The organism is Paenibacillus sp. LRG-1 (assembly GCF_057220305.1).
The window spans coordinates 5,265,001-5,380,343 of sequence record NZ_CM170126.1; the positions used below are offsets into that span (position 1 = coordinate 5,265,001).

Below are 115,343 nucleotides of genomic sequence, written 5' to 3' on the forward strand. Positions count from 1 at the left end.
ATCAAACGATTCTTAATCGTAATGGCTGCAGCCGTCTTTACTGTTGGAGTCATTTATGTAGAAACCGATAATGTTACGGTTTTTTCCGAGGAAGCACCAACCGCTATTTATAGTGTACCCACGGACAAAAAGCTGATCGCTCTCACCTTTGATATTAGTTGGGGTGATAAGCGTACTGCCCCCATCTTAAAAGTCCTTGAGGATAAAAAAGTGACTAAGTCCACCTTTTTTCTTTCTGCCCCTTGGAGTAAAACACATCCAGAGCTTGTGAATCAGATTAAAGAAAGTGGATTTGAGATCGGCAGTCATGGCCATAAACACGAAAATTACAGTAGCTTAAGCGATGAAGATATTCGTAAGCAGATTTCCATTGCTCATACCACATTAACCGAACTGACGGGACAGTCCCCGAAGTTGATCCGTATGCCTAATGGCGACTTTGATAAAAGGGTCCTTCAGGTTGCCGGCACTTTAGGCTACAAAACCATTCAGTGGGATACAGATTCCCTGGACTGGAAAAACCCTGGTACTCAGGTCATAATCGACCGTGTTGTAAATAAAGCGCATCCTGGCGATATCGTCCTTCTGCATGCCAGTGATTCCTGTAAACAAACACATGAAGCCTTGCCCGTCATTATCGACAAGTTGCGCGCACAAGGCTATGAATTCGTGACTGTATCTGAACTGCTTCAACAGGGTACAGTAAAAGGCAAAGAGGTACGCGATCAGGCACTGGGTCTTTAAGGAGTTATTTTACATCGTTCTCAGCTAAAAACCAAAAGCAAATCGACATATTTCTCCGCATTCATCCGCATACTATCCACATTCATGATGAAGGAGGAATACGGCCATGAATTGGACTCGTTTGCGATTTGTTAGCACGGTATGCGTACTGGGCGTTGCACTGAGTGGCTGCGGCTCGGATCAGGGTTCTGCGCCCCCCCAGAACAGTTATAAAGAGATGAAAACGATGGTTGTCGATATCTTGAAAAGCGATGACGGAAAAAAAGCTGTAGAAGAGGCTTTAACCGGGGAAAGCACTTCAAAAGAAGGACAATCCGGTCAAAGCAGTGAAGAGGGTGGGGCTGGTGGTGGATCTGGTGGCAGCATGGGAATGAAAATGCTTATGCCCATGCAATCGGCTGAACAGATGAAGATCGCAGTCAAAGATACTTTGGTATCACCTGAATATAAAAAAGAAATCGAAAAAATTATGACTGATCCGCGTTTTGCCGGAGAATTTGCCAAAGCCATCAACAGCCAAAGCAAACAGCTTCATATGCAACTTATAAAAGACCCTTCTTATCAAAAATCAATTGAAGCGATGCTTAAGTCGCCAGAACTGACCAAGATGTATATGGACTTAACTAAAACTCCTGAATATCGCAAACAATCTATGACAGTCATGCATGATGCCATGCAGAATCCGATTTTTCGGCTTGAAGTCATGAATTTACTTAAAACTGTCGTACAAGAGGAACTCCAACCTAAGGTTGAGAAAAAAAGCGGTGAGCAAGGTGGCTCTGCTGATCAGAAGCAAGATGGTGGTGGTGGAGGCGAAGGAGAACAAGGTGGAGGCCAATAATAAAAAGGCTGGTTCAACAACCAGCCTTTTTTTCTTATTCAAATTCCGCGTGCAACGTCGTAATTTGAGCAGCAATATCATTGTAAATTGCCCCTGTCGCCGACTCGGATTTATATACGGATGGAGAAAAGTCGGCTTCTGAAGGGTGATTGTCTGGGATACCCAGCGGAATTTGCGCCAGCAGCTTCGTATGAAGGGTATCTGCCAGCATAGCCCCGCCACCGCGTCCAAAAACATAGTCCTTTTCTCCGGTGGAGGATACATAATAGGACATGTTCTCCACAACACCAATGACCTTATGATCTGTTTGGAGCGCCATAGCCCCTGCACGTGCAGCTACAAAAGCTGCAGTTGCATGTGGGGTAGTGACAATGATTTCTTCACTCTGCGGAATCATTTGATGTACGTCAAGCGCTACATCGCCAGTCCCTGGTGGTAAATCGAGTATCATATAATCCAGTTGTCCCCATTCAACATCACTAAAAAACTGTCTGAGCATTCTCCCCAGCATGGGACCTCTCCAAATCACCGGATTGTTCTCTCTGACAAAGAAGCCCATAGACATGATTTTGATACCGAATCGCTCCACCGGCTGAATGATACCATCTTCGACAGAAGGAACCTCCTCCACCCCGATCATATCCGGCACGCTAAATCCATAGATATCCGCATCAATTAAACCCACACGCTTCCCCTGTCTAGCTAAAGCAGCAGCCAAATTTACAGCTACTGTCGATTTTCCGACACCACCTTTTCCGCTTGCAATGGCAATAAACCGGACGCCAGATGCTGGACTAAGCAGCTCATGTTCTTCCATACCGACAGCATGTCCTTTGGTCAAAACCGGGTCAGCGGCTCCCTCGGTATTCTCCACAGCTTGAATTGCGGACTTTTCATGCTCAGATGCCTCACGAATACGAATATGGACGTGGCTTAATCCCGCCTCTTCTAACGTCTGCCGGATTTCCCGCTCCAGTTCTGCACACGTCTCTTCCTGGCTATTCAAACTAATAGCGGTCAGGGATACCCGATCCTCTTTAACAACCACATCCCGAATAAAATGGAGATCGACTAGACGGCGTCCTGTTTGAGGCTCCCGCACTTGTTGAAGTAGCTCTATAACTTGCTCTCTTGATTGCATGAATTATCAGCACCTCTGCTTTAATGAATTACGGAGTGGTAAACACTTACAGTATACCACTATCTGGCCTCAGGTGCTGGTGAGATCCCCTTTTCCCCGGCACTGTAACGCAAAATCCCCTTATATATGGACGCCGCCACCTGCCTTTGATAGTTCACGTCACTTAGTCGTCTAGCTTCCTCTGGATGGGACAAAAATCCGACTTCTACAAGGGCTGATGGCATTTTGAGAGCTTTCAATAAATAAACTGCGTTCACGGTCTTAGCCACTCTGTCCGTATTTTCCAAGTTGCGTTTGATTTCTTCCTGAATTAAAGACGCCAAATTCTCGTTATCTGCATGGTTAGGAACGTAAAAGGTCTGGGCTCCACTCCAACGGCTCGACGGAATACTGTTCATATGAATACTTAGAAAGAGGTCTGCTTTCTGCTCCTCAATTATACGCACACGCTGCTTCAAATCCTCCGTTTTCCTTCTGGCGTAACCTTTCGTTTCTTGCTGCGCCAGGTCGCGGTCATCCTCACGTGTCATGACAACAACAGCACCTGCTTGCTGCAAATAATCCCGCAAATAAAAAGCGATTGCCAGATTAATATCCTTTTCAATAATTCCTTCTTTGCTAACCGCCCCTCCATCAGGCCCTCCGTGTCCAGCATCTATAGCAATTACTTTACCAGTAAGGGGTAAACTCCAATGGGTCCAAGCTCTCGAAGCAGGTATCTCATACAATACCAGTGTAATAAACAGAACGGCGAGACAACAGCCCAACAGCATTTTTTGCAACGTCCGATAGCGAATCCACAGTGTAACCTCGTGTTTACGATTATTTTTTTGCATAACAAAACGCCTCCGTCCTATACAGATACTAATAATCTATATGGGACGAGGCGTGTAGATAGTACAACTCAGGCATGAACAAATTCTTTCATACCTTCAATCAGCACTTGAGCAACTTCCGATCGTGTAAATTCAGGTGGCGGGCAAACCCCAGAGCGCAACAATTCCCGTACCTTGGTGCCCGAGAGCGTCAAATGATGCTCCTTGGGATGTGGGCATGTTTTACTTGAGGCCATATTTCCACATCGAGTGCAATAAAAGCTGTGTTCAAAGAACAATGGAGTAATCCCCAGCTCTTCAGGTGTAAAGTGCCTGAAAATTTCCTGTGCTTCGTAGGTACCATAATAGTCTCCTACCCCGGCATGATCCCTTCCAACAATAAAATGGGTGCAGCCATAGTTTTTTCGCACAATAGCATGGAAAATGGCCTCTCTAGGACCCGCGTATCGCATGGCAGCAGGAAATACCCCCAGAAAAGTCCGATCAGCCGGATAATAATTGTCCAGCAGCACCAGATAGCTCTTCATACGCACATCTGCCGGAACGTCATCTGACTTGGTTTCACCAACGAGTGGGTTTAGAAACAAAGCATCCACAATCTCCATCGCGCTTTTCTGGATGTACTCATGCGCCCGGTGTACCGGATTTCGTGTTTGAAAACCGACCACTGTTTTCCAGCCTTTTTCTACAAAATAGTCGCGTGTCTGTGATGGTGTATAGTAAAACTCACTAAATTGTGTGGGCTCCGGCCGATTCAGCACTTGCACAGATCCACCAACATACGTAGCAGGTCGATCTAACAGTTTGTTTACGCCAGGATGAGCAGGGTCATCGGTCTTGAATACTCGTCTGGCTTCCTCAGCCTGATCTACCTGATAAATACTTTCAATATCAAGTACAGCATAAATAGTACCGTCTGTTTCACCCACCAAAGCCACCTGCTGACCTAATTTCAATTCACTGGCTACACTTTCTGCAACTGCAAGAGTAATGGGAATACTCCAGACTGTACCATCGGCAAGACGCATATCTGTTACCACTGACCGATAATCAGATTCATTCATAAACCCCGTCAAAGGAGAAAATGCCCCCACTCCAATTAAATCCAGATCAGAAATGGTCCATGAGTTTACACGGATTGGGAACAATTCCTCTGCGGCCTGCAAAAGTGCTTTTTGCTTCGGTCCTGTAATGATTTTATCAACAAGTGTTCCGCCATGCGGAAGAATTGCAGTCATAATGCACTTCCCTTCTCTTCATAAATATGACTCATAGCTACCTAAATACCATTTTATTGATGGAGCCCACACTCCGTTTTCTCATTGCCTGACCAGCGACCTGCACGAGGATCTTCACCTGGTAGGACCTCACGGGTACATTGCTCACAACCGATACTGGGATAATTGCGATCATGCAATGGATTATACAGCACTTCATGAGTACGGATATAGTTCCATACATCCTCGGATGTCCAGCTTGCCAAGGGGTTAAATTTAACGAGTCCAAACTTTTCGTCATACTCTACCTTTTTTGAATTCGCACGGGTAGGGGCCTGATCCCGGCGAATACCGGTAATCCACGCATCGTATTGTGACAAAATACGTGTCAGCGGCTCAACTTTGCGTATACCACAACATGTGTTTGGATCTGTTTTCCACAGTTCCTCTCCATGTTCAGCCGCTTGCTCTTCAGGAGTAATTAAGGGAGAGACCCTAACAAAATCCAAGTTATATCTGGCTTTCATCTGATCTCGCGTATCATAAGTTTCTTGAAAATGAAAGTCGGTGTCCAAGTAAAAAATGTCGGTGGAAGGGCTAATTTTTTGAAGCATATCTACTAGTACTACATCTTCTGCTCCGAAGCTACAAGCAAAGGTAAGATTGGGAAATGTAAGAACAGCATACTGGATAATTTCCTCTGGCGTAGCCTCTTCCAGTTCAATTGCCTTGACTCTAATCAACGCTTCTTTCTCCAATAAATTCATTATCAATGCGCCTCCATATGAAGATTCATAAATAAGTGTCACTCCAATACCGACTAAACTAATAAGATTAAATACAGTATAAAACTTTCACAATCATTGTCAATCCACGGCAAAATGTCCTGATGCAAGCATTTATCCACCCACATTTGCAGGAATGTTGCTCTGTCAGCATTCTTTAATGCTTTCTTGCGTATCCAACCAAGTTCATTGGCTTTATATAAAATATTCTTATACCAAACACTTGAAAATGGTCCATAGGCTCTTTGGTTACTAAAAATAACTAGTGTAGCTGAAGGTATGCTTGAATGGAGGCTTTTTACGTCAACAAAGACGGCTTGTTCTCTACTCTGCCGAAGACAAAGGCGTACCACCAGTACGCTTTTAAACAAAGGGCTTTCTTATATAACATTATATGGGAATAGTTTGGTCCTTGAAGGAATACATCCTATAGTTTTGACTTTGGAAGAGCAAGCCGAACGTGCGGATAAGCATTTTTTTGACAACCTACCTTGCTACGCAAAATTACTTAGTTGAATGATTTCTATAGCCAAAATGTATTATTGTACTATACATATGCTTGTGGATCTTCTGAGTGAAATGCTTTAGAGGCATCTAGGAGCAGCGTATCCTAATCTTGGCCTAGTGCGCGGCAGCCATCGATAATGCTGAACAGCTTTGGGTTGCTTGATCAAGCAAGAATCATCTGTAGAAGAAAGCAACATCGTTTCTGAATCTAAGATTATCGAAGGGTGCTAACCGAGGGAATTGAAAATAACTTTAGGTTTCAAAGCTCTTATTTTGCATTCCAAAGATGAAGTCCGTATGTGGACGAGTTCAGATGAAGGCAAACTAGCCTTTACTCGAATTTTTAGCCAGATGAAATCGACTACACTATTCTGGAGCTCTGGCGTCAGCGATGCTTTCATTGTGGAAATTATAAAAGAAATGACTGCGCGCTGAACTCTTATTATGCCTCTATCCAATCCTAAAGCGCTTGTAGAGGCAATTCCCGAGGAATTGATCCACTGGACACAAGCAAGACTCTTATCGCTACTGGAAGCCTATTTAAAGCCTGTCATCAAGGAGGGTCAATTTTATGAGGGTAGACACAGTCGGACAATACAGGGTGCTCCCGGTTATAGTTTGGAGCGATTGCTGTGTAGACTATTTCCATTACCAGTAACATGTAAATCGCCGTTGCCATTGCAGTAGCATAGAAAGCGGACAGTGCTAGGCTAACGAGCGTCCTTCTCTCAGTGCACACAAATAAAAAGAGGTATTCCTTGCCGTATCCCTAGCTACGCCCAAAACAACTGCACAAGAGGCATAGACAGTACCAGCCAGAACATATCAAGGGACTTTACATAAACAACTGAAAGCAAAGTGTCTCGTGAAACAGCACTTAGCAGAGAATATTAAGATGAGGCTAATTTGATAGTCGAACATTATATTTTAGTCACAGGTTATAAACATTACAGAATAAACTCCGTGGAAATAGCCAACTGTATTTGTGTATAACAATATCGTCTTCAATTACATCGTGGATAACTTTTCGTGTTCCATGCATTTGCATGCGGTTATTTATGTATTCGCAGAAACATGCTGAAGCCTATGAATTTTAGAGTAGGTCTACTTATCCACATGTGGATAATAATCAGGAAATGACTAAATAAAAAAGAACCCTTTCCATAAGGAAAAGGTTCTTCTGTATTCGAAATATTAACGTTTCGAGAACTGTGGTGCACGACGAGCGGCTTTGAGACCGTATTTTTTACGTTCTTTCATACGTGGGTCACGAGTCAAGAAGCCTGCTTTTTTCAAAGCTGGACGGAATTCCGGATCTGCTTTCAACAGAGCACGGGAAATACCGTGGCGAATTGCGCCGGCTTGACCAGAGATACCACCACCATGAGCGATAACGAGTACGTCATAGCTGCCAACTGTTTCTGTCAGGTTCAGTGGTTGTTTTACGATCAGTTTGAGAGTTTCCAAACCGAAATATTCATTAATATCACGCTTATTGATGACAATGCGTCCTTCACCCGGTACGAGACGAACACGAGCTACCGAATGTTTACGACGACCTGTCCCATAGTATTGTACTTGTGCCATGAAACTGTCCTCCCTTTTAATTATCCGCGAAGTTCGTAAACTTCAGGTTTTTGTGCTGCATGTGGATGCTCAGTGCCTCTGTAAGCTTTAAGTCTCAGCTTCATTTTCTCGCCTTGACGAGTTTTAGGAAGCATACCGTGAACAGCCAATTCCAACATACGCTCAGGCTTGTTCTTAACCATTTCTTGTGCAACCGTTACTTTCAGACCACCCGGATGCAGGGAGTGACGGTAGTATTTCTTGTTCTCCATTTTTTTACCGGTCAATACGATTTTTTCCGCATTGATTACAACAACAAAATCACCTGTGTCCACATGTGGTGTAAATTGTGGCTTGTGTTTGCCGCGAATCAACGCAGCCGCTTCGCTTGCCAGACGGCCGAGCGTTTTGCCTTCGGCATCAATGATGTGCCAGTTGCGCTCAACTTCATTTGGCTTCGCCATATACGTAGTACGCATGAAAAGTATCCTCCTTAAGTTCGTTAACAGAAATCATCATTTATCTTCGTTCGTTAAGTTGCTGCATTATTGATGGATTAGATGTTAATTTAAAGTGATTATCTTAATTGGGGCTGTGGGAAAGCCATTAAGAAAACACAACTTTTATATTACAGGATAACCATCAATTCCGCAAGGGTAAAATCAATGTTTTTTGATGTTTTCGTCGTACTCTACATTCCAGAGCGTTAAAGCGTGTCCAACGGCCGTAGGTCCGGCCTTTGAACGATTTTTCGCCTCTAAAATGGAAGGAATATCATCCGACGATTTTTTGCCTTCTCCCACTTCCAGCAAAGTACCCATAATAATCCGAACCATGTGCTGCAAAAATCCGCTACCTGTAATATAAGTATGGATAATTCCCTGATCATCCGAGTCCGGACGTGAAAAGGAATGGTCTACTGTCATATAGGCTTCGTAAATAGTGCGAACATGATTCGTCTTTTGGGAACGTCGAGATGCGAACGAAGTATAGTCAAAGGTGCCAACTAAATGAGCTAACCCTTCCTCCATCGCTCTTACATCCAGACTCGTTGGATGATGGGCCTGTGTACGACGGTGAAAGATGTCCGGAAACCGGTTCGCATTAATACTGTACCGATATGTCTTCCGCTTCGCCATGCGGCGTGCATGAAAGGACAGTGGCACCTCTCTCGCATCCGTAACGATGATATCACGAGGCAACCAGGCATTAAGTGCCAGACACCAGCGCTGCAACGGAATCGGCGATTCAGTGTGAAAATTGAATACCTGCCCGTATGCATGTACACCTGCATCTGTACGGCCTGAGCCTGTAATTTTAAGACGCTCGCCCGTCAATGAGTAAATAGCATGTTCAAGGCAGTCCTGAATGGTGTTACCGTTAGGCTGCGTCTGAAAGCCATCATAGTGGGTTCCGTCATAGTTCACCTTCATGCACAAGTTCCGCATGCTTCTCACACCTTTGTAGGGGTAGTCTCTGGCCTTGCAAGGAATAACCGAACATAACAAAGGAGAAGCCCCTCAAGGACTCCTCCAAGAGAAAAAAAGGGTTGTTCAGAATCAAGCCGATTCTGTCCACCCTTCCCTCATCTTCGCCTGTTTACGCGCGGTCAACCAATTCCAGATATACCATTGGAGCGGCGTCGCCACGACGAGGTCCCAATTTCAGGATACGAGTGTATCCACCTGGACGCTCAGTGTAACGTGTAGCCAATTCGCTAAACAGCTTTTGGATTGCATCCTGCTCACCATCCAAAGTTTCACGGCGAACGAACGCAGCCACTTGACGACGTGCGTGCAGATCTCCTTTTTTTGCTTTGGTGATCAGTTTTTCAGCAATAGAACGAACTTCTTTCGCTTTAGCCTCAGTAGTTTGGATACGCTCATACAAGAACAGATCGGTTACCAAATCACGAAACAAAGCTTTACGGGCACTGGAGTTACGGCCCAATTTTTGGTATGCCATGTAATTTCCCCTCCTTCACAAAAACGTTGCTGTACTATTCTTCCGTACGAAGTCCTAAACCAAGTTCCTCGAGCTTCTCTTGTACTTCTTCCAAAGATTTGCGACCCAAGTTACGGACCTTCATCATATCTTCTTCAGATTTAGTCGTGAGTTCTTGTACCGTATTGATACCAGCGCGCTTAAGGCAGTTATAGGAACGGACGGAGAGATCCAGCTCTTCGATCGTCATTTCAAGAACTTTTTCTTTCTTGTCTTCTTCTTTTTCAACCATAATTTCAGCATCTTTTGCCTCGTCCGTGAGACCCACGAACAACATCACATGCTCGGTCAAAATTTTGGCTCCAAGGCTCACTGCTTCCTCGGGACGAATACTTCCGTCAGTCCAAACCTCAAGTGTCAGCTTGTCATAATTCGTAACCTGGCCGACACGCGTATTTTCTACGCCGTAGTTCACGCGTGCAATCGGAGTGTAGATGGAGTCGACGGGAATGACGCCGATCGGCTGGTCATCACGTTTGTTCCGATCCTGCTTAACGTAACCGCGACCGCGATTGGCAAAAATACGCATGTGAAGTCTCGAACCCGGTCCGAGCGTAGCAATGTGAAGATCCGGATTAAGAATTTCCACATCACTATCCGCACGGATATCTCCTGCCGTTACAACTCCTTCGCCTTCCGCATCGATTTCGAGTACTTTCTCTTCATCCGAGTGGATTTTAAGCGATAAAGCTTTCAAGTTCAGAATGATCTCCGTTACGTCTTCCTTCACACCGGGAACCGTTGCAAACTCGTGCAGAACCCCATCGATCTGAACCGATGTGACTGCTGCCCCCGGTAACGAGGATAACAGAATACGGCGAAGCGAGTTTCCCAGCGTCGTACCGTATCCGCGTTCCAGCGGTTCTACTACGAATTTTCCATAGGTGCCATCATCATTGACGTCAACCGTCTCAATTTTCGGCTTTTCGATTTCTATCACTGCAATATCCCTCCTTCAAAACGTCGCTCCTATATGAAACATTCACCTTATCCATAGTCTATCATGCAGTATACCTAAACATCCATTCTTGGCAGTTTGTGCCGGATCTATACTACACGCAGAGGAGAAATCTCATTAGACGCGACGACGTTTTGGAGGACGGCATCCGTTATGAGGTACCGGAGTTACGTCTTTGATCAGGTTAACTTCCAAACCAGCAGCTTGCAAAGAGCGGATTGCTGCTTCGCGACCTGCACCAGGTCCTTTAACCATGACTTCGACAGTTTTCATGCCGTGTTCCATAGCAGCTTTAGCAGCAGTTTCTGCGGCCATTTGCGCTGCGAATGGAGTAGATTTACGGGAACCACGGAATCCCATGCCACCTGAGCTGGCCCAAGAGATTGCGTTACCGTGTGGATCTGTGATCGTAACGATCGTGTTGTTGAACGTGGAACGGATGTGTGCCACGCCAGTCTCGATATTTTTACGGTCACGGCGTTTTGTACGTACAACTTTTTTCGGTTTAGCCATTGAATGTTATCCTCCCTTCTTATTTCTTTTTGTTCGCTACAGTCCGACGAGGACCTTTACGGGTACGAGCATTAGTTTTAGTACGTTGTCCGCGAACAGGCAACCCACGACGGTGACGAACACCACGGTAGCAGCCAATCTCAGTCAGACGTTTAATATTCAAGGAAATTTCACGACGCAGATCGCCTTCTACTTTAACTTCTTTGTCGATCGTTTCACGTAATTTGCTCACTTCATCTTCAGTCAAATCACGAACACGCGTGTTTGCACTGATGCCTGTTTCCTTCAAGATTTTCTGAGAAGTCGTTTTACCGATTCCGAAAATGTAAGTCAAGGCGATCTCAACGCGTTTGTCACGTGGCAAATCCACACCAGCTATACGAGCCATTTTACGCTACACCCCCTTCTATTAACCTTGTTTTTGTTTGTGTTTCGGATTTTCGCAAATAACCATTACGTTCCCTTTGCGGCGAATGACTTTGCATTTTTCGCAAATAGGTTTTACAGAAGGTCTTACCTTCATGTTGATTACCTCCTCCAAGCTTTACCCTGGTAAAACTCGCTTCGTGAACATTCACATCGTTTTGCCGAGCAAAACAAGTTTTTTAAATGACATACGTTTAATAAAAACCTGCATGAATTACTTGCGGTACGTTATACGGCCTTTGGTTAAATCGTAAGGCGATAACTGTACAACCACCTTGTCGCCTGTCAAAATACGGATAAAGTGCATCCGCAGCTTTCCGGAAACATGAGCAAGAATTTGATGACCGTTCTCCAGCTCTACCTTGAACGTAGCGTTCGGCAGTGGCTCGATTACCGTACCTTCAACCTCAATGACATCTTCTTTGGCCAAAGTCAGTCTCCTTTCTCTTCAGCTTGGTATTCGGACGAGTCCAGGAAAGTTTTCACTGCATGGCGCAGCTTTCCATTCGTCACCCGACCGCTTTCGTTTAAACTGTTTACAATCTCGCTACTAATCTTTGGCTGAGGCACCAAATGAAGAACATTTTTCTTCTTCGCTTGATCAAACTTTCGTTTATCCCCATCCGCAATATATACAAACCTGCTATCTGCTACTGAAACGACAACCGCAATCTGTCCGGCACCTCTGCCTTTCAGAATCTTCACCAGCTGACCGATTTGCAGGTTTCCTTGCTGAATCATTACAATCACCTACGCACTCAGTTTCGTGAAAATGTCCATGCCGCCCGTTTCGCACGTCACCGCTTGCTCGTTATGAGCACATGAGGTTACGTTCATCGTAACGACCGTCCAGTTGTCTTCCAGCGTCCCTACATGGTGAGAACCTATCTAAATCATTGATTCAATAGCCAGCCCAATGCCGGTTTTCAGCCTCGGCCCCTGCTCAGGAATACCACGGTTTGGATTCTCAATATATTGCCGAATGGCATGCGACATTGTAAACTGGCGAGTTTTCGCGATGATATCGCCTTTGTTTAACTTGCGTTTGCCGGGAAATCCGTGCACCAGTTGTTCGTTGACTGAAGCGCAAATGCTAGCAGGAAAACCGTTATAACCTTTAAAAGACGGCACAGCTCCCTGACTGCGAATATACCGATCAGCTAAATGATCAAGTTCACCGGTCGTAATACCGGGCTCGATGTGTCCTGCCAAGAGATGATCCGTTTCCGTATCTATTCTCTTAGCTTTCCTCATAAAGCTTGATTCCGTCCCCGACTTGCAAATGATCATTACAGCTAACCCCGCAACAAGGACACGATATTTTGGGAAACCACATCAATATCCTGTTCTCCGTCAATATGACGCAGAAGATTCTGGTTCTCATAAAACGTGAGGAGTGGTGCTGTTTTATTACTATATTCGTCAAGTCGTGTTCTTACGCTATCTTCATTATCGTCAGGACGCTGATAGAGTTCCCCACCGTCTTTATCGCAAATGCCTTCAACCTTAGGAGGATTAAAGACAATATGATAGCTAGTTCCGCAGCTTTTACAAACCCGCCGTCCTGTGATTCGTGCCAACAAGTTGTCACTATCCACTTTCAGGTTGATGACGTCATCTAGCTTCGTATTCAAACGACCCAAAATTTGATCCAAGGCTTCAGCTTGAGCCAAAGTTCTTGGAAAACCGTCCAGCAAGAACCCTTTCTTGCAATCTGGCTGTTGTAGCCGTTCTTCAACGATACCGATTGTTACGTCATCCGGAACAAGTTCACCCTTGTCGATATATTCTTTAGCTTTAATGCCAATAGGTGTTCCCTGTTTCATCGCTAGGCGAAAAGCATCACCTGTCGAGATATGAGGAATGCCGAATTCCTTCACAATGACATCTGCTTGTGTACCTTTACCAGCCCCCGGAGGGCCCATGATCAAAATATTCACAATCTGTCACTCCTCAAGACGACCCCTACACAAGAAACAGCACAAAAGGTGCCGGTAAGCATGCGAACATCCTAAGCCGGTACCTATTGCCTATTTGTTGATGAAGCCTTTGTAATGGCGTTTGATCAGTTGGCTTTCGATTTGCTTCATTGTATCCAATGCTACACCAATGATGATGAGCAATGAAGTACCGCCAATTTGCACGGAACGAGGCAAGCCCGAAAGCGAACCGAAGAATACCGGCAAAACGGATATGACTGCCAGAAACAAGGCTCCTGTCATTGTCAAACGTGACATTACTCGTGTCAAGTATTTCTCCGTGGCTTTACCCGGGCGAATTCCCGGAATATAACCGCCGTTTTTCTTCATATTGTCGGCCATTTGCTGCGGATTCATCTGTACAAAGGTATAGAAGAATGTGAAACCGATAATCATTACGACATACAAAACCATGCCCAGCGGCTTGTCATAATACAAGTAAGTGGTAACCCACTTAGCCCAAACATGATCTGCCCAGAAACTCGCAATAATTGTCGGGAATTGCAGCAATGATACCGCAAAGATTACCGGAATAACGCCTGCCGCATTAATTTTCATCGGAATATGCGTATTCTGGCCACCGTACATTTTGTTGCCAACTACACGTTTCGCGTATTGTACCGGGATTTTCCGAATACCTTGCTGGATGTAGATAACACCAACAATAATCAGAACAATCACCAGGGCAATTATAATTGCCTTCAGAATATTCATAAACAGCTGATCTGCCTGAATAAACTGAGATTCTACAACCGTCCGAATATGTCTTGGAATACCCGCTGCAATCCCTGCGAAGATAACAATAGAGATACCATTGCCGATTCCCTTTTCGGTAATTTGCTCACCGAGCCACATAAGGAACGTAGTTCCTGCTGTAAGCACAATGGCAATGACCAGATAATCTGCAAAAGTGGCTCCTGGAATCATCGCTGCACCGTACAGTCGATTAAAGCCAATCGACGTTCCGAATGCTTGAATCAGGCCAAGTATTACCGTACCATAACGCGTAATTTGAGCCAACTTCTTTTTACCATGCTCTCCTTGTTTAGCCCATTCCGCAAGTTTCGGAATCACGTCCATTGACAGCAACTGTACAATGATGGACGCTGTAATATATGGCATAATCCCGAGGGCGAAGATCGAAAACTGATACAATGCGCCCCCTGAGAAGGTGTTAAGGAGTCCAAACAACTCGCTTCCTGCCTGATCCTGAGAAGTAAAGACTTGCTTGTTCACGCCGGGAACCGGCACAAAGGAGCCAATACGATATACAAAGAGTATAAACAGGGTGAACAGGATTCGGGTTCTAAGATCCTCAACCCGCCATATATTTTTCAGGGTCTTGAACATTAGATCACCTCGGTTTTACCGCCGGCAGCTTCAATTTTCTCTACCGCAGATTGAGAGAACTTGTTCGCTTTAACTGTCAATTTCACAGTGATTTCACCGTTACCCAGAATTTTGATTCCGGATTTAGCGTTTTTCACAATGCCATTATTCAGTAAAAACTCAGGGCTTACTTCTGTACCCGCTGCAAAACTGTTCAAATCTTCGATATTCAAAACCGCATACTCTTTACGAGTAGGATTTACGAAACCGCGTTTAGGCAAGCGACGATACAGTGGATTTTGACCACCCTCGAAGCCCGGACGTACACCACCGCCGGAACGAGCGTTTTGACCTTTATGACCACGACCAGAAGTTTTACCCGTACCGCTACTAGGACCACGACCCAAACGTTTACGTTCTTTGCGGGAGCCTGGAGCTGGGGAAAGCTCATGTAACTTCATCGTTCGTTGCACCTCCTTGATTATTGTTAAAATACTTTATTTCTTAAGCCTCAATTTCTTTAACAGAAACCAAATGGCTAACTTGATTAATCATCCCGCGAATAGCTGCATTGTCGGGTTGAACTACTTTATGGTTGATTTTACGCAAGCCGAGCGTTTTAACAGTCGTTCTCTGATTACCAGGACGGCCGATCAACGAACGAACGAGGGTAATTTCTAATTTCGCCATGATATTCCCTCCTTAGCCCAGCAGCTCTTCGATGGATTTGCCGCGCAATTTTGCAACTTCTTCAGCGCGTTTCAAGCGGGACAAACCTTCCAAAGTCGCATTGACCATATTCATGGAATTCGAAGAACCCAAAGATTTTGTCAAGATATCACCTACACCAGCAAGTTCCAGTACAGCACGAACCGGACCACCAGCGATAACTCCAGTACCTTCCGATGCCGGTTTCAACAGAACCCGGCCAGCACCGAACTTACCTGTAACAAGGTGAGGAATTGTTGTTCCTACGAGTGGAACGTGAACCAGGTTTTTCTTAGCATCTTCAATACCTTTGCGAATTGCATCAGGTACTTCGCCAGCTTTACCGATTCCAGCGCCTACCCAGCCGTTGCCGTCGCCCACTACTACCAGAGCACTGAAGCTGAAACGGCGTCCGCCTTTGACAACTTTAGCTACACGATTAATATTTACTACTCTTTCAGTCAGTTCCAAAGTATTCGGATCTACACGCAAGTCGTTAACCTCCTTTTGAGAAATGTCTTAGAATTCAAGGCCTGCTTCGCGAGCTGCATCAGCCAAAGCTTGAATCCGTCCATGATACAAGTATCCACCACGGTCAAATACGATGTTAGCATGGCCTTTTTCTTTCGCACGTTTAGCAACGAGTTCGCCAACTTTACGAGCTGCTTCTACACTACCGCCGTTTTTGATTTCGCTGCTCAGTTCTTTATCCATAGTGGATGCAGATACCAATGTTACACCAGCTACATCATCAATCAGTTGTGCGTAGATATGCTTGGAAGAGCGGAATACGTTCAAACGAGGACGTACAGCCGTACCTTCGATTTTCTTACGTACACGCAGATGTCTTCTGACACGTGCTTTATTTTTATCTTGTTTTGTAATCATCTCAAGTTTTCACTCCCTTCAGTTTGCCTTTTAAAACTTTATACTAAGACGCACTGGGTAAAAAAGAAGTACGAAGTCTTTCCTGCAGAAAGACCGCACAAAGTCGGTAAGAAACTTATTTCTTCTTACCGGCTTTACCTTCTTTACGAATGATGCGCTCGCCTTCGTATTTAATCCCTTTACCTTTGTACGGTTCAGGTTCACGAACGGAACGAATTTTAGCAGCGTAGGCACCTACACGCTCTTTATCAATTCCGCGAACGATGATTTTAGTGTTCGAAGGAACTTCGAATTCGATGCCCGCTTCCGGTGTGATTTCAACCGGGTGAGAGTATCCAACGTTCAGAACAATTTTATCTCCGGATTTGCTTGCACGATATCCGACCCCAACCAGCTCCAGAGATTTTGAAAACCCTTCAGTTACACCACTTACCATGTTGTTGACAACGCTGCGGGTTGTTCCATGCAAAGAGCGGTGAAGTTTGTTGTCCGAAGGACGAACTACATTAATTTCATTGTTTTCCACAGTAACGGACATGTCTTTATGAAGCTCACGAGTCAATGTTCCTTTAGGACCTTTAACTGTGATCGCTGTGTTGTTCAAAGTCACGTCAACACCACTTGGTACTGTGATTGGTTTACGACCAATACGGGACATATCTGTTGCACCTCCTATCTTTTAAACGTTATCTTACCAAACGTAGCAAACAACTTCTCCGCCGGCTTTGGACTGACGTGCTTCTTTGTCGGTCATGATACCTTTGGATGTTGAAATGATTGCGATCCCGAGTCCACCCAATACGCGTGGAATCTCATTGCTCTTCGTGTAAACGCGAAGACCTGGTTTACTGATTCTTTTCAAACCTGTAATAACACGCTCGTTGTTCGCACCGTATTTCAAGAAAATACGGATAATCCCTTGTTTGCTATCTTCAACAAATTCCGCATCACGAATGAATCCTTCACGTTTCAGGATGTCGGCGATTTGTTTTTTCATTGTAGATGCAGGCATTTCTACTGTTTCGTGACGAACTGTGTTCGCGTTACGAATACGAGTAAGCATATCTGCAATTGGATCAGACATAGTCATTGTGTATAAACCTCCTTCCCAAACAGGACTTTTTACCAGCTTGCTTTTTTCACGCCAGGAATCTGGCCTTTATAAGCTAATTCACGGAAGCAAATTCTGCAGATCTTAAACTTTTGCAGTACCGAATGTGGACGACCACAACGCTCGCAACGAGTGTAAGCACGAACTTTAAACTTTGGTGTGCGTTGTTGTTTGACTTTCATTGAAGTTTTTGCCACTTAGCCTGACACCTCCTAAATAGTTTCGGAGAACAGGGTGTCTTTAAAATCAGACGCCCGAAACGTTATGCCAACATTATTTTGCGAAAGGCATGCCCAGCTGAGTCAGAAGCTCACGGGACTCTTCGTCAGTTTTGGCAGTCGTTACGATAACGATGTCCATACCACGAACTTTATCAACTTGATCATACTCGATTTCCGGGAAGATCAACTGTTCTTTCAGACCAAGCGTGTAGTTACCACGTCCGTCGAAAGCTTTTGTCGATACACCATGGAAGTCACGTACGCGAGGAAGAGTAATGTTGAACAATTTGTCCAAGAAATAATACATACGCTCGCCACGAAGTGTTACCTTTACACCGATCGGCATGTTTTCACGCAATTTAAAACCTGCAATAGATTTTTTTGCGCGAGTGATTACTGGTTTTTGACCAGCAATCAGCTGCATGTCGTTGAGAGCTGAATCAAGTACTTTGGAGTTTTGGACTGCGTCGCCAACACCCATGTTGATTACAACTTTCTCGATTTTAGGCACTTGCATCACTGTTGTATAGTTGAACTTCTGCATCAAAGCAGGAGTGATTTCTTTCAAGAAACGTTCTTTCATTCTTGTTGTAGCCATGAATCATATACCTCCTTTCTTCAAAAAATAATTAGTCGATCACTTCGCCAGAACGTTTTGCAATGCGCACTTTTTTTCCGTTGTCCAAAACTTTGTAACCAACACGGGTTACTTTTCCGCTCTTCGGATCAATGTGCATAACGTTGGAAACGTGAATCGGAGCTTCTTTCTCGATGATGCCGCCTTGTGGATTCAGCTGATTAGGCTTTTGGTGTTTTTTAATCATGTTAACACCTTCCACAAGCACACGGTTTTGACGAGGGTAAGCAGCGATAACGCGACCTTTTTTACCTTTATCTTTACCTGTAATCACCAGAACAGTGTCGTCTTTTTTGACGTGAAGCTTGTTGTTATGGGATTCCAGAACTTTTTTCACTTTTGGCATTTCGTACACCTCCTACGGGCACATTTTAAGGTGAGTTTAGATCACTTCCGGAGCCAAGGAAACGATTTTCATGAAGTCCTTGTCACGAAGTTCGCGAGCAACTGGTCCGAAAATACGAGTACCACGTGGGCTCTTGTCTTCTTTAACGACCACTGCTGCGTTCTCGTCAAATCCGATGTAGGAACCGTCTTTACGGCGGATAGAACGTTTAGTACGAACAACAACCGCTCTTACTACATCACCCTTTTTGACAACGCCGCCTGGTGTTGCTTGTTTTACGGAACAAACGATCAGGTCACCAATTTGAGCTGTACGACGTCCCGTACCACCGAGCACACGGATACACATCAGTTCCTTCGCGCCGGAATTGTCAGCTACAGTCAAACGTGTAAATGGTTGAATCATTTATTTATCCTCCTTTCGGAAAAACTACACTACATTAGATTATAACAGCTTTTTCAACGATTTCGACCAGTCTCCAGTTTTTGTCTTTGGACAAAGGGCGAGTTTCCATGATTTTAACAGTATCACCAATTTGTGCAGTGTTGTTTTCATCATGAGCTTTGAATTTCTTAGTTACTTTAATACGTTTATGGTAGAGATCATGTTTTTTGTAAGTTTCTACAGCAATCACAATCGTTTTATCCATTTTGTCGCTGACTACTTTACCGACTAATACTTTACGGGCATTACGTTCGCTCATTGTTGGCCTCCTTCCTAATTACAGGCGGATTTTCCACCCGGTCTGATATCTTAGCTAATCCCAAGTTCTCTTTCACGGATCACAGTTTTAGCACGAGCAATTTCCTTACGCACAGCGCCGATCCGAGTCGGGTTATCAAGCTGACCGGTAGCGAGTTGAAAACGAAGGTTGAAAAGTTCTTCTTTAAAACCGGAGATCTTTTGTTCGATTTCAGCAGTGGTTAGGTTGCGGAATTCACTAGCCTTCATTTGCTTCACCACCCAATTCTTCACGTTTCACAAACTTAGTTTTGATTGGCAGTTTGTGAGCGGCAAGACGCATTGCTTCACGAGCAATCTCTTCCGGAACACCAGCAAGTTCGAACATAATCTTGCCTGGTTTCACTACTGCAACCCATTTTTCTACGTTACCTTTACCACTACCCATACGAACCTCAAGAGGCTTCTGAGTAATTGGTTTGTCAGGGAAAATTTTAATCCAAACCTTACCACCACGTTTGATGTAACGAGTCATCGCAATACGAGCAGCTTCGATTTGACGGTTAGTAATCCATGCAGGTTCAGTAGCTTGCAAACCGTACTCACCAAAGTTCAGTGTAGTACCGCCTTTTGCACGACCCTTCATATGACCACGTTGTTGTTTACGATGTTTTACGCGTTTTGGTACCAACATGATTAGTTGCCTCCTTCCTGAGGAGCTTGTTTCTTAGCTGGAGGAAGAACCTCTCCACGATAGATCCATACTTTTACGCCAAGACGACCGTAAGTAGTATGAGCTTCCGCTGTACCATAGTCAATGTCGGCACGAAGCGTATGCAGTGGAACAGTTCCTTCGCTGTACCCTTCGGAACGAGCGATTTCGGCACCGCCAAGACGTCCGCCTACTTGAGTTTTAATTCCTTTTGCTCCGGAGCGCATAGTTCTTTGAATCGCTTGTTTCAAAGCACGACGGAAAGAAACACGACGTTCCAATTGTTGTGCAATGCTTTCAGCAACCAGAATTGCGTCCAGTTCAGGATTTTTAATTTCAGAAATATTGATGTGTACCTTTTTACCGCCTGCGATTTTAGTAATTTCATTACGCAGATTTTCAACTTCGGAACCACCCTTACCGATAACCATACCTGGTTTCGCAGTGTGAATCGTTACGTTGACACGGTTAGCTGCTCTCTCGATTTCAACACGGGATACAGCGGAGTCTTTCAATCTTTTTTTCAGATGTTCACGAATTCTAACGTCTTCCAGCAAAAGATCACCGAAATCTTTGCCTGCATACCATTTGGATTCCCAATCACGGATAATACCGATTCGGAGTCCGACGGGATTTACCTTTTGGCCCACACGTTTTCCCTCCTTATTTTTCAGATACCACCAGAGTAATATGACTGGTGCGTTTGTTGATGCGACTTGCACGACCCATTGCACGCGGGCGGAATCGTTTCATTGTAGGACCTTGGTTTACAAAAACCTGAGATACTACCAATTTATTTACGTCCAAAGAGTAGTTGTGATCTGCATTTGCAATCGCAGAATTCAACAATTTCTCAACGACTGGAGAAGCGGACTTTGGAGTGTGACGAAGAATTGCGATCGCCTCACCAACCTGCTTACCGCGAATCAAATCGATAACAAGTTTCACTTTGCGAGCAGAAATCCGTACGGACTTAGCATGTGCTTTTGCTTCCATTGAGTTTACCTCCTCTCAAACACTACGCTGTGTTGATTATCTTCTTGTTTTCTTATCGTCATCCGTATGGCCTTTGTACGTACGTGTTGGAGCAAATTCGCCCAATTTGTGTCCGACCATATCTTCCGTTACGTATACTGGCACGTGTTTACGACCATCGTATACACCAAACGTATGTCCGATAAATTGCGGGAAAATCGTAGAGCGACGGGACCAAGTTTTGATTACCACTTTTTTGTCCGACTCGTTCAAAACCTCTACTTTTTTCAACAGGTAACCATCAATGAATGGTCCTTTTTTGAGACTGCGACCCATTTATGAATCCTCCCTTCGTTAAAACGTAGTCGTTCCTTAATATGTTAACGTGCGACTTAAGCGCACGTTTTATTACTTAGTACGACGACGAACGATGTACTTATCAGATGCTTTACCTTTTTTACGTGTCTTGTAACCAAGGGTTGGTTTACCCCATGGAGACATTGGAGATTTACGTCCGATTGGAGCGCGACCTTCACCACCACCGTGTGGGTGATCGTTAGGGTTCATTACAACACCGCGAACTTCAGGACGTTGTCCCAACCAGCGACTACGACCGGCTTTACCGATTTTCACCAGTTCGTGGTCTTCGTTACCTACAGAACCGATTGTAGCGCGGCAAACTTTCAGAATGCGGCGAACTTCACCAGAAGACAAACGAATTGTAACATACTTTTCTTCTTTACCAAGAAGTTGGGCTTCCGTACCAGCAGCGCGAACGAGTTGGCCACCTTTACCCGGTTTCAATTCGATGTTGTGGATAACCGTACCTACTGGAATGTTTTCCAATGGCAAGGAGTTACCGATTTTGATATCCGAACCTGCACCGGATACCACTTCGTCTCCTACTTTCAGACCTTTAGGAGCGATGATGTAACGTTTTTCACCATCCACATAGTGGATAAGTGCGATGTTGGACGTACGGTTTGGATCATATTCGATCGTAGCAACGCGGCCCGGTATTCCATCTTTGTTACGTTTGAAGTCAATAATACGGTATTTACGTTTGTGTCCGCCGCCTTGATGACGAACTGTAATTTTACCTTGGTTATTGCGTCCAGCTTGCTTGCTCAGAGGTGCCAGCAACGATTTCTCGGGCTGATTAGTTGTAATCTCCTCGAAAGTAGATACAGACATAGCACGTCTGGCCGGGGACGTTGGTTTATACTTTTTAATTGGCACTGAGTTTCCCTCCTTACTTTACAGTTTCAATTATACCGTTTCAAAAAACTCAAGCGGCTTACTGTCTTTGCTCAGCGTTACGAACGCTTTCTTCCACTCGCTCGTATAGCCGGAATGACGTCCGTAGCGTTTTGGTTTTGCAGGAACACGAAGCGTATTTACGTTACTTACTTTCACGTTAAAAATGGCTTCGATTGCTTTTTTAACTTCGACTTTGTTAGAACGAATGTCAACCTCGAAAACGTATTTCAAGTCATTCATCATACCAGCCGTACGTTCGGTGATAACCGGACGTTTGATAATATCACGAGGATCCTTCATTACGCGAGCACCTCCTCTACCTTCTGAACTGCTTCCTTCGTAATGATCAGTTTGTCGTGTCCGAGCACATCAAGAACATTAATGCCGTCTGCGGCTACAAACTTCACACCAGGAATATTACGAGCGGAAAGTGCTACATTATCATCATAGCTAGGAGCTACGATCAATGCTTTACGATCAGCTTTAAGGTTATTCAAAATGGCTGCGAATTCTTTCGTTTTAGGTCCGTTCAGTGTAAGAGCGTCCAATACGATAATTTCATTCTCAATCACTTTGGATGACAACGCCGATTTGATCGCCAGACGACGAACTTTTTTAGGCAATTTGTAAGCATAGCTGCGTGGAGTCGGGCCAAATACAGTACCGCCACCAACCCATTGCGGTGCACGGATCGAACCTTGACGAGCGCGGCCAGTACCTTTTTGTTTCCAAGGTTTACGTCCGCCACCACGTACTTCAGAACGTCCTTTTACTTTGTGAGTACCTTGACGCAGGGAAGCCAATTGCATAACAACAGCGTCATGAAGAACGTGCTTATTCGGCTCGATACCGAACACTGCGTCGTTCAATTCAATTTCACCAACTTGGCTGCCGCTAATATTAAATAGTGCTACTTTTGGCATTTCGTGTTCCTCCTTTCTTCAGTTGTTTATTTTTTCACCGTTTCTAATACTTTAACGAAGCTATTTTTAGGTCCTGGAATGGAACCTTTCACGAGCAATACATTACGTTCTGTATCGATCTTAACAACTTCAAGACGTTGGATCGTAACCGTTTCATGCCCCATGTGTCCTGGAAGGTGTTTACCTTTAGGAACGCGGTTAGCTTGAATGGAACCCATAGAACCTGGACCTCTGTGGTAACGCGAGCCGTGTGCCATTGGTCCGCGACTTTGTCCCCAACGTTTGATAACGCCGGCAAAACCTTTACCTTTAGAAATACCTGTTACGTCAACGAACTCGCCTTCTGTGAAGACATCAGCCTTCAGTTCTTGGCCAACCTCGTACGCAGCAAGGTCGATGCCACGAAGTTCACGAACGTAGCGCTTAGGTGCAGTATTTGCTTTTTTCGCATGTCCTGCTTCAGGTTTGTTGGATCTTTTTTCTTTCTTATCAGAGAAACCGAGTTGGATAGCTTCGTATCCATCGTTTTCCAGATCTTTCTTTTGCAGAACAACACAAGGACCTGCTTCGATAACCGTAACAGCAAGTACGTTACCTTCAGGGGTAAACACTTGAGTCATTCCGAGTTTTTTTCCTAAGATACCTTTCATGTTGACACCTCATTTCTTTTCCTAATTACATATTACAATTTAATTTCGATATCTACACCGGACGGCAGGTCCAAGCGCATCAAGGCATCCACAGTTTGTGGAGTCGGGTTAACAATGTCGATCAAACGCTTGTGTGTGCGCATTTCGAACTGCTCCCGGGAATCCTTGTACTTGTGTACCGCACGGAGAATAGTAATGATTTGTTTTTCAGTTGGCAGCGGAATTGGCCCGGATACACCTGCGCCCGAACGTTTAGCTGTTTCAACAATTTTCTCAGCGGATTGATCAAGAATTCTATGATCGTAAGCTTTCAAACGAATACGAATTTTTTGCTTTGCCATTTTAGTCCCTCCTTCTATCGCCCAATTTGGTATCGGACATACTCCGTGAAAATTTTCCGACAGCCCTCCCATGGCAAAGGGGCCGGGTGTGTCAGTAACCTCTCACATCATCGCACAGTCACAAACAACATTAGTTATTATATCGAATAGTTCTGCCTATTGCAAGCAAAAACGAAAAAACAATGCATCTTATTTTCAAAAGATACAATTGTGTTCGCAGCTTGCGATTTTCCCAAGAGAAAAGCCCCCGCACCAGGGCAGGGGCTCGTTTAGCTTCGTTCCAATACAATGTTACTCGTTCCAGTACACTGTTGCTCTATTTAAAGGCTAAAGCCTTCTTATTTGGAGATTGTTGCTACGGCACCAGCGCCAACTGTACGTCCACCTTCACGAATAGAGAACTTAGTTCCTTCTTCGATAGCGATCGGGTTGATCAGTTGAACAGTAACCGTGATGTTATCACCAGGCATTACCATTTCGGAACCTTCTGGCAAAGTAATGATACCAGTTACGTCAGTTGTACGGAAGTAGAACTGTGGACGGTAACCAGTGAAGAAAGGTTTGTGACGTCCGCCTTCTTCTTTAGTCAAAACGTAGATTTGAGCAGAAAATTCTGTATGTGGGTTAACAGAACCTGGTTTAGCCAATACTTGGCCACGCTCGATTTGTGCACGATCTACACCGCGAAGCAGTGCGCCGATGTTGTCACCAGCTTGAGCGGAATCAAGCAATTTACGGAACATTTCTACGCCTGTTACTACGGATTTACGGGATTCTTCTTGAATACCGATGATTTCGATTTCGTCGCCCACTTTAACTGTACCACGCTCTACACGGCCTGTAGCAACTGTACCACGACCAGTGATGGAGAATACGTCCTCGACAGGCATAAGGAAAGGCTTGTCAGTGTCGCGTTCTGGAGTTGGGATATAAGTGTCGATTGTTTCGAACATTTCAACGATTTTCTTAGCCCAGTCGCCATCTGGATTTTGCAGTGCTTCACGAGCGGAACCGCGAGTGATTGGAGTGTCGTCGCCTGGGAAGTCATACTCGCTCAGCAAGTCGCGAACTTCCATTTCAACCAATTCCAGCAACTCTTCGTCTTCAACCATGTCGCATTTGTTCAGGAATACAACGATGTAAGGAACACCAACTTGGCGGGACAACAGGATGTGCTCGCGAGTTTGCGGCATTGGGCCGTCAGCTGCGGATACAACCAGAATCGCTCCGTCCATTTGTGCAGCGCCAGTGATCATGTTTTTAACATAGTCGGCGTGACCTGGGCAGTCAACGTGTGCATAGTGACGGTTAGGTGTTTCATATTCCACGTGTGCAGTGGAGATTGTGATACCGCGTTCGCGCTCTTCTGGAGCTTTATCGATTTGATCGAATGCTACAGCAGCACCACCGTAAGTTTTGGACAATACAGTTGTGATTGCAGCAGTCAAAGTAGTTTTACCATGATCGACGTGACCAATAGTACCGATATTAACGTGCGGTTTGTTACGTTCAAACTTAGCCTTTGCCATTTGAACAATTCCTCCTCAATAACTTGTTTTATTTTAGGCTGCCGGATGCCCTTTTGGTAAAACCTTAAGTATACCGGTCAGCTGATACATTGTATTACTCGCCGCCTTTGGTTTTGGCAACGATCTCTTCAGCAATGCTCTTCGGCACTTCTTCATAATGAGAAAGTTCCATAGAGAACACGCCGCGTCCTTGTGTACCGGAGCGAAGTGTAGTCGAGTATCCGAACATTTCGGACAAAGGCACCTTCGCACGAATGATTTGAGCTCCACTACGGGAATCCATACCTTCAATCCGACCACGACGGGAGTTCAACATACCCATTACGTCACCCATGTATTCCTCAGGAACCGTTACTTCAACTTTCATAATCGGCTCAAGCAATACTGGTTTACATTTGTCTTTCGCTGCTTTCAGCGCCATTGATCCGGCAATTTTAAATGCCATTTCATTGGAATCGACATCATGGTATGATCCGTCCACGATTGTAGCTTTAACGTCCACAAGCGGGAAGCCTGCGATAACGCCGTTTTTCATTTGTTCCTCAATACCAGCAAGAGCAGGTGCGATGTACTCTCTAGGAACAGAGCCGCCGACTACCTTACTTTCGAATTGACTACCAGTACCTGGTTCGAGTGGTTCGAACTCAACCCATACGTGACCATATTGACCACGACCACCGGACTGACGAACGAATTTACCTTCGACACGTGCTGGAGCACGGAACGTTTCACGGTAAGCAACCTGTGGTTTACCCACATTCGTTTCTACCTTGAACTCACGACGCATACGGTCAATGATGATGTCCAAGTGAAGCTCACCCATACCTGCCAAGATGGTTTGACCTGTTTCTTCGTTAGTATGAGCGCGAAGAGTTGGATCCTCTTCAGTCAACTTACCGAGAGCTACAGACATTTTATCTTGGTCAGCTTTGGTTTTAGGCTCAACCGCGATTTCGATAACCGGATCAGGGAAATTCATGGACTCGAGAATAACAGGACTCTTCTCATCACACAGTGTATCACCTGTACCTGTATCTTTCAAACCTACGGCAGCCGCAATATCACCAGAGTAAACTACAGTGATTTCTTGACGACTGTTCGCATGCATTTGAAGAATACGTCCGATACGTTCGCGTTTACCTTTTGTTGCATTCAATACGTAAGAACCGGATTGAAGAACACCGGAGTATACGCGGAAGAATGTCAACTTACCAACGTAAGGATCCGTCATGATTTTGAAGGCCAATGCGGAGAATGGCTCTTCATCGGAAGAGTGACGTTCAACTTCCGTACCGTCTTCCAAATGCCCTTGAATACTTGGCACGTCAGTAGGAGCCGGCAAATAGTCGAGAACAGCATCCAACATCAGTTGAACACCTTTATTGCGGTAAGAAGATCCACAGATAACTGGGAAGATTTTAACTTCTACAACACCTTTACGGAGAGCGGCTTTAATTTCGGCAACCGAAATTTCTTCGCCTTCCAGGTATTTCATTGTCAATTCTTCGTCCAGTTCAGCAACCTTCTCGATCAATTCATTACGGAGTTCCTCAACCTGATCTTTGAATTCCGCAGGAATTTCTACTTCTTCGATATCTTGACCAAGATCATCTTTGTACATATGAGCTTTTTGTTCAACGATATCGATAATACCAGTAAAATCATTTTCTGCGCCGATTGGCAATTGAATCGCAACTGCGTTCGCTTGAAGGCGATCACGCATGTCGGAGACAACATTCAAGAAGTCGGCACCAATGATATCCATTTTGTTTACATATGCGATCCGTGGAACGCCGTAGCGATCAGCCTGTCTCCATACGGTTTCGGACTGAGGCTCAACGCCTTCTTTCGCACTGAAAACACCAACTGCTCCGTCCAATACACGAAGGGAACGTTCAACTTCAACAGTGAAGTCAACGTGCCCCGGGGTGTCGATGATATTGACGCGGTGACCTTTCCAGGCAGCGGTCGTCGCAGCGGAAGTAATCGTGATTCCGCGCTCTTGTTCTTGTTCCATCCAGTCCATTGTCGCAGCGCCTTCGTGAACTTCACCGATTTTGTGCGTACGGCCTGTGTAGAACAAGATCCGCTCTGTTGTTGTGGTTTTACCCGCGTCAATATGAGCCATGATCCCGATATTACGTGTATTTTTCAAGGAGAACTCTCTTGCCATGAAATGGGTCTCCCTTCAAAATTGAAGTTATTTTTTTGAGCTGAATCCTACCAACGATAGTGAGCAAACGCTTTGTTTGCTTCAGCCATTTTGTGCGTGTCTTCACGTTTTTTCACGGAAGCGCCTGTGTTGTTGGAAGCATCGATAATTTCAGCCGCCAAACGCTCTTCCATGGTTTTCTCACCGCGGTTGCGGGAGTAGTTTACGAGCCAACGTAATCCCAGGGACGTACGTCTTTCTGGTTTTACCTCGATTGGTACTTGGTAGTTGGCACCGCCGACACGGCGTGCTTTAACTTCCAGGACTGGCATGATATTCTTGATAGCTGCTTCAAAAACTTCCATCGGGTCATTCCCCGTACGTTCTTGGATAAGCTTGAACGCATTGTACAGAATGCTTTGAGCAACGCCTCGTTTTCCGTCGAGCATGATGCGGTTGATCAAGCGGGTAACCAACTTGCTGTTGTATACCGGATCTGGCAACACGTCTCTTTTGGTAACTGGACCTTTGCGTGGCATGGATATCCCCCTTTCTTACATGTTAAACCGACATATGCGGTTTATATCTCATTAGGATTTTTTAGCTTTAGGGCGTTTTGCGCCGTATTTGGAACGAGCTTGCATGCGGTTGTTTACGCCTGCAGTATCCAAAGCACCGCGAACGATATGGTAACGCACACCCGGAAGGTCTTTTACACGACCGCCGCGAATCAGCACTACGCTGTGTTCTTGAAGGTTATGTCCAATACCTGGAATGTAAGCAGTCACCTCTACACGGTTCGTCAAGCGAACACGAGCATATTTACGAAGTGCGGAGTTTGGTTTTTTCGGAGTCATAGTACCTACACGAGTGCACACTCCGCGTTTTTGCGGGGCACTGATGTCGGTAGCTTCACGTTTCAAGGCATTAAAACCTTTTTGCAAAGCCGGTGATTTCGATTTCTCGATTTTGGCTTGACGTCCTTTACGAACCAGTTGGTTAATAGTTGGCATGTTGGTTGCCACCCCCTTCCTCAATTTTTGCTGTTACTTTACAAACCTTATCTAAGCCCACAGACCCAGGCGGTTCATAAAAGAACAAATGAAAAGTCTTTGCCGCCAAGAATAACAATTCCTTAGACAAAAACGTTCCTTACCCTATTGTTTTACGATAGCAGCCATTGCGGCTCCCACTTCAATCCCACATGCAGCTCCGAGATTTTTCATTGTGTCTACGAGAGTCACTTTGACTCCTTGCTTGTTGCACAAAGCAATGATGTTGGAAGTGAGACGCTGATCTGCGTCTTCTGCCACATATACTTCTGAGGCAAAGCCCAATTCTACCATACGAATGGTTTGTTTGGTACCGATTTTGACATGAGCATCTTGCAGTCCCTGTTCTTTAGACATATCTCATTCCTCCGAAAAGACCCAATAGCATATAGGCTGCTCACGCACCTTTGCTATATTAGCATTGACTATAAGTAATGTCAAGACAATTATAAACTATAATTCATTTAAACAGAATAGTACGATTCATTTTTGAAAAACACCGGAGCACCGTCTGCTATAGCTTTTATGCAAAGCTTATGTCTACGGTGTTCCGGCAATCATACTATTTTTATATTACTCGGCCGAAATTGGTTCGAGCTCCTCAGATGGAGACTGCCCCTCTTCCGGTTGGGCAAATTTCACGCTACGGTAACGGTTCATACCTGTTCCCGCAGGAATCAACTTACCAATAATTACGTTCTCTTTCAGCCCAAGCAACTGATCGACCTTGCCTTTAATAGCTGCATCAGTCAAGACACGAGTAGTTTCCTGGAAGGATGCTGCTGACAAGAAGGAGTCAGTTTCCAGAGAGGCCTTGGTAATACCGAGCAGTACCGGCTTAGCTACCGCTGGTTCTTGACCGCTGAGAATCGCTATCTTGTTTGCATTTTCATACTCATGGACATCAACAAAGGAGCCTGGAAGTAAGATCGTGTCGCCCGCATCAATGATACGGATTTTACGCAACATTTGACGAATCATAACTTCTACGTGCTTGTCGTTGATTTCCACGCCCTGGTTCCGGTATACGCGTTGAACTTCCTGAAGGATATAGTTCTGCACCCCGCGAATACCTTTAATACGCAGCATTTCTTTAGGATCAATCGAACCATCCGTCAGTTCGTCCCCAGCTTCAACAGTCATACCTTCGCTTACGCGCAGGCGGGAACCATACGTTACTGAATATGTTTTCGTTTCGGCTTCACCCTGAATGTCAATCTCACGGCGGTCTTTACCTTCACGAACTTCTTTAACTGTACCGTCAATTTCACTAATAGTTGCCTGACCTTTAGGATTACGTGCTTCAAAAAGCTCCTGGATACGAGGCAAACCTTGTGTAATATCGTCACCCGCTACGCCGCCTGTGTGGAACGTACGCATAGTAAGCTGTGTTCCTGGCTCACCAATGGATTGTGCAGCGATAATACCAACTGCTTCACCAATCTCAACGTGTTTACCAGTAGCCAGATTGCGACCGTAGCATTTCTTGCAGACGCCATGTTTAGCACGGCAACTTAGTACAGAACGAATCTGAACTTTGTGTACACCGGCTTTAACAATCGCTTCAGCTTTGTCGGAGTCAATCAGTTCGTTACGTCTAGCCAAAATCTCGCCAGTCTCAGGATGACGTACCGTTTCAAAGCAATAGCGACCTTCCAGACGGTCATAGAGATCCTCAATCACTTCTTTACCGTCCTGAATACGACTTACTGTGAAGCCTTTATCCGTTCCGCAGTCTTCTTCGCGCACGATAACATCCTGTGCCACATCTACGAGACGACGAGTCAGGTAACCGGAGTCAGCCGTACGGAGGGCTGTATCCGCCAAACCTTTACGCGCTCCGTGAGTGGAGATGAAGTACTCGAGTACTGTCAGACCTTCACGGAAATTTGATTTGATTGGGAGTTCGATAATACGTCCGGATGGATTGGCCATCAGACCACGCATACCACCGAGCTGAGTAATCTGTGACTTGTTACCCCGCGCTTTGGAGTCCACCATCATCATGATAGAGTTGTAGCGATCCATGGACTTCATCAATACTTCGGTAATATCATCTTTCGCTTTGGACCAAATGTCGATAATCCGGTCATAGCGTTCTTCATTCGTAATCAGACCACGACGATACTGATTCGTCACAACTTGCGCTTTGTCCTCAGATCCCTTAAGAATCTCTTGTTTTTCCACCGGCACGATTACGTCCGATACAGCAACGGTTACCCCTGCACGAGTGGAATACGTAAAGCCAAGCTGCTTGATTTTATCCAGAATTACAGCTGTTTCTGTTGTATGGTAAGTCTCAAAACAACGGGCAATGATATTACCAAGGTAATCCTTGCCTACTCCGTTAGCTTGCGGAGCGTTTTGAATGGCTTCTGTAAGATTTACACCCTTCTCGTAAACAAAGAACTCCTCCGCAGTACCATAAAGCAGGTTCGCACGGGTCGCATCATTGATGTACGGGAAGCTTGCCGGGAAAATTTCATTAAAGATAATTTTACCAACCGTTGTGATCAACATCGCTTCCTGTTGTTTTTCCGTAAAGCTCGTTTTATTCAAAGCTTTAACCGGAATAGCTACACGAGCATGAAGACCAGCTGTACCGCGTTGATAAGCCGATATAGCTTCATTCATGTTGCGAAGGATCATATTGCTTCCTTCTTCTTCTTTGTTATCCATAGTCAGATAGAAAGAACCAAGAACCATATCCTGGGAAGGTGTAACAACTGGCTTGCCGTCTTTCGGATTCAAAATGTTGCCGGATGCTAGCATAAGCAAACGAGCTTCAGCTTGAGCTTCCGCAGACAACGGAACGTGAACAGCCATTTGGTCACCGTCAAAGTCGGCATTATATGCAGTACATACGAGCGGATGCAGACGAATCGCACGACCCTCAACCAAAATCGGTTCGAACGCCTGGATACCGAGTCTATGCAACGTAGGGGCACGGTTCAGAAGAACTGGATGCTCCTTGATTACTTCTTCCAGCACATCCCATACTTCTGCACTCACACGTTCTACTTTACGCTTCGCGCTCTTGATATTGTGCGCCAAACCTTTGTTCACTAGTTCTTTCATAACAAAAGGTTTGAACAGTTCCAATGCCATTTCTTTCGGCAAACCGCATTGATACATTTTCAAGTACGGACCTACAACGATAACGGAACGACCAGAGTAGTCAACACGTTTTCCGAGCAAGTTCTGACGGAAACGTCCTTGTTTACCTTTCAGCATGTGGCTGAGGGATTTCAAAGGACGGTTACCTGGACCTGTAACAGGACGACCACGACGACCATTATCAATCAAGGCGTCAACAGCTTCCTGCAACATCCGTTTTTCATTTTGTACGATAATATCTGGCGCACCTAGATCTAACAGACGTTTCAGACGGTTATTACGGTTAATAACACGACGATACAAGTCGTTAAGGTCAGAAGTAGCGAAACGACCACCATCCAACTGTACCATTGGACGAAGCTCAGGAGGAATAACAGGAAGTACGTCCATGATCATCCAATCCGGTTGGTTGCCGGAGTTACGGAATGCCTCAATAACTTCAAGGCGTTTGATTGCACGGTTACGACGTTGTCCTTGAGCTGTACGCAGCTCTTCTTTCAAGAATTCCAACTCTTTGTCTATATCCAAATCTTGAAGAAGCTTTTTAACCGCTTCAGCACCCATACCTGCCTGGAATCCATAGCCATATTTCTCACGATAGCTACGGTATTCTTTCTCGGACAGGAGTTGCTTTTTCTCCAAAGGCGTATCTCCTGGATCGGTTACAACATAAGATGCGAAGTAAATGATCTCTTCCAGAGATCTTGGAGACATATCAAGAGCAAGACCCATACGACTTGGAATGCCTTTAAAGTACCAAATGTGCGATACAGGAGCAGCCAACTCAATATGGCCCATACGCTCACGGCGAACCTTAGCGCGAGTAACTTCTACTCCACAACGGTCACAGACAACACCTTTATAGCGTACACGTTTGTACTTACCGCAATGACATTCCCAGTCTTTCGTAGGTCCGAAAATTTTCTCGCAAAATAGTCCTTCTTTTTCCGGTTTAAGCGTACGATAGTTAATCGTCTCCGGTTTTTTGACTTCTCCGCGGGACCAAGAACGAATCTTTTCGGGGGAAGCAAGCCCGATTTTCATATATTCGAAATTGTTAACGTCCAACAAGGAGCAACCCTCCTTAACCAAATCCTGAGTTTTTAGGTTTGATACCGCCCAGCAGCACCGGGCGGTATCAAGAAACCTGATCCATTCTAGAATGGATCAAGGTATATAACAAAGCTGATATGAGTCAGTCAGCAGTCAAACTACTCTACGCCAACCTCAGAGCCTTCCAGATTCAAACTCAGCTTATCGCTGGTTGTGTCATCCTCATCATCAAGCTCTCTCATTTCGATCTCTTGTTCGTCTTCAGACAGAATCTTCACGTCCATACCCAAGCTTTGCAGCTCTTTGATCAAGACCTTAAATGATTCTGGAACACCCGGTTCAGGTACATTTTCACCTTTGACAATGGATTCGTAAGTTTTAACACGTCCAACCACATCATCGGATTTCACAGTCAAAATTTCCTGAAGCGTGTACGCTGCGCCGTAGGCTTCCAATGCCCATACTTCCATCTCCCCGAAGCGCTGTCCACCGAATTGAGCTTTACCACCCAATGGTTGTTGCGTAACGAGAGAGTAAGGACCTGTAGAACGAGCATGGATTTTATCATCGACCATGTGCGCCAGTTTGATCATGTGCATGACACCGACAGTAACTTCACGTTCAAAACGATCACCCGTACGTCCGTCATACAACACAGTCTTACCATTACGTTGCATGCCTGCCTCTTCCATTGTATCGAATACGTCATACTCCTTGGCACCATCGAATACTGGAGTTGCCACATGAATACCAAGACGCATTGCAGCCATACCCAGATGGACTTCAAGCACCTGTCCGATGTTCATCCGTGAAGGTACGCCCAGCGGGTTCAGAACGACCTGTACTGGTGTGCCATCCGGCAGGAACGGCATATCTTCTTCAGGCAAAATACGGGCAACGACACCCTTGTTACCGTGACGTCCAGCCATTTTATCGCCTTCGGAGATTTTACGTTTTTGAGCAATATATACACGAACCAACTGATTTACACCTGGTGGCAATTCATCACCATTTTCACGTGTAAACACCTTTACATCTACAACAATCCCGTCTGTTCCGTGAGGAACTCTCAAAGAAGTATCGCGAACCTCGCGTGCCTTCTCACCAAAGATTGCGTGTAAGAGACGTTCTTCAGCTGTCAATTCAGTCACACCTTTAGGTGTAACTTTACCAACGAGAATGTCACCTGCGCCGATTTCGGCACCAATACGAATGATTCCACGCTCATCCAAGTTGCGAAGCGCTTCTTCACCGACATTTGGAATGTCGCGAGTGATTTCTTCAGGTCCAAGCTTCGTGTCACGAGCCTCGGATTCGTATTCCTCAATATGGATCGAGGTGTATACATCTTCCTTAACCAGTTTCTCACTCAGCAGGATCGCATCCTCGTAGTTGTAACCTTCCCAAGTCATGAAGGCAACGACAACGTTACGTCCCAACGCCAACTCACCCATCTCTGTAGATGGACCATCCGCAAGAATATCGCCAACTTTGACAATATCTCCTCTGTTCACAATCGGACGTTGGTTGATGCAAGTTCCTTGGTTAGATCGCATAAATTTGTGTAATTTATACTTAACAATGTCGCCCTTCACTTCAGCGCCATCTACAGTTTCGATACGACGCAACCAAATTTCGTTGGCCGAAGAACGTTCGATAACTCCGTTGTATTTGGATACAACGCAAACACCAGAATCTTTCGCAGACTTGTGCTCCATTCCTGTTCCGACCAATGGAGACTTCGGAATCAGAAGTGGGACAGCCTGACGCTGCATGTTGGAACCCATCAATGCGCGGTTAGAGTCATCATTCTCCAGAAACGGAATCAATGCAGTCGCGACCGATACGACCTGTTTAGGCGATACGTCCATGTAATCGACACGGCTACTAGCCATCGGAATAATGTTATCAGACTGTTTGTTATAACGGACAATGACGACCTCATCCTTAAAGGTGTTTTCCTCCGTCAATTCCGCATTCGCCTGAGCTACGATGTAGTTATCTTCTTCATCAGCAGTCAGGTAATCAATCTGCTCTGTAACTTTTCCGGTTTTTGGATCTACCCAACGATAAGGAGCTTCGATAAATCCGTACTCGTTGATGCGTGCAAAAGTGGACAAAGAGTTGATCAAACCAATGTTTGGTCCCTCTGGTGTCTCGATAGGACACATGCGGCCATAGTGACTCGGATGGACGTCACGCACTTCCATGCCCGCGCGTTCGCGCGTCAAACCGCCGGGTCCGAGTGCGGACAGACGACGTTTGTGCGTTAATTCAGCAAGCGGGTTCGTCTGATCCATAAACTGAGACAGCTGCGAGCTACCAAAGAACTCTTTAATCGAAGCAATTACCGGACGTATGTTAATCAGCGCTTGTGGCGTAATTACATTAGCATCCTGAATCGACATTCTTTCACGCACCACGCGTTCCATACGGGACAAACCGATACGGAACTGGTTTTGGAGCAACTCACCTACAGAACGCAAACGACGGTTACCCAAATGGTCAATATCGTCCGTACTTCCGATTCCGTGAAGCAAGTTAATAAAATAACTGATGGAGGAAATAATATCGGCAGGCGTAATATTCTTAACCGATTTATCAATATTTCCGTTAGCAATCAGTTTTACTACTTTACCATCCTCAATTGGTGAGAATACATCGATCGTTTGAAGTGGAATATCATTGCTTTCTAGCACACCACTCGCAACATGATACGTACGATGTCCTACTGATTCCTCCAGTTGGGCCAAAATCTCGTCCAACAGGCGGCGATCTACCATTTGTCCGGCTTCAGCGATGATTTCACCAGTTGTTGTATCAATCAAAGTCTCAGCAAGTCGTTGATTGAACAGACGATTTTTGATGTGAAGCTTTTTATTGATTTTGTAACGGCCTACGTTGGCCAGATCATAACGTTTTGGATCAAAGAAGCGCGCAACCAGCAAGCTCTTTGCGTTATCCAGTGTAGGCGGCTCACCCGGACGGAGACGCTCATAAATTTCAATCAGCGCTTTCTCGGTGGAATCCGTGTTGTCTTTATCAAGTGTGTTGCGGATATATTCGTCATTGCCGAGCAAATCCAGAATCTCAGCATCAGTGCCAAAGCCCAGCGCACGCAGCAACACCGTAACCGGAATTTTACGGGTACGGTCAATCCGGACATAGATAATATCCTTCGCATCCATCTCCAGTTCGAGCCAAGCCCCCCGGTTAGGAATTACCGTTGCGGTGTATGTTGTTTTCGCATTCTTGTCGACTTTTGTGCTGAAATAGACGCTGGGAGAGCGAACCAACTGGCTGACAATAACCCGTTCCGCACCGTTAATAATAAACGTACCCGTTTCAGTCATCAGCGGGAAGTCTCCCATGAATACTTCCTGCTCTTTCACTTCCCCGGTTTCTTTATTAATAAGCCGGACTTTTACCCGAAGCGGTGCTGCATACGTAACGTCGCGTTCCTTTGCGTCGTCAACGGTATATTTGGGTTCTCCGAGAGAATAGTCGATAAACTCCAGAATCAGGTTTCCAGTGAAATCCTGAATTGGCGAAATATCCCGAAACATTTCCCGTAATCCTTCCTCCAAAAACCAATCATAGGATTTTTGTTGGATCTCAATCAGGTTCGGAACCTCGAGTACCTCATTAATACGTGCATAACTGCGCCGAGTGCGTCGACCATATTGAACAAGATGTCCTGCCAACTTAAACTCACCCCTCATGTCTACTCACTTTAAAAATACATTGCGAACCTCTGTTTGTGACCTTATAATAAGACACATACAGAAGATTCAATCTTACAAATACAGAAAAGCCCTTACTCGAATGCATTCGAAAAAAGAGCAACGTATCTGCAGAATCCTCTTACCGGAAGATCTTCATCACTTGTAGATTTGCCCAAAATGGTTGTATTATACGTAATAGAGATAAATACTATACCTACTACGCATAAATCTATTGACATTTCAACAAACTAAAGCCATGGAGGGCATCCTAATACTGACATTTTATAATAATATCACAGACCAGGATTCAAGTCAATGGTCCTATTGCATTTTCTCAAAAACTTTTTTCAGCCTTCAAAATTCGATAACCTTTATCCTTTGTAACTTCCTCTACATAACCGAAAAGGGTCTCTATCTTAGCACTCGCCGAAGGGGCCCCCTGCTTTTTCTGAATGACTACCCACAAAGCTCCACCCTCTTTTAAATGTTCATAAGCAAGCTCAAAAATGGTATGCACTGTTTCTTTTCCTGCACGTATAGGAGGATTCGTCAAGATCACGTCAAAACGTTCATTCTTCACTTCCGCAAACAAATCGCTTTGCTTAATGGTGACATTCTTAACCCCATTACGTTCCGCATTCTCTATCGCTAGTTGAACGGCTCGCTCATTAATATCAACCATTGTGACGTGTCCCTCGGGGACAAGCGCGGCTGCCGCCAAACCGATCGGCCCATAACCGCATCCTACATCCAATACCGAAGCTTGTGCAGGAAGCTGCATCGCTTCAATCAGCACACGACTCCCGTAATCAATTCCCTGCTTCGAAAAAACGCCTGAATCGCTGGCAAAACGGTATGGCCGCCCCCGAAGCACTGTTTCCAGGCTCCGTCGTTCATGCGCCGTCTCTGGCCGCTTGGAGTAATAATGATCAGCCATTCATGCCCACCTCTTTCGGTTGTACTACCATCATAGCCTTTACAATAACCTTTCAGACATGCTGGTACTACCGTTTTACAGCAACAAACCCCTTGAAGATCACCTCAAGGGGTTTGTTTTAGTTCATTGTCTGCTAGAAAGCAGTCAATTATTTTACTTCTACAGAAGCGCCTGCTTCTTCCAATTTTGCTTTAATGGATTCAGCTTCTTCTTTAGCGATTTTTTCTTTCAGTGGTTTTGGAGCGTTGTCAACCAGTTCTTTTGCTTCTTTCAGGCCAAGACCTGTGATTTCGCGAACTGCTTTGATAACGTTGATTTTGGAAGCGCCAGCGCTTGTCAAGATTACGTCGAACTCGGATTGCTCAGCTTCTGCTGCGCCACCTGCTACGCCACCTGCTACAGCTACTGGAGCTGCTGCAGTTACGCCGAATTCTTCTTCGATTGCTTTCACGAGATCGTTCAGTTCCAATACGGACATACCTTTAATTGCTTCCAAGATTTGCTCTTTACTCATGGTTGAACCTCCATTTAAATTCGTATTTTTTTGTTTTCAACTGCTATACAGCAGGTTTAATCCCTAACTTATGCGCTTTGCTCTTCTTTTTCTGCAACAGCTTTAACTGCAAGCGCGAAGTTGCGCACAGGAGCTTGAAGCACGCTGAGGAGCATGGAAAGGAGACCTTCGCGGGATGGCAGTTCTGCCAGTGCTTTGATTTCCTCAACACCGATAACGCGACCTTCTACAACTGCACCTTTCAGTTCCAGTGCATTGTTCTTCTTAGCGAAATCGTTCAAGATTTTAGCTGCAGACACTGCATCATCTTTGCCGAACGCGATTGCAGTAGGACCTGTCAATACTGCGTCCAGTTCAGTCAATTCTGCTGCCGCAGTTGCACGGCGGAGCAGTGTGTTTTTCAGCACTTGAAATTCGATTCCGGCTTCGCGAAGCTGCTTACGCAGCTCAGTTACTTGGGCAACATTCAGACCGCGATAGTCTGCAACCACAGTTGTTACGCTCTCGCGCAATTTTGCAGCTACAACTTCAACAGCTTCTTGTTTTGCTTGAATCACCTTTGCATTTGCCAAACTGTACACCTCCTGATCAATTTATCCGCTTTGTTCGAAGCACCCGATCTGGTGATCTTACAAAGCTTGCTTTCATAAGCATGAAAAAAGCCTCCGTAGAGTACGAAGGCTTGATAAATCTACATGGACGGGACAAGCCCGTCACATGAAACGTTCTATCATAACACCTCGGTAGGAAATTAAGCCCGAAGGCACCTACTGTCTACGGTAAGCATATTCAACTTTAATGGTCAGTCACAAGGACTCACAACTTTTATAGAATAACAAATTTGATTGAGTGTGTCAATCAAAATATTATCTGTAAACAGATGCGTTCACACGTGCACTTGGTCCCATAGTCGAAGAAATAGCGATGTTTTTCAGGTATACACCTTTAGCAGCCGCTGGCTTCGCACGGTTCAAGGCTTCAACCAAGGCTTTAAGGTTCTCGTTCAGCTGTTCAGCACTGAAGGAAGCTTTGCCGATTGGCGCATGAATTTGACCGGCTTTGTCGAGACGGTATTCGATTTTACCCGCTTTAATTTCTTGAACAGCCTTGGCAACGTCGAAAGTAACTGTGCCTGCTTTAGGGTTAGGCATCAAACCTTTACCACCGAGCAAACGACCCAGTTTACCAACCTCACTCATCATATCAGGTGTCGCAACGCAGACGTCGAATTCGAACCAGCCTTGTTGGATTTTGTTGATCATATCTTGATCACCAACAAAATCAGCGCCAGCCGCTTCCGCTTCTTTCACTTTGTCACCTTTTGCAAATACCAGAACACGTTGTGTTTTACCCGTACCATGCGGCAGGACAACAACACCACGAACAGCCTGGTCTTGTTTACGGGAATCTACGCCCAGACGAACTGCTGCTTCAACGGTTTCGTCGAATTTAGCAGTCGCAGCCTTTTTCACCAGTTCAACGGCTTCTAAAGGCTCGTAAGTTGCTTCGCTGTCAATCAGCTTAGCAGCTTCCAGGTACTTCTTACCATGTTTAGCCATAATGTTTTCCTCCTTATGTGGTATTAGCGGATATTCCTCCCACACTTGCCGGACAGTCAAACTGCCGGCACACGTAGATTAATAAAATTAATCTACGATGGTGATACCCATGCTGCGAGCAGTACCTTCAACCATACGCATTGCCGATTCTACGGAAGCTGCGTTAAGGTCAGGCATTTTTTGCTCTGCAATTTGACGAACAGCAGCGCGATTTACAGTTGCAACTTTCGTTTTATTCGGTTCACCGGAACCTTTTTCGATTTTAGCAGCAACTTTCAACAGAACAGCAGCCGGTGGAGTTTTCGTGATGAACGTAAAAGAACGATCCTCAAATACCGAAATTTCAACCGGAATAATCAGGCCTGCTTGATCAGCAGTACGAGCATTGAACTCTTTACAGAATGCCATGATGTTGACACCTGCTTGACCCAAAGCTGGACCTACTGGAGGCGCTGGATTAGCTTTCCCTGCAGGAATCTGCAGTTTTACCATTTTAATTACCTTTTTTGCCATGGATGACACCTCCTTGACTCAATAGTGGTAGACGGACCTATCGATCCTCCCACAAGAAACCTGTAAGAAAAATCTATATTTTCTCCACTTGAGTATAATCCAACTCAAGCGGGGTTTCCCGTCCAAACATGTTGACGTGAACCTTAAGCTTGCTCTTCTCAACCAAAATTTCTTCCACGGAGCCCACAAAATTCGCAAAAGGACCAACTTTAATTCGCACGGATTCCTTAACATCGAATTCAATCTTCGGTTTCGGCTCTACCATGCCCATATGCTTCAGAATCTGTTCAACTTCTTCTGGAAGCAATGGCGTCGGTTTGGAACCCGAGCCTGTCGACCCTACAAATCCCGTAACACCTGGTGTGTTGCGTACAACATACCATGAGTCGTCGGTTTGGACCATTTCGACTAAGACATAACCAGGGTAGACTTTACGCATAACGGTTTTTTTCTTACCGTCCTTGGTTACCAGTTCTTCTTCCATAGGAACAAGAACACGGAATATCTTGTCTTCCATGCCCATGGACTCAACGCGTTTTTCCAAATTGGCTTTGACTTTGTTCTCATACCCTGAATAGGTATGAACGACGTACCATCTTTTTTCCATATCAAGCCACCTGGAACCCTTCCTAGATAATCGCTTCGATCACAGCGGAAATGCCGATATCGAGAACCCAAAAATAAATCGTGACGAACGCAATTGTCCCTATGACAATCAGCGTATAGTTGGTCAGTTCTTTACGATTGGGCCAGCGAACCTTCTTGAGTTCAGCCCAGCTTTCAGAGAAAAAGGAAAACAGAGACTTGAAACTGCGTTTCACGCCGACTACACCTCCAAAAACTATCTGGTTTCCCGATGAGAAGTCTGTTCGTTACAGGACTTACAGAATTTCTTCATCTCCATGCGGTCGGGGTGATTACGCTTGTTTTTCGTCGTTGTGTAATTTCTTTGTTTGCATGTTGTACAAGCCAAAGTAATAATTACCCGCATGATGTGCACCTCCCGAAGACATCCAACACCGGAAGTCTCATAATTGATCCTAAAAAAAACCGCGAATTTAGGCCTACCTAAAACACTTTATCACACGGGGTTTTCCATGTCAACGAATGTTTGCATACAATTCGCAGTCCCGGCTGTGGTGCATTTTAACATCTGTGCATCCTTTAAAACTGTTCTCTGAAAAGCTGCTTCAAAAATCAAGGCGATATCTATTATTCATCTTTTTTAGTATAAATCATTTGTAACACTTATAAACCTGCATAATCTACCTATAACGAATAAAAAAAGACTCGGACTCGAGCCTTTTCCCTGTCAGCCTCTACTTTCAACTATCTCTTACTTCCAGATACTTTTCAAGTTTACGCTTGACCCGTTGCAGCGCGTTATCAATGGATTTCACATGGCGGTCAAGATCCTCTGCAATCTCCTGATACGAACGTCCGTCTAGATACAACATAAGTACCTTGCGTTCCAGCTCGCTCAGAATCTCGGACATCTTGTCCTCAAGGCCCACAAACTCTTCCTGATTGATTATCAGCTCTTCAGGGTCACTTACTTGTGTTCCGCAAATCACATCGAGCAACGTCCGGTCTGACTCTTCATCATAGATGGGCTTGTCCAGAGATACGTAAGAGTTCAGAGGAATGTGCTTTTGTCGTGTAGCCGTCTTAATTGCCGTAATAATCTGTCGTGTAATGCACAACTCGGCGAAAGCCTTGAACGAAGCAAGCTTGTCTCCCTTAAAATCACGAATGGATTTGTAGAGACCAATCATGCCCTCCTGAATAATATCCTCGCGATCAGCACCAATCAGGAAGTAGGATCTGGCCTTGGCCCGCACAAAGTTTCGGTATTTGTTAATCAGAAACTCCAGCGCTTCCCCATCACCTTCATGGACTGCTCCGACAATGTCTTCATCATTTTTGTAATCAAACTTTGACAACATGATATCCTTGAGGTCCACACTCACTAACAATCCCTCCGGCTGCAACGCAAGGTACCCGTTACTCTCTCAAATATACGACAAGTATACGCGATGTAACCTGATACCGTCAACCACAACAACCTAAAAAAGAAGAGCGCTAACAAAATTGTCAATGGTTTCAAAATGGAGAAGGGTCCAATTATTGGTTTATTCTCTTCTCCATCGTTCAAACAACTTTCGAAGCTCCGGACTCAGTTTGGCATCTAGCGAGTTACGGGACAATTTGGCACTATCCTGCTGGATTCGCTTCTGCACTTCCCTTTCGGATTCCTCAATCTCGATCAGTAATTCCCGCGCCGACACCCTGAGTGCACCTTGTCCAAATGCGACATGTTGCTCTACCTGATCGCTTGTGGCTACGTAAATACTTCTTCTTTTACTGCTCAGCTCTCGAACCAATCGCTCGATGCACTCATCAGCAGTTTCTTTTTCTCTGGTAAAATAAATCTGGACTTTGCTCTGGGCAAAAGTTTTACCTAATCCTGGCACCCTGTAAGCATCAAATACGACGATGACTCTTCTGCCGGAATACGCCTGATGATCCGCCAGCCGTTCAAGAAGTCTGTCCCTCGCTTCCTGCATACCAGATTGTACCAGTGCGGAAAGTTCGGGCCAGGCTCCAATCATATTGTAACCGTCCACAAGCAGAACATCCCGCATGTCAGCCATATCGTTAGCCCCGTGCCTGTCGTCCGCGCAATACTTCGTACATGACAACACCTGCAGCTACAGAAGCATTAAGGGAATTAATTTGCCCCGCCATTGGCAGCTTGACGAGTACATCGCATTTCTCACGGATCAAACGGCCCATCCCTTTATTTTCGTTACCAATGACAATGGCTACCGGTCCCGTGAATACTCCATTCCCAAAGACAGGGTCTTTCGCTGTAACATCCGTACCAACTACCCATACACCCTCTTCTTTAAGACGGTCAATGGTTTGTCCCAGATTGTTTACACGCGCCACCGGGACGTACTCCACAGCACCTGCCGATGTTTTGGACACCGTTACAGTTACAGCTGCAGAACGCCTTTTCGGCACAATAACACCATGCGCTCCAGTACAGTCCGCTGTACGAAGGATGGAGCCCAAATTATGAGGGTCTTCAATCTCATCCAGCAAAATTAAAAACGGCTCTTCTCCCTTATCACGAGCAGTGGCGAGCAATTCTTCCACTTCAACATAGGCAAAAGGCGCAGCTTGCGCGACCACTCCCTGATGCTGAATGCCCGGAACCATTTGATCCAGCTTACGCTTGTCCACCTGCAAAACAATGATTCCTGCTTTTTTCGCCTCAGCTGTAATCGGCAGCGTCAAATGTTTTTGTGCATTATCCGCAATCCATATTTTATTTATCGTTCTGCCTGAACGCAATGCCTCCGTTACCGAATGCTTACCGGCAATCCATTCTTCTTCCATCTCTAGCTTCCTCCCGGGAAACGGACGATGCTTGTTCCATCCAGTCCGTTCCCATTTATGATTTTTCTGTATTTTCCATTTGTGCAATTCCGAACGTAATCAACTCTCTTAATCTGTCCAAATGTCCATCACAATAAAGAGATCCAACCAACCCTTCCAGTGCAGTGGCATGCCGATACTCAAGCACATCAGCATTTTTGGGCAAACTTCCTGATTTAGCATTTCTTCCTTGTCGGACAATATCGCGTTCTTCTTCCGTTAGTACCTTTTCCAATAGCCCCAACATGCGACTCTGCGCCTTGGCGGAGACTAGCCCTGTGGCTCGCCGATGCAGATAGTTTGGACGCAGGTTAGGCTGAGCCAACAAATATTGCCGGACAGCTACCTCGTACACTGCATCACCAATGTAAGCTAGTGCAATGGGGGGCATCAAACGGGCTGGCTTGGATGCAGGGTACGGGAACCAGTTCCCCGTACCTTCCGATGCTTCTGAGTTCATTGGCTTATCACTCATTTTCGCCGCCACCGCATACCCTGCGCCGTATCTTCAAGCACAATGCCTTTTGCAGCCAACAGATCGCGAATTTCGTCAGCTCTACCCCAGTTTTTGGTCTTACGAGCTTCGACACGTTCTGCAATTAACTGCTCGATTTCGTCATCCAGCAACTCTTCACTCGGTTCCGAATAAATGCGAAGTACGCTATTCATCGAATGAAAGGTATGCAATACAGCTTGTAGTTCCGCCTGATGTACGACATCTCGCTGCAACAAATGGTTTGCTTCGCTAACCCAATCAAATACAGCAGTAATCGCATCAGGTGTATTGAAATCATCATTCATTTTTTCGCCAAACTGCTGCAAAATTCCATCGAGCTTCGTTTGCAGTTCCGTCGATACTCCCCCATTACCTTCCAGCGCATTAGCTAAACGATGCTTCACATTGGCAACTGCATTGGCGATCCGCTCGACACTGTTCTCCGCCTGACTCATAGTCTCTTGGTTATAGTTCAACGGATTCCGGTAATGTGTCGACAACATAAAATAACGTAAAGCCTCCGGCTTGTGGTGAGCGCGCAAATCTTTAACCAAAATACCATTACCGAGTGATTTCGACATTTTTTCATTATCAATGCGAATATATCCGTTATGCATCCAGTAGCGAGATAAAGGCTTACCCGTAATCACTTCAGATTGTGCGCATTCACATTCATGATGCGGAAATTGCAGATCCTGTCCGCCCCCATGAATATCCAGTGTATCCCCTAAATAGTGGCGAGCCATAGCAGAGCATTCGATATGCCAGCCTGGTCGTCCATCTCCCCAAGGGCTCGACCAATGAATTTCACCCGGCTTCGCTGCCTTCCAGAGTACAAAATCCTCGGCATTTTCCTTGCGTTCATCCACATTGATGCGAATTCCGAACTGAAGCTCTTCCAGATTTTGACCTGATAGTTGTCCGTAATCTTTGAACTTTTTGGTCCGATAGAATACATCGCCATCATTTTCATAAGCATAGCCTTTGTCTACCAATTCCTTAATAAAATCAATAATCAGGTCCATACTCTCTGTTACACGAGGGTTCATGCTGGCAGCAGGAACATTCAATCCTGCCAGATCCTCATGGTAGGCAGCAATAAATTTCTCAGCAACTGCCGAAACATCCATATCAAGTTCCCGAGCTTTGCGGATTAGTTTATCATCGACATCCGTAAAATTCACCACATAGTTTACATCATAGCCCAAGTACTCCAGGTAGCTCCGCACCACGTCAAATACAATTACAGGTCGTGCATTGCCAATATGAATGTAATCATACACGGTAGGTCCGCATACATACATTTTAACCTTTCCAGGCTCCAGTGGCACAAAAGGCTCCCGACTCCTCGTCATTGTATTATAAATTTGAAGCGGCATTGTTATGTTCCTCCCTCATGAAAATCATTTTTCTAATTTATTCTCTTGGGTCACCTGATGTTTCTGAGCGGATGGCCCATCCTTCAAATCAGATATTTCTGCACGCAAACGTTCAATTTCCCGTTGAAGTTCTCTCATAGAGTCCACAACCGGATCAGGCAATTGATGACTAAGTCGGTCTGGCCGCCTACCATCCTGTCTGACAACTCGCCCCGGGATGCCCACCACCGTACTGTTTGGTGGGACTTCTTTGAGCACAACCGAGTTGGAGCCAATGTTGGACTGTGCCCCAATCGTAAAAGAGCCCAATATCTTCGCACCAGAGCCGATAACAACATTATTCCCAATGGTCGGATGGCGCTTCCCTTTCTCTTTCCCAGTCCCGCCGAGTGTGACCCCCTGATACAATACGACATCGTCGCCAATCTCACAGGTTTCACCGATGACAACTCCCATGCCATGGTCAATGAACAGCCGATCTCCGATACGAGCGCCAGGATGAATTTCAATGCCTGTCATAAACCTCGATACCTGGGATATAACACGGGCTAGAGTACACCAGTTTCGCAAATAAAACCAATGTGCGATTCGGTGTGCCCAAAGGGCATGAACGCCGGAATACGTAAAAATGACCTCAAGCTTACTCCGGGCGGCCGGATCATTATCCAAAACAGTCTGAATGTCGGATTTGAAATGTCTGAACATGTCGCCCTCCTATTCCCTTCATATCCTTGCCGCATCATCACAACACTTCACGTTCCGCCAATTTTCGCATCCACCAGCACTCTTCGACATTTTTCTATCTATAATGAGTCTGAGTCTGATAAAAAAGAAAAAGCGCCTCCGCAGCCTAAGCTGCAGAGACGCATGAACGTGGTCCCACTCTGCTTCGAACATACCTGCTGCATAAAAAAGCAGAGCAGTTCGTCTTTAGCGTCCTGTAACGGGAACGATTCGGCACGCCCTTGTCACATCAGCATTTGACGCTAATGAGAGTTCGGGCGCACGGCTCCCAGGCGCATTTCCTCCGCAGGTCATCTGGACGGCTCTCAGCCTGGGGTTTCCCCTCGACCGTCCTCTCTGGCAGATGCCCTTATGCAGTGTACTTCTCCTGTTCGCAGCCTTTACACGTAAATATCAATCCGTATCAATGGAGTCATTATAGCGAAAAGACAACAAATTGACAAGAAACATCAGCCTTTAATTTGTGCCTTAAGACGATCCAGTACCTTGTCACGTCCGAGCAAAAAGATAGTTTCATTCAGATCCCGTCCATGAGTTTGGCCTGTAAGAGCCACACGAATCGGCATGAATAGTTGTTTTCCCTTAAAACCGGTTTCCTTTTGAACTTCCTTGATCAGCTTAGCCATTTGTGGAGCTGTAAATTCCTCGCTCGTTTCAACTTTACCTGCAAAAGCTCTAAGTACCTCCGGAACCTGCTCTTCGGCCAATACAGCTGCTGCTTCAGCATCCAGTTCCAGATGTGAACGGAAAAACAACTCAGACAACGCTACAATATCCGATGCAGAAGTCATCTGTTCCTGGTATAAGCGAACCAGGGCCTTAGCCCAATCCAGTTGTTCCGCAGACAGTTCAGTCGGCAACAGCCCCGCTGCCTGGAGATGTGGAATCGCCATGCTGGCAATTCGCTCAGGATCAGCCTTTTTAATATAGTGATTGTTCAGGTAAGCAAGCTTATTTGTATCAAACACAGCCGGACTTTTGGACAAACGATTAGGATCGAAAATCGAAATCAGTTGTTCCCGATCATAGATCTCTTCTTCGCCTTCCGGGGACCAGCCCAGCAGTGCAATAAAGTTGAATATAGCTTCTGGCAGATAGCCCAACTTGTCATACTGCTCCATGAACTGAATAATGGATTCGTTACGCTTACTGAGCTTTTTGTGATCCTCGCCTACAATCAGCGTCATATGACCGAAGCGTGGCGGCTCCCAGCCAAGAGCTTCAAAGATCATCAACTGCCGCGGTGTATTGGAAACATGGTCTTCGCCCCGTAGTACATGCGATATTTTCATCAAATAATCGTCAACTGCTACTGCGAAGTTATATGTCGGAATACCATCCTTTTTGACGATAACAAAATCGCCGCTTTCCTTGGAATTGAATGTAATTTGACCTTTTACGATATCGTCAAACGTATATTCACGATCTTCCGGTACGCGAAAACGAATACTTGGTACACGGCCCTCTGCTTCAAATGCCTGGCACTGTTCTTCTGTTAGATCACGATGTTTTCCAGAATATCGTGGTGTCTCCCCACGTGCCGTCTGCTCTTCACGCTCGCGCTCCAGCTCTTCTTCAGTGCAGTAACAACGGTAAGCCAAACCACGGTCCAGCAAATCCTGCCAGTACGTTTTATATATGTCCAAGCGTTCAGTCTGACGATAAGGTCCAAACTCGCCTCCCACGTCTACGCTCTCATCCCAGTCCATACCCAACCATTTCAAATATTTAAGTTGGCTTTCTTCTCCGCCCTCAATATTGCGCTTCACATCTGTGTCTTCGATACGAATAATAAATTTCCCACCTTGATTGCGGGCAAACAAATAATTAAATAATGCCGTTCTGGCATTTCCAATGTGCAGATGCCCTGTAGGGCTTGGTGCATAACGTACACGAACTTCCGTGCTCATATAATCTCCTCCAAATTGAATTACTCAAGATGATAGCATTTACTTGATAAGACAGACAACCGATTGAGCCGCGATTCCTTCACCCCGTCCGGGAAACCCGAGTTGCTCTGTCGTGGTCGCCTTGACGTTCACCTGGGATAGCTCCTCTGCTTCCAGCGCCCGAGCGATGACTTCATTCATCTGCGGAATATACGATGCCATTTTGGGCTTTTGTGCGATAATCGTAGAATCAATATTCCCCAAGCGATATCCTCGCTCTTTAGCTAGTCCCCACACATGCTCCAGTAGCTTAAGACTGTCAGCATCCTTAAATTCTGGGTCGTTATCCGGAAAATGCTTCCCGATGTCTCCCAAGCCAAGCGCGCCCAAGATGGCATCGCTAATGGCATGTAGCAGCACGTCTGCATCGGAATGGCCCAACAAACCTTTTTCATACGGAATGTTTATACCTCCGATGATGCATGGCCTTCCTTCCACCAGCTGGTGGACGTCAAATCCTTGTCCCACTCTGATCACTTGATATCCTCTCCCTCTGTTTTTACCCATAACGCCGCCATATCCAAATCCTCAGGCGTAGTAATTTTGATGTTCTTGTAGCTGCCTTGAACGACAGTAACCGGAATTCCAAGCCGCTCTATCAGCATAGAATCATCTGTTCCCAAGAATCCCGACTGCTCCGCTTCCTCATAGGCTCGCAGCAGATCGGAAAGACGAAAAGTCTGTGGCGTTTGAATACTCCACAGACTTCGGCGATCCGGCGTTGCTGTAATGATACCATCCCCGTTCACTTGCTTGACTGTATCCTTTACAGGTACTGCTGCTACAGAAGCACCAGTACGCTGGGCTGCCTCAAGGCATGAACGTACAAGCTCAGGTTGAATTAGTGGACGCACACCATCATGCACCATCACCCAATCTGCTTGTAAGTGGCGCAGACCGCGATAAACCGAATGCTGGCGTTCACTGCCACCAGCCACCACCCGTACATTTTTACCGATTTTGTATTGATGAATCCAATCTCGGCAGCGTTCCACATCTCCTGTCCCAGTCACCATCACCATTTCATCCACTTCGGGCATAGCTGCGAATATTTCAAGTGTATGTATGAAGATGGGCTTGTCCCGCAAAAGCAGAAATTGCTTGCTCTCCTGCGTCCCCATACGGGAGCCGCGCCCTGCTGCCACAATGACAACTCCTACCCGATTGTTCATTCAAATAACTCCTGCCCTGATCGCACTTGGACGATCCGTATGATAACACATCTACTTCATCATACCGCGTTTATTGAGCTTTTTCCAATAATTTCGGTTTGGCAAAGATCATACGGCCGGCTGAGGTCTGAAGTACACTCGTGACCAGCACCTCCATCAGAGAGCCAATATAGTCACGTCCGCCTTCTACAACAATCATCGTGCCATCATCCAGATAGGCTACACCCTGCCCATGCTCCTTGCCGTCTTTAATAATCTGCACCATAATTTCCTCACCGGGCAGTACGACAGGCTTCACTGCATTCGCCAAATCGTTAATATTCAGCACTGATACACCTTGAAGTTCGCATACTTTATTCAGGTTAAAATCATTAGTTACAACTTTACCCTGTAACACCTTTGCCAGCTTAACCAACTTACTGTCGACCTCTGAAATTTCCTCAAAATCACCTTCGTAAATGAGTACATTTACATCCAGTTCTTTTTGGATTTTATTCAAAATATCCAGACCTCGCCGTCCACGATTACGCTTAAGTAAATCTGATGAATCTGCAATATGCTGAAGCTCCTCCAGCACAAATTCAGGAATTACAATTGTTCCTTCAATAAAACCTGTCTTGCAAATATCCGCAATACGCCCATCTATAATGACGCTGGTGTCCAATATTTTATGTTCCTCCAGCTTGCGTTCTTCTACACCCGTTCCCCGACCAAAAAAACCAGAACTCCAAAAGGATGACAGCTCGTCCCGCTTTTCTAGCCCAACCATCAATCCTACATATCCGCATATCACGGTAACAGCCGTCTGGATAAGTTGACCCGGGGCCCCCAACCATGAAAAAAGCGGGTAAACTGCTAAGGAAAGTATCAATCCCACCGCTAAACCAATCACACCTGCCATCATCTCGTTCATCGGAATTCGTACCAAGCCTTCAATGCCCTGCTGCAACCGATTCGCCACGGATGCCCCTGCGAATGAACACCCAGCCATAAATAGCACTGCTCCCGCCATCATCCAAACAATCATTCCTGGTAAAGACCCATCACTCAACCATTGCGGCATCCACGTTACAATGCCTCCTACCCGCTGGTATAACGTATAGCCAAACCATGCTCCGCACAATCCTGTAAAAGTTAAAATAGCCTTTCTCCACATTGAGTCTCTATACCTCCTTTATTTTCTTTTCATATAGTCTGCTATTTATTGGATACATAGCATTTCTCTTACCAGTATGATCCATTTTCATCATAACTAACCCTGTGTTTTCACTTTTTATGCATAAAAAAAAAGCATTTATCTCCCTGAAATGCTTCAAGGAAATAAATGCTTATTCTTATTCTTGCTTGATACTAACGCTGTGAATGACGATATTGATCGTCCTGTTCTTCCTGACTGGAACGCTCCCGACCACGTCCACGTCCACGTCTGCGTGACAGCTTACGAATGTTCAGCTTCATGCCATACAATGCATACAGCACCAGCGGTACAAAAATCAGCTTCGACAGCTGGTCAGGGAATTTAACAGCCAACACCACCGCTGCAATTACGACCCATGGAGCAACCCAGATCGCTTTTTTGGGGAGGCCGACCTTTTTAAAATTAGGATATCTCATGGAGCTGACCATCAAATAAGAAACCAGCAACATGGCAATCGACATGTATAACAATGAAATATCGTTATGGAATAAGGACAAAGTGGCTAATACGCCACCTGCTGCCGGAATTGGCAAACCCGTAAAATAACCTGGTACACCAGGACGTACGTTAAATCGAGCCAAACGCAACGCTCCGCACATCGGGAAAATGGCAGTAACCGTCCAAGCGAGAGCCGAATTCGCATCATGAAAAGCAACCATGTACATAATAACTGCGGGAGCAACACCAAAAGATATCATATCTGATAAGGAGTCCAGTTCTTTACCGAATTCGCTTTGGGCATTCAGGACCCGGGCCATCCTTCCATCCAGTCCGTCCAACAACATGGCGACAATAACCATAATAGCGGCAAGACTGTATTTTCCGTCTACAGCCAATAAAATGGCGATCATTCCGAGAAACAAGTTACCTAAGGTACACATGTTCGGAATTGATTTGGTAATCATCTCTTCACCTCAATGTATGAATTGTTCCATTATAATCCTTTCACTGTATTACATTTACATTTGCCTGTCAATGAAAACTTGTTCCTGCAAACGTTTAAGACCTTCTTTAATCGTACGCGCACGAACCTCTCCAATACCATCCACTTCATCCAGTTCTTCTATCGTTGCTGTCATGACATGCGGAAAACGTCCAAACCGCTCCACCAGATTATGAATAATCACATTCGGCAAACGCGGTATCTTGTTCAGTACCCGATAGCCGCGTGCAGCAATATACTCTTCTGATGTCGCAGCTGAAGAAGGGTAGCCTAGTAAACGTACAATATGATTCACATCCAACAATTCGTCGTCCGTAGAACGTTTGAGTCCCAATATAATTTCACGAATTTTCTCGTCGCTATCGTCTTTGGCATAATCCTTATACAGCAACCATGCTTCTTCCTCAATGTTGCTGACAAGCTCTTCCATCTGCATACTAATCAGACGGCCCTCATTTCCGAGCTCGTTAATAAATCGTTTGATCTCCATTTTGATGCGCAGTACCATTTCGATCCGCTGGATGACATTAACGACCTCCGGCATGGTAACCAGCTCTTCAAATTCAGACGCTGTCAAATTCGTAGAGGCTTGCCCCAACACGGATCTATATTTCTCTAACGTCTGAATAGCCTGATTGGCTTTCGTCAAAATAACCCCGATTTCCTTGAGGGCATACCGTAATGTCCCCTGATACAAGGTAATAATATTACGCCGCTGGGAAATAGAAACCACTAGTTTGCCAGTCTGCTTTGCAACTCGTTCTGCTGTCCGGTGCCGAATTCCTGTTTCAATTGAAGAAATGGAGGAGTCCGGAATCAGTTGCGTATTGGCATATAAAATTCGTTTTAAATCCTCGCTCAATATGATTGCGCCGTCCATTTTAGCCAACTCATACAAATAGTTCGGCGAAAAATCACAATTAATGGAGAAACCGCCATCCACGACTTCCATAACTTCTGGGCTATAGCCAACGACCAGAAGAGCACCCGTTTTGGCACGCAAAACGTTTTCCAACCCGTCGCGAAAGGGAGTTCCCGGTGCCACAAGCCGCAGCAAATCGTTCATTTTATCCAGTTGGCTCGCTTCTTTCATTCTCAATGCCCCCTAATCTAATGCGGCTGCCAGTGCATCTGCCACCGTTCCTACTCCTATAATTTGAATCCCTTTCGGATGTGTCCAGCCCTTCAAGCTTTTCTCCGGCATGATCACCCGTTTGAAACCTAGTTTCTCCGCTTCCCGTACTCGCTGTTCTGCTCGGGATACCGCACGCACCTCACCTGTCAGTCCCACCTCGCCAAAAATCACGTCGTACGGCTTGGTAGGAGCATCCCTAAAGCTGGAAGCAATGCTCACAGCTATAGCCAAATCCACCGCCGGTTCATCCAACTTCACGCCTCCAGCTACGTTGAGATAGGCGTCCTGGTTTTGCAAAAACATGCCCATCCGCTTTTCTAGCACGGCTATGATTAATCCCATTCGATGATGATCGACTCCTGTGCCCATTCGGCGCGGAGATGGAAAATGCGTAGCTGCAATCAATGCTTGCAGTTCAACCAATACAGGTCGGGTTCCTTCCATACTGGCTACAACAGTAGAACCCGCTACCCCCAGTGGTCGTTCAGACAGGAATAGTTCAGAAGGATTTGACACCTCACGCAAACCGCTTTCAGCCATTTCAAAAATACCAATTTCATTTGTAGAACCGAAACGGTTTTTAACTGCACGCAAAAGCCGATACGTATGATGACGCTCTCCTTCAAAATAAAGCACACAATCAACCATATGTTCCAACAAACGTGGACCTGCAATGGCCCCTTCCTTGGTCACATGTCCCACCAATACCGTAGCAATACCTAGCCCCTTGGCAATTCGCATAAAGCGTGAAGTACACTCCCGCACCTGAGCCACACTACCTGGTGCACTCGTCACCTCAGGCAAATATACGGTCTGTATCGAGTCGATGACCAAAAATTCCGGCTTCAAGCTGTCCACCGCTTCTTCAATCGTCTCCAAATTCGTCTCACATAATACGTATAGGCTGGGGGACAAGGCACCAAGCCGATCTGCACGTAGTTTCGTTTGACGGACAGATTCCTCACCAGACACGTACAGCACCTTTAAACCAGTTAAAGCCAGCTCATTAGATGTTTGCAGCATAAGCGTAGATTTACCGATTCCCGGATCACCGCCCACCAAAACGAGTGAACCCGGCACCACACCTCCACCGAGTACTCGATTCAATTCGCCAATTCCCGTCAAAATTCGTGTTTCTTTGCCACTCTCCACCTCTATAATAGGGAGTGGCTTGTCTTTTGTGCTATGAGTAAGAAGGGAAGACCCCATTCCTTGAGTTTTTACAACGCTTTCCGTTTCTTCGACCATGGAATTCCATGCCTGGCATCCAGGACATTTTCCGTACCATTTGGGCGATTCATAACCACATTCCGTACAGGAAAATTTAGTTTTCACTTTAGCCATACTTTATTCCTGGGCTCCTTATTGACGACGATAATGTCAAATTTATGTTCATACAGCCCAGAAAGAGCTGTAACAATAAAAGTTTACCATTGAAGCTTGGCGGACGTAAAGCAATATCACAAACTTTCCCAAAGCATTTACCCAACCATTTTACCGTGTTTTATACACAAAAAGGGTGTCTTCGCAATAGCTTTCCAGCCTGCGAGACACCCTTTTCTACTATTTATTTAGTAAACTGCTTTAGGACTTGGCAGATACATTATCCTTTTTCGTTACAGTCAATGCGCCATTCTCCTCATCAATGAAGAGAGAGTCACCTTTAGTAATGTTGCCAGTCAACAGTTCCTCGGACAGGCGATCTTCAATATGCTTCTGGATTGCACGACGCAATGGACGCGCACCATACGCTGGATCAAAGCCTTCCTTGGCAAGGAATTTTTTAGCGTTATCTGTCAACTCGAAGTCCACCTCATACTCATTCAGGCGCTTACGCAGCTCCTCAGACATGAGTGATACAATTTCGGCAATATGTTTTTCTTCGAGAGAATGGAAAACGATAATTTCATCAATCCGGTTCAAGAACTCAGGACGGAAGCTTTTCTTCAGTTCATCCATCACTTTGCCCTTCATATTATCGTAATCCGCCCCAGCGTCCACTACAGCTGTAAAACCAAGCGTGGAGTTACGTTTAATCGCCTGTGCACCAACATTAGATGTTAGGATGATGAGTGTGTTACGGAAATCGACGACACGACCTTTGGAATCTGTTAGACGACCATCTTCCAGCACTTGCAGAAGAATATTGAATACTTCTGGGTGTGCTTTTTCAATTTCATCCAGCAACACAACAGAGTATGGCTTACGACGTACCTTCTCAGTCAGTTGACCGCCTTCTTCATATCCAACATACCCTGGAGGTGCTCCTACCAGACGGGACGTGGAGTGCTTCTCCATATATTCGGACATATCAATACGGATAACCGCATTTTCATCTCCAAACATGGATTCAGCCAAGGCGCGTGCCAACTCTGTTTTACCAACCCCAGTTGGGCCGAGGAAAATAAAGGAACCGATTGGACGCTTCGGATCTTTCAGTCCGGCACGTGCCCGGCGAATCGCCCGGCTTACTGCCTTAACTGCTTCATCCTGTCCAATTACCCGCTCATGCAGCAACTCTTCCATATTCAACAAGCGGTGTGTTTCTTCCTCTTTCAGCTTGCTGACTGGAACACCTGTCCAGATTGCAACGACCTGAGCGATATCCTCTGGTGTAACTTCAGAATCTGTACGACCCTGTTGTTCTTTCCATTGGTTTTTCGTCACGTCTAGCTCTTCACGGATTTTTTGCTCTGTATCACGCAGCGCTGCCGCTTTTTCAAACTCCTGACTTTGTACCGCTGAATCCTTTTCCTTACGGATATCTTCCAGACGGTTTTCCAGCTGTTTCAGGTTTGGCGGTACAGTGTAAGAATTCAGCCTTACTTTGGAGCCCGCTTCATCAATAAGGTCAATAGCCTTATCTGGCAGGAAGCGGTCGGTGATATAACGATCTGACAATTTTACGGCCGCTTCAATAGCCTCATCTGTGATCTTTACACGGTGATGCGCTTCGTAACGGTCACGCAGACCATACAAGATTTGAATCGCCTCTTCTGGAGAAGGTTGATCCACTGTAATTGGTTGAAAACGACGTTCCAAGGCAGCATCTTTCTCAATATATTTGCGGTATTCATCGAGCGTGGTCGCACCGATGCATTGCAGCTCGCCACGTGCCAGAGCAGGCTTCAGGATGTTGGACGCATCAATTGCGCCTTCCGCTCCACCAGCACCAATCAGCGTATGCAGCTCATCAATGAACAACACGATATTACCCGCTTGACGAATCTCGTCCATAATTTTTTTCAAACGATCCTCGAATTCACCACGATACTTGGTGCCTGCTACCACAGACCCCATATCCAGTGTCATTACGCGCTTGTCACGCAACGTTTCGGGAATCTCATTTGCTATGATTTTTTGGGCCAATCCTTCGGCAATCGCCGTTTTACCTACCCCAGGCTCACCAATCAGAACCGGATTGTTCTTTGTACGGCGGCTGAGCACCTGAATTACGCGTTCAATTTCCTTGCTACGCCCAATAACAGGGTCCAGGTTGTTTTCCTTCGCAGATGCCGTCAGATCGCGTGCCAGACTGTCCAGAGTTGGCGTGCTGACATTAGCTGGAGCACCGTGATGACTGGAAACAGCCTCGCTGCTGCCGAGCAATTGAAGCACTTGCTGACGCGCTTTGTTCAGACTGATGCCCAAGTTGTTCAGTACACGTGCTGCTACGCCTTCGCCTTCACGAATAAGACCAAGCAAAATATGTTCTGTACCTACATAGGTATGACCCAGTTTGCGGGCTTCATCCATAGACAGTTCAATGACTTTTTTGGCGCGTGGAGTATAGGCAATGTTCGTCGGTTGCTCTTGACCGCGTCCAATCAGCGTTTCCACTTCATCCTGGATTTTTTCCAGTCCCAGCCCTAAACCGATTAAGGCTTTCGCGGCTATTCCTTCACCTTCACGAATGAGGCCTAGCAAAATGTGCTCTGTGCCAATGTTGTTGTGTCCCAATCGAACAGCTTCTTCCTGAGCCAAAGCAAGCACTTTCTGTGCACGTTCCGTAAATCTTCCAAACATCATATATCCTGCACCTCCACAGTGTGTATTTCAGATCATTCTATATATTAAAGGGTTGTGCCTAATTTTTGCCGGATCAGCTTCGCCCGGTACATATCGCGCTCTTCGGTATTCATTTTATCCCCAAAGCTTTTTTGCAGGAACCCGGGTTGTGTCATCACATTCAGCTCATTCATCGCTGCGGTGGAAGGACGCTCCAAAATTCCTAAATCTACGCCAAGACGTACATCGGATAGCCGCTGTGCAGCCTCCTTGGAATCCAATACTGCTGCATATGACAAAATACCGAATGAACGCATCACCCGATCTGTAATTCGCAGCATAGATTCATTCATTAGCCTTTCTCTGGCAGAACGCTCGTGCTCAATAATTTGTAGCACCACGCCATGTAGATTCTCAATAATCTCCGCTTCGGTTTGTCCCAGTGTAATCTGATTAGATACCTGAAACAAATTTCCGACCGCTTCGCTGCCTTCACCGTAAATGCCACGAACTGTAAGACCTACCTGTGAAACAGCAGACAATATACGATTGATTTGATGAGTCATAACTAATGCAGGCAAATGCATCATCACCGAAGCTCTCATACCTGTGCCGACATTCGTCGGACAACTGGTCAGAAAACCTCTCCGATCATCAAATGCATAATCAACATGCGCTTCAAATGCATCATCAATAACCATAGCGCGTTCCCAAGCTTCCCTAACCTGACATCCCGGATATAAGCACTGGATACGCAGATGATCCTCTTCGTTTATCATAACACTAACCGATTCATCATCGCTAATTAAAACAGCACCGTTACGAGATTCGTTCGCCAAATTTGGACTAATCAAATGCTTCTCAACCAGCACCTGCTTGTCGATCTCATCCAACTCGGATATTTTCAGCGTATGGAAAGTACCAAAACCGCCTAAATCATCATACTGAAGGATATCCGTCAAGCGTTGAAGTGCTTCTTCCGACTGCTGATTGGTAGCAAGCATGGGAAAAGGCAGATGCTGCAAGTTACGCGCAATTCTCACCCGGCTGCTAATGACAATCTCCGAATCCGCAGCATCACCACGCATCCAGTCACTTAGCGGCTTCTCCGTAAACCGAATATTGGGCATTACGCATCCCTCCTACTCTTCACAAACTTTACTCTTCAGTCATTTCTTTTTCAAGCTCTCTGATTTGATCCCTAAGCTCAGCAGCTGATTCAAATTCTTCCTGTACAATATGCTGTTGCATCTCTTTTTTCAAATCGTCAATTTGCCGTTTAACCTTCAGTCGGCCTCCAGTGCGAACCGGAACTTTACCAACATGATTCGTACTGCCATGCACACGCTTGAACAGAGGGTCCAGACGACTATCAAAATATTGATAGCACGACGGGCATCCGAAACGTCCCAGCTTACTAAACTGTGCATAGGTCATGCCACAATCCTTGCATTGCAGGTTCTGCGGACCACTGTGGCCTGGAGACTGGCTCTTTGTACTGGAGTCAAAATCCAGCATCCCCGACAACAAGCTATGAATCGAAAAGCCGTTAGGTGTTCCAGGGATCATCTCCCCTTTTTCCTTGGCACACGTCTCACAAATATGAAACTCTGTCTTTTCGCCATTCACAATTTTGGTGAAATGCAAAGTTGCCGGCCGCATATTACATTCTTGGCACAGCATAAAAGCACCTCCTTCAATGTCAGGATTTATACCAATCCCTACATCCAAACGTTAGTCTCTTTCCACACACTATTTGGTCGCCAGCAACGAAATCAGCATAGCCTTAAGCAATCTTGCTCGCAGTTGATCACGATAGGGAAGCTTCAGTAATAATGTATCCCTTGATAAAGCAGCCTTCATTAAATTAGCTTCCCTTTTGCTTAAAAAATGGGCTTCCTCTAACTGATAAATCAGTCCTTCGGCTGCCGATTGGCTTATTTCCTCCCCGATGCTCTGATGAAGATGTGTATGGATGGCATGCTGTGCAGGCAGCTGAATTCGCTGAATACGAATGTAGCCCCCGCCACCGCGTTTACTTTCCACCACATAGCCTTTTTCCAGCGTAAACCGGGTGCTAATTACATAATTAATTTGCGACGGCACGCAGGAAAAGCGGTCAGCCAGATCGTTGCGCTGAATCTCCACTAAACCTTGGGGACTTTCCAGCAATATACTCTTCAAATATTGTTCAATAATATCGGAAACATTGCGCATTTCATCATCCTCCACTAACGGAAACGCAAGTATTCAAGTACATTTCACGCTCCACAGAGTCCGCCGTATATTGAACTTAACCAAACGGTAAAGTCACGAATCTAAGCTGTATTCAGGCTATTGCCTGATCTACATCCATTGGAATTGTACCGTTTTGTCTCTAGTGTGGCCTTTATTTGCGATTAATCATACACTTCTCTTATGTTCATAAGAGTCAGCTCCTAACTATACGCAAATCATTTCGATCCTCATTTACTTCTTTGCTATCAAAATTACCTTATACAGCCAATCCATCAGCATAGTACTTCTATAGAATCACACGAGGTTTGATTGACTTTGACTTTCTTTGACTATATTCATATTATAGCACATTATTCATTTTTGCCAAGGGGTCAATACCATTTTTCGCAATCTAATTATGTTTTATACAATACCATAAAAAAACTCTTCCCATTACAGAAAGAGTTTTGAAAATTACGATAACCACGCAAGTCATGTTCTCTGAAAGATGGAGCCTAAGAAGAACTAAATGGGCCTTTATCAGAAAAAATCCAATAAGAACGTTTGTTTTACTGGTATTACACGTTTAAGGGCAGACACAGACTCATTGCTGCCTTCAATACGACCCCATTTATACAGATCATCAGCCTGCTGGTAGCCAAGCATCAGAGTCGTCAGTGACTGAATCCCAAGTTTCAAGTCAGCTACTATGGCGTTTTCAGATGAATAGCTTATATCCACTCTCTCCAAATGGCCTTGTCCTTTCGTCGTAATCGTTAATCTCCATAATCCATCATTCCATGGAGCATACCGATCTGTCAGACTTAAGGTTAAACTTGTTTCCTCTCCAATCTGCTCAAAAGGGTATCTCTTTACAAAAGCAGCTGCATCCACAATACGACCCATAAAATAAGGCACCGTTTCCTGTTGAATTCGTGGATCATCGAGTAAAAATGGCAGATTGTCATCTGCTGGAACGTAATTAAATTTACCTTGGGCTATCATTGAGTCATGATTTGCAAAATAAGTCCATAAAGCCCGACGAGCCGTCTCATTTTCATATACCAACTCATCACAATTCAACTGTTTATCTTCAATTTTGTATAGTGCATATCCCTGAGGATCGCCTGTTTCAGAGTAATATACCGCAGTTCGATAGTTCTCATTTAAAATCCGCTCTTGCCACCATTCCTTATCTCGTACCAGCGTGCCATTATAACGAGATGCATACGCTTGATACACTTGGTCCAGTTCTGAAATATCTTTGACATCGCGTTTGACTGTACCTTCTGTTTTAAGTTTTGTAGGGAATTTATCAATGGGAATGACGTACTTTTTATATTCAATATACGTTTCCCATCCAAATTTACGATAGAAGGCAAAGGAGAATGGATGCAGAAAAGAAAGGCTTTGTCCCGCAGACTTCATTTCTTCAAGCGCATGCGTCAACAAACGTGACACCATGCCTCCGCGACGCTTTTCTGGCCAAGTTGCCACACCAGCAATGCCTCCCATATCAAAAACCTGACCGTTTATGTATACCTGTAGCGGTAACAAAGTCAGTTTAGCATTCAAGTCATGTCCGTCGAATATTCCCCATGTTTGCTCCGGTTTGAATTTCTTCTTGGATTTTTCCAAATCTTCCTGGGACATTGTAAACTGAAAAGCATATTGAGATAATTCAATAGCCGCTTCAAATTCCTCACGTTGTAATTGCCTGATCTCCATAACTTCGTCACCTCGCTTGTATACTTGGGCATCCATAAAAAGATTATACACTTAGAGTGTGGCAAAGCCTCTTCCCTCTGTCAACCTTAGAAGCAGGTGGCCATCTAAAAACACATAAAAAAAGGATGATAATCTCATTGAGATTATCATCCTTTTCACTTTTGCTTGGCGACGTCCTACTCTCCCAGGACCCTGCGGTCCAAGTACCATCGGCGCTGGAGGGCTTAACGGTCGTGTTCGGGATGGGTACGTGTGGAACCCCTCCGCTATCGCCACCAAACATGAATTTACATCGTAAATTCTCCCGTACGGTTATTCGGTTCATCACTTATCGTGTGAATGAATAGCCATGCGCTTATTGTATGTCACTTGTACATACTTTCAAGGTTACACCCTGAAAACTGGATCCGAAACTCATTTGCGTTTTATTTTTAGGATAAGCCCTCGACCGATTAGTATTGGTCAGCTCCATGCATTACTGCACTTCCACCCCCAACCTATCTACCTCGTCGTCTTCAAGGGGTCTTACTAATTGGGAAATCTCATCTTGAGGGGGGCTTCACGCTTAGATGCTTTCAGCGCTTATCCCTTCCGTACATAGCTACCCAGCGGTGCTCCTGGCGGAACAACTGGTACACCAGCGGTACGTCCATCCCGGTCCTCTCGTACTAAGGACAGCTCCTCTCAAATTTCCTACGCCCACGACAGATAGGGACCGAACTGTCTCACGACGTTCTGAACCCAGCTCGCGTACCGCTTTAATGGGCGAACAGCCCAACCCTTGGGACCTACTTCAGCCCCAGGATGCGATGAGCCGACATCGAGGTGCCAAACCTCCCCGTCGATGTGGACTCTTGGGGGAGATAAGCCTGTTATCCCCAGGGTAGCTTTTATCCGTTGAGCGATGGCCCTTCCATGCGGTACCACCGGATCACTAAGCCCGACTTTCGTCCCTGCTCGACTTGTAGGTCTCGCAGTCAAGCTCCCTTCTGCCTTTGCACTCTTCGAATGATTTCCAACCATTCTGAGGGAACCTTGGGGCGCCTCCGTTACTCTTTAGGAGGCGACCGCCCCAGTCAAACTGCCCACCTGACACTGTCCTCGCACCGGATTACGGTACCAAGTTAGAACCTAGATACGATCAGGGTGGTATCCCAAGGATGCCTCCCTTCAAGCTGGCGCTCAAAGTTCTACGGCTCCCACCTATCCTGTACAGATCGTACCCAAATTCAATATCAAGCTGCAGTAAAGCTCCATGGGGTCTTTCCGTCTTGTCGCGGGTAACCTGCATCTTCACAGGTATTAAAATTTCACCGGATCTCTCGTTGAGACAGCGCCCAAGTCGTTACGCCATTCGTGCGGGTCAGAATTTACCTGACAAGGAATTTCGCTACCTTAGGACCGTTATAGTTACGGCCGCCGTTTACTGGGGCTTCGGTTCATAGCTTCGCCCGAAGGCTTACCACTCCCCTTAACCTTCCAGCACCGGGCAGGCGTCAGCCCGTATACTTCGCCTTGCGGCTTCGCACAGACCTGTGTTTTTGCTAAACAGTCGCTTGGGCCTTTTCACTGCGGCCCCCTCGGGCTATTCACCCTACCGAGGCACCCCTTCTCCCGAAGTTACGGGGTCATTTTGCCGAGTTCCTTAACGAGAGTTCTTCCGCGCGCCTTAGAATTCTCTTCTCGCCTACCTGTGTCGGTTTGCGGTACGGGCACCTTCTCCTGGCTAGAGGCTTTTCTTGGCAGTCTGAGATCATGACCTTCGCTACTACAATTTTCGCTCCCCATCACAGCCCAGCCTTACGATGTGCGGATTTGCCTACACACCAGCCTCACTGCTTAGACGGACATCCATCAGTCCGCGTCACTACCCTACTGCGTCACCCCATCGCTCATAACGGATTACGGTGGTACAGGAATTTCGACCTGTTGTCCTTCGACTACGCCTATCGGCCTCGCCTTAGGTCCCGACTTACCCTGAGCGGACGAACCTTCCTCAGGAACCCTTAGGCTTTCGGCGGATCTGATTCTCACAGATCTTTTCGTTACTCATACCGGCATTCTCACTTGAATGCAGTCCAGCGCTCCTTACGGTACACCTTCAACCCGCATTCAACGCTCCCCTACCCCTGATGCAAGCATCAAGCCATAGCTTCGGTGGTGTGTTTAGCCCCGTTACATTTTCGGCGCAGAGTCACTCGACCAGTGAGCTATTACGCACTCTTTCAATGGTGGCTGCTTCTAAGCCAACATCCTGGTTGTCTGTGCAACTCCACATCCTTTCCCACTTAACACACACTTGGGGACCTTAGCTGATGGTCTGGGCTGTTTCCCTTTCGACAATGGATCTTAGCACTCACTGTCTGACTCCCGGAACTAAATCTATGGCATTCGGAGTTTGACTGAGCTTGGTAACCCTTGCGGGCCCCGCACCCAATCAGTGCTCTACCTCCACGATTCTTTTTTCCGAGGCTAGCCCTAAAGCTATTTCGGGGAGAACCAGCTATCTCCGGGTTCGATTGGAATTTCTCCGCTACCCCCACCTCATCCCCGCATTTTTCAACATGCGTGGGTTCGGGCCTCCAGTGCGTGTTACCGCACCTTCACCCTGGACAGGGGTAGATCACCCGGTTTCGGGTCTACGTCCACGTACTCATTCGCCCTATTCAGACTCGCTTTCGCTGCGGCTTCAGCTCTTCACCTTAACCTTGCACGGGAACGTAACTCGCCGGTTCATTCTACAAAAGGCACGCCATCACCCATAGATCGGGCTCTGACTTCTTGTAAGCACACGGTTTCAGGATCTATTTCACTCCCCTTCCGGGGTGCTTTTCACCTTTCCCTCACGGTACTGCTTCACTATCGGTCGCCAGGGAGTATTTAGCCTTGGCAGATGGTCCTGCCGGATTCATACGGGGTTTCACGTGCCCCGCACTACTCGGGATCCGTCTCGGAGAGAACAAGTTTTGAACTACAGGGCTTTTACCTTCTCTGGCGGGCCTTTCCAGACCTCTTCATCTAACCGGTTCCTTTGTAACTCCATGTGAGACGTCCCACAACCCCAAGGAGCAAGCTCCTTGGTTTGGGCTAATCCGCGTTCGCTCGCCGCTACTGACGGAATCACTATTGTTTTCTCTTCCTCAGGGTACTTAGATGTTTCAGTTCCCCTGGTCTGCCTCTATTCTGCCTATGTATTCAGCAGAAAGTGACTGTCGATGAAGACAGCCGGGTTTCCCCATTCGGACATCCCCGGATCAAGGCTTGCTTACAGCTCCCCGAGGCCTTATCGTTGTTCGCCACGTCCTTCGTCGGCTCCTGGCGCCTAGGCATCCTCCGTGTGCTCTTTGTAGCTTAACCTAGACTTTTCTTTCAAAGAAAGAAAATGTCGATGTTCGATAAAGAATGATTTTTGCCAAAGGCAAAAGATTTTTCCTTACCTGCTACCTTTATTTCACTTGTTTACACAAGATCAGCTTAAAGGAATATTCTAAAACGCAATTTCGTTTCGGTATCCAGTTTTCAAGGTGCAAAGCTGTTTGATTATCAGTCAATCTCCAAAGAGTTAACGATTCTCATACAGTTTAAGATGAAATTGTAATTGGTGGAGCCAAGCGGGATCGAACCGCTGACCTCCTGCGTGCAAGGCAGGCGCTCTCCCAGCTGAGCTATGGCCCCTCACAAGTTCCATCAAAACTGAACAAATGGAATGATGATTTTTTGAAGCTTACGCTTCATATTTGAATGTTTCCGTTGCAGGAAACGATTCTCCATAGAAAGGAGGTGATCCAGCCGCACCTTCCGATACGGCTACCTTGTTACGACTTCACCCCAATCATCTACCCCACCTTCGGCGGCTGGCTCCCTTGCGGGTTACCCCACCGACTTCGGGTGTTGTAAACTCTCGTGGTGTGACGGGCGGTGTGTACAAGACCCGGGAACGTATTCACCGCGGCATGCTGATCCGCGATTACTAGCAATTCCGACTTCATGTAGGCGAGTTGCAGCCTACAATCCGAACTGAGACCGGCTTTTCTAGGATTGGCTCCACCTCGCGATTTCGCTTCCCGTTGTACCGGCCATTGTAGTACGTGTGTAGCCCAGGTCATAAGGGGCATGATGATTTGACGTCATCCCCACCTTCCTCCGGTTTGTCACCGGCAGTCTGCTTAGAGTGCCCAGCTTGACCTGCTGGCAACTAAGCATAAGGGTTGCGCTCGTTGCGGGACTTAACCCAACATCTCACGACACGAGCTGACGACAACCATGCACCACCTGTCTCCTCTGTCCCGAAGGAAAGGTCTATCTCTAGACCGGTCAGAGGGATGTCAAGACCTGGTAAGGTTCTTCGCGTTGCTTCGAATTAAACCACATACTCCACTGCTTGTGCGGGTCCCCGTCAATTCCTTTGAGTTTCAGTCTTGCGACCGTACTCCCCAGGCGGAATGCTTAATGTGTTAACTTCGGCACCAAGGGTATCGAAACCCCTAACACCTAGCATTCATCGTTTACGGCGTGGACTACCAGGGTATCTAATCCTGTTTGCTCCCCACGCTTTCGCGCCTCAGCGTCAGTTACAGCCCAGAGAGTCGCCTTCGCCACTGGTGTTCCTCCACATATCTACGCATTTCACCGCTACACGTGGAATTCCACTCTCCTCTTCTGCACTCAAGCTCCCCAGTTTCCAGTGCGACCCGAAGTTGAGCCTCGGGATTAAACACCAGACTTAAAGAGCCGCCTGCGCGCGCTTTACGCCCAATAATTCCGGACAACGCTTGCCCCCTACGTATTACCGCGGCTGCTGGCACGTAGTTAGCCGGGGCTTTCTTCTCAGGTACCGTCACTCTTGTAGCAGTTACTCTACAAGACGTTCTTCCCTGGCAACAGAGCTTTACGATCCGAAAACCTTCATCACTCACGCGGCGTTGCTCCGTCAGGCTTTCGCCCATTGCGGAAGATTCCCTACTGCTGCCTCCCGTAGGAGTCTGGGCCGTGTCTCAGTCCCAGTGTGGCCGATCACCCTCTCAGGTCGGCTACGCATCGTCGCCTTGGTAGGCCTTTACCCCACCAACTAGCTAATGCGCCGCAGGCCCATCCACAAGTGACAGATTGCTCCGTCTTTCCTCCTTCTCCCATGCAGGAAAAGGATGTATCGGGTATTAGCTACCGTTTCCGGTAGTTATCCCTGTCTTGTGGGCAGGTTGCCTACGTGTTACTCACCCGTCCGCCGCTAGGTTGATTAGAAGCAAGCTTCTAATCAACCCCGCTCGACTTGCATGTATTAGGCACGCCGCCAGCGTTCGTCCTGAGCCAGGATCAAACTCTCCATTAAAGACCAACCGAAGTTGGTTTATAGAAAGAGCGATAAGCTCATTTTTAATGCTAGCGATCCTTCTTTATAAAAGAAGAAATCTTTATTTCATCATCCATTTGTTCAGTTTTCAAAGAACTTGTCTGTTCTCGTTCGTTCAACGAGTCAGGAATTAGATCATACCATGTGAGTTGCTTTCTTGTCAAATCTTTTTTTGATTATCTTTTCAGCAACCTCGCTTCAAGAAATGTTATTCTCAAAGCAACGTCTAATAATATATCATGCCTAAAGTTATTTAGCAAGCATTTATTTATATCTATTTTATTTCCTACGATACAACAGATAATAAGGCAGCCACCCCGCCCCAGAGCGGAATGACTGCACTCATTGCAAAACTATTTATTCTTGTTCCAGCAGTCTGATAAATTCATCCTCATCTTCTATGGTGTCAATTCCGAGCTGTTGGGCCTTAGCCAGCTTACTCCCAGCCTTTTCACCAGCTATGACTAGATCCGTCTTTTTCGATACAGACCCCGCAACTTTGGCTCCAAGCGCCTCCAGCTTGGATACAGCTTCTTCACGCGTAAGCTGATGCAAGGTACCTGTAAGCACGACCGTTTTGCTACTGAAAAAGCTGTCTGTCTTCTTCTCCTGTGGAGCTTCAGGGGCTTGAGCTTTCACCCCTAGAGACAGCATCTTTTCAATTCCCGCCTGAGTAAATGGATCGGCAAAGAAAGCCACAATGCTTTCGGCTACAATCCCGCCTACATCCGGTAGTTCTATCAGTTCTTCCACCGTAGCGGACATCGTCTTGTGCAAATCACGGTAATGTTCAGCCAACATACGTGTTGTCGCTTTACCGGTATTCGGTATACCCAGAGCATAAAGGAAAGAAGCCAAATCTCTCTCTTTACTCTTTTCTAGTGCCGCCAAGAGGTTACTGGCCTTTTTCTCACCAAACCGCTCCAGCTTCACAAGATCATCATATTGGAGTGTATACAGATCCGCAGGCTCGCGCACTTCCAGTTCGTCATGTAGCTGTATGGCCGTTTTGTCACTGAATGTCTCAATATCCATAGCATCACGTGAAGCAAAATGGGAAATACGAGCCACAATTTGTGGTTTACACCCCAGCTTATTGTCGCAAAACAAATGGGCACCTCGCTGCTGCAACGGAAACCCGCAGGCTGGACAATGATCTGGTACGACAATTTCCTCACCGTCGTTCTCAGACGTTACCTTTCCTAATATCTCCGGAATGACATCGTTTGAGCGACGGATAAACACACGTGCCCCCAAAGCAAACTTCAGGTTTTTGCGCTCAATGTCACCAGCATTGTTCAGTGTACAATTTTGTACAGTGACTCCCGCCAGCTCTACCGGCTCTACCCTTGCAAGTGGGGTGATTTTACCGGTTCGTCCTACATTCCACTCAACCGAGTTAAGCACCGTTGTCGTTTCCTCAGCTTCGAACTTATATGCCACCGCCCAGCGTGGGAATTTATCGGTATACCCGAGAGCCTCACGTGTGCGCATATCTGTAATTTTCAATACTGCCCCATCAATGAGATAATCCAATCCGGCACGAGATTCTTCAATCTCAATCAGTTGCTCCATTACATCTTCAAAATTATCAAAGTAAGTCAGGTAAGGGTTTACCTTAAAATGATTTTCACGCAGGAAAGTCATCATTTCCTGGTGGCTGTCAAATTGGATACGGTCTGCATATCCCACATTGTAGAAAAATGCATTCAATCGTCGTTCAGCTGTCACTTTGGGATTCAAGTTACGCAAAGCGCCAGCTGCGGCGTTGCGTGCATTTTTAAGAGGGTCCACGGCAGTCTCATTATATTTGGACAATACAGAGAGATTCATTATCCCTTCTCCCTGTACTTCAATTGTTCCATTTCGAAAAGGAATTGTAAGTGGTACGGATTTAATCGTCTTCACCTGTGCCAGTATTCCCTCACCCACAACGCCATTACCGCGGGTGGAAGCCTGTACCAGCTGTCCATCTGTATACGTCAGGTTCAGCGTCAGTCCATCAAATTTAAGTTCTATTGCATAGCCTGGAGATGGCAAAGGTTGCTCCGGGTTCTTGGTATTGTAATCATTGACCAGTTTAACAACACGCGCGTTCCATGCACGCAGCTGTTCCATATTCTGAGCTTTATCAAGGCTCCATAATGGGGCAAGGTGGCGATGCGGTGTGAAACCTTTGAGTAACTCCCCACCCACACGCTGTGTCGGCGAATCCGGCAGCACAAGACCGCTCGTCTGTTCAAGCGCTACCAGCTCGTCATAAAGCACATCATATTCTTTGTCGCTGATCTTGGGTTCATCCAGTGTGTAGTAATGATAGTTATATGTGTTCAGTTCAGCAACAAGCTGCTCCATCCTGTGCATTGGGTTCATGCAGGCGTATCCCTCCGGGAACTTCATCAGGGCAGAGGCCTAAGCCAAGCTGCCACTCATGAGGTTCGAGATTTAATGATGTTTGAGATTTATTCTACTTTTGTAATTGGTGCAAAGCCAGCCAGCAGTCGTTTAACCCCTACTGGAGCCGGGAAAGCAATTTGAAGCTCCATATCATTACCCGTCCCTTTTACAGCGACAATGGTTCCAATCCCCCATTTGCCATGCTGTACCTTGTCTCCAGCCGCAAAAATGGAGGGGCCTCCTGCCGAAGCAGCCGGAGTTGCTTTCGCAGATGAAGATGTCGTTACTGTTACGCGGGGTGACGCGGAAGCGGACGAACCACTGCGGCTCATCGTATCAAACGAGCGTTCTCCACCAAAGTTGCTGCCACTACCTTTATTCAGTCCGCGCCCACCATAAGATCCGCCTACATTGCCTGAACGGCGGTAGCGGTCACGTTTAATGATCGTATCCTCTTTTAACTCGTCCGGAATCTCTTCGAGAAAGCGGGAAGGCGGGTTAGCTGTGGTGCGGCCAAACAGAGTGCGCATCTGTGCGCATGTAAGGAACAGTTGCTCCTCTGCACGGGTAATCCCGACATACGCCAATCTGCGCTCTTCCTCCAGCTCTTCGTTATCCAGAAAAGCACGACTATGAGGGAATACTCCCTCCTCCATACCGACAATAAATACGATAGGAAACTCCAGTCCTTTGGCGCTATGCATGGTCATCAATACAACCGCATCGCTTTGCTCTTCTTCATCGTCATTCATGGAATCAATATCGGCAATCAGAGCAAGGTCGGTCAGGAAGGAGACGAGTGACTTGTCTTCCGCTCCTTTTTCAAATTCCATGGTTACCGACAGGAACTCATCAATATTCTCCAAACGCGAGCGTGACTCAAGTGTATTCTCGTTTTGCAGTTCCAATCGATATTGGGTGGTTTCCAACATTTTTTCTGTTAACTCGGTAACCGACAGGTAGTCTACCATCCGACTTAAACCTTCGATCATATCGTAAAACTCTACCAACGCATTGCGCGTACGTCCTGCAAAGCCCAAATCGTCTACAACTTGAAGGACACGGAAAATCGAAACTCCACGTTCCGCTGCAGCTGCCTGCAATTTACCGACGGTCGTGTCTCCGATGCTTCGTTTTGGCACATTAATGATTCGGATCAAGCTGATGTCGTCGTCAGGATTGGAGAGTAGGCGAAGATACGCCAGCAAATCCTTAATTTCTTTACGATCATAGAACTTGATACCGCCCACGATCTGGTAAGGAATATCCGATTTAATCAAAATTTCCTCGACAACCCGAGACTGAGCATTCGTACGGTACAAAATGGCATGATGGCTATAGGTTTTGCCCGCATTAATATTCTTATGAATTTCTGAGGCGATAAAGTAGCCCTCATCATGCTCGGAGTCAGCACGGTAAACTTTAATCTTGGCTCCGCCTTCTTTGTCAGTCCATAGTTTCTTCGGCTTGCGGCCTGTATTTTGACCAATAACTTCGTTGGCAGCATTGAGAATATTTGAGGTGGACCGGTAGTTCTGCTCCAGCAAAATGGTGCGCGCTTCCGGGTAGTCCTCTTCAAAATTCAAAATGTTGCTAATATCCGCCCCCCGCCACCGATAGATGGATTGGTCACTGTCACCTACTACGCAAATCCGGTGATGCTTGTCGGCCAGCATTTTGCACAGCATGTACTGCGCACGGTTCGTATCCTGATATTCATCAACATGAATGTATTGAAATTTCTTCTGGTAGAAATCCAGTACCTCAGGTACTTCTTTAAATAGCTGAATCGTTGCCATGATCAAATCATCAAAATCAAGAGAGTTGTTGTTTTTGAGCCGTTGTTGGTACTTGGTATATACCTTCGCCACAATCCCCTCAAAATAGTCGCCAATCTTGCGCTCATACATTTCGGGAGTGACCAGTTCATTTTTAGCCGTACTCATCATAGACTGAACCGCTTTGGGTTCAAACTTTTTGGTGTCTATATTCAGATCCTTCATGCAGCTCCGAATGACAGACAATTGATCCGTAGAATCCAAAATGCTGAAATTGGAGGTGAAGCCAATCCGCTCGATATCCCGACGTAAAATACGCACACACATCGAGTGGAAGGTGGATACCCATACATCTCTCCCCTGCGGGCCAATCAGCTTGGATACGCGATCCTGCATTTCACGCGCAGCCTTGTTCGTAAAGGTAATCGCCAAAATGCCCCATGGAGCCGTCTTGCGGGTCGCGATGAGGTAAGCTATTCGGTGCGTGAGCACCCGTGTTTTACCACTGCCTGCGCCAGCCATAATCAGCAGCGGACCATCTACCGCCTCCACAGCCTGACGCTGAGGCGGATTAAGGCGAGCTACCGCCTCGTGTATATCTATTGATTGCATGCGTGCATGCTCCTTTCCCTGAGCTTCCATAAATTCACGTTCTATACTTCCAATTTCACAGCTATCGTCTCCAGCGCCTTCGCCAAGTCACGATAAATGATGTTACCTACTACAATGGTGTCACAAACCGCAGCCGCTTGTAACGCGGTAGATTTATCCACGATTCCTCCCCCGTATAGGACACGAGAGCGCTCCGTACTGCGATGTATTTTTTGCACCAGCTCCATATCCCCAAAAGCACCGCTATATTCCACATATACAATCGGCAGATGCATGAGCTTGTCAGCAATCTGTGCATATGAGGCGGCAGATGAAGCACCCAGTGAAGCATCTGCTCCGGTAAGCTTAGCGACCGTGGAATCACCGTTCAAAACAATATATCCTTCCGCCACAAGCAAATCCCACGGGATCACATAACCAAGCTGTTCAATCGCACGTTGATGCTGCCCTAGAATCCAATTACTGTCAGTGGTATTCAGTACCATGGGAATCATATATAGATCAAACCCTGGCACTACAGCCTCCAGATCGGACACCTCAAGCACACACGGCACCTCATAACGCCGAACCCGTGACAGCAAATCCACCGTATTTTCATAGGTTACGCCCGATGAACCTCCTACCATAATGGCGTCCGTACCAGACATACACACGGCGTCAAGTGCCTCATCATCCAGTTCCTTGTCAGGATCAAGCTTAAACACATGCTTCCATGATTGAATTGAATCTGCCAACACACATTCCTCCAGCATCCATTGCTTTTGTTATGATCCAGTCGAGCCGAATTCCAATATCCAAAAGCGTTCTATGCTAAGTCTATGACAGTGCTTAAAAGGTGTCAATGTTCGTATCAAATGGGAACACCCCGTTCAGACAGCTCATGGTCGTAGCGCATACAACCAACTGCGTTTACTAAGTTCTTTTTCCGTTAAAATATCTGTATAGAAACCTCGCACACCCATCTGCTCATACTCAGCCGCATCCTTCAACTCATTAATAGTATTTACGTAGCACACTGCCCCTGCCTGACGCAAACTTTCCACTAAAGCACCACTCACCCGATTCTCTGGTAAAGTTACTGCCGTTATATCATTTTGCTGTACAAATCGAAGGATCTGATCATCTTTATCCTCTGTGGCGTAGAGCGTATAAATAACGGATGAATAGGGATAAATACTCCGCAACGTTTGCAGCATTTCTTCATTGTAAATTTGAGGAACAATACGGGACAAAAGCTCGGGGTTTTTCTCCTGTGCCTGACGGGTCAGTTGTGCAAACAACTGTTTGATTTGGGCAGGGTCCTGTTCTTTCGTATCGGTCACAATATAAGCATCCGGGTATGTTTCCAATAGATCCAATACATCCTTCCAATCTACTGGAGTATAGGAACCGTGTATGGGTGTGTTTTTAAATTGATGATAGCTCCAAGGTTTTCCGCCCTGTTCTGTAGCAACTGCGTGTTCCTGTTGCATTTGCTCTGTAAAGGATTCTGTCCATTCATGGCGCGCCACCAAATGTCCGTCCGAAGTAAACATCAGGTCGACCTCGAATACGCGGCTGCCTTTTTTATAATTTTCCACAAACGCTTCACGCGCATTAGTATAGGCCAAACCATCAACGGCTCCCATGGCATGCGAAATCACACGGTGCGTGGTAAAGCCAGTATGTTCTTCTGTAGATTGCCCTTTGTAACCCAGTAAAAATGTGCCGGTTAATATTAAAAGAATGACCGCAGCAATTAGTCGTTTCATAGGGTGTCACATCCTTTTCGTACAGGTCAATACCCCACATACGCATACTCAAAACAACTGCCAGACGCAAAAACACCCTCCGGCTAAACCGAAGGGTGACTCTGGATTAATACGCGTTCTTGAAACCATTGCGAATCGTACGGAAAATAATTTTAATATCGAATAAGAGCGACCAGTTCTCAATATAGAAAATGTCATGCTTAATCCGTTCCTCAATAGATGTATCTCCACGCAACCCGTTGCTCTGTGCCCAGCCTGTGATTCCAGGACGAACATGATGCTTCACCATGTATTTTGGAATTTCCTCACGGAACTGATCCACATAATAGGGTCGTTCTGGGCGTGGACCAACGACACTCATATCACCCAGCAGAACGTTGAAAAATTGCGGCAACTCGTCGAGACTCGTTTTACGAATAAAAGTACCAAAACGTGTGCGTCTTGGGTCATTAGCAGTCGTCCAGCCCGTATCTTCAGTTCCAGGGGGCAGCACCTTCATCGAACGAAATTTGTACATTCGGAAGGTGCGACGGTTCAAGCCTACCCGCTCCTGCTTAAAAATGATTGGCCCTCTGGATGTAATCATCACACCAATCGCCACCCCTAGCATGATCGGAGAGGTCAGGAGAATCGCGAATAAAGAGAATAAAATATCGAACAGACGCTTAAACAATCGATTCCCCGCCACATCCAGTGGAATATCCCGTACATTGATCATCGGCATACCTGCAAAGTTGTCAAAGTACGGGCGAGCCGGCAAATAATCGAAAAAGTCGGGGATTATAAGCGTGCGCACTCCAGCTTTTTCACACATGTTGATAATCTTGGGGTACTTATCATGAGCATCCAGCGGCAGCGCCAGAATGACCTCGTCAATCATCAGACGCGACAGCGTAGCCTCCAATTGATCTAAGCCTCCAAGAATCGGGCGAAAATGCGCCTCTTCCTCTTCACTCCAATGCCGCTTATCATCCAGAAAACCCACTACCTCGTATCCCAGATCAGGATACTGTCCAAGGTTATGATAAAATCGTTGGCCTAGAGTACCCGCCCCGAGAATAAGCATGAATTGCTTGTTGTATCCTTTTTGACGGAGAGCTTTAAGAACTTGCTTCAAAAAAAATCGGTAAAACAAAATAAGCAGAACGTTTCCAATCATATAGATTGCCAAATAGGACCGCGAAATGTCGATTTGCTTCACGAAGAACATTACACTCAACAGCACGAACAGGCCAACGATATGAATCTGGGTGACGCGGAATACGTCGTCTGCAAACCGTTTTTTGCGTTTGGGCGAATAGAGCGAGAATAACATCCCCAACACTACAGCAATCAGGCCGTAGATTAAGCTCCAGCCTCCATATACTTGAATAGGAAGCGGTTCTTTATAGGTGATCCATTCACTTTCAAATTTGAAAAACCAAGCGATCAGAAAGGACAACTGAATGACCGCGAAATCCGCCACAATATATAATTGGGTTAAAAAACGCTGATTTCTGCGTATCATGCTTTCACCTCAGTACGAGATTGTTCCCCGCCGTCTGGCTTGACCGGTGCGGACAACTTATTTTTTAGAAAGGCCATTCCAAATTTCACGGTAATTCCCGCATATACAGCCATATTGGTGATCCAACTGTATTGCTGTTTATAATGCTTACGATGAAATACCCACATTGCTCTATGAAACTCATAAATAATTTTCAAAGGACGACGGCGAGCGCTGCCCCCTTTGATATGAATAATATATGTGCGCGGGTAGTAGTAAATGCCCCACCCCGCTTGCTTAATCCGGTAACACCAGTCAATATCCTCACCATACATAAAAAAGGTTTCGTCCAACCCCCCGACCTGGTCAATCGTCTCCCGGCGCACCAGCATAAAAGCACCTACCAGTACATCTACAGGATACTCATCGTCCGGGCTTAGATGCCCAAGCTGATATTGATTGTACTTCGGGTTATCCGGGTAACGCTTCGACCAGCCGAAAGCGTAGTAAAAAGAAGCTGACGGCGTTGGAAATCCTCGCTTACAAGCCTTGTCTAATGATCCATCCGGCAAGATGACCTTGCAACCCGATGCCCCCATCTCCGGATGCGTATCCATAAACTGAATCATTGTATCCAGCGTGTCCGGTTGCACCAACGTATCGGAGTTCAATAACAATATATAACGCCCGCTGGCTACTTCCATCCCCTGGTTGTTCGCCTTGGCAAAACCTGTATTATTCTTATTGGCTATCAACGTAATCTCCGGGTATGCAGCACGAATAGCCTCAACAGATCCGTCACTGGAGTGATTATCAATAACAATCACTTCATATCGGTACTGCGGCTTTGACGCATACACCGATTGCAAACAATCCAGCGTCAATTGACACGTATTATAGTTGACGACCAGTATGCTTACATCCATATTTAAAACGCTCCTGACAAATTCAGTAATCTATTCTACTATCGCCTATTATAGCATACCGCGCAGACCACGGGGCGCAAAAAAGCACATAACTTGTAACCTTACATAGTTAGTAGAATTTCACAAAATTCGATTCCTGTCTCTCCAAAGTGCAAATATAGACAAACGAAACCATTTCGATCTATATATTGTTCATTGGGAGTCGTTTATTAGATTTTTGTAAAATCCTCGGTTGAGGTCTAAAATTCATCGTGGTAAGATATACATGGAAAAAGGGCTGGTGCCAGCCAGCCCCTGCGCAACCAACGCTCCAAGAGCGGACGGTTTTGGAACAATCAGGCCGAAAATAGACCCTTCCTTGCGGGGGCGGTCTATTTTCGTTTGTTAAACTCTAACAGTGTGACGATTAACGCCCCGAACGTCAGCATTAAACTGAGCGCCTCAAACACTGTCACAGGCTTCACCCCCCTCCTCGGGAGAGTTAGCCGACCGCCCTTGCCAGCTCTATCGGTTGCACGTTTCAATTATACTATATTTTTCCATAAAGGAACACGCATTCGATGGTATTTTATCTAGTATTCATTTGCACCTTTGACTATTTGACGCTCATATATGGAAAAAAGTTTCAATATTTTTCTTTCCATACCTCTATAACTTCCTCATTATGAAAACCAACTTATAAATCCAGTTGTCCAACCGTGACTGCCTATAAAATGGAGACTGCCAAATATATTTCATACGAGAAAATACGCCCTTTTGGTAGCTGTCCAGGAATTGATCCATATCTTTATACATTTGAGGAGACATGTCTTGTCCATAAAGTTGAATAAATTGCTGAGCTTGTTTGCTTAAAATATAGCGATTTTTCCCTTTTACAAATCTACTTAGTCTTTTCCTCCACTTGCTAACCCAGCCATCGGTAGAACCTCCCAGCACATTGTTTTGATGCTGCCGATACCAAATGGACGGCTCGGGGTCAAAAACAACCTCACCAAAAGAGGAGGTGCATAAGTAAATCCACCAGTCATGCATAATAATGTTATCCAAAGAAGTCGGAATTCTCTTTTTCACGAGCTCGAGTGTTTCTGTATTGATCACCATGGTACAACCTACACACACATTCTCAATGAGAGCATTATAGACGGATACAGGTCGGGGGATGTCAGCTGGCCATACTTTAAGTGGTTCCAATGATTGAGAGACCATTTGTGTAGCAGAACAGTACATCAGCGGCCGGCTTCCATCCTGATCCCTCAGATGAGCCGCAGCCTGAGCAAGTTTGTTCGGCATCCACACATCATCCTGATCACAAAAAGCGTAATAGTCGAATGTCTCAGACGATCTTTGAATCAAATCAAAAAAGCTTTTGATAACCCCTACATTGCTTTCGAGGCATAAAATAATCTGTTGAGGATAACGTTGCTTCAGCACTCTCAACTTGGCAACCGTATCATCTGTCGAGCCATCATCACGAATTAGAATCTGAACTTCTACGTCTTTTTGATTGATGAGACTTTCTATTTGCTCATCTAAATAAGCTGCTCCATTATATGTAGACAATAAAATTTGTATGTTAGGTCTGTTCAGAGTAATGACCACCTTCTTTTAAAATGTGTAATAGAGGGACAATAGGTTCCATCTGCTTATACATTATAATGCTCATTGTCCTTAATCAACATAGTCTTTAATACAATAAAATCTCCCAATCATGAACTGATGGGAGATTGTTGATATTTATAATAAGGTTTTAATTACTCGGATTTACTAAGACACTCCTGCAAAAAATCACGCAATCCCTCACGCCAGTCGCGCAAATCATTTAACCCGTTGGTTCGGATCGCTATATGCTCCATAACAGAGTTGCGTGGCCGCGCTGCCGGTCTGGGGAATTGCTCTGTGCTGCACGGCTCCAATTTCGCTGTGATCTTGGCATCTAATATTTCCGCCGCATCCTGTAAAATAGCTTGCGTAAATTCATACCAGGTACAGGAGCCACTATTGGATGCATGGTATACGCCATACTTCTCCGTTTGAATCAATTCCGCCAAAAAACGTGCCAAATCCACTGTATAGGTAGGTGAACCCTTCTGATCATTCACCACCTGCAGGAGCGGCTTCTCCTGACCAAGCTTCAGCATCGTTTTGACAAAATTGTTCCCGTGCAATCCATAAACCCAAGATGTACGAACAATAAAATACCTAGAGGAAAGTGTTTGGGCCAATACCTCTCCCGCCCGTTTGGACTTTCCGTAGATACTCTGCGGATTGGTATTATCGTACTCATGATATGGCTGCTTTGCCGTTCCATCGAACACATAATCTGTACTGATATAAACCAGCTTGGCTCCAACCTTTTCCGCAGCCAGCGCCATATTACGTGTACCTGCCGCGTTGACTTGATAAGCCCCGTCTACATCGGTCTCCGCTGCATCCACAGCCGTATACGCTGCACAGTGGATTACGACATCAGGTTGATATTGTCCTACAATCTTCACAGTCTGCTGCAAATCCGTGATATCCAATTGTTCGCGATCGTAACCAAGGACATCATGTCCTTGCTCCTGAAAAACCTTTACTACGTCTTTACCAAGTTGGCCGGATGCTCCAGTAACCAATACCTTCATTCTACGCATCCCCCAAGCGGGAACCGTACTGCTTTGCATAGTATTGTTGATATTCGCCAGATTGAATGCGAGTCCACCATTCTTCGTTGTCCAGATACCAGCGAATCGTTTCTTTAATGCCGGTTTCAAAAGAGTGCTTTGGCTTCCAGCCCAACTCATTCATCGTCTTCGTTGGATCAATACCATAACGGCGGTCATGACCTGGACGATCCTGCACATACGAAATCAGAGATTCTGGCTTGCCCAGCTCCTCCAATACCGTTTTGACGATATGCACATTTGTCCGCTCGTTATTTCCCCCGATATTGTATACTTCACCCAGTTTACCCTGATGAATGACCAGATCAATTGCACTGCAATGATCCTCTACATACAACCAGTCGCGAATGTTCAAGCCATCCCCGTATACAGGTAGCTGTTGATCGCTCAGTGCACGTGAGATCATTAGCGGGATCAATTTTTCAGGAAACTGGTATGGACCATAGTTGTTAGAACAACGCGTGATATTCACTGGTAAACCGAAGGTTTCATGATATGCACGAACTAGCAGATCGCCACCTGCCTTGGATGCAGAATAAGGACTATTAGGCTGCAACGGAGTTTCCTCCGTAAACAATCCTGTTTCTCCCAGAGAACCGTACACCTCATCTGTTGATACCTGTACAAACTTGGTCACGTTATATTTCTTGGCTGCGTCCAGTAGCACTTGCGTACCCAATACGTTTGTTTTCACAAACACTTCCGGTTCCAAAATACTCCGATCCACATGTGACTCCGCTGCAAAATTAACTACCACATCGATTCCCTGCTGCATCAGCTGGTCAATCGCTTGTGCGTCGGTAATATCTATTTTGATGAAGCTATGTTTGGGATTATTTTCAATGGATTTCAAATTTTCCAAGTTACCTGCATAGGTAAGAGCATCTATATTTACAATTTCGTAATCTGGATGGTGTTTTAGCATATACAATACAAAGTTACTGCCTATAAATCCGGCCCCGCCGGTGACAAGAAGTTTCATACAGACCTCCTAAATCTTATTATTCCTCTAATCAAAATTAATGTTTGCGTCAGCCAGTGCTGGATGCTTCTGATCCTTCTCCGAAAGAATAGCATGAGAAGTTGGCCAATCAATCCCTAGTGCAGGATCATTCCACAGAATTCCACAATCATTTTCAGGTGAATAATACTCGTCTACCTTATACAGCACTTGAGTGTTAGGAACAAGCGTACAGAACCCATGAGCAAAACCCTTAGGCACCAGTAGCTGACGTCTATTATGCTCGCTTAAGATGACTCCGACCCATTGACCGAACGTCGGAGAACTTTTACGAATATCCAAAATCACATCGTAGATAGCTCCAAAAAGCACACGAATGAGTTTGGTCTGTGCTTTAGGATTAAGTTGGTAATGCAATCCACGAATCACACCGGCTTCTGCAGACAAGGATTGGTTATCTTGAATAAAAGCATGGTCTATTCCGTTTTCTTTCATGATCTGTTCATTGTAACTTTCCATAAAAAAACCACGGTGATCACCATGAACCACGGGTTCAATGATTTTTGCACCTGAAAGTACTTCCTTTATTATCATTCACGAAACCTCCAACATCTTGAGTATATACTTTCATTTATGATTACTATAAGATTAATAAGCACACTATATTGGGAGGGAATATGCTTTTGAATTTATCGAGAGTTAATAAAAATTTTGTTTGGTCCTATTTGGTTCTGATGTGGCTACTTATCCCGATTCTAATACTGTTTAAAGTCGATTCTTACTATATTTCCATATTATTCGGTCTAAATATTGCGCAGTCGTTTGTCATAGGTGCTACATACATTTTACACATTAGTGGTATCTTAACATATGCCAAGAAAGAAATAATGGTGCAATACCTAGCTTTTGGCGGTTATCTAGTTGGGATAATATTCATTTACGCATTCCTTCAAAGGGAGCATTTCATTTATTATTGGGACTTTTCAGCCTATTGGAATACGTCCATACAATTTAACAACCTTTTAAGTACAGATTTTATAGCAGCATCTAAACAAATCTATGCAAGCATTTTAAGAGACGATTATTCCGTTTTCCCAACAGTCTTTCTCTCTTTACCATTAAAGTTCTTAGGTACAAGCTACATGAGCTATGTCTTGGCAATCTATACCTGCTTCTTGTATCCTTCTTGTTTGATACTTTTCTTATTATGTATCAAGATTGCTGATCAAATCCAGTTAAACACAAAGTTGAACGTTTTTATGATCTTTGTACTTACATTTACCTTTCCAATTATGATAGCTCCTATGTTAGGTGGATATCTGGATTCTATAGGACTCATTTTTATTTGCTTGTCCCTTGTTATCTTATTTAATAATGATTTTGAACGCTTAAATTTAAAAGCAGTTTTACTCTTAGCAGCTTGCTTGGTATTACTAACATTCACAAGAAGATGGTATGGGTTTTGGATCGTATCTCTTTTTGGCTCGATCAGTATCGCTTTTTTGTTCAAATGGATTCTAGAAAAAGAGTTTCGCTTCAAACAGCTCTTGCAGATTATTTTAAATTTTTTCATTATAGGATCTTCAAGCGCGTTATTTCTTATTATATTCTTCAATGAATTTATTCAAAGAGCCCTAACCAATAACTTTAAAAACGCCTACTCAGCTTATTATTTTGGTGACGTCTTAAGTAACTTACAGAATTTATTTTATCATTATGGTGCCTTCATTTTTCTGATAGCTCTTGTTGGTTGCATAGGCTTGTTATTTATTAGTACAACTAGGTATATATCAATCTTTCTAGTTACGAACTTATTTATTACGTACTTTCTTTTTACAAGAATTCAAAGCTTAGCTTCTCAGCATTATTATCTTCTTACAGTGAACGTATTAATTCTATTTATTTGTGGCGTTATTCTTATTCTAAACTATTTGTCCAAGATAAAGTATGCAAAAAATGTTTTCTTAGTTATTCTAGTTTATTTAGTCGCTTGTAATTTTTTGGTAACGTTCACTAATGTAAATGCACGACCTGTTACCTATTTTTCTTCTTTATTCAGTGACTTTAAACAAACACCTAGAGTAAGAACAGATATACCTGTTCTAAAACAATTAACTGCTTATCTTAAGGAAATCTCATCAGAGCAGCATAAAGTATATGTTCTGTCTAGCTCTGGAATTCTTAATGATGACATACTCAGACAGATTGAAATGCCTGACAATAGCAACGCTCTTCCATTTATGAATCTGACCCATCACGTTGATTTAAGAGATGGCTTTCCAGTGTCGTTTTTTGAGTCCGATTATGTCGTGATCGCATCACCTACACAATACCATTTAGGTGAAAGTGGTCAAAAAGTTGTAGGTATTCTCGCAGAAGAGGTAATGAACGGATCTCTTAAAAATAATTATATACCTTTAAAGAGCTATACTCTTGATAATAACGTAAAAACCATAGTCTTGAAAAAGACATCATCCATCACGAAAGAAAAAATTGAACTTATACGTTCACAATTCAAAAAAATATACCCTGATAATCCAGATCTATTCTAATTCAATACAGATATCGATGCATACACAAAAAGCCCTCGAAAAAAATCGGGGGCTTTTGTGTAAGTTAATTATCAGGCATTCTTATAAGGAATAGTTGTTGTTTTAGAGCTGCCAAAACTAAATTTTTTGCCAATCAGGAAAGGTAAGAATCTATTAAATAGTTCAATAAAAAGAATACAACTTAAGAAGACAAGTAAGGTAGAAATAACAACAAATGAAATACCGTCTAAATACATATTTGTTTTAACAGAAAACTTCTCGTAAAAATTCACATTCTCCCAGAAGCTAAGTATTAAACCATGCAGACCAAATATAATTAAAGAATTTTTGCCAAAATAGGACAGTAAGCTAGACGACTCTATTTTTTTGGATACGTATATATAAAATATTAAACTAGCCAACACTGACAGATAAAATAATACATAATTATGTCCATAGTAATTTCCTGACATGCCTGGTTTATCATTTATTAAAAATAATAAAAGACCCAGGAAACCCGCCGCGTAAGCAAAATATGGTTTGTTAATTCTGATTTTTTCAATAAAATATTGCTCATTCAACTTGAATATATAACCACAAATAATTAAAGAAGCTGCATTAATTGACGTGCCAAATGACCAAGGAAGTGCATGTGTGTCAAGCTTACTTAAGAATGCACCAAGTATGGTTAGCAATATCCAAAATACATACATATAACTTCTTTTAGACGAAATTTTCAAGACTAAGTACGAAATGATCTGGGCTAAGAAGAGACAAGGTAGGAACCAAAGAGACATATTTAGAATACCCAAGTGATTTCCATCTGCATATAAAAAAGTTTCAATAACAACCATTGGATCAAGCGTTCCGACAATCCCCATCCAATGCATCCAACCAAAATACAATAATGAGCATATATAAAGAGTCGTATATGGTAAAAGAATTGTTTTGATTTTAGACCACAAAAAACTACTAAACTTATACTTATGAAAATTAGAAGTAAACCCAGAAGCAAAAAAGAAAAGAGGCATATGGAAGGAATAAAAATAACCTATAATAAAGCTCTTATCCATCATCTCATTCCCTTTAAAACCATGAGGCACCAAATGTGAGAAAACTAAAAAAATAATTGCCAATCCCTTTAGTACATCCACCCACTTTATTCTAGTTGGAAGAGCATTCACAATTTGCATTTAAACAGTCTCGCTTTCTTAATTATTTAGTATCACCATAAGATGTCGCTAGTTCTATGATAATACTAAGAAAAAAGCTCATAATTCATTTCACTTACTAATTTGTTAGCAAGCATCAATGAACTATGTGTTCCCGCATCAGTCCACCAATTCTCTAAAATATCAAATGTAAGTTGGTTTCGTTGAATATAAGCGTTATTAACATCTGTTATTTCATATTCTCCTCTTGCTGAAGGAGTCAAGGTCTTGATGATATTGAATACCGAGTGGTTGAACATATAAATGCCCGTAACTGCATAATCACTCTTAGGAATCTCCGGCTTTTCTTCAATATTTACAATGTTATCGCCTTGTAATTCTGGTACCCCATAGCGGTTAGCATCAGGCACTTTATGAAGTAGTAATTTCGCTCCTGATTCTTGAAGTTTGAATTTTTCAACAAACGATGATATATCATCTTTAAAAACATTGTCCCCCAAAATAACAACCATCTTGTCATTGCCAACAAAGTGCTCAGCTAAAAGCAAAGCCTGGGCAATCCCCCCGGCTTCATCTTGCACTTTGTAAGTCAGAGTAACTCCAAGGTCGACACCACTTCCTAAGAGATTAACTACATCTCCCATATGTTCTTTTCCGGTAACGATTAAAATATCATTTATATTCGCCTTTTTGAGCTTATCAATAGAGTAATATATCATCGGATATTTACCAATTGGCAATAAATGTTTGTTTGTAACTTTAGTAAGGGGGTATAATCTAGATCCAGTCCCTCCTGCTAGTATAATCCCTTTCATATCTAAGTTCCTCCTATTGAAGCTCTTTTATAAGCAGCTCCATAATGGTTTTTGCACGAGCTTCCCAATTATTATGAACTACGAAGTCCTCCAGTTGCTCTTGATCATAAAAAGGGCGTTGCAGGGTATCTATATCCTTTAGATATTTTCTTATTTCCTCTAAACTATTATATAGATAAATTCCTTCCTGATTTAAAAGCCTTGTTTCTTCGCTATCCACCGCTAATATCACTTTATTAAAACTCAAATACTCATAAACTTTTACTGGATTGATCGTATCAATTCTATCCGAATTCCTCAAAAAGGGGTATAAACAAATATCAAAAGCATCAATAATCGCACCAATTTCTGATTTAGGGACAGTCTCATAATATTTAATCCTATTATGCTGTTCAAAATTATAATTCAGGTTATTTCTCCCAACCAAACATACAACAAATTTCTCATCAAATTCAGTAATAGCCCTAACCGCTTCCACATCAAACCAGTGGTCAATCGCCCCTACATATCCAAAAATGTAGTAGCCTTCGTGCTTTAACCATTCTAACTCGCTAACAACCAAGCTAGCTACATTTATATTTAGTATAGCTGTATCAACAGCATTTTTCACCAAATAAGATTGTCTACACAATGTTTGAGAATGCTTATGCAAATGGTTACTTGTAGAAATAACAAGATCCGCCTTGGCAAGTAATTCAAGTTCCCACTTTTCGAGTAATTTCTTCATCAATGCATTGTTAGTTAGAAATACATAGTCGTCCATTCGATCAAACACAATCTTCTTATTATTATTTGATTTAATAAGAGGATAAAAGACTGGACTTCCTAACCAAATGATATCTGCACTGGAAACTAAATCTTCCAACTGTCTCTTTTCAAACCATTGATTCATATGAAATACGTCTAAGCTTTCAAAGCTTCGGGGTAATCTCAGGCTGCCCGAAGGCCTGAATATTTGAAGGCTATCATTTATGGTTTGATTTCTTTTTTTATAATCTGAGTTCTGCCTTACAATACTATTAAGTATACTAATGGATGGTTCTACAAAGGTGATGTGAACCCCCGGCATTTTAGCAAGCTCTTCGGCCAAATGTTGCGGACGTTGTTTTAAATCATCCCAATAGATCGGGGAGAAATATAAAATTTTCAATTTAACCGCTCCATACTAATAAAGGCGCCCCTTAATTTTTATAAAAGAGGCGCCTTTAAAGTTTTATTAATTATCTATACGATCCTGCCAACTGTTTTCGCGAATTCATATCGTTTTCCTTCATTTGTATTAACTCTTCATACGCTTCAACTGTGTATTGTTTATACAGAATATCAATTTCAACGTCTCGATTTTTAGTCGGAATCTTCTGCAAATGATCTAATTCAGCTTTAACAATTTCGAGGTGATTCTTATCTGCCTCAATATCCGATTCCATCGGCGCATACAGATCCTTTTGCAATTGGTAATTGGTTAAAATACTGTTTCGCATTGTCTTTCTAACATGCTCAACAGTATATCGGGAGGTGTCCACATCATGAATGACCTTCATCTTAGGATTAAGACCAACCTTATAGCCGATTTCTCTCATAGCAAAAGATACAACAATTTCTTCTCCTCCAGCGTAATTGTTTCCTTTACGCCCATAGGCGCTTCTAAAGCCCCCAATTCGCATTAGCGCAGCATGTCTAACCGCAAAGTTGGCTCCATAAGGGAACTCCCACTGAAAATTAGAATCGATAATTTCGTCGCCTTCCACAATAAGCTGACTCCAGTATGCTTCAGTACCTGGTTTAACCACTTCAGGCCGTTCCTCGTGTAAATTGAGTATGATATTCCCACCCATGACCCCGATATCGGGACGATCTGAGAATCCTCTGATGGTTTCCTCAAGCAAGTTGGAGTTTGCGATAGCGTCATCATCAATATAGAGTATGACCTCCCCCTCTGCCCCAAATAAACCAACATTACGTGCAAAGGAAAGACCTTTTAATGGAGCCTCCATATATCGCAGGAAGGATTCGTCAATATTATAGGTTGCTCTGAAATCACGAACCAAATGATGAATCTCATCATTCAAATAATCATTATTTACAACGATAATTTCATAGTCTGCTTTATCCAACGACTGTTCTATGACAGATTTAATCGCATTCGATAGCTTTTCACTCCGCTGGTAAGTACAAATAATAACTGATAATCCCTTATTATAAACGGGTTCACTTTCAATTACCGCCTCAATACGGTACAAGTGATCGTTCTTAACCTTCGTATTTATAAGAGAGAACAGAACTTCCGTATCCTGCGCAAAAAAGTCATAGTTGCTATCTGTTTCACCATTCATTTTATCTTTTATTTTCAGATCCCAAGGATAGTCAGCTACAAATGTATCTGTTGTATGCTCTGATTTATCTATAAGCAGTGCATACGTAGACGTTGAAGCATTAAAATCAATAAATTCAAAATCATGGACTTCACCTGTTTTTATATACAAATAGCAAATAGGCGTTGCCAAATTAAGACCAACAATCGTATTCACTTCATCTCTTCCAACCACAGTATGTCCTTTAGTCAGAACATAGTTCTTAAACTCACCAGCTTCAGTAGCATCTCCCTCAATGATCCACACTAATGGGGTCAGATAAAAATCTCTTCTAAAATCATCAAGTACCATGAGTTTATATCTGTTAGAGGTGATGCCCAGTTCTTGATCTAAAGCGGTCAGTGACTTATCGTGCCAGCGATAATCATATATAGGCTCATCGAACGTCACATGTTTGAGCTCAAATAGAGAGTTCACTCTCATCCAGTAATCATAATCTTCAAGGGTATGCTTATAACTAGAATAGTCACCCAATAACTGGGTTACCTTGGCCCTATACATAAAAGCTGCACCAATTGTATTGTTAGGATATACGTTTAACTCCAATGCAGACTTAGGCAGCATAACATTGCCACTGAACTGTGGTTCTTCATACCAGCCATGGTTGGAAATCACTTGACCGGCAGAGTCGATTAACCTCATGTTCGCATACACCATACCAATATTTTCATCACGTTTAAGATCAGCTACCATCTTCTCCAGGAAATTTTCAGGGAGGATATTATCTGCACTTGTCCACGTATGATATTCACCCTTGGCTAGCTTAAAACCTCTAGATAATGTTCTTGGTATCTTACGATTTTCCTGATGAACTACTCTGATACGATGATCTGCTTTAGCATACTTATCAATAATTTCTGCCGTTGAGTCTTTTGAACCATCGTTAATAATAATGAGTTCAAAATACTTGTAAGATTGCTGCAGAATACTATCAATAGCTTTTGATACATAATCCTCACCGTTATATACAGGAAGGACAACCGATATAAGATCCTTCTCAAACTCAATCTCGAACTTATCAAGAGCCAGAGAAAATGAGTTGTCTTTAGATACTTTATAATTGTAAAATTTATACTCATACCAGGTTAATAACTGATTGTAATTCCCTTCATCTTTGCGTAGATCAATCGGCTGATCCCCCGCGTTAGTTCTTTTAAGCTTATGCGACACTTTAGATTTTATCTTTTTCAGTAAAATAGTGGTGCCATAACTTTTCCATACTCTATATCCCTTAAGAACATATATCATTTTGGACTTGTGTAAGATATGTTTAAGTTTATTCGCCATTTTCCACCTTTTAGAGTTATAAATATTATGAATCTCTGTAGACAGTCTTCCATTATATTCTTCCAACTCACTGAACTGGGTGTTCAGTTCATTATATTGACCAAATAGTTGTCTATATTGATGATTTAATATATCCAAGTTGTTTTTTTCATTATTATAATCCTGTGTAAGTTGAACATATTGCTGTTCTAATTCATCTTTCTTTTCAGACAGAGATTTAAAATCTGCTGACATGCTGCTTATTACATTTTCCTGATGATCTCGTGTTTGAATCAATGTGTTAATCTGATCCATATGCTCAACAATGTGTTGTTTTTGCTGCTCTATTTCTTGGCTTTGAGTTTGATTATGAGTTTGTAATTCATTAAATTCATTTTTCAGGCGTGTATGCCCTGCTCTATAAGCATGGTCCACGTCATCTTTTAGAAATCTGTTAATTACATCCATACACTTATCTATCGTCTCTCTTCCTTTAACCGGAAACATCTCTAGAGTAAATTTCCTTCTTTGTTGTATTAGTTGTTCATCTAAGATTGCATTAAGTAAAGTTTGTTTAATATTGCCGTTATCGCTCACAAAAGGAACAATGTTTTGCTGAACTATTTGCTCTTCCAAAGGTAAAATCCCCTCGAAAGATTCTGTTTGGGGATGTTGGAATATTACAATTGGAGTGTCCGTAAACAGCGCATCAAATATAGCTCCAGAGCCGTCAGACAATATCACATCAGCTTCCTCTATTAAATGAACAAGAGAAGCCTTGTGATCAAGCACATCAGGGATATGCGACTTAACTAGACTAACCCGTTCATGCTCCAAAAAAGAAGTGCCATGATGCAATTTCACCTTCATATTAAAGGTATCTGACATTTCTTCAATATGGTTCATAACAAGCTCAATAGACGACTCATTCCCATACGTAGGCAAATAAAGCAAATTATATTTATCCGTTTCGCGCTTCTTCCTTTGAAATTTGGCGTATTTAATCATTCCTACGATTTCTGTCTGAGTGTACGCTGCCAGAACCGAGGAATCATACAGCCCATTACAAAAGATAAAATCGAAATTCCGACTCCATGTATCTAAATTCCAGTTTGGTTTAGCCATTCCATACTGGTATCTAAACTTATAATCGGACTTAACTTCCAAATAATAAGGGAGATAAGGATAGAAAGCTATTTTATATGCCTTGTCAGGTACAGAGCTTGTTAGAGTCACTTTTATACCGTTGTTCTTCAAATAATGATAGGTATCTAAGGACATGTCGCCCCAATCTTCTTCTTCAATGTGAGGGACATAAATATCACAAACGATCTGCTTTCTTTCACACTCCTCAATTAAAGGCTTAATCGTTTCATATAAAACTAGATTGTGAATGACAAAAGCTATAGATCTGTTCATATTCACTGCAAAACCTCTTCCTTTCAGGCAAAAATCTTATACTTATTTTCTTAATTTCAGTAATGTCTCATTCAGTAAAGTCGATGATGTACTCTTCGTATAGGGAAAATATATAATTTTCACTCCAACTTCCTTAAACTGCAACTCATACTGGTCCCAACGTTCATTTTGAAACCAATCATCACCAACGAACATTACGTCATATTTTAATTTTTGCCAAACCTCAAATTTATCCATGGAGTCCTGAGGAATTACAGTATCAACAAAGCTGATGTTTCTGACAATCTCAATTCTTTCCTCAAAAGGAATTACTGCTTTTTTGTACTTATATGAAACTAACTCATCTGTTGTCACACCAACAATGAGTTTATCACAGAGTGATTTAGCATTTCTCAACAAATTCAAATGCCCAATATGAAATAAATCGAAGACTCCGGAAGTATAGCCGATAATCATAAGATTTCTCCTAACGTAGTTAAATTGAAGTTAAACCATTTGTCGAATGTCGTCTTCCCTTCAATTTTCTCAGAAGATAGGACTCTTTCAAGTTGAACAGGAAAACCCACCTTTTTTCTGTTTACAATCTCTGCAGGGACAATATCTTTAAAAATTCTCTTGAGAGGAGCCTTAACAACCCCATCCTTCATTTTGTACAGAGAGTCTACACCTGCAAGCCTTTCAATTAATCTATAGTCCAAGAAAGGAGATCTTGCTTCTACGGAATTTAACATTGAGGCACTATCCAGCCTTTTAAGTAACCCTCTCAAATGGGCTTGCTGGAAGAATGCAGCTACGATTTTTTGAGGTGACTTTAACTTCATGAAAGGTGTCAAAGCGTCTTCTACAATCTCTATATCATCTTCAGATCCGTAGGTGTAGAGTTCACTAAAGGCTCGGATATCAAAGTCTGTAGCGCTACTAGCCCATCTGAAAATACGGTCATACCCAAAAAAAAGCTCATCAGCGCCTTCTCCGCTTAATATGACTGTATTTTTAGCAGATGCTTGCTGAGTCATATGATACAGTAACACTTCGTTGGGCACAGACAGAGGCTCTTTTTTTACAGTTATAAGCTCTCGAGCTAATGATAAAAAGTGATCAGGTTCAAACAATATCGGATGATGAATGGTATTGTATCTTGTTGCTGCGATTTCAGACCACTGAAACTCATTATAATCTTCAAAACCAACAGTCCAAGTATGCTCTACTTTGGCAAGTGCAGTAATAATCGTGCTGTCCAATCCCCCGCTTAGGTAACTTCCAATTTCAACATCTGCGATCTTACGGTACTCTACTGCAGAGCGAATTAGAAACTCAAGTTCCTCATCGGAAGGAGGTTCTTTTTCAGAGTAATCAATTTCCCAATATTTAACAAATTCGCCATTCTCGTAATAATATCCTGGTGGAAACTCTTTTATTTCATTATAGATAGTACGATCATTAAAAAAGCATCTCATCTTTTTATATTGTCTTACGGCTTCTTGATCTATAGAAATGTTGTGGACTAATGGGAGCAATGGAGCAATTTCAGAACTGAAAATGAACTCTTCCCCATATCTGTTGTAATAAAGCGGTTTTACTCCCATACGATCTCGTGCTACAAAAAATGATTTCTGCTGGACGTCTAAAACAATAAAACTGAACATTCCATTAAGCCAATTCAACATTTGGGGACCATATTGAATATAAAGCTTCAATAAAAGTTCAGTATCTGAGTTTGTTCTCATTTGAATTGAATAATTGGAGGCTAATTCTTTATAATTATAAATCTCTCCGTTAAATATAATCACATATCTTCCGTCATCAGAGAAAAAAGGCTGATCACTTCTCCGATCCAAATCTAAGATACTTAATCTGTTATGCCCCAGCATAAAGTTTTCACTCTGATATACACAAAGTGGGGCCGTAGGCCCCCGGTGTTTCATTATATTTAATGAATTAAGAAATACTTCTTTATTTATGGCTACATTAGAAAACAAAATCCCACACATTTTATCACCAGCCTTAATTAATGACTTGCAAATCTATTGTGTTATCTACAAATATTAATCCTGGTACGTAATTATTCTCTGGCTTAGGAACCTCAAAAACAGCTGCTATACTTACGCTATCCAGATAAAGAGGCTCAAAAGGCTTAGGCTTCAAACCAATAGAAATGGTGTATTTACCACTTTCAGATAATAGATTACGGAAATTAAAGTTAACCTCCAGAATGCCCCCCGCTTGCATTTTCGGAACTAATTTTGCTTTATTATAGATATTCATGCCAAACACATCGACACCAGTATGGTTTCTAACCATGTAGCCAATGGTTCCCTCAGAATCTATATCTTTATAATATTGTGCCAATAAACGCAAAGTAACCATTTCTCCAAAAGGGACCTGGTTAACAACTTCTCCATTGACTAACAAGTCTGCTCTTATAAAGCGCGCATCTCCCGTTCCAGAACGAAACTCATTAGCACGTTTTGCAAAAGCAGGGTCCTCTTCTAATAGCAACAGCGAACTTTTCTTATCTGTTTCAGAATTAACAAATACATCCAAAGATTGAACACGTTTCATATCTGCAATTTCCTGGTTAACAATGTTTTCATAAATTTGTGCTACACGTTTCACTGGACCAATTTCGACCATGTGTCCTTTATCAATCAGCAGCGCTGTATCACAAAAACTTTTAATGGTATCCATGGAATGTGAGACAAATAAAACCGTACTTTTTTTGGAGAGCTCTTTCATTTTGGTAATACATTTTGCCTGAAAGTAAATATCTCCAACAGACAAGGCCTCATCCACAATCAAAATATCTGGATCAACATTGATAGCTACTGCAAAGGCTAAACGGGCAAACATACCACTGGAGTACATTTTGACTGGTTGATTAATGAAGTCCCCGATATCCGCAAAGGATACAATAGATTCAAGTTTACCATCCATCTCTATTTTGCTGTACCCCATAAGGGTTCCGTTCAAATATATGTTTTCCATTCCTGTTAAATCCGGATTAAAACCCGCGCCCAATTCCAAAAGAGCAGCAACTTTCCCATTCACTTTAATGCTTCCGTTGGTGGGAGTAATCACGCCTGTGATCATCTTTAAAAGAGTCGATTTTCCAGAACCATTTTTACCAATAATACCAATCGCTTGTCCTTTATTTATGGAAAAGGACAGGTCACTGATGGCCTTAAATTCAGAATGATACTTTTTTTTAAAGGGATGAACAGCCTCTTTTAATCGCTCATTGGGATTATCATATATTTTATATATTTTAGTGACGTTATTAACTTCCACAGCAACTGATTCTGTTTGATTCATCATTTTCTCCTCACAATACATCTGCAAAATGAGATTTCATTTTCTTGAAAATTTTGATTCCTATAGTACCTGCGATAATCACAATAGCCCAAAAGTAGATCGTCATTGATGGATGCTCCCAGAACCATTTGTGATCAATAAAAGTATCCCGATATCCCTCGACGATATAAAAAACAGGATTTAGTTTAAAGAAAAACTGATACTTATCTTCAACAATATTTAAATTCCAGAAGATCGGCGTAAGCCAAAAGAATAGCTGAATAAATACCGCAACAACTTGACCAACATCCTTTACAAAAACAACTAATGTCGCTGTTATGTAAGAAATGGACAAGGAAAGAAAGATCGTGGCTAATAAATAATAAAGGATTTGAATGTTATAAATCGTAAATTCTACATTGTATATTTTAAACATAATGAAAAGAACAATAATAAAAAATACATGTACAAAAAGAGCAGACAAAATTTTCACCATCGGCAGCAAACCAACTCGGAAAACAATCTTCTTTACCAAATAATTGTTTTCTATAATACTATTGGTTGCAGTTGCTAAGCTTTCAGAAAAGAATAACCAAGGCACCATTCCTGTTAATAACCAAAGTATAAAGGGAGTATCTCCAATAGGTACATTTTTAAAACCAACCTGAAATACGACCCAATAAACAAGTATAGATACCATAGGATGTATAAAAGCCCAGAGTACCCCCATGAATGAACCAAGGTATCTAGATTTAATATCTTTTTTAGACAATTCCCAGAGTAACTTTAAATTTTTCGAAAAGTTTTGAGTTAAATTCATACGAGTGTGTCACGACCTTAAACATGGTTTGGTAAGTCTCTTACAATACAATAATGTTAAAATTTGACAGGATTATTCTTGCGATATGGCTCTAACAGCTACGATATGCTAAAATGTTGACGTATCTACAAGAAAAGGAGATTGTAAACCTTGTCGAATCCAGTATACGGGAAACAGGCCAAAACGTCGACCCGTGACGATAAAAGGCCGGCTATGTTTTGGGTGTTAATTGTTGGCATGATTCTGTTTTTAGCTTGGGCTCCCTTCCAGGCTGCACTTTTTAATGGGCAAATGCTCGATTTTGAAAAGCCTCTCTATTGGGCTGTTATCATCGCCTCGATTCTGTTGATCCTGGCAATCGTATCTTATTATAAGAAATTCAAGCTGGAAGAGCAAAGGGATTGGCTGGCTGTATTAGTACTGCTGCTTCCCCTGTCTTATGTGCTTTCACTGACTTCAGCAGCTTCGCATTACCTGGCCATGAATATGGTGGTGGTACAGTGCATATATGCCGCTCTGTTTATCATCTCAATCTATCTACTACAAGATCGCTTAGGCAATAAGATTATTCACAACCTGATTATGACTGTTGCTTATGTCATTGTAGGCTTTGGCTTTATTAACTGGTTTGGACAGTGGGTACTTGCCGGCAAGATGGTAGGCTGGTTTACCCAATATGTGTATCAATATCGTTATACCAATGCAGTTATGACAGATACAAATGGTCTCCGGCTGACATCAGTGTTTCAATATGCGAATACATATGCCGCCTTTCTAATGGCTTTCCTATTCGCTGCCGTTTTTTGTTTAATGAAATCAAAATCATGGTATGGCAAGGCTACTCATGGTTTCATGTTGGTGCCCATCCTGGTCTCGCTGTTCCTGACCTTGTCACGGGGCGGTCTGGTTATGTTGCCAGTCGTTTTCGTGCTGCTTTTGCTTTTCTTTAAACCAGCACGCCAAATTATATGGATTTTACATTGCGCCATTGCTGGTGTAGCGTCAATATCTATCTTGGCGCCAATTACAAATATGGGTTTACAACTCAACAAGACCTACAACGGCGGAGAGGCTGCGAAGGCTTGGGGGTTACTTATTGGTGTCTCCCTGGCTGTAGCTGTCGTACTGTGGCTTGTTGAACGTTATCTGGCACCGAAGTTGGAAAATGCCCTCAAAGGATGGGCCTCCCGCAAGTTATCCAACCTGTGGCTACCTGTTGGATCAGTTGTGGTGATTGGCTTGCTGGCTTTTCTGTTTATTGGAACTGGCCTGCGCAGCGTACTACCAGAAAACGTCCAGGTCCGGTTTGAAAATATCAATTTCCGGCAGCATAGTGTACTGGAACGTCTTGTATTCTATCAGGATGCTGCCAAATTGATTAAAGATCATCCTGTTATTGGCACCGGCGGCGGCGGTTGGGCTACTTTATACGAGAAATACCAAGATTATCCTTACACAAGCCGTCAGGCCCATAACTTCTTCATGCAGTATCTGGTTGAAGTTGGTATTCTCGGTTTTGTAATTTTCATGTCATTTATCTTATATATTTTCTATAAATATATCCGTAGCTATATGAGACAAGATGATGAAGAACGGGATTCTCACTTCCTGTATCTCATTTTGGCACTCTCAATCTTACTTCATAGCTTGCTAGACTTTAATCTGAGTTACGTGTTCATGGGCATACTGGTATTTGTGAGTCTCGGTGGTATGGCCGCTGCTATGGACAGCAAGCCGCTTAAACGCCTGTCCATGAGTGCTTCCGGATTCCGAATCATGTATAGTGCAGTCATCGGCATTCTAAGCATTGTGGTGCTTTTTGCAGGTCTCCGCTTCGTGCAATCGGCCAATGCTGCCACATCTGCCAAACAGATCATGGCGGTCAGCACATCTTTTGAGGAAATCCAAAGTGCCATTAATAAGGATCTTGAACTTCGTCCTACGCACCCAGATTCGGTTATAAGATTGGCTGCACTGTATAAGAATGTGTATGATCAAACGAAAAAAGAGGAATTTTATAACGCTGCAATAGAGGTACTTAATACGGGCCTGAAGGCAGAACCGTATAATAAAATCATGTATAACTCCAAAGTTAACCTTTTAAAAGCAAAAGGTGAGCATGAGCAAGCCTTCAGTATTTTGGAAAATAACATTTCCAACTTTGTCTGGGACAATGACTGGTACAATATGTTGATTACCCAAGCTTACACTATTGGTAATAAGGCACATGAGCAGAAAGACACAGCCAAGGAACAGAAATATTTCCAAGCAGGTCTCGCTGCTTATCAGAAGGTTCTGGATGGGGTAGCTCATATTAAGACGGTTCCACCTGAAATTGAGTTGACACGTACTTTTGAAGTAACTCCGGGTATTGCGCTCAGTACTGGAAAAATTGAGTTCATGTCAGGTAAGCCTGCTGAGGCTGCAAGCATCCTCAAAAACGGCTTGAAAGACGACCTGAGCGACGCTACAAATCGTGAGATTGCTCGATATTATATCGTCGCTCTGCAAAAGCAAGGGCAGGATGACAAAGCATTGTACGATAAACTAATAAAAGCTGATCCGAAGGAAAAAGAGCAAATTGCTCAGTTAAAATCGGAGAAATAGCAGAAAAAAAGAGACTATCAGATGATGTTATATCATCCGGTAGTCTCTTTTTTATTTTGATAAGGTGAGGTTAGGTGAGCTGTCTATTTTTGTTGGTCAATCTTTTCAATAACCTGTCTCATATAAGCCAGTACTTCATCCTTGATTTCGTTATGCTGCAGAGCATAATGAATAGTAGTTTCAATGAATCCCAATTTCTCGCCAACATCATGGCGATTCCCGTCAAACTCGTAGGCCAGGATCGGATTCTTTTCTCCCAGCTTGGACAATGCGTCCGTCAATTGAATCTCCCCGCCTACTCCCGCAGATTGCTGGCCCAGGATATCAAAAATATCAGGCGTCAAGATATAACGTCCCATAATCGCCAAGTTGGAGGTTGCTTCTTCCTTCTTTGGCTTTTCTACCAATCGTTCCGCCTCAGAGATTTTGGAAGTAAGTGCATGACCTTCAACTATGCCGTAACGATGTACCTCGTTCCAATCCACTTGTTTTACACCTACAACAGAACGCTGATACTCATCGAACACGTCTATCATCTGTTTGAGGCACGGATTCTCAGACTCAACGATGTCATCCCCTAAAAGGACGGCAAAAGGTTCGTCACCGATAAACTTACGTGCACACCAGATAGCGTGCCCCAACCCTTTGGGTTCCTTTTGACGAATATAGTGGATATCTGCCATCTCCGATGGTTTACGCACTTCATTGAGCAGATCCCATTTTTCCTTCGCAGTCAAATTATGCTCCAGCTCAAAGGAGTAGTCAAAATGATCCTCAATCGCCCTTTTGCCTTTACCAGTAACGATAATGATATCCTCTATACCAGATGCAACAGCCTCTTCAATAATATATTGAATTGTTGGTTTGTCTACAATGGGAAGCATCTCTTTAGGCATCGCTTTCGTAGCAGGAAGGAACCGGGTTCCTAATCCCGCAGCAGGAATAATCGCTTTACGGATTTTCATAGGTTAAAACTCCTTTTCAACAAAACTCACTAAATTATTCAATAATTCGATTAACGTTTGTAAATTGCTAATAGTTTATTATAGCACTTAGTCATTGCAATGTTATATACTTTAAGTAAACCATATTATAAACTAAAAAAGATAGAAATTTGAGTACCAGATATGCCAAAATTTGAGGAGAGAGTTCTTTGGATTCAATAATCAGTAACCCTGTTTTAACGTTAGTTATTCCCTGTTATAACGAAGAAGAAGTACTGCCTGAAACTATAAGCAGACTTACGGTCATTCTTGAGGAGTTGGCAGAGAGTCAGCTCATTTCTAAACATAGTAAAATGTTGTTTGTTGATGATGGTAGCCGTGATAAAACATGGGACATCATAGCATCATATAATCTAAAAAATCCTTTTGTCAGTGGTCTCAAATTGGCGAAAAATGCTGGCCATCAAAACGCTCTATTATCTGGGTTAATGGAAGCTAAAGAGACATCTGATTGTGTAATATCCGTTGACGCCGACCTGCAGGATGATCTCAATGCCATCCGAGAATTTATAATAAAATTCAAAGAAGGTTATGACATCGTATATGGGGTTCGAAAAAGTAGAACCACCGACACATTCTTCAAGCGTTCAACAGCCCAAGGCTTTTATCGTGTTATGAGTAAAATGGGAGTCAATATTGTATACAATCATGCGGATTACCGTTTAATGAGCAAAAGAGTTCTCCAGGAATTAAGCAACTTTAAAGAGGTCAATCTCTTTTTACGTGGTCTAGTTCCGTTAATAGGTTATAAGTCTACTGAAGTTTATTACGATCGACATGAACGCTTTGCAGGAGAATCCAAATATCCTTTAAAGAAAATGCTCGCTTTTGCTTTTGACGGAATCACTTCATTTAGTATAACCCCAATCCGGCTTATCTCAGCTGTAGGTTTTGCAATGTTTGGGATAAGCTTATTAATAGCTGTGTATACCATTATTAGTAAGCTCCTTGGAACCACTGTCTGGGGCTGGTCTTCTTTAATGTTGTCCATCTGGTTTATAGGTGGTCTACAACTTGTAGCACTGGGGCTCATTGGCGAATATATCGGTAAAATATATAAAGAGGTAAAACAAAGACCCAAATATATTATTGAGACTCTATTAGATTCCCAGAGCACCTTAGATACAGATACTGAAAACACAAAAAAAGTGAAAAATAGTGAAAGGGAAGCTGTGGCTGTCCAATAAACAGATGCGAACAGGTGACTAATTTGACTTTATTTCAGAATAGCTTTTTCCGTTTTCTTGTCGTAGGTGTCCTAAATACAATATGCGGCATGTCCGTCATGTTCTTGCTCTTTAATACTTTAGGGACTAACTACTGGTTATCGACCTTTATTGGTAATTCTGTAGGTGCTACTGTAAGCTATTTCTTAAACAAAAGATTTACTTTCAAAAACAATGCAAGCCATGGACAGACCATTTGGAAGTTTGTCTTTATCATATTGATATGCTATTTGCTATCGTATTGTCTCAGCTATCTAATCAGCCACTTCCTGATCTCAAGTCTGAGTATTAAAAACAATGCAATTTTAGGCAATCTGTCCATCTTAATCGGGAATATTTTTTATACTTTAATTAATTATGTCGGGCAAAAGTTCATTGTTTTTTCAAAAAAAACAAAAGCCCAAAAAGTATAACGATACGAGATTCATGGTAGTTCAGATGAACTTATTGATAAAAATAGGGTATGTGCTCTCAACGCACATACCCTATTTTTTCTTTTTCTACGTTCAAATATCAAAATAAATAACTGTGATAACCTATAGCATCCTTTTACTTCACCAGCTGCCCACGTGTAACACCCAACTGATTCGTTGCTTTAAGCGTCTTCCATACTTGTGTTCCGCTGATTTCTCCGCGCAGGGCACGGTTATAGAGATCAATAACTTCATGCACTTGCTCCGGTGTCTCCTCCAAAAATTCCACGCGGTAACGGGACACGCCCAGCTCCAGGAAGTTGGACAGGTATTCCGCGCCGGATTGCTCAATCGCGTTGTATACCGTGTTGCGGCAGCCTTCGTCCACACGGACCGGATGAGACATACCAATTCGATCACGCAGGGATGCGCGATGGTCCTCACACGGACGTCCACAGTTAGTGTAGTCGGTGCCTTCACTCATAAAGGTACAGTATACGCAATGTTCAGTATGGAACATTGGCATATGCTGCTGGATCACAATCTCCAGCTTATCGGTACGCGTACGTCTGAGCATATCGACCATTTGCTGAATGTTCAGATCGTACGAAGGCGTAACCAAGTCGCAGCCGGAATCCAGGAACAGATCAGCCGCTTTATGGTTGGCTATGTTCAGCGAGAAGTCACCAATCAATTGCGGGTGATGTGCGTCCGGGTTCTCCAACCGATGTCGCAAGTAGAAATAGAGTGCCCCTGGATTGCGTACCAACACAGCATCCGGCTTCAGGCGCAGGATGTTGTTGTGGTAGCCATTTTCACCCGGCATGTGGATACGCGGGGTCGCTAGTGCAATTCGGCGGCCTACAGCATGCACAGCCTCTACGGCTGCCGGGAATTGCTTGATGAACTCGAAATCGGCGTAAATGAATTCCACGCCGGCCTCAAGCGCAGCCTCCACCTGAGGGAGGCTGCGGCACAGCGCGGTCAGCTCTGCCTGACCGCGTGCCACAGACGATGCCGGAGTCGATGCATCGTCATACACCTCGACCGTCCGCTTCGTGTACACGGGCGGTTTGGGGCGTTCGCCCGCGAGCAGTTCCACCGCCTGACGGCGGATACCGTTCAGCTCGCGCATCGGCACGATGACGTCCCCATGCAGATGGACGTCCAGCTCTTCCAGCTGGAACACCGTTCCGCCCAGTCGTCCAAACTGCTCTTCGAGCAGTTTGTGCGTCATCGGACGCTTCTGGGCAATTTCGAGTTCCAGCTCAGAGTCCACGCGGACCGTTGTGCCCTTCTGCACGTCGGTCCACCACGTCGACAGCGGTTGCCCCGGGGAGCCGCTGACCCGCACATGTACCGGGAAGACACGGTACGGCTTGTCCGTGTCATATGACTGGCGCAGACGCTTGTCCAGCGCCGGGTCGTTGGTCTTCCAAATGCGGTCGCCCACGTGTACACGGCGCAGATCCACATCGTTGCGTCCCGCTACGATGTCAATGATCCAGCCTTCTCCGGCTTCGCCTTCAATCTTCACGCCCTTGCGACGGATATCGTATACGCGTCCGCCTTCTTCTTTTTGCGTGGGATCTCCCGCATCGAATACAATACCATCGCCACGCTTGAGCGGTGCATCAATACGGCAAACTACGCCATCACGAAGGATTTGTTCCACTCGCCCCAGATACACACCCCGGCTTTTCGGGAACGTACCGTCAACCAGCTTCTTGTTATTGGTTCCTTCGAGAAAACCGTGCGTAAAGCCGCGTGAAAAGCTCTGCTGCAGCTCGCGGATATCTTCTTTGCTGGTCTTGGACGTATCGCCATCAAAATACTTATCAATGGCCTTGCGGTACTTGCTGACCACATTCGCCACATATTCAGGTGTTTTCAGTCGCCCTTCAATTTTAAAAGAAACAACACCCGCGTCGATCAGTTCAGGCATCAAATCGATCGCTGCTAGATCCTTAGGTGAAAGCAGATACGTCACATCTGCCATTGGTTTCTGCTCTCCATCCACCATCAGATCGTAAGGCAAACGACATGCCTGTGCACATTCACCGCGGTTAGCAGAGCGGCCGCCCCACATTTCTGAAGTCAGGCATTGGCCAGAATAAGATACGCATAACGCTCCATGTACGAATACCTCCATTGGAAGTCTCGCCTGATCGCCTATTTTTTGGATCTGTTTCAGGTTGTTTTCGCGTCCAAGCACGACCCGTTCCATATTGTACGGCTTTGTAAACTCTACCGCTTCCGGCGAGGTAATCGTCATTTGGGTAGAACCATGGATCGGAAAATCCGGTGAAATGTCGCGGATCATTTTCACCAAGCCCATATCCTGGACAATTAAGGCATCGACTCCAGCATCAATACAGGCATCGACCAGCTCCTTAGCGTCCTCCAACTCGTTTTCAAATACCAATATATTGAATGTTAAAAAACCTTTAACCCCATAGCTATGCAAAAACGCCATAATTTCAGGCAGTTCCTTCATGCGGAAATTATTTGCCCGTGCCCGTGCGTTGAACTTTTCCACCCCGAAAAAGATCGCATCAGCCCCGTTTGCCACCGCCGCACGCATACAATCCCAGTCACCGGCTGGTGCCAGAAGCTCAACATCTTCTCTTCGTACTACTGATTTCATCTTTGTCCTCCCTATATGGAGAAATAACTGATTAACCTTGAGCTAAACGTTATTTTCCAGAGCAGCGATGCTGCTTATTTTATAGCCCTATGAATTATCATCCTATCCGATCATCCCCACTCTGAACCACTAGCTCGAGGGATAAATGGCATCCAACTCAAAAAATCCGCATCACGAACATTTGCGGCATAATCATTCTTATCTTGTAACTAATCTAGTGTACCAGACTGCGCCCCAAGCTTCTACACTTTCCAAGCGATTCCTCGTAAAAATCTCTTACTAAAACATAAAAAACACCCCCATTCCCGTCAAACGGTACTTTGGAGGTGAGGAATCATATAAAACAAGAGGAACAACGTAGTAAACAGTGCTATCCAGCAGGAAGCCAAATGGAGATGAAGACTAGGCAACTTAGACGTGCTAGTAGGCCTAAGCCTTTTAGAAAAAGGCATCCTTGTGCGGTACCAGCGTACTCGACAATGAATCCGAAAAAAGGCGTTCGCGTTCGCAGGTCTAAGTACCGTAAATAGCTGCCTTCGCTCCCCCCTGCTTACCTCAATCTTTAAAAAGATTGGAAATCTTATGGCGGGCGCCAGCGAAGCGGGCCATTTGAATCCGAAGAAGCGTCAGCGTTCGCCTTTGACCTGGGATTCTTACATATTAAATCACTTATACAATCCAAGAATCCCGGGTCAACAGCGATCGTAGGATCAAATGGCACGCGTAGCCTCTTCCCACCATACCTCGCCAATCTTTTACTTACACCTTCTACTTCACAAAATTAAACGAATTTAACGTCGAATCCAGTGCATTAGACTGTACAGCCGTGTTGTTCGCATCATTCAATGTCGTTGTCACAGTATACGTTTTTCCGTCACGTTCCAAAACCAATTGGTGGCCTGTGTAGCCAATGCCTTCCTCTATACGATGGAATGTAAAGGAAACTGCCGGAACACCAGCAAACGTTACGTCCTTAACCTCCTCGACTTTGAGGTTTTTGTAGTTCTTTGCTTGCTTATCGTAGAAGTCCTTGAGCTGGGATACCGTTAGTTCAAATGATTGGTCGTTGTCGATTTTGACGGAAAAACGTCCTCCAGTAAACTGGTACTCTACATCGCCCAATTCAAATTGATCGCTAATCGCGGTCCAATATCGTGGGATATTCACCGTATATTCATAGGCTTTTGACGTCTTTTTGACCGTTTTCGTTTTATCCGTCAAATAGTCGTCTTCTTCCAACTGTCCAAAGTTACTCGCTACGGTTTGAAAATCGATTTGAAGCGAGGAAATGAGCGCGTTGAACTGATCATTTCCTTTGCTTACTTTTTCAGGCACTGCGTATTCAGCCAAATAGCGGTATCCATTTTGCTGAATCAGCACGTTGTACTCCTTGACCCATCCATCGCCAAAATTATAACGGTACTCCTGTACTAACCCTTGAACGCCTGCAACCTCCAGCGGATACGTCTTCTGTGCCTCATAAGCCGTGGACACAAAGGAATCGCTCAGCCATTTTTGCAGCTGCTGGCCCCAGTTCTCCAACTTTCCATCCGCTGGAGCTGAGGTTATTTTCACGCGGAAGCTCGATCCATCATTACTTTCATATTGCATCCGTTGATCGTCCATTTTCCAGCCTGCGGGTATGCTGAGTGACACACCGTAGTCTGGATTTCCGGCCTCGCGTGTGCCTCCTACGACAGTGGACAAGTCTTTAATACTTTTATCCTGCGCATTAAAAGAGGTCTTGAAGGAATTTAAAAGTCCTGCATACTGGGCCAGATCTTTATAATTCGTTGCTTTAGCATCGGAAAAATAAACTACATACAATCGTCCGTTGTCATAGTACTGACGATTTTCCCACAATACGCCGTCCCCATCCTTCGTAATGACACGAGCATAAGGTACCTTCGCTTTCGGGAAGGATTTTCGATCGATCACAGTTTCTCCCGTTTCCTTGGCTGCCTGCACTAATTGTTGCAACAGATCGTCCGCATTCAGTGGAACCGGCTGTGACGCTGTGTGCACCTCCATATAGTAGGCACTGTTCTCATCCATAAAAGTGGAGATACTCTCATCTCCACCTCCCTGACCGATGACGAGCCCTGTTGGATAGTTCATAGACCAGTCATAGTAACTGTTCCCGATCTGCGTCTTGCCCTCATCATTATCAATGTTCGGTGTCTCTTCAGCTACCGTGCCCGCCTCTTCTTGTGCTTCCATCCGAATAATGATTCCGGCACCATTCTTCTCCAACTTACCGCCAAGCCCTTCTGCTACTTGACGCAGAGGCACCATGAGGATACCTGATGACATTTCCGGTGGAGCTGGAAGTGTTACCTTGTGACCTCTCACCCATGCTGTACGGCTACCAATGGTTAGCGAAACAACATGAGTTCCGCTGGTGATTTTAACCACATTATCTTCAGCCAATCGGATTTTGCTGTTAAATGCCTTTTTAAACACACCAGCCGGAACCATCAGTGCACCACTTTTGGAATAGGGCTTCGTGATATTTGCATTTTGGCCGTTTACGACGGCTGTATTGCTGCCGCTTTGCAGACGCAATTCCAGCATGTTTTTATCTTGATCTGCTGCAACTGCTGGCAAAGCAGAAAGCAGAAGGGACAATGCGACAGCGCCGACCCCCAGCTTACGCATCATTTTTCTTTGAATATGCTTCACAGTAAATCTCCCTTTAGCTTTATTTTATAGATTCAAGAGCCGTTATTGTCACTTTCCAGTAGTTGCCCCTTGAGCTGGCTCCGATGCTTCCTTAGAAGGCGCTACACCACCATCTTCAGCGGCTTCCGAACCGTTCGAATCTTCACCATCTTCTCCAGACTGAATGGACTCATAGATTTCACCATTATCCTGTGTCAGTACTAGCTTGCGCTTCACAATATCACCGTCCGACTGCATAAGTACACTCACCGTTTGACCCGGTTGATAGTTTTTAAGCAGCTCATTGACGTCAATAGCGGAAGCTACACGCTTCCCGTTAATACTGTATAGTTCATCGCCTTCCTTGATTTTGGCCTGAACGGCATTGGCTGAAGTAATTTTCGTAACTTTCAAAGGATCCTCGGTAGGTAATCCAACGATAGCTGACCAGCTCTCTTCCAGACCCAGACCAAGACTGGCGCGCCGAACCTCTCCGTATTTGAAAAATTGGCCGATGACATATTTCACCGTATCCGACGGAATCGAAAAGCCCATATTTTCAATGCCGACCGCCGAGAATTTCATCGTATTGATCCCAATGACCTCACCCTTGAGATTGACCAGCGGACCGCCGCTGTTACCAGGATTGATCGCGGTATCACTTTGGATCAAACGATAAGCAGCGTTGACACCACGGTTCAGCCCGCTAACAACACCTGAGGTTGCCGAATTGCGAAGTGAAAAGGATATAGGCGTACCAATAGCCACTACCTGCTCACCTACCTGTAGACTGTTCGTTGAAGCTGCCAAGGTAGCGGGTTTGAGACCGCTTGCCTTGATTTTGACTAATGCCAAGTCACTGATCGGATCGCTGTAGCTGTCGGTGATTCCGTAAGATTTTCCGTCCGAGGTTACGACCACGGCATCACCTAATCCTTCGATAACATGCGCATTCGTCACAATCCATCCATCGGTACGAATGATGACACCCGTGCCGTGAGCCAGATTGTATCGATCTCCTCCCGCTACGGTCTCTCCCGTAGCTGAACGGCCTATGATACCGACCACAGAAGGAGATACATTTTTAACCACCTGCGGCACACGATCGGCCGATAACGTATATGTACCATTTGCGCTGTTATATGCGCCGCTGGTTCCTAATGCTTTATTCATATCGCTTACGTTCACATAGACCCCACCATTAATGACTTTGGCCTTTAACGCAGTTCCACTGCTAGCTGCACCTGCCGTTCCAGAAACACATAGAGCGCTGCCCAAAGCCAGAACAACTGCCCTTTTCCCCATCTTACGCATATACTCACCATTTCCTCTCTTACATGACCCTGTTCTATCAGTTAGTCCAAATCTACCATAGAGGGGACACGTATACAATCGCTTTAAGCCCTATCTTTTTCTAAAAGGCTCCGTTTGCTACATCCCTGTCCTCTCATGCTATTTATATTATAAATTTTCCAAATCCTTATATCAAAAAAATAAGCAAAAACGATAAATAATCGTTATACCAATTAGGTCATTCCTTCGTTTACGGGCATAACCAACTATGATACCATCACATTATATCTTAGTTTTATTGTCGGAAATAAAGAATAAAATCATGAGTCCTCTATCCAAAACACTAAAGTATAAATAAACACTTGAAGGAGGTTAAAAGAATGGCCTACGAACCAATCTGGAACGCTCATCCCGATAAGCTTAACAAATTCGAGTTGGTCAAACTGGAAAAGGACGGTCTCGACGTTATCCGTACCATTATCGAAAACTATGCCAACGATGGCTATGACTCGATCTCTGCGGACGATATGGACCGTTTCAAATGGGCTGGGGTATATCAGCAAAAGCCCAAGGATGGTCATTTCATGATGCGGGTCCGCATCAACACAGGGATCATGACTTCAGCACAGGCACATGCATTGGCGGACATATCCGCGCTATACGGACGCGGTCTTGTGGATGTCACCACTCGCCAAGCGATTCAATTTCACTGGTTGACGGTCGAAAGCTTGCCCGATATTTTCGAAAGGCTGGAAAAAGTCAATTTGTATTCCTTTGAAGCCTGTGGAGACTGCCCGCGTACCATTGTCGGTAATCCGCTGGCTGGCATCGATCCCAATGAATTGGTGGATACTCAGGAGATTGTAGATGAAGTAAATCGTTTTTTCTTATTAAATCGAGACTTCTCCAATCTGCCGCGTAAGTACAAAATGTCTATCTCCGGTAATACGTACAACAATGCACAGGCTGAAATTAACGACCTGTCCTTCACTCCGGCCACCAAGATCCTCAACGGAAAAGAAGTGATCGGCTTCCATGTGATGGTTGGTGGAGGTTTGTCCGCCAAGCCACATATGGCACAGTCTCTGGATTTGTTTGTTCGTCCTGAGGAAGTACTGAAGGTTGCTATTGCTGTCACCACCATTTTCCGTGATTACGGCTATCGGGAAAAGCGGCACCATGCCCGCCTAAAATTCCTCGTTGCCGATTGGGGCCCGGACAAATTTCTGGCTAAGCTCACCGAGTACATCGGTGAAATGCCCGGACGAGGCGAGGACAAAACAATTGGCTGGCAAGCCGCCTATTTTGACGGTGTGCATCCTCAAGCCCAAAAAGGCCTGAACTATGTCGGTCTGAACGTGCCTGTCGGTCGCCTTAGTGCTGACGAGTTGCATGAACTGGCCGAACTGGCTGACCGCTATGGCGATGGTCAGATTCGTACCACGATGTCGCAAAATATTTTGCTGAGCGGCGTGCCGAATGAGCAAGTGGATGAACTACTGGAAGCCCCCGTGCTGCAACGCCTGACACCACAGCCCAAGCATTTTATGAGCCGTACGGTATCGTGCACAGGAAATGAGTTTTGCAATCTGGCGATTGTGGAAACCAAAAAACGGGCGGTTGACGTTGCCGAGTATTTGGATCAGCACGTGCAATTGGATGAAAAGGTGCGCATTCATTTTATCGGTTGCCCGAATTCCTGCGGTCAAAAGCATATTGCGGACATTGGTCTGCAAGGCTCGCTCATAAAGACACCGGAAGGCTTGGTCGACGCGTTCGACATCGCTGTCGGCGGAGCGCTTGGAGCAGGCGCCCAGTTTAACAAAGCGCTCAAAGGTCGCGTACGCGGGGATCAGGTTGGACCTGTACTGGCAGAGCTCATTCTGTTCTACAAAGAAAACAGGAGCGCTGGCGAAAGCTTTTACGCATATGTACAGCGTGTAGGGATTCCGACTTTTCAGGAAAAGCTGTCTGCTATTTTACAGTCCAGCCACGTTGCATCCTAAATATAGAGTCTATTAACAGCCTGCTTGTATGACATATACAAGCAGGCTATTTCTTATCCTCATGGAGCCCCGCAATATTGTTTCCCTCACTTTCATAAAAAAAGACACCGGATTACTCCGGTATCAATATTTTCGCAAAATCGAGTACTGTTGGCTTATGAGCGCCTGTTGTAGATGTCACCACCGCGTAGCCTGAAGGTATCTTATATATCAATCCCGTATCATACCGGATGCCGAAGGAATTATCCTCCTTATAATGAGTCCTCGTTTCCCACACCTTCGTACCGTTTCCTTTCAAGCCTGTAATGGTGATGCCATGCATCTTCGTGGTTTTACCCAGTGGATCATATTGATCACTGAACTGGACATACAACTGCTCCTCAGGCAGATACACCCGATCAGCCGCATAGTCCTCTGTATTGCTAAATAATTGCAGACCATTACTTAGCACCTGTGTACGCTTGCTGTTGCCTTTAAGCCCTGTTACAGCAATATGACCACTCGGCAACTCACGTACTGCGGCAATTTCTCTACCTGATCCTAAGTCCAGATGGATGTCACGGATATCGCGACCATATACATCTGCTTGTACCCCAACGGGACCATCTGAACTGTTCAAAAGCGCATAATATCCATTGTGACTGCCGACCAGCCAACCCGAGGTCACTCCGGCCGTCGTTCGATTCCATTGTATATCGCCAGCCTCAGTGTATTTGAGTACAGTGAAGGACTGTTCCGCAAGGTTTAGATAGGAGACCAGGAAACTGCCATCCTCCAGTGGCTCCAAACCAACCTGAGAATCCTGTCCATGAGATATCAAGCCATCTGTGGGTAATGTTTTGGACCACAAGGTGTTTCCATCCTCGTCCAATCGTGAAGCCTGCACATCTCGTATTCCGTTCGGTTTTGTATAATCAATCAGAAACAGCAAGCCCCCATCCGACGTCTCCCGCTGGACTCCACTGCTGCTTGTTCCGGGTTGTACGTTCAGATCCTGTTGATGTTTCCATACAGCCTCCACAGAACTGTCCAGCTTGCCATATGTGACGTGTACTACACTTGCTTCTGTATCGTCCTCGACGTTCAGCATAAAGAACCCACCATTCGCTGCGGGTTGAATGTAATTGTGAGCGTTTCCTAAATCCTTAATACTACCAATTGCCGCACTTGTTTCGATTTCGGCTTGTTTGGGCGCAAACGCCTCGGACACCTCGGAGGCATAGGACGGTGCAGCACTATATCCCATCAAACATGCCGCCAAAGCAGCTCCTGCTGCCCATGTATACACACGTGTACGTAAAACTCTACTTTGCTTAACCTTCAAGCGTTCCAGCTCCCTTCATGACTTCCTCAGAGATGTTGTATGAACCTCTTAGATGTGATAAAACTACAGACGGTTTCGCTTCAACTTGTAATGGTTGTCACGCGGGCACGGAACTTCGTATGATGCTATATAATCATGAGTTATATATTTACCTCTTCAAGCCCGAGCCTAAACATCCAAAACTCCAAAATTTAGAGACCACTCAGAGACTTTCTGTCGATGAATATACGTATATACTTATTATTCCAGCGCTTGGTAAACTATGTGTCACATGCTTTAACGCAGGAATTTGATAAAAGTTTTCTTTTTTTACAAAAAAAATAAAACCCTGCCAAGACGAAGGCATCAATACACTAGTTCGTATTCTGCCTTCCTGCCTGTGCAGGGCTTTTAAAACTATGCTAAACGGTATCTATAGATCGACTGTCTGAAGCGCTTGACTACGCTCTGTATCCCGTTCAAGGATCGGCTTTAAGTATCGACCTGTATAGGATTCTTCGACTTTCACGAGCTGCTCCGGTGTCCCGGTAGCCAAGATCGTTCCACCGCCACTTCCGCCTTCCGGTCCCAAATCAATCAGATAATCGGCTGTTTTAATCACATCCAGATTATGCTCAATGACCAGCACCGTCTCTCCTGAATCAACCAAACGATGCAGCACCGTCAATAATCGGTCAATATCGTGAACATGCAGGCCGGTTGTCGGCTCGTCCAAAATATAAATGGTTTTGCCCGTACTGCGACGATACAATTCGGAGGCTAGCTTCACACGCTGTGCTTCACCGCCAGACAAGGTAGTCGCAGGCTGACCCAGCTTGATATACCCCAAACCTACATCCATCAGTGTCTGGATCTTGCGATGAATCTTCGGAATATTTACAAAAAACTCCGTTGCATCCTCTACCGTCATCTCCAGCACATCGGCAATACTTTTCCCTTTGTATTTAACCTCTAGGGTCTCCCGGTTATAACGCTTGCCTTTACACACTTCGCATGGAACATACACATCCGGCAGAAAATGCATCTCAATCTTGATGATGCCATCGCCTCTACAAGCTTCACAACGACCTCCCTTAACGTTAAAGCTAAAGCGGCCTTTCTTGTAGCCTCGTACTTTGGCCTCGTTCGTCTGCGAGAATAAGTCACGGATATCATCAAATACACCAGTATACGTTGCAGGATTGGAACGCGGTGTACGACCAATTGGCGATTGATCGATCTCAACAACCTTTTCGATATGTTCTAGTCCGCGAATTTCTTTATGCTGCCCTGGACGTACTCTCGCACGGTTCAGATCACGCGCCAACGTTTTGTACAAAATTTCATTGACCAGCGTCGATTTTCCAGAACCAGATACACCAGTAACAGCTGAGAAAACACCCAATGGAATTTTGACATTCACATTTTTGAGATTGTTCTCCTTGGCTCCGCGAATCTCCAACCATTTATCAGCAGGCTTGCGCCGCTCGGTATTGACCGGAATGAACTTGCGTCCACTCAAATACTGCCCGGTTAAGGAATTCGGGTCTTCCATGACTTCCTGCGGAGTCCCCTGCGACATGATCATCCCACCATGGATTCCAGCTCCTGGCCCGATATCAATGATATAGTCCGCCGCCATCATCGTATCTTCGTCATGTTCCACCACAATCAACGTATTACCGAGATTCCGCATATGCTCCAAAGCACTAATCAGACGGTCATTATCTCGCTGATGCAGTCCGATACTAGGCTCGTCCAAAATATAAAGCACACCCATCAGACTGGACCCGATCTGTGTCGCCAGTCGGATACGCTGTGCCTCACCGCCTGACAACGTGCCTGCCGCACGGCTTAAAGTCAGGTATTCCAGACCAACGTTAACGAGGAATCCCAGGCGGCTGTTAATTTCTTTTAAAATGAGATTGGCAATCGACTTCTCCTTCTCACTCAGCTCCAGTGTATGGAAAAAGTTTGAGGCTTCACCGATAGACAAAGCTGTCACAAAAGCTATATTACGCTCTTGAATGGTTACCGACAGGCTTTCTTTTTTCAGTCGGTGTCCCTTACAAGTGTTACATGGCTTTGCACTCATAAAGCCTTCAATAAATTCACGTATACCCTCAGAAGCCGTATCACGATAACGACGCTCCAGATTGGGGATAATCCCCTCAAAGGTCACATAGGCTTCCTTACGTTGACCAAAATCATTCTCATAGCGGAAACGGATCTTCTGCTCACCCGTTCCATGTAAAATGAGGTTCATTTGTTCTGTCGTCAATTGACTAACAGGAATGTCCTGTGGAATACCGTAGTGCTCGCATACTGACTGTAAAAATTGAGGATAATAAGTGGAAGTTCCACCACTCCAAGCCTGAAAAGCCCCATCCTCGACACTTTTTTCAGGATCGGGAATGAGCAAATCAGGGTCAACCACCATTTTAACTCCTAACCCATCACAATCCGGACAAGCGCCGAACGGACTATTAAAGGAAAACATTCTTGGAGACAGTTCATCTATGCTGAATCCACAAATAGGGCATGCAAAGTTGGAGCTGAACCGCAACTCCTCTTGCCCCATAATGTCTACAAGCAACTGCCCACCTGAAAGATTTAGTGCCGTCTCAATAGAGTCGGATAGACGCGCACGCACATCTTCCTTGACTACGATGCGGTCTACGACCACTTCAATCGAGTGCTTCTTATTCTTTTCCAGCTCAATCTTCTCAGACAATTCACGTAGTTCTCCATTCACACGTACCCGTACAAAGCCCTGCTTGGCTATATCAGTGAACAGTGTTTTATGCTCACCTTTGCGGCCGGATACCAATGGAGCCAGAATCTGCAGTCTTGTCTTTTCAGGATACTGCAAAATGCGGTCCACCATCTGTTCAACGGTCTGTGAAGTGATTTCAATGCCATGTTCAGGACAATGAGGATGACCCACCCGGGCAAACAACAACCGCAGGTAGTCATAGATTTCGGTAACCGTTCCGACGGTAGAACGCGGATTCCGACTTGTCGTTTTTTGGTCAATGGAAATGGCAGGAGACAGACCGTCAATCGAATCAACGTCTGGTTTCTCCATTTGCCCGAGGAATTGACGGGCATACGCAGATAAAGATTCCACATACCGCCGTTGCCCTTCCGCATATATCGTATCGAAAGCCAGTGACGATTTACCTGAGCCGCTAAGCCCTGTCAGGACGACGAACTTGTCCCGTGGAATCGTCACGTCAATATTTTTGAGATTATGCGCGCGTGCGCCTTTGATGATGATGCTTTCATTCGCCAAATGTTTCATCTCCTTAGCCGTAGTTCACGTCATGCTATATCGCATTGGATTATCCCATGGAAGTGATATATCGCAAAGAGAACGACCACATAGGCCGCTCTCACTATTTTTAAAAGCAAAGCAATCAAACATTTTATTTTCATATGTTTTGCTTCTAGCTTATTCTCAATGTTTAATCAGCTCGCAACTCCAGCAAAGCATCACGCAGCTCGGCTGCCCGCTCGAACTGTAGGTTCTTGGCGGCGTCTTTCATCTCTGCTTCCAGACGCTGAATGAGTGATTGACGCTCCTTCTTGGAAAGTTTACCCGTCTCATTAGGAAGGTAATCATTCTTTGACTCTGCCACCTTAGTTGCTTCAATAACATCACGAATCTTTTTACGAATGGTTTGCGGGGTAATCCCATGTTCTTCATTATACTGAATTTGAATCGCACGACGACGTTCCGTTTCCTTTAGCGCTTTATCCATAGAATCGGTAATCTTATCGCCGTACATGATAACACGACCGTCACTGTTCCGTGCTGCCCGTCCGATCGTCTGAATCAGAGAGCGCTCAGAACGCAGAAAGCCTTCTTTGTCCGCATCCAAAATTGCAACCAGCGATACTTCCGGCAAATCAAGACCTTCCCGCAACAGGTTGATCCCAATTAGCACGTCGAAGGTCCCTAGACGAAGATCCCGCAAAATAGCCATCCGCTCCAACGTCTTAATCTCGGAGTGCATATACCGAACCTTGATGCCCACTTCTTTTAAATAGTCAGTCAAATCTTCAGACATCTTCTTCGTAAGTGTGGTCACCAGTACCCGTTCCTCACGTTCCATGCGAAGCCGTATCTCATTAATGAGATCGTCAATCTGCCCCTTGCTCGGACGCACCTCAATAATCGGATCAAGAAGCCCGGTAGGACGAATAATCTGCTGTACCATCGTTTCGCATTTCTCCATCTCATAGGGTCCTGGAGTAGCCGATACATAGACGATTTGACTTACCTTGTCCTCGAACTCTTCAAACTTCAACGGACGATTATCCAATGCAGATGGCAAACGAAAACCATGTTCTACCAGTACATTCTTACGTGCTTGGTCACCGTTATACATGGCACGAATCTGCGGCAACGTAACATGGGACTCGTCAATGACGATCAGCATATCATCCGGGAAATAATCCATCAGCGTATATGGTGTCGCTCCTCGCTCGCGGAATGTCAGTGGACCTGAATAATTCTCGACACCGGAACAAAAGCCAACCTCTTTCATCATCTCGATATCATAGCGGGTACGTTGTTCCAAACGTTGCGCCTCTAACAGCTTCCCTTGCTCCTTCAACTCCGCTAACCGCTCTTCAAGCTCACGTTCAATGTTGACCAATGCTACCTTCATCGTATCCTCATGAGTAACGAAGTGAGATGCCGGGAAAATGGCAATATGATCACGTTCACCGATCAATTCACCCGTAAGCACATTAATCTCGGTAATTCGTTCAATTTCATCCCCGAACAGTTCTACACGTATAGCGTGTTCCCCTTGGGAAGCCGGGAATATCTCGACAACATCCCCCCGTACACGGAAAGTACCCCGCACGAAGTTGATATCGTTCCGCTGATATTGAATATCGACCAAGCGGGACAAAATCTGATTGCGGGGTTTCTCCATGCCGACTCTAAGCGAAAGCAGCAAGCTTGAATATTCTTTCGGGGAACCCAAACCATAAATGCAGGAGACACTCGCTACAATAATAACGTCACGACGCTCAAACAGAGAGCTTGTCGCTGAGTGGCGAAGTTTATCAATCTCCTCATTGATGCTGGAATCCTTCTCAATATACGTATCGGAAGACGGAATGTATGCTTCCGGTTGATAGTAATCATAGTAGCTGACAAAATAATCGACTGAGTTATTCGGAAAGAACTCTTTAAACTCACTCGCCAGTTGAGCAGCCAAAGTCTTATTATGTGCAATAACCAGCGTAGGCCGATTCAACTTGGCAATGGTCTGTGCGATGGTAAACGTCTTACCTGTTCCCGTAGCACCCAATAGCGTTTGATGCTTCTTTCCTTCTGCAATTCCCTCTACCAATTCAAAAATGGCCTGAGGTTGATCGCCTTGAGGTTGGAATTCCGACTGAATTTCAAAAGTCTTATCGCTAACAACGATATCACTCATTGCCCTGCATCACCCTTATCGTCTAAAATGGAAACATCATGATTTTACACCAGTCGAGCTTTAACGTCTTTACCTGTAACTCTATGTCGATATTTCCCGAGCAATGATACTTGGGAAATATGGTTGGATAAGAATGTTTGTTCCCGTATTATACCTCTTTCTTACCGTGGATGCAAACGATAAGTCTTGAATAGGAGTGAATTAAATTTTGGATATCACCATCGTATTGGGCATCATCGCCGGAATCATAGCATTAATCGGTGGCTTCTTATGGGAAGGCGGCGAATTTACAGGGCTGCTTCAAGGTACATCGGCTCTAATTGTATTTGGGGGAACTTTCGCCGCAGTTGTGATCAGCTACCCAGCTTCCAAGCTGAAGACGATCCCCACCGCTCTACGGATGGCATTTAGCCGTGAGGACAATCCTACGAAGCAATATATAGAAGATTTGGTTTCCATGGCGGCCACCTCACGCCGATCCGGTGTGCTTGCGCTAGAGCGTACTTCATCAGAGCATCCGAATGCATTTTTGCGTGAAGGTCTTCAGTTGGTCATCGACGGCACCGAGCAGGAGCAGATCAAACAGATTTTAGAGCTTGAGTTAGATGCCATTGAACACAAACATGAAGGGTACGCCAAAATATTTGAATCCGCAGGCGGTTATGCCCCTACGATGGGGATTATCGGTACTGTCATGGGCCTGATCCATGTACTGGGCAGCCTGACCGAGCCTACTGCGCTTGGTCCGTCTATTGCTGTTGCTTTTATCGCAACACTATACGGCGTTGCTAGCGCCAACCTGATCTTCCTGCCCATCGCATCCAAAATAAGAGCAGCCAGTGAGAGTGAAATTATCACTATGGATTTGCTGCTGCAAGGTATTCTGGCTATTCAAAACGGAGAGAATCCAAAGCTTGTACGCAAAAAGTTGGAGTTCTTTATCCGCTCAGAGCAAAATATAGATCGCAAACCGCCTCGTCGCTCGCTCACAGAGGACGCTTCTCCAAAGGAGGACTTCCATGAGAGCGCGCGGTAAGCGCCGTGGGGGTCAAGGAGGCGGCGGAGACCATCGTGACCGCTGGATGATTACCTATGCCGATCTGATCACCCTGCTGCTCATATTTTTCGTTGTGATGTATGCCATGAGTAGTCTGGATGCTAAAAAATACGATGTCGTTGTTCAATCCCTCCAGGATACGTTCCACAAAGGAGATTCTATTTTGGAGCAAGGCTCGGGCATTACAGGTACTGCCGATCGTTACACCAGCAAGAATCCACCCACGACCAAGCAATCGGCAGCCGATAAAAAGGAGGCTGGATCGACTAAGCTCACCGAACGTGAACAAGCATTTCGCACGCAGGAAAAAGAGCTGCAAAATTTAATGGGTGTCATTCAAGAATATATTACGGACAACAAACTGGAAAACCAGATTTTTGTGTCAGATCAGCCGCGTGGTATTGTCATTACGCTGAATGACCGCTTTTTATTCGATCAAGGTAGAGCTGCACTCAAACAAGGCTCTGCCAACACGCTATCCAAGTTGGCCAGTCTGTTTCGAGATTTGAAAACACCAATTAGCATTGAGGGCCATACGGACAACATTCCGTTTACGCGCTCCTCAAACTCATCGACGTATAAGGACAACTGGGAGCTTTCCGGCGCACGGGCACTATCTGTACTCCGATTCTTTCTCGACAGAGAGCAACTTTCACCCTCAGGATTTCAGTATGCGGGTTATGCAGATACCCGGCCGGTTGGTGACAATAGCACCGAAGCTGGACGACAAAAAAACCGCCGTGTCGAAATCACCGTACTACGCCAGCTTCAACAGTAAAACCCAAAAACCTCCTGAGTCACGCAATAACGTGAATCGGGAGGTTTTTTATACCATATTCATCATTCATCATTAATACATGGCTTCCGCTCTGATGTAGACGCAGAACAATAAACCGTACGAACAACATGTATAAGAGCGGCGTACGAGATGCAATAGAGATTATTTTGTTTATTCTATATCCCACTATGTATTAGAAGCCCTGGTGAAGTTAGGTTTTATCTTGTCATGATACTTGAAGATTAATAAGATAGGACAAGCTCGTGTTGCTTCTCTTGTATTTGTGAACTTTGGGGTATGCTCTGTTGTCTGCGATAGCTATATTTCCAGTCACTGTATTTATTAAGGAGTCGATCCAACTCCATGGACTTGATTAACACCCGCCGATCCTTCAATCCCACCTCATTCGCCAAATC

Annotated in this window: 107 protein-coding genes, 1 tRNA gene, 3 rRNA genes, 1 pseudogene and 1 other annotated feature (2 of these 113 only partly in view); of the genes and pseudogenes, 10 read left to right on the forward strand and 102 right to left on the reverse strand. The window is 44.6% G+C overall.

All coding sequences use genetic code 11. The features are described from left to right. Both pdaB and gerD read left to right on the forward strand, forming a co-directional pair. Positions 1 to 744, forward strand: the 3' portion of a protein-coding gene (pdaB, locus tag ACUUJN_RS23340; protein WP_023990485.1) for a polysaccharide deacetylase family sporulation protein PdaB. 36 nt of this gene lie to the left of the window's left edge; the window shows 744 of its 780 coding nt (coding positions 37–780); its start codon lies off the left edge, out of view; its stop codon occupies positions 742 to 744. 106 nt (positions 745 to 850) lie between these two features. Next, on the forward strand, positions 851 to 1,585 hold the full coding sequence (gene gerD, locus ACUUJN_RS23345; RefSeq protein WP_023990486.1) for a spore germination lipoprotein GerD: 735 nt from the start codon (positions 851 to 853) through the stop codon (positions 1,583 to 1,585). A gap of 34 nt (positions 1,586 to 1,619) precedes the next feature. Here gerD and ACUUJN_RS23350 read toward each other — a convergent pair whose 3' ends face one another. The 4 genes from ACUUJN_RS23350 to ACUUJN_RS23365 all read right to left on the reverse strand — a co-directional run bounded on the left by ACUUJN_RS23350 (position 1,620) and on the right by ACUUJN_RS23365 (position 5,546). Further along, positions 1,620 to 2,726 (reverse strand): Mrp/NBP35 family ATP-binding protein, encoded by a 1,107-nt coding sequence (locus ACUUJN_RS23350; protein WP_484668980.1) that lies wholly within the window; start codon positions 2,724 to 2,726, stop codon positions 1,620 to 1,622. Between the two features lie 59 nt (positions 2,727 to 2,785). Further along, positions 2,786 to 3,562, reverse strand: coding sequence for an N-acetylmuramoyl-L-alanine amidase CwlD (gene cwlD, locus ACUUJN_RS23355; RefSeq protein WP_484668981.1), 777 nt, complete (start codon positions 3,560 to 3,562; stop codon positions 2,786 to 2,788). A 68-nt stretch (positions 3,563 to 3,630) separates the two neighbouring features. Then, complete coding sequence (gene sat / locus ACUUJN_RS23360; protein WP_484668982.1) at positions 3,631 to 4,800, reverse strand: sulfate adenylyltransferase; 1,170 nt, start codon at positions 4,798 to 4,800, stop codon at positions 3,631 to 3,633. Positions 4,801 to 4,853: 53 nt separating this feature from the next. Continuing rightward, entirely contained in the window at positions 4,854 to 5,546 is a 693-nt protein-coding gene (locus ACUUJN_RS23365; RefSeq protein ID WP_013312138.1) for a phosphoadenylyl-sulfate reductase, read from the reverse strand. Between the two features lie 969 nt (positions 5,547 to 6,515). Between ACUUJN_RS23365 and ACUUJN_RS23370 the strand changes: the two genes are divergently transcribed. Continuing rightward, on the forward strand, positions 6,516 to 6,758 hold the full coding sequence (locus ACUUJN_RS23370) for a hypothetical protein (protein WP_279836224.1): 243 nt from the start codon (positions 6,516 to 6,518) through the stop codon (positions 6,756 to 6,758). Between the two features lie 507 nt (positions 6,759 to 7,265). Here ACUUJN_RS23370 and rpsI read toward each other — a convergent pair. The 82 genes and pseudogenes from rpsI to rfbC all read right to left on the reverse strand — a co-directional run bounded on the left by rpsI (position 7,266) and on the right by rfbC (position 79,381). Then, on the reverse strand, positions 7,266 to 7,658 hold the full coding sequence (gene rpsI, locus ACUUJN_RS23375) for a 30S ribosomal protein S9 (protein ID WP_013312140.1): 393 nt from the start codon (positions 7,656 to 7,658) through the stop codon (positions 7,266 to 7,268). A 20-nt stretch (positions 7,659 to 7,678) separates the two neighbouring features. Beyond that, positions 7,679 to 8,116, reverse strand: coding sequence for a 50S ribosomal protein L13 (gene rplM / locus ACUUJN_RS23380; protein ID WP_013312141.1), 438 nt, complete (start codon positions 8,114 to 8,116; stop codon positions 7,679 to 7,681). A gap of 183 nt (positions 8,117 to 8,299) precedes the next feature. Next, positions 8,300 to 9,085, reverse strand: a complete 786-nt coding sequence (gene truA, locus ACUUJN_RS23385; RefSeq protein ID WP_023990555.1) for a tRNA pseudouridine(38-40) synthase TruA — start codon at positions 9,083 to 9,085, stop codon at positions 8,300 to 8,302. A gap of 151 nt (positions 9,086 to 9,236) precedes the next feature. Further along, positions 9,237 to 9,602 (reverse strand): 50S ribosomal protein L17, encoded by a 366-nt coding sequence (gene rplQ, locus ACUUJN_RS23390; RefSeq protein ID WP_013312143.1) that lies wholly within the window; start codon positions 9,600 to 9,602, stop codon positions 9,237 to 9,239. A 34-nt stretch (positions 9,603 to 9,636) separates the two neighbouring features. Further along, positions 9,637 to 10,581, reverse strand: coding sequence for a DNA-directed RNA polymerase subunit alpha (locus ACUUJN_RS23395; protein WP_007432558.1), 945 nt, complete (start codon positions 10,579 to 10,581; stop codon positions 9,637 to 9,639). Positions 10,582 to 10,716: 135 nt separating this feature from the next. Beyond that, positions 10,717 to 11,112, reverse strand: a complete 396-nt coding sequence (gene rpsK, locus ACUUJN_RS23400) for a 30S ribosomal protein S11 (protein ID WP_013312144.1) — start codon at positions 11,110 to 11,112, stop codon at positions 10,717 to 10,719. Positions 11,113 to 11,131: 19 nt separating this feature from the next. Beyond that, positions 11,132 to 11,500, reverse strand: coding sequence for a 30S ribosomal protein S13 (gene rpsM / locus ACUUJN_RS23405; protein WP_007432560.1), 369 nt, complete (start codon positions 11,498 to 11,500; stop codon positions 11,132 to 11,134). Between the two features lie 21 nt (positions 11,501 to 11,521). Then, on the reverse strand, positions 11,522 to 11,635 hold the full coding sequence (gene rpmJ, locus ACUUJN_RS23410) for a 50S ribosomal protein L36 (protein ID WP_003333770.1): 114 nt from the start codon (positions 11,633 to 11,635) through the stop codon (positions 11,522 to 11,524). 117 nt (positions 11,636 to 11,752) lie between these two features. Then, positions 11,753 to 11,968 carry a translation initiation factor IF-1 gene (infA, locus tag ACUUJN_RS23415; protein WP_006212898.1) on the reverse strand — a complete coding sequence of 72 codons (216 nt, stop codon included), beginning with the start codon at positions 11,966 to 11,968 and terminating at the stop codon, positions 11,753 to 11,755. A gap of 2 nt (positions 11,969 to 11,970) precedes the next feature. Further along, positions 11,971 to 12,279 carry a KOW domain-containing RNA-binding protein gene (locus ACUUJN_RS23420; RefSeq protein ID WP_013312145.1) on the reverse strand — a complete coding sequence of 103 codons (309 nt, stop codon included), beginning with the start codon at positions 12,277 to 12,279 and terminating at the stop codon, positions 11,971 to 11,973. A 9-nt stretch (positions 12,280 to 12,288) separates the two neighbouring features. Further along, positions 12,289 to 12,828 (reverse strand): annotated as a pseudogene (locus ACUUJN_RS23425) (M24 family metallopeptidase). A 5-nt stretch (positions 12,829 to 12,833) separates the two neighbouring features. Beyond that, a complete protein-coding gene (locus ACUUJN_RS23430; RefSeq protein WP_013312147.1) occupies positions 12,834 to 13,478 on the reverse strand; it encodes an adenylate kinase in 645 nt (214 codons plus the stop codon). Between the two features lie 90 nt (positions 13,479 to 13,568). Further along, the gene (secY, locus tag ACUUJN_RS23435; RefSeq protein ID WP_013312148.1) at positions 13,569 to 14,867 is read right to left on the reverse strand and encodes a preprotein translocase subunit SecY; all 1,299 of its coding nucleotides are present in this window, start codon (positions 14,865 to 14,867) and stop codon (positions 13,569 to 13,571) included. Beyond that, positions 14,867 to 15,307 (reverse strand): 50S ribosomal protein L15, encoded by a 441-nt coding sequence (rplO, locus tag ACUUJN_RS23440; protein WP_013312149.1) that lies wholly within the window; start codon positions 15,305 to 15,307, stop codon positions 14,867 to 14,869. The genes secY and rplO overlap by 1 nt, the downstream gene beginning before the upstream one ends. Positions 15,308 to 15,350: 43 nt before the next feature. Next, positions 15,351 to 15,536, reverse strand: a complete 186-nt coding sequence (rpmD, locus tag ACUUJN_RS23445; RefSeq protein WP_013312150.1) for a 50S ribosomal protein L30 — start codon at positions 15,534 to 15,536, stop codon at positions 15,351 to 15,353. 12 nt (positions 15,537 to 15,548) lie between these two features. Continuing rightward, entirely contained in the window at positions 15,549 to 16,046 is a 498-nt protein-coding gene (rpsE, locus tag ACUUJN_RS23450) for a 30S ribosomal protein S5 (RefSeq protein WP_013312151.1), read from the reverse strand. Between the two features lie 27 nt (positions 16,047 to 16,073). Further along, positions 16,074 to 16,442: a 50S ribosomal protein L18 gene (gene rplR / locus ACUUJN_RS23455; RefSeq protein WP_007432568.1), complete on the reverse strand. Its 369-nt coding sequence runs from the start codon at positions 16,440 to 16,442 to the stop codon at positions 16,074 to 16,076. A 115-nt stretch (positions 16,443 to 16,557) separates the two neighbouring features. Then, positions 16,558 to 17,100 carry a 50S ribosomal protein L6 gene (rplF, locus tag ACUUJN_RS23460; protein ID WP_013312152.1) on the reverse strand — a complete coding sequence of 181 codons (543 nt, stop codon included), beginning with the start codon at positions 17,098 to 17,100 and terminating at the stop codon, positions 16,558 to 16,560. A gap of 33 nt (positions 17,101 to 17,133) precedes the next feature. Continuing rightward, a complete protein-coding gene (gene rpsH, locus ACUUJN_RS23465) occupies positions 17,134 to 17,532 on the reverse strand; it encodes a 30S ribosomal protein S8 (protein WP_007432570.1) in 399 nt (132 codons plus the stop codon). A 32-nt stretch (positions 17,533 to 17,564) separates the two neighbouring features. Further along, positions 17,565 to 17,750, reverse strand: coding sequence for a type Z 30S ribosomal protein S14 (locus ACUUJN_RS23470; protein ID WP_013312154.1), 186 nt, complete (start codon positions 17,748 to 17,750; stop codon positions 17,565 to 17,567). 76 nt (positions 17,751 to 17,826) lie between these two features. Continuing rightward, the gene (gene rplE / locus ACUUJN_RS23475; protein ID WP_007432571.1) at positions 17,827 to 18,372 is read right to left on the reverse strand and encodes a 50S ribosomal protein L5; all 546 of its coding nucleotides are present in this window, start codon (positions 18,370 to 18,372) and stop codon (positions 17,827 to 17,829) included. A 31-nt stretch (positions 18,373 to 18,403) separates the two neighbouring features. Beyond that, complete coding sequence (gene rplX / locus ACUUJN_RS23480) at positions 18,404 to 18,757, reverse strand: 50S ribosomal protein L24 (protein WP_013312155.1); 354 nt, start codon at positions 18,755 to 18,757, stop codon at positions 18,404 to 18,406. A 36-nt stretch (positions 18,758 to 18,793) separates the two neighbouring features. Then, complete coding sequence (gene rplN / locus ACUUJN_RS23485; RefSeq protein ID WP_007432573.1) at positions 18,794 to 19,162, reverse strand: 50S ribosomal protein L14; 369 nt, start codon at positions 19,160 to 19,162, stop codon at positions 18,794 to 18,796. A gap of 34 nt (positions 19,163 to 19,196) precedes the next feature. After that, entirely contained in the window at positions 19,197 to 19,460 is a 264-nt protein-coding gene (gene rpsQ / locus ACUUJN_RS23490) for a 30S ribosomal protein S17 (protein WP_007432574.1), read from the reverse strand. 50 nt (positions 19,461 to 19,510) lie between these two features. After that, complete coding sequence (gene rpmC / locus ACUUJN_RS23495; protein WP_007432575.1) at positions 19,511 to 19,708, reverse strand: 50S ribosomal protein L29; 198 nt, start codon at positions 19,706 to 19,708, stop codon at positions 19,511 to 19,513. Beyond that, positions 19,698 to 20,132 carry a 50S ribosomal protein L16 gene (gene rplP / locus ACUUJN_RS23500; protein ID WP_007432576.1) on the reverse strand — a complete coding sequence of 145 codons (435 nt, stop codon included), beginning with the start codon at positions 20,130 to 20,132 and terminating at the stop codon, positions 19,698 to 19,700. Before rplP ends, rpmC begins: the two co-directional genes overlap by 11 nt. 2 nt (positions 20,133 to 20,134) lie before the next feature. Next, entirely contained in the window at positions 20,135 to 20,800 is a 666-nt protein-coding gene (gene rpsC / locus ACUUJN_RS23505; RefSeq protein ID WP_013312156.1) for a 30S ribosomal protein S3, read from the reverse strand. Between the two features lie 13 nt (positions 20,801 to 20,813). After that, entirely contained in the window at positions 20,814 to 21,146 is a 333-nt protein-coding gene (gene rplV / locus ACUUJN_RS23510; protein ID WP_013312157.1) for a 50S ribosomal protein L22, read from the reverse strand. Positions 21,147 to 21,182: 36 nt separating this feature from the next. After that, positions 21,183 to 21,461: a 30S ribosomal protein S19 gene (gene rpsS / locus ACUUJN_RS23515; protein ID WP_007432579.1), complete on the reverse strand. Its 279-nt coding sequence runs from the start codon at positions 21,459 to 21,461 to the stop codon at positions 21,183 to 21,185. A gap of 72 nt (positions 21,462 to 21,533) precedes the next feature. Beyond that, a complete protein-coding gene (rplB, locus tag ACUUJN_RS23520) occupies positions 21,534 to 22,364 on the reverse strand; it encodes a 50S ribosomal protein L2 (protein WP_023990557.1) in 831 nt (276 codons plus the stop codon). A gap of 30 nt (positions 22,365 to 22,394) precedes the next feature. Continuing rightward, on the reverse strand, positions 22,395 to 22,685 hold the full coding sequence (gene rplW / locus ACUUJN_RS23525) for a 50S ribosomal protein L23 (protein WP_013312159.1): 291 nt from the start codon (positions 22,683 to 22,685) through the stop codon (positions 22,395 to 22,397). Further along, positions 22,685 to 23,308, reverse strand: a complete 624-nt coding sequence (gene rplD, locus ACUUJN_RS23530) for a 50S ribosomal protein L4 (protein WP_013312160.1) — start codon at positions 23,306 to 23,308, stop codon at positions 22,685 to 22,687. The genes rplW and rplD overlap by 1 nt, the downstream gene beginning before the upstream one ends. Positions 23,309 to 23,334: 26 nt before the next feature. After that, positions 23,335 to 23,958, reverse strand: a complete 624-nt coding sequence (gene rplC / locus ACUUJN_RS23535; RefSeq protein ID WP_013312161.1) for a 50S ribosomal protein L3 — start codon at positions 23,956 to 23,958, stop codon at positions 23,335 to 23,337. A 32-nt stretch (positions 23,959 to 23,990) separates the two neighbouring features. Beyond that, complete coding sequence (rpsJ, locus tag ACUUJN_RS23540) at positions 23,991 to 24,299, reverse strand: 30S ribosomal protein S10 (RefSeq protein WP_005544556.1); 309 nt, start codon at positions 24,297 to 24,299, stop codon at positions 23,991 to 23,993. A gap of 338 nt (positions 24,300 to 24,637) precedes the next feature. After that, positions 24,638 to 25,828, reverse strand: coding sequence for an elongation factor Tu (gene tuf / locus ACUUJN_RS23545; protein WP_023990558.1), 1,191 nt, complete (start codon positions 25,826 to 25,828; stop codon positions 24,638 to 24,640). A gap of 94 nt (positions 25,829 to 25,922) precedes the next feature. Continuing rightward, positions 25,923 to 28,001: an elongation factor G gene (gene fusA / locus ACUUJN_RS23550; RefSeq protein WP_023990559.1), complete on the reverse strand. Its 2,079-nt coding sequence runs from the start codon at positions 27,999 to 28,001 to the stop codon at positions 25,923 to 25,925. Positions 28,002 to 28,048: 47 nt separating this feature from the next. Beyond that, entirely contained in the window at positions 28,049 to 28,519 is a 471-nt protein-coding gene (gene rpsG / locus ACUUJN_RS23555; protein ID WP_007432586.1) for a 30S ribosomal protein S7, read from the reverse strand. A 51-nt stretch (positions 28,520 to 28,570) separates the two neighbouring features. After that, complete coding sequence (rpsL, locus tag ACUUJN_RS23560; protein ID WP_007432587.1) at positions 28,571 to 28,993, reverse strand: 30S ribosomal protein S12; 423 nt, start codon at positions 28,991 to 28,993, stop codon at positions 28,571 to 28,573. Positions 28,994 to 29,137: 144 nt separating this feature from the next. After that, positions 29,138 to 29,389 carry a ribosomal L7Ae/L30e/S12e/Gadd45 family protein gene (locus ACUUJN_RS23565; RefSeq protein ID WP_007432588.1) on the reverse strand — a complete coding sequence of 84 codons (252 nt, stop codon included), beginning with the start codon at positions 29,387 to 29,389 and terminating at the stop codon, positions 29,138 to 29,140. A 216-nt stretch (positions 29,390 to 29,605) separates the two neighbouring features. Beyond that, positions 29,606 to 33,220 carry a DNA-directed RNA polymerase subunit beta' gene (gene rpoC / locus ACUUJN_RS23570; RefSeq protein WP_013312165.1) on the reverse strand — a complete coding sequence of 1,205 codons (3,615 nt, stop codon included), beginning with the start codon at positions 33,218 to 33,220 and terminating at the stop codon, positions 29,606 to 29,608. 140 nt (positions 33,221 to 33,360) lie between these two features. Then, positions 33,361 to 36,906: a DNA-directed RNA polymerase subunit beta gene (rpoB, locus tag ACUUJN_RS23575; RefSeq protein WP_053326185.1), complete on the reverse strand. Its 3,546-nt coding sequence runs from the start codon at positions 36,904 to 36,906 to the stop codon at positions 33,361 to 33,363. A gap of 355 nt (positions 36,907 to 37,261) precedes the next feature. Beyond that, entirely contained in the window at positions 37,262 to 37,864 is a 603-nt protein-coding gene (locus ACUUJN_RS23580; RefSeq protein ID WP_484668983.1) for a class I SAM-dependent methyltransferase, read from the reverse strand. Positions 37,865 to 38,012: 148 nt separating this feature from the next. Further along, a complete protein-coding gene (gene rplL / locus ACUUJN_RS23585; RefSeq protein WP_484668984.1) occupies positions 38,013 to 38,378 on the reverse strand; it encodes a 50S ribosomal protein L7/L12 in 366 nt (121 codons plus the stop codon). A 68-nt stretch (positions 38,379 to 38,446) separates the two neighbouring features. Continuing rightward, the gene (gene rplJ / locus ACUUJN_RS23590; protein WP_013312168.1) at positions 38,447 to 38,950 is read right to left on the reverse strand and encodes a 50S ribosomal protein L10; all 504 of its coding nucleotides are present in this window, start codon (positions 38,948 to 38,950) and stop codon (positions 38,447 to 38,449) included. 74 nt (positions 38,951 to 39,024) lie between these two features. Next, positions 39,025 to 39,176 (reverse strand) — a sequence feature (ribosomal protein L10 leader region). A gap of 68 nt (positions 39,177 to 39,244) precedes the next feature. Beyond that, positions 39,245 to 39,937 (reverse strand): 50S ribosomal protein L1, encoded by a 693-nt coding sequence (gene rplA / locus ACUUJN_RS23595; protein ID WP_013312169.1) that lies wholly within the window; start codon positions 39,935 to 39,937, stop codon positions 39,245 to 39,247. 87 nt (positions 39,938 to 40,024) lie between these two features. Beyond that, the gene (rplK, locus tag ACUUJN_RS23600) at positions 40,025 to 40,450 is read right to left on the reverse strand and encodes a 50S ribosomal protein L11 (protein WP_007432595.1); all 426 of its coding nucleotides are present in this window, start codon (positions 40,448 to 40,450) and stop codon (positions 40,025 to 40,027) included. A 73-nt stretch (positions 40,451 to 40,523) separates the two neighbouring features. Further along, positions 40,524 to 41,057, reverse strand: coding sequence for a transcription termination/antitermination protein NusG (gene nusG / locus ACUUJN_RS23605; RefSeq protein ID WP_007432596.1), 534 nt, complete (start codon positions 41,055 to 41,057; stop codon positions 40,524 to 40,526). A 22-nt stretch (positions 41,058 to 41,079) separates the two neighbouring features. Then, complete coding sequence (gene secE, locus ACUUJN_RS23610; protein ID WP_013312170.1) at positions 41,080 to 41,271, reverse strand: preprotein translocase subunit SecE; 192 nt, start codon at positions 41,269 to 41,271, stop codon at positions 41,080 to 41,082. A gap of 20 nt (positions 41,272 to 41,291) precedes the next feature. Beyond that, positions 41,292 to 41,441: a 50S ribosomal protein L33 gene (gene rpmG, locus ACUUJN_RS23615; protein ID WP_023990562.1), complete on the reverse strand. Its 150-nt coding sequence runs from the start codon at positions 41,439 to 41,441 to the stop codon at positions 41,292 to 41,294. A gap of 334 nt (positions 41,442 to 41,775) precedes the next feature. After that, positions 41,776 to 42,420 carry an RNA polymerase sporulation sigma factor SigH gene (sigH, locus tag ACUUJN_RS23620; protein ID WP_016324748.1) on the reverse strand — a complete coding sequence of 215 codons (645 nt, stop codon included), beginning with the start codon at positions 42,418 to 42,420 and terminating at the stop codon, positions 41,776 to 41,778. Positions 42,421 to 42,582: 162 nt separating this feature from the next. After that, positions 42,583 to 43,104, reverse strand: coding sequence for an NYN domain-containing protein (locus tag ACUUJN_RS23625; protein WP_023990563.1), 522 nt, complete (start codon positions 43,102 to 43,104; stop codon positions 42,583 to 42,585). Between the two features lie 4 nt (positions 43,105 to 43,108). Then, complete coding sequence (gene rlmB / locus ACUUJN_RS23630) at positions 43,109 to 43,855, reverse strand: 23S rRNA (guanosine(2251)-2'-O)-methyltransferase RlmB (protein WP_023990564.1); 747 nt, start codon at positions 43,853 to 43,855, stop codon at positions 43,109 to 43,111. Positions 43,856 to 43,910: 55 nt separating this feature from the next. Further along, positions 43,911 to 44,369 carry a Mini-ribonuclease 3 gene (locus ACUUJN_RS23635; RefSeq protein WP_339201003.1) on the reverse strand — a complete coding sequence of 153 codons (459 nt, stop codon included), beginning with the start codon at positions 44,367 to 44,369 and terminating at the stop codon, positions 43,911 to 43,913. Beyond that, complete coding sequence (cysS, locus tag ACUUJN_RS23640; protein WP_025723808.1) at positions 44,366 to 45,769, reverse strand: cysteine--tRNA ligase; 1,404 nt, start codon at positions 45,767 to 45,769, stop codon at positions 44,366 to 44,368. The genes ACUUJN_RS23635 and cysS overlap by 4 nt, the downstream gene beginning before the upstream one ends. Positions 45,770 to 45,793: 24 nt before the next feature. Beyond that, on the reverse strand, positions 45,794 to 46,474 hold the full coding sequence (cysE, locus tag ACUUJN_RS23645; RefSeq protein ID WP_013312176.1) for a serine O-acetyltransferase: 681 nt from the start codon (positions 46,472 to 46,474) through the stop codon (positions 45,794 to 45,796). A gap of 488 nt (positions 46,475 to 46,962) precedes the next feature. Beyond that, entirely contained in the window at positions 46,963 to 48,423 is a 1,461-nt protein-coding gene (gene gltX, locus ACUUJN_RS23650) for a glutamate--tRNA ligase (protein WP_013312178.1), read from the reverse strand. Positions 48,424 to 48,462: 39 nt separating this feature from the next. Further along, complete coding sequence (gene ispF / locus ACUUJN_RS23655; RefSeq protein ID WP_023990567.1) at positions 48,463 to 48,939, reverse strand: 2-C-methyl-D-erythritol 2,4-cyclodiphosphate synthase; 477 nt, start codon at positions 48,937 to 48,939, stop codon at positions 48,463 to 48,465. Continuing rightward, complete coding sequence (gene ispD / locus ACUUJN_RS23660) at positions 48,936 to 49,634, reverse strand: 2-C-methyl-D-erythritol 4-phosphate cytidylyltransferase (RefSeq protein WP_053326187.1); 699 nt, start codon at positions 49,632 to 49,634, stop codon at positions 48,936 to 48,938. Before ispD ends, ispF begins: the two co-directional genes overlap by 4 nt. Before the next feature lie 70 nt (positions 49,635 to 49,704). Then, positions 49,705 to 50,790, reverse strand: a complete 1,086-nt coding sequence (locus tag ACUUJN_RS23665; RefSeq protein WP_023990569.1) for a PIN/TRAM domain-containing protein — start codon at positions 50,788 to 50,790, stop codon at positions 49,705 to 49,707. Between the two features lie 194 nt (positions 50,791 to 50,984). Continuing rightward, positions 50,985 to 51,737, reverse strand: coding sequence for a CDP-diacylglycerol--serine O-phosphatidyltransferase (gene pssA, locus ACUUJN_RS23670; RefSeq protein ID WP_071558182.1), 753 nt, complete (start codon positions 51,735 to 51,737; stop codon positions 50,985 to 50,987). Between the two features lie 54 nt (positions 51,738 to 51,791). Beyond that, positions 51,792 to 52,868, reverse strand: coding sequence for a DNA integrity scanning diadenylate cyclase DisA (gene disA, locus ACUUJN_RS23675; RefSeq protein WP_013373290.1), 1,077 nt, complete (start codon positions 52,866 to 52,868; stop codon positions 51,792 to 51,794). Positions 52,869 to 52,880: 12 nt separating this feature from the next. Continuing rightward, positions 52,881 to 54,254 carry a DNA repair protein RadA gene (gene radA / locus ACUUJN_RS23680; protein WP_013312184.1) on the reverse strand — a complete coding sequence of 458 codons (1,374 nt, stop codon included), beginning with the start codon at positions 54,252 to 54,254 and terminating at the stop codon, positions 52,881 to 52,883. 240 nt (positions 54,255 to 54,494) lie between these two features. Further along, a complete protein-coding gene (gene clpC / locus ACUUJN_RS23685; RefSeq protein WP_023990572.1) occupies positions 54,495 to 56,939 on the reverse strand; it encodes an ATP-dependent protease ATP-binding subunit ClpC in 2,445 nt (814 codons plus the stop codon). A 44-nt stretch (positions 56,940 to 56,983) separates the two neighbouring features. Next, positions 56,984 to 58,048 (reverse strand): protein-arginine kinase McsB, encoded by a 1,065-nt coding sequence (mcsB, locus tag ACUUJN_RS23690; RefSeq protein ID WP_023990573.1) that lies wholly within the window; start codon positions 58,046 to 58,048, stop codon positions 56,984 to 56,986. A 28-nt stretch (positions 58,049 to 58,076) separates the two neighbouring features. Next, entirely contained in the window at positions 58,077 to 58,601 is a 525-nt protein-coding gene (mcsA, locus tag ACUUJN_RS23695) for a protein-arginine kinase activator protein McsA (protein WP_023990574.1), read from the reverse strand. 69 nt (positions 58,602 to 58,670) lie between these two features. After that, positions 58,671 to 59,135 carry a CtsR family transcriptional regulator gene (locus ACUUJN_RS23700; RefSeq protein ID WP_013312188.1) on the reverse strand — a complete coding sequence of 155 codons (465 nt, stop codon included), beginning with the start codon at positions 59,133 to 59,135 and terminating at the stop codon, positions 58,671 to 58,673. Positions 59,136 to 59,675: 540 nt separating this feature from the next. Next, positions 59,676 to 60,863, reverse strand: a complete 1,188-nt coding sequence (locus ACUUJN_RS23705) for a GNAT family N-acetyltransferase (RefSeq protein WP_484668985.1) — start codon at positions 60,861 to 60,863, stop codon at positions 59,676 to 59,678. A gap of 163 nt (positions 60,864 to 61,026) precedes the next feature. Further along, positions 61,027 to 61,143: ribosomal RNA gene (gene rrf / locus ACUUJN_RS23710) — 5S ribosomal RNA — on the reverse strand. Between the two features lie 152 nt (positions 61,144 to 61,295). Next, a 23S ribosomal RNA gene (locus ACUUJN_RS23715) occupies positions 61,296 to 64,220 on the reverse strand. Positions 64,221 to 64,462: 242 nt separating this feature from the next. Next, positions 64,463 to 64,538, reverse strand: a tRNA-Ala gene (locus ACUUJN_RS23720). 98 nt (positions 64,539 to 64,636) lie between these two features. Then, positions 64,637 to 66,192, reverse strand: a 16S ribosomal RNA gene (locus tag ACUUJN_RS23725). The 16S, 23S and 5S rRNA genes sit together here with 1 tRNA gene alongside, the layout of an rRNA operon. 378 nt (positions 66,193 to 66,570) lie before the next feature. Then, on the reverse strand, positions 66,571 to 68,586 hold the full coding sequence (gene ligA, locus ACUUJN_RS23730) for an NAD-dependent DNA ligase LigA (RefSeq protein ID WP_279835315.1): 2,016 nt from the start codon (positions 68,584 to 68,586) through the stop codon (positions 66,571 to 66,573). 89 nt (positions 68,587 to 68,675) lie between these two features. After that, positions 68,676 to 71,000: a DNA helicase PcrA gene (pcrA, locus tag ACUUJN_RS23735; protein ID WP_023990577.1), complete on the reverse strand. Its 2,325-nt coding sequence runs from the start codon at positions 70,998 to 71,000 to the stop codon at positions 68,676 to 68,678. A 41-nt stretch (positions 71,001 to 71,041) separates the two neighbouring features. Beyond that, complete coding sequence (pcrB, locus tag ACUUJN_RS23740) at positions 71,042 to 71,734, reverse strand: heptaprenylglyceryl phosphate synthase (RefSeq protein ID WP_028542091.1); 693 nt, start codon at positions 71,732 to 71,734, stop codon at positions 71,042 to 71,044. A gap of 144 nt (positions 71,735 to 71,878) precedes the next feature. After that, entirely contained in the window at positions 71,879 to 72,751 is an 873-nt protein-coding gene (locus ACUUJN_RS23745) for a phosphatidylinositol-specific phospholipase C/glycerophosphodiester phosphodiesterase family protein (protein WP_279835319.1), read from the reverse strand. Between the two features lie 106 nt (positions 72,752 to 72,857). After that, positions 72,858 to 74,258 carry an undecaprenyl-phosphate glucose phosphotransferase gene (locus tag ACUUJN_RS23750; protein WP_023990580.1) on the reverse strand — a complete coding sequence of 467 codons (1,401 nt, stop codon included), beginning with the start codon at positions 74,256 to 74,258 and terminating at the stop codon, positions 72,858 to 72,860. Then, positions 74,255 to 75,163, reverse strand: coding sequence for a glycosyltransferase family 2 protein (locus tag ACUUJN_RS23755; RefSeq protein WP_279835322.1), 909 nt, complete (start codon positions 75,161 to 75,163; stop codon positions 74,255 to 74,257). Before ACUUJN_RS23755 ends, ACUUJN_RS23750 begins: the two co-directional genes overlap by 4 nt. Before the next feature lie 371 nt (positions 75,164 to 75,534). Further along, positions 75,535 to 75,627, reverse strand: coding sequence for a putative holin-like toxin (locus ACUUJN_RS23760; protein WP_219727884.1), 93 nt, complete (start codon positions 75,625 to 75,627; stop codon positions 75,535 to 75,537). 184 nt (positions 75,628 to 75,811) lie between these two features. Further along, positions 75,812 to 76,723 carry a glycosyltransferase family 2 protein gene (locus ACUUJN_RS23765; protein ID WP_279835324.1) on the reverse strand — a complete coding sequence of 304 codons (912 nt, stop codon included), beginning with the start codon at positions 76,721 to 76,723 and terminating at the stop codon, positions 75,812 to 75,814. A gap of 191 nt (positions 76,724 to 76,914) precedes the next feature. After that, a complete protein-coding gene (gene rfbD, locus ACUUJN_RS23770; RefSeq protein ID WP_279835326.1) occupies positions 76,915 to 77,787 on the reverse strand; it encodes a dTDP-4-dehydrorhamnose reductase in 873 nt (290 codons plus the stop codon). A gap of 1 nt (position 77,788) precedes the next feature. Further along, the gene (rfbB, locus tag ACUUJN_RS23775; protein ID WP_053326195.1) at positions 77,789 to 78,808 is read right to left on the reverse strand and encodes a dTDP-glucose 4,6-dehydratase; all 1,020 of its coding nucleotides are present in this window, start codon (positions 78,806 to 78,808) and stop codon (positions 77,789 to 77,791) included. 27 nt (positions 78,809 to 78,835) lie between these two features. Next, positions 78,836 to 79,381, reverse strand: coding sequence for a dTDP-4-dehydrorhamnose 3,5-epimerase (gene rfbC, locus ACUUJN_RS23780; protein WP_279835328.1), 546 nt, complete (start codon positions 79,379 to 79,381; stop codon positions 78,836 to 78,838). A gap of 83 nt (positions 79,382 to 79,464) precedes the next feature. Between rfbC and ACUUJN_RS23785 the strand changes: the two genes are divergently transcribed. Beyond that, entirely contained in the window at positions 79,465 to 81,339 is a 1,875-nt protein-coding gene (locus ACUUJN_RS23785; protein WP_279835330.1) for a hypothetical protein, read from the forward strand. 71 nt (positions 81,340 to 81,410) lie between these two features. Here ACUUJN_RS23785 and ACUUJN_RS23790 read toward each other — a convergent pair whose 3' ends face one another. The 8 genes from ACUUJN_RS23790 to ACUUJN_RS23825 form a co-directional block, all read right to left on the reverse strand. After that, positions 81,411 to 82,511 carry an acyltransferase family protein gene (locus tag ACUUJN_RS23790; RefSeq protein ID WP_340857627.1) on the reverse strand — a complete coding sequence of 367 codons (1,101 nt, stop codon included), beginning with the start codon at positions 82,509 to 82,511 and terminating at the stop codon, positions 81,411 to 81,413. A 65-nt stretch (positions 82,512 to 82,576) separates the two neighbouring features. Further along, positions 82,577 to 83,305 (reverse strand): sugar phosphate nucleotidyltransferase, encoded by a 729-nt coding sequence (locus tag ACUUJN_RS23795; RefSeq protein WP_028542099.1) that lies wholly within the window; start codon positions 83,303 to 83,305, stop codon positions 82,577 to 82,579. 13 nt (positions 83,306 to 83,318) lie between these two features. After that, positions 83,319 to 84,455 carry a glycosyltransferase family protein gene (locus tag ACUUJN_RS23800; protein WP_279835333.1) on the reverse strand — a complete coding sequence of 379 codons (1,137 nt, stop codon included), beginning with the start codon at positions 84,453 to 84,455 and terminating at the stop codon, positions 83,319 to 83,321. A 70-nt stretch (positions 84,456 to 84,525) separates the two neighbouring features. Further along, positions 84,526 to 88,362, reverse strand: coding sequence for a glycosyltransferase (locus tag ACUUJN_RS23805; protein WP_484669772.1), 3,837 nt, complete (start codon positions 88,360 to 88,362; stop codon positions 84,526 to 84,528). 42 nt (positions 88,363 to 88,404) lie between these two features. Continuing rightward, on the reverse strand, positions 88,405 to 88,818 hold the full coding sequence (locus ACUUJN_RS23810) for an FAD synthase family protein (RefSeq protein ID WP_013312205.1): 414 nt from the start codon (positions 88,816 to 88,818) through the stop codon (positions 88,405 to 88,407). Further along, entirely contained in the window at positions 88,815 to 90,353 is a 1,539-nt protein-coding gene (asnB, locus tag ACUUJN_RS23815) for an asparagine synthase (glutamine-hydrolyzing) (RefSeq protein WP_484668986.1), read from the reverse strand. Before asnB ends, ACUUJN_RS23810 begins: the two co-directional genes overlap by 4 nt. A 13-nt stretch (positions 90,354 to 90,366) precedes the next feature. Then, the gene (locus ACUUJN_RS23820; RefSeq protein ID WP_028542103.1) at positions 90,367 to 91,674 is read right to left on the reverse strand and encodes an ABC transporter ATP-binding protein; all 1,308 of its coding nucleotides are present in this window, start codon (positions 91,672 to 91,674) and stop codon (positions 90,367 to 90,369) included. 10 nt (positions 91,675 to 91,684) lie between these two features. After that, the gene (locus ACUUJN_RS23825; protein WP_028542104.1) at positions 91,685 to 92,473 is read right to left on the reverse strand and encodes an ABC transporter permease; all 789 of its coding nucleotides are present in this window, start codon (positions 92,471 to 92,473) and stop codon (positions 91,685 to 91,687) included. 150 nt (positions 92,474 to 92,623) lie between these two features. Between ACUUJN_RS23825 and ACUUJN_RS23830 the strand changes: the two genes are divergently transcribed. Next, positions 92,624 to 95,080: an O-antigen ligase family protein gene (locus ACUUJN_RS23830; protein WP_053326210.1), complete on the forward strand. Its 2,457-nt coding sequence runs from the start codon at positions 92,624 to 92,626 to the stop codon at positions 95,078 to 95,080. Positions 95,081 to 95,163: 83 nt separating this feature from the next. Here the strand turns inward: ACUUJN_RS23830 and galU are convergent, their stop codons facing one another. Continuing rightward, entirely contained in the window at positions 95,164 to 96,045 is an 882-nt protein-coding gene (gene galU, locus ACUUJN_RS23835; protein WP_028542106.1) for a UTP--glucose-1-phosphate uridylyltransferase GalU, read from the reverse strand. Positions 96,046 to 96,233: 188 nt separating this feature from the next. On the opposite strand from galU, the gene ACUUJN_RS23840 reads away from it, so the two are divergent. Both ACUUJN_RS23840 and ACUUJN_RS23845 read left to right on the forward strand, forming a co-directional pair. After that, entirely contained in the window at positions 96,234 to 97,271 is a 1,038-nt protein-coding gene (locus ACUUJN_RS23840; RefSeq protein WP_264454466.1) for a glycosyltransferase family 2 protein, read from the forward strand. Between the two features lie 14 nt (positions 97,272 to 97,285). Further along, complete coding sequence (locus ACUUJN_RS23845) at positions 97,286 to 97,723, forward strand: GtrA family protein (RefSeq protein ID WP_223821961.1); 438 nt, start codon at positions 97,286 to 97,288, stop codon at positions 97,721 to 97,723. A 136-nt stretch (positions 97,724 to 97,859) separates the two neighbouring features. Here ACUUJN_RS23845 and ACUUJN_RS23850 read toward each other — a convergent pair whose 3' ends face one another. The 3 genes from ACUUJN_RS23850 to ACUUJN_RS23860 form a co-directional block, all read right to left on the reverse strand. Then, entirely contained in the window at positions 97,860 to 100,370 is a 2,511-nt protein-coding gene (locus tag ACUUJN_RS23850; RefSeq protein WP_484668987.1) for a U32 family peptidase, read from the reverse strand. 768 nt (positions 100,371 to 101,138) lie between these two features. Further along, a complete protein-coding gene (locus tag ACUUJN_RS23855) occupies positions 101,139 to 103,052 on the reverse strand; it encodes a stalk domain-containing protein (protein WP_023990599.1) in 1,914 nt (637 codons plus the stop codon). A 48-nt stretch (positions 103,053 to 103,100) separates the two neighbouring features. Next, the gene (locus ACUUJN_RS23860) at positions 103,101 to 104,345 is read right to left on the reverse strand and encodes a S1C family serine protease (protein ID WP_254348545.1); all 1,245 of its coding nucleotides are present in this window, start codon (positions 104,343 to 104,345) and stop codon (positions 103,101 to 103,103) included. A gap of 359 nt (positions 104,346 to 104,704) precedes the next feature. On the opposite strand from ACUUJN_RS23860, the gene ACUUJN_RS23865 reads away from it, so the two are divergent. Then, complete coding sequence (locus ACUUJN_RS23865) at positions 104,705 to 106,330, forward strand: nitrite/sulfite reductase (protein WP_023990601.1); 1,626 nt, start codon at positions 104,705 to 104,707, stop codon at positions 106,328 to 106,330. Positions 106,331 to 106,442: 112 nt separating this feature from the next. Here ACUUJN_RS23865 and ACUUJN_RS23870 read toward each other — a convergent pair whose 3' ends face one another. From ACUUJN_RS23870 to uvrB, 3 genes are all read right to left on the reverse strand, one after another. Beyond that, positions 106,443 to 107,654, reverse strand: coding sequence for a hypothetical protein (locus ACUUJN_RS23870; protein ID WP_068938855.1), 1,212 nt, complete (start codon positions 107,652 to 107,654; stop codon positions 106,443 to 106,445). A gap of 412 nt (positions 107,655 to 108,066) precedes the next feature. Next, positions 108,067 to 110,928 (reverse strand): excinuclease ABC subunit UvrA, encoded by a 2,862-nt coding sequence (gene uvrA / locus ACUUJN_RS23875; protein WP_023990603.1) that lies wholly within the window; start codon positions 110,926 to 110,928, stop codon positions 108,067 to 108,069. 172 nt (positions 110,929 to 111,100) lie between these two features. Continuing rightward, positions 111,101 to 113,092 carry an excinuclease ABC subunit UvrB gene (uvrB, locus tag ACUUJN_RS23880; RefSeq protein WP_023990604.1) on the reverse strand — a complete coding sequence of 664 codons (1,992 nt, stop codon included), beginning with the start codon at positions 113,090 to 113,092 and terminating at the stop codon, positions 111,101 to 111,103. Positions 113,093 to 113,300: 208 nt separating this feature from the next. On the opposite strand from uvrB, the gene ACUUJN_RS23885 reads away from it, so the two are divergent. After that, on the forward strand, positions 113,301 to 114,128 hold the full coding sequence (locus ACUUJN_RS23885) for a flagellar motor protein (protein WP_023990605.1): 828 nt from the start codon (positions 113,301 to 113,303) through the stop codon (positions 114,126 to 114,128). Further along, positions 114,112 to 114,927 carry a flagellar motor protein MotB gene (locus ACUUJN_RS23890; protein WP_264454463.1) on the forward strand — a complete coding sequence of 272 codons (816 nt, stop codon included), beginning with the start codon at positions 114,112 to 114,114 and terminating at the stop codon, positions 114,925 to 114,927. Before ACUUJN_RS23885 ends, ACUUJN_RS23890 begins: the two co-directional genes overlap by 17 nt. A gap of 242 nt (positions 114,928 to 115,169) precedes the next feature. Here the strand turns inward: ACUUJN_RS23890 and ACUUJN_RS23895 are convergent, their stop codons facing one another. Continuing rightward, positions 115,170 to 115,343 carry the 3' portion of an aspartyl-phosphate phosphatase Spo0E family protein gene (locus ACUUJN_RS23895; protein ID WP_023990607.1) on the reverse strand. 54 nt of this gene lie beyond the right edge of the window, so the window shows 174 of its 228 coding nt (coding positions 55–228); its start codon lies beyond the right edge, outside the window; its stop codon occupies positions 115,170 to 115,172.

Coding starts and splice junctions, on each gene's coding strand:
- gerD (WP_023990486.1), top strand. CDS start 851: ATGAATTGGACTCGTTTGCGATTTGTTAGCACGGTATGCGTACTGGGC.
- ACUUJN_RS23350 (WP_484668980.1), bottom strand. CDS start 2,726: ATGCAATCAAGAGAGCAAGTTATAGAGCTACTTCAACAAGTGCGGGAG.
- cwlD (WP_484668981.1), bottom strand. CDS start 3,562: ATGCAAAAAAATAATCGTAAACACGAGGTTACACTGTGGATTCGCTAT.
- sat (WP_484668982.1), bottom strand. CDS start 4,800: ATGACTGCAATTCTTCCGCATGGCGGAACACTTGTTGATAAAATCATT.
- ACUUJN_RS23365 (WP_013312138.1), bottom strand. CDS start 5,546: ATGAATTTATTGGAGAAAGAAGCGTTGATTAGAGTCAAGGCAATTGAA.
- ACUUJN_RS23370 (WP_279836224.1), top strand. CDS start 6,516: ATGCCTCTATCCAATCCTAAAGCGCTTGTAGAGGCAATTCCCGAGGAA.
- rpsI (WP_013312140.1), bottom strand. CDS start 7,658: ATGGCACAAGTACAATACTATGGGACAGGTCGTCGTAAACATTCGGTA.
- rplM (WP_013312141.1), bottom strand. CDS start 8,116: ATGCGTACTACGTATATGGCGAAGCCAAATGAAGTTGAGCGCAACTGG.
- truA (WP_023990555.1), bottom strand. CDS start 9,085: ATGCGGAACTTGTGCATGAAGGTGAACTATGACGGAACCCACTATGAT.
- rplQ (WP_013312143.1), bottom strand. CDS start 9,602: ATGGCATACCAAAAATTGGGCCGTAACTCCAGTGCCCGTAAAGCTTTG.
- rpsK (WP_013312144.1), bottom strand. CDS start 11,112: ATGGCTAAACCGAAAAAAGTTGTACGTACAAAACGCCGTGACCGTAAA.
- rpsM (WP_007432560.1), bottom strand. CDS start 11,500: ATGGCTCGTATAGCTGGTGTGGATTTGCCACGTGACAAACGCGTTGAG.
- rpmJ (WP_003333770.1), bottom strand. CDS start 11,635: ATGAAGGTAAGACCTTCTGTAAAACCTATTTGCGAAAAATGCAAAGTC.
- ACUUJN_RS23420 (WP_013312145.1), bottom strand. CDS start 12,279: ATGATTCAGCAAGGAAACCTGCAAATCGGTCAGCTGGTGAAGATTCTG.
- secY (WP_013312148.1), bottom strand. CDS start 14,867: ATGTTCAAGACCCTGAAAAATATATGGCGGGTTGAGGATCTTAGAACC.
- rplO (WP_013312149.1), bottom strand. CDS start 15,307: ATGAAGTTACATGAGCTTTCCCCAGCTCCAGGCTCCCGCAAAGAACGT.
- rpmD (WP_013312150.1), bottom strand. CDS start 15,536: ATGGCGAAATTAGAAATTACCCTCGTTCGTTCGTTGATCGGCCGTCCT.
- rplR (WP_007432568.1), bottom strand. CDS start 16,442: ATGATTACAAAACAAGATAAAAATAAAGCACGTGTCAGAAGACATCTG.
- rplF (WP_013312152.1), bottom strand. CDS start 17,100: ATGTCCCGTATTGGTCGTAAACCAATCACAGTACCAAGTGGTGTTGAC.
- rpsH (WP_007432570.1), bottom strand. CDS start 17,532: ATGACTATGTCTGATCCAATTGCAGATATGCTTACTCGTATTCGTAAC.
- rplE (WP_007432571.1), bottom strand. CDS start 18,372: ATGGCTACAACAAGAATGAAAGAACGTTTCTTGAAAGAAATCACTCCT.
- rplX (WP_013312155.1), bottom strand. CDS start 18,757: ATGCCAAAAGTGAAAAAAGTTCTGGAATCCCATAACAACAAGCTTCAC.
- rplN (WP_007432573.1), bottom strand. CDS start 19,162: ATGATTCAACCATTTACACGTTTGACTGTAGCTGACAATTCCGGCGCG.
- rpsQ (WP_007432574.1), bottom strand. CDS start 19,460: ATGAGCGAACGTAATGCCCGTAAAGTATTAGTCGGTAAAGTAGTCAGC.
- rpmC (WP_007432575.1), bottom strand. CDS start 19,708: ATGAAGGCTAGTGAATTCCGCAACCTAACCACTGCTGAAATCGAACAA.
- rplP (WP_007432576.1), bottom strand. CDS start 20,132: ATGTTGGTACCAAAACGCGTAAAACATCGTAAACAACAACGTGGTCAT.
- rplV (WP_013312157.1), bottom strand. CDS start 21,146: ATGGAAGCAAAAGCACATGCTAAGTCCGTACGGATTTCTGCTCGCAAA.
- rpsS (WP_007432579.1), bottom strand. CDS start 21,461: ATGGGTCGCAGTCTCAAAAAAGGACCATTCATTGATGGTTACCTGTTG.
- rplW (WP_013312159.1), bottom strand. CDS start 22,685: ATGAAGGATCCTCGTGATATTATCAAACGTCCGGTTATCACCGAACGT.
- rplD (WP_013312160.1), bottom strand. CDS start 23,308: ATGCCAAAAGTAGCACTATTTAATATTAGCGGCAGCCAAGTTGGTGAA.
- rplC (WP_013312161.1), bottom strand. CDS start 23,958: ATGAAAGGTATCTTAGGAAAAAAACTCGGAATGACTCAAGTGTTTACC.
- rpsJ (WP_005544556.1), bottom strand. CDS start 24,299: ATGGCAAAGCAAAAAATTCGTATTCGTTTGAAAGCTTACGATCATAGA.
- tuf (WP_023990558.1), bottom strand. CDS start 25,828: ATGGCAAAGGCTAAGTTTGAACGTAACAAACCGCACGTTAATATCGGT.
- fusA (WP_023990559.1), bottom strand. CDS start 28,001: ATGGCAAGAGAGTTCTCCTTGAAAAATACACGTAATATCGGGATCATG.
- rpsG (WP_007432586.1), bottom strand. CDS start 28,519: ATGCCACGCAAAGGTCCAGTTACCAAAAGAGACGTGTTGCCAGATCCG.
- rpsL (WP_007432587.1), bottom strand. CDS start 28,993: ATGCCAACTATTAACCAACTGGTTCGTAAAGGACGTCAAGCCAAAATC.
- ACUUJN_RS23565 (WP_007432588.1), bottom strand. CDS start 29,389: ATGTCTAAAGAACAGGGACTGCAAGATGCTCATGTCAAAATCGGTACC.
- ACUUJN_RS23580 (WP_484668983.1), bottom strand. CDS start 37,864: ATGGCTGATCATTATTACTCCAAGCGGCCAGAGACGGCGCATGAACGA.
- rplL (WP_484668984.1), bottom strand. CDS start 38,378: ATGAGTAAAGAGCAAATCTTGGAAGCAATTAAAGGTATGTCCGTATTG.
- rplA (WP_013312169.1), bottom strand. CDS start 39,937: ATGGCTAAACATGGTAAGAAGTACCTGGAAGCTGCTAAGCTGATTGAC.
- rplK (WP_007432595.1), bottom strand. CDS start 40,450: ATGGCAAAAAAGGTAATTAAAATGGTAAAACTGCAGATTCCTGCAGGG.
- nusG (WP_007432596.1), bottom strand. CDS start 41,057: ATGGAAAAAAGATGGTACGTCGTTCATACCTATTCAGGGTATGAGAAC.
- rpmG (WP_023990562.1), bottom strand. CDS start 41,441: ATGCGGGTAATTATTACTTTGGCTTGTACAACATGCAAACAAAGAAAT.
- ACUUJN_RS23625 (WP_023990563.1), bottom strand. CDS start 43,104: ATGGCTGACATGCGGGATGTTCTGCTTGTGGACGGTTACAATATGATT.
- rlmB (WP_023990564.1), bottom strand. CDS start 43,855: ATGGAAGAAGAATGGATTGCCGGTAAGCATTCGGTAACGGAGGCATTG.
- ACUUJN_RS23635 (WP_339201003.1), bottom strand. CDS start 44,369: ATGAGTGATAAGCCAATGAACTCAGAAGCATCGGAAGGTACGGGGAAC.
- cysS (WP_025723808.1), bottom strand. CDS start 45,769: ATGCCGCTTCAAATTTATAATACAATGACGAGGAGTCGGGAGCCTTTT.
- cysE (WP_013312176.1), bottom strand. CDS start 46,474: ATGTTCAGACATTTCAAATCCGACATTCAGACTGTTTTGGATAATGAT.
- gltX (WP_013312178.1), bottom strand. CDS start 48,423: ATGAGCACGGAAGTTCGTGTACGTTATGCACCAAGCCCTACAGGGCAT.
- ispD (WP_053326187.1), bottom strand. CDS start 49,634: ATGAACAATCGGGTAGGAGTTGTCATTGTGGCAGCAGGGCGCGGCTCC.
- ACUUJN_RS23665 (WP_023990569.1), bottom strand. CDS start 50,790: ATGTGGAGAAAGGCTATTTTAACTTTTACAGGATTGTGCGGAGCATGG.
- pssA (WP_071558182.1), bottom strand. CDS start 51,737: ATGATTACCAAATCAATTCCGAACATGTGTACCTTAGGTAACTTGTTT.
- disA (WP_013373290.1), bottom strand. CDS start 52,868: ATGAAAGAAGCGAGCCAACTGGATAAAATGAACGATTTGCTGCGGCTT.
- radA (WP_013312184.1), bottom strand. CDS start 54,254: ATGGCTAAAGTGAAAACTAAATTTTCCTGTACGGAATGTGGTTATGAA.
- clpC (WP_023990572.1), bottom strand. CDS start 56,939: ATGATGTTTGGAAGATTTACGGAACGTGCACAGAAAGTGCTTGCTTTG.
- mcsB (WP_023990573.1), bottom strand. CDS start 58,048: ATGCCCAATATTCGGTTTACGGAGAAGCCGCTAAGTGACTGGATGCGT.
- mcsA (WP_023990574.1), bottom strand. CDS start 58,601: ATGCTGTGCCAAGAATGTAATATGCGGCCGGCAACTTTGCATTTCACC.
- ACUUJN_RS23700 (WP_013312188.1), bottom strand. CDS start 59,135: ATGCGCAATGTTTCCGATATTATTGAACAATATTTGAAGAGTATATTG.
- ACUUJN_RS23705 (WP_484668985.1), bottom strand. CDS start 60,863: ATGGAGATCAGGCAATTACAACGTGAGGAATTTGAAGCGGCTATTGAA.
- ligA (WP_279835315.1), bottom strand. CDS start 68,586: ATGAACCCAATGCACAGGATGGAGCAGCTTGTTGCTGAACTGAACACA.
- pcrA (WP_023990577.1), bottom strand. CDS start 71,000: ATGCAATCAATAGATATACACGAGGCGGTAGCTCGCCTTAATCCGCCT.
- ACUUJN_RS23745 (WP_279835319.1), bottom strand. CDS start 72,751: ATGAAACGACTAATTGCTGCGGTCATTCTTTTAATATTAACCGGCACA.
- ACUUJN_RS23750 (WP_023990580.1), bottom strand. CDS start 74,258: ATGATACGCAGAAATCAGCGTTTTTTAACCCAATTATATATTGTGGCG.
- ACUUJN_RS23755 (WP_279835322.1), bottom strand. CDS start 75,163: ATGGATGTAAGCATACTGGTCGTCAACTATAATACGTGTCAATTGACG.
- rfbD (WP_279835326.1), bottom strand. CDS start 77,787: ATGAAGGTATTGGTTACTGGAGCATCCGGCCAACTTGGTAAAGACGTA.
- rfbB (WP_053326195.1), bottom strand. CDS start 78,808: ATGAAACTTCTTGTCACCGGCGGGGCCGGATTTATAGGCAGTAACTTT.
- rfbC (WP_279835328.1), bottom strand. CDS start 79,381: ATGATAATAAAGGAAGTACTTTCAGGTGCAAAAATCATTGAACCCGTG.
- ACUUJN_RS23785 (WP_279835330.1), top strand. CDS start 79,465: ATGCTTTTGAATTTATCGAGAGTTAATAAAAATTTTGTTTGGTCCTAT.
- ACUUJN_RS23790 (WP_340857627.1), bottom strand. CDS start 82,511: ATGCAAATTGTGAATGCTCTTCCAACTAGAATAAAGTGGGTGGATGTA.
- ACUUJN_RS23795 (WP_028542099.1), bottom strand. CDS start 83,305: ATGAAAGGGATTATACTAGCAGGAGGGACTGGATCTAGATTATACCCC.
- ACUUJN_RS23805 (WP_484669772.1), bottom strand. CDS start 88,362: ATGAACAGATCTATAGCTTTTGTCATTCACAATCTAGTTTTATATGAA.
- ACUUJN_RS23810 (WP_013312205.1), bottom strand. CDS start 88,818: ATGATTATCGGCTATACTTCCGGAGTCTTCGATTTATTTCATATTGGG.
- asnB (WP_484668986.1), bottom strand. CDS start 90,353: ATGTGTGGGATTTTGTTTTCTAATGTAGCCATAAATAAAGAAGTATTT.
- ACUUJN_RS23820 (WP_028542103.1), bottom strand. CDS start 91,674: ATGAATCAAACAGAATCAGTTGCTGTGGAAGTTAATAACGTCACTAAA.
- ACUUJN_RS23825 (WP_028542104.1), bottom strand. CDS start 92,473: ATGAATTTAACTCAAAACTTTTCGAAAAATTTAAAGTTACTCTGGGAA.
- galU (WP_028542106.1), bottom strand. CDS start 96,045: ATGAAAATCCGTAAAGCGATTATTCCTGCTGCGGGATTAGGAACCCGG.
- ACUUJN_RS23850 (WP_484668987.1), bottom strand. CDS start 100,370: ATGAAATCAGTAGTACGAAGAGAAGATGTTGAGCTTCTGGCACCAGCC.
- ACUUJN_RS23860 (WP_254348545.1), bottom strand. CDS start 104,345: ATGCGTAAGATGGGGAAAAGGGCAGTTGTTCTGGCTTTGGGCAGCGCT.
- ACUUJN_RS23865 (WP_023990601.1), top strand. CDS start 104,705: ATGGCCTACGAACCAATCTGGAACGCTCATCCCGATAAGCTTAACAAA.
- uvrB (WP_023990604.1), bottom strand. CDS start 113,092: ATGAGTGATATCGTTGTTAGCGATAAGACTTTTGAAATTCAGTCGGAA.
- ACUUJN_RS23890 (WP_264454463.1), top strand. CDS start 114,112: ATGAGAGCGCGCGGTAAGCGCCGTGGGGGTCAAGGAGGCGGCGGAGAC.